This is a genomic window from Bythopirellula superficialaquae, assembly GCF_059632245.1.
Window position 1 is genome coordinate 2,306,338 of record NZ_CP197426.1, and the last position, 115,343, is coordinate 2,421,680.

Genomic DNA, 115,343 nt, shown 5'->3' on the forward strand with positions numbered 1-115,343 from the left:
CCGTACGGCTAGTGACGTTTGCGATGGAAAACGGCGAGCAAGGCGACATCTTTGTTCGCAAAGCTACCGCAACTTCAGTGCACACTTTGGCCAAAGCCATGTTGAATTTGTTTCAAGCGAAGAATCCGATAAAAATAGTCGGGGTTCGCGCGGGCGAGAAACTCCACGAAATCTTAGTAAGTTCGGAAGAGCTCACTCGTGCTGAAGATTGTGGCGACTACTATCGGGTGCATTGTCAGCGCGATCAAAATTACGACGAATATTTTGTGCGTGGGATTGTCTCCGAAGAAATTGCTCGTGAAGGCTACACGTCCGAAAACGCGCCTCAATTGTCGGTTCGCGAAACCGAGGACTTGCTGTTGGAACTGCCGGAAATTCACCGCGATCTTGAACAATGGTTGCCGCAAGGTTTTGCTCGTCGGAGGGCCGCATGAGCGACCTAACAAATTGCGTGCAAGTGATTGGAGTCACTGGCCCGCAGGGATTTGTGGCAGGGCATTTGATTCGTACACTCCGGGCCAAGTCGAACATAAAAGTACTCCCCTGCCCGCGTGCGGCCTTTGATTGTCCTGAAGAATTGGCAGGCTTTGTATCCAGTTGCGACGTGATCGTCCATTTGGCCGGAATGAATCGTGGCGAGGAAGCCGAAGTCTATGCAGTGAACGTAGTGCTGGCTGAAAAATTAGTAGCGGCTGCTGATTCCGCGACGAAGCCTCTAATAATACTTTTCGCCTCTTCCACTCAACGCGATCGAGAGAATTCCTACGGCAAGTCGAAAAAGCATGCTGAGACGATTTTCGATGCGTGGGCAAAAGCCGGTGCTCAGCGATATGCCACGAGTCTAATTATTCCGAATGTTTACGGGCCAGGTTGTAAGCCATTTTACAATTCTGTCGTGGCAACATTCTGTCACCAACTGGCGCATGGAATCAGTCCGAGAATCGACGTCGACAGCGAGATTGAATTCATCTGGATTAACGAGTTGGTGAAACGGATCTGCCAAGAGATCGACCACGGCCAAAGTGTTCAAGAACTGCGGCTTGATGGAACCGCGAATTTGCGAGTCACCGAATTGTTGGTCAAGTTGCAATCATTCCAGACAAGCCACACCGTGCATAACATGGTGCCAGATATCAGTGATCCTCTGGATGCGAGCTTATACGCGACCTACCTATCCTATTTGGACCTCGACCAGCACGTCCACCGACCACAAATACATCGTGACGAACGCGGATCGTTGTATGAAGTCATCCGTATGGCAAGTGGCGGACAAGTATTTTTTTCGACCACCAAACCGGGCGTGATCCGTGGTAATCACTTTCATACCCGTAAGATTGAATGGTTCTGCGTTCTTAAGGGTGAAGCTGCGATACGCTTACGAAAAGTTGACGAGACCGAGGTGCACGAATTCCTTGTGTCGGGTGATTCTCCTCAGTTCGTCTCGATTCCCGTCCTCTACACGCACCAAATCGAAAATGTGGGCCAAGAGGATTTGCTCACGATGTTTTGGTGTAACGAGATTTATGTTCCCGAAGACGCGGATACTTACTTCGAAAAGGTCGCTTAGAAATGACGAAACAGCTCAAAGTGATGACCATCCTGGGGACGCGGCCCGAAATTATTCGCTTGGCACGCGTCATGGAGCTGTTGGATCAGCATACAGAGCACGTCCTTGTACACACCGGCCAGAATTCCGATTACGAACTCAATGAAGTATTCTTTAAGGATCTGCGAGTTAAGCAGCCGAAGCATTTTTTGAACGTCAACCGCGAATCTCTGGGCAGAATATTAGGCGATGTGCTGATTAAGTCGGAAGTCGTTCTGCGGCAGGAAAAGCCCGATGCGGTATTAATCTTGGGCGATACGAATAGCGCGTTCGCAGGGATTATCGCCCGCCGCATGAAAATTCCGTTGTATCACATGGAAGCGGGAAACCGTTGTTTTGATTTTAACGTGCCTGAAGAATTAAACCGGCGGATCATCGACCATATTAGCGATTTTAATTTGGTTTACACCGAGCACGCGCGTCGAAATTTGCTTGCCGAAGGCATTCACCCACGTCGGATTTATCTGACGGGATCGCCGATGAGAGAGGTGCTCGACGACAACAAGCCGGGAATCGACGCCAGCGACATACTGACAAAACTCCAGCTCGAGTCCCAAAAATACTTTCTTCTGAGCATGCATCGCGCGGAGAATGTTGACATCGAGGAACATCTTACCGAGCTTCTCGAGGCGATGAACTTGTTGAGCGATCAATATCAGCTGCCAGTCATCGTAACGACTCATCCGCGAACTAAAAGCCGGCTGGATGCGCTTAAATTTCGTTCGCGTGACAATATTCGTTTTCTTCCGCCTTTTGGATATCACGATTATGTGCGACTTCAATTGGAAGCGTATTGCACGCTGTCTGATAGCGGAACGATTAGCGAAGAAAGCTCAATACTTGGTTTTCCAGCCATCACGATGCGTACTGCGATGGAGCGTCCCGAGGCCATGGATTCTGGGCACATTGTGCTTACGGGACGTGACCCCGAGACAATTATGCGGAGCGTGGAGTTGGTCGTGCAAAGCGCGGCCCATGACAGGCTACAACCAATTGCGAAAGAATACGATGTTACCAACACATCATACCGCGTGCTCAAGCTTATTTTAGGCACGGCCAAGTTAGGGCATTTGTGGGATGGCATCGTCGCGGCTTAAGGACGGTACTCCTTTTGTGGCTAAGACACCATGAAAAACTTACCTGAGTCAGTCCAGATGCAAGCAGTTTATGCTCTTGGCCAAACCAGCGAACGGCCCATTTTTGCAAGTTTTTACCGACGGCATGGTAAACGGATATTTGATCTCGTTTTTGCTACGCTGACTTTGGTCGCGTTTTCGCCAGTACTCCTTTTTGTAGCTCTTAGTGTTCGCTTCAAAATTGGCAGCCCCGTTCTCTTTTGTCGTGCTCGAACCGGTTTGCAGGGAAAGTTCTTCAATCTCATTAAATTTCGGTCCATGAATGAAGCTGTGGACGAACGCGGGGAACTCTTGCCCGACGAACAGCGGCTCACTACATTCGGGAAATTCTTGCGAGCTTCGAGTTTGGACGAGCTTCCGGAGCTATGGAACATATTACGAGGTGAAATGAGCTTCGTAGGCCCGCGACCGTTGTTGGTCGAGTATTTGGAACTCTATTCGCCTGATCAAATGCGCCGCCATGAACTCCTCCCTGGGCTGACAGGGTGGTCGCAGATTCACGGACGCAATTCTTTGAGCTGGGAAGAGAAGTTCAGCCACGATGTATGGTATGTCGACCACTGCAGTTTTGCGTTAGATCTTCAGATTCTTTTTAAAACAATTGGCAAAGTTCTCATGCGACAGGGTGTAAGTCAGACTGGACACGCAACGACGGAGAAATTTAAAGGCACCAAGGAGCAAGCCATCGAAGAGCATCTTGATAAGGGTGTCATCGTGCTTGGCGCGGGAGGACATGCCAAGGTGGTCGTCAGTACTTTGCTTGCCGCTGGGTACGAGATATCAGGCATCTACGACGATGCACCCGAGTTGCTTGGAAAGAGTATACAAGGAATCGAAGTGCGTGGCAGCATTTCAGGCCTTCCTACCCTTTCCACGACGCGTGCTATTGTCGCTATTGGCGATTCAACAACACGACAGGCAATCGTTGAAAAATTTTCGTTTACTTGGATTACCTTGGTTCATCCGACGGCTTACGTAGACGCAGCCGCAAGCATAGGGGCCGGTAGTGTGATCATGGCTGGAGCTATCATCCAACCAGATAGCCATATTGGTCGTCATGCCATTGTCAACACGGCTGCTTCCATCGATCACGAGTGCCTGGTCGGAGATTTTGTCCACATTGGTCCAGGCTGTCATTTGGCGGGTGCTATTCATGTTGGCCAGCGAACACTCTTAGGAACCGGCAGCATTGTCGCGCCACGCATCCAAATCGGTGCCGACGTTGTGGTTGGTTCAGGCACGGTGATCATCAAGGACGTGCCTGACAATGTCACCGCCGTGGGACACCCGGCGCGAATCATCAAGCAAGGCGTCCAGCAGACGCAGGCGGCATGAAACAAATAGGCATCTGATTTATTATGCGTGTACTTATACTAACTCAGTATTACTCGCCCGAGCCGACGTTCAAATTCGCGGACTTGGCGCGGGGTCTGCGCGAACGTGGGCATGACGTTCAAGTCATTACTGGATTCCCTTGTTATCCTTTGGGACGAATCTACTCTGGATACCGTCAATCGCTCTATCAACAAGAAACGGTCGACGGCATCGACGTCACACGACTACCGCAATGGCCTGACCATAGCCGGTCGATCCTACGGCGAGTGCTCTATTATTTCTCTTTTGCGTTGTCGGCCGCGACAATCGGATTATGGCGGGCTCGACAAGCCGATGTCATTCTCGTTTATCAATCGGCGTTTCCCGTGGGTTTAGCGGCTTGGGTGATTAGCCGAGTCAAGCGTATACCGTATGTTTGCGACGTGGTGGACTTGTGGCCAGAGAGCGTGGCAGCCACGGGGTTTATGCGGAATCGATTTGCTCTGGGCATCATTCGGGCGATTGTAAAATTCGTTTATCGAGGCGCTGAGCGTATTAATGTGATCACGGAAGGGTATTGGGGCAATTTAGTAGATCTAGGAGTTCCGCCAGAGAAGCTCTCTTTGATTCACTGTTGGCCTAGTGCTGGTCAATTCGATCCAGTACCGAGAGACGCTGAATACGCGCATGCAGAGAAGCTGGCAGGTCGATTCAACGTTATGTATGCCGGCACCATGGGGCCAGTGCAGGATCTTCGCACAGTGATTGATGCAGCCCTGCTTTTGCAGGATACTCCTGCAGTACAGTTCATCATGGTTGGTGATGGCATGGAAAGTGAAGAACTCGCTGCCTATGCCAATCAGCGGGGATTAAACAACGTGCGATTTCTGGGACGTAAGTCGCCAAGCGAGGTGCAAAAGCTGTTTCCGTTGACGGATGCATTATTGGTTCATCTAAAAAGTGACCCAATGTCGAAGATATCTATTCCTTCCAAAACTTTTGCCTATATGGCGGCTGGTCGGCCAATCTTAATGGCTGTTGAGGGTGAGGCTGGTGCGCTTATTGAGAAACATGGTTGTGGAATTGCCGTGCAACCATCCCATCCAGAAGCACTAGCCAAGGCTATTAGAACTCTCTATAACCTGCCCTCAACTGAGCGACAAAACATGGCTCGATGTGCGTTGTCGGCTTACAACAATCATTATCATCCGGATCGGCAGATTATAAAATTCGAGACGTTGTTGCTCGACACACAAGGTAAAAATAAGTTCAAAAAAACGGTCGATCAACAACCGAGTCTGGAACTTGGCCCATCCTATCCTCATTCCTGAGAGATTTGATTTTTCTCATGCTAGTTGAACTGATAAATAAGGATGATGCTCGCTGGTCGGCCATGCTTGGGCGAGTGGAACATGATGTTTATCATTTGCCAAAATATGCGTCTTTGGAATCTCAACAGGGAACCCATGAGCCCGCCGCACTGTATGGAGTGAACGCCAAGGGCGATGAATTTCTCGTTCCTCTGCTGTTACGATCTCTTCCTGCACGCCTTGGACTACCCGATTCCTGGCGCGACGCGACGGTTCCGTACGGATATCCGGCACCGATTAGCTCATCTTACGACGATGCGTCGATGAATGAGTTTTTGCAACAGGCCGCGAAAGTTGTCCAAGACAATGACGTGATTTCAGTCTTTTTGCGTTGGCACCCCGTATGGCCACGACCCTCGCGACGCGCTATTACCAATGAGAAGATCGTCGATCATGGTCAGACTGTGTTTGTCGACCTCACGGAGTCGATCGAGGAATGGCACGCACAAACGCGAAACGAACTTCGATACAGTGTGCGGCGTTTAGGCAAACTCGATTTTAAAGTGGCTATCGACGATTGGTCGATGTTGCCAGAATTCCATCGGGTGTATCAAGCGACGATGGGACGCGTCGGGGCGAAGAGCAGATATTGTTATTCCTTGGAATATTTACATGGTCTTCGTGAAGCATGGGGCGAATGTCTTCATCTTGCGAGCGTCGTTTCTCCTGAAGGAGAAATCGCCGCAGCTGCACTCTTTAGTGAGTGTCACGGAATTCTGCAGTACCATTTAAGCGGTTCGGATGAGAAATACCTGCGCTTGGCACCAACCAAATTTCTGCTCGATCGGATCCGGTATTGGGGCAAAGATCGTGGCGACAAGGTTTTTCATTTAGGTGGTGGAGTTGATGGACAAGAAGATTCTTTGTTCGCATTTAAGGCAGCCTTCTCGAAGCATCGAAGTTCGTTCCAGACGTCGCGCATCATTACTGATACAAATCGCTACGAGCAAGCGATGATAGCCAGCTGCGGCAAGCCATCTCATCCTCAAGAGATGTTTTTTCCCACCTATCGCAAAGCAGCTTAGGTCGAGACTACAGTCAGCATTAAACCTTAGCCTGCCTGTGCCTGAAGATTCTCGTAAGCAACGCGCAATTGATCGCGGAGGTAATGTTCGGTAGGACTTGCAGAAAAGGGAAACTGTGCGGGCGGGGAGTTAATTTGCTTTACCGTCTGACCATTATTCTTAAGTACTTCGAGCAGTTGCTCAAGAACGCCTTGAGGATTAGTGCATAGGTCGCGATATTCAATTATTAGTGTGTTGTTGCTGCCGATCAGCTCAACTTGATCAGCAATCGCTCGCTCGGTAAAAAAGATTTGACCGGCAATCTGCGAGGGCACTGGTTGATGCTGCAGCCAATCATATTCCTTTGGCTTAAGTGAAATCCACTTATCGATAGAACCCAGTTGTGCTTCTCTGGCCTTGAGAATAGACAGCCCGTTGTCGATGGGATCTCGGCGTATCCAAAGAAAGATACTTTTCGGTAGTACCTGCTGCATCCTCTTCAAATGCCAAATCAATAAGAACGACTTAAACACGAGGGGCTTACCGAACGCGTGTGTCATGTTGATGAGCACTTTACGCAAGCGAACCCAATCGATGAGCTGTTCAAAGCCTGCCGGTTGTTCAGCCATTTCTGGATAACCCAAAAAGTATCTCCAAAAATAGCCAAATTCATGGGGTTCTTGAATACTTGTCGTTCGTCCCAGGTCCGAGCGATAGCTGGCCGGTCTCGCTCCCGCTAGCAGCTTTTCAGATAGCTGAATGCCGTAGCAAGGCGCTCGCCAGAAACTAGCGATGAAGTTATTGATATAACCGACATCCAAATTGGCACTAATCAGCTGAGATAAGAGCGTCGTACCAGATCGTGGTGCGCCCAAGATGTGGATTGTGGAATAGTCTTCAGGCAGATCGAGGAGATTTTGATCGTGACTGCTTGCCAGCGACTGATTGAGTGCCAAAAGCATCTGCTCATAACTCTCATCCTTCTTGTAGTGTCCGATCAAAGTGGGTTCGATTCGATCACAGGACATGCGATTATCTGCTATCTAGAACGGCCTTCTGAGGTATATCATCGACATGCTCTGGGTTCCTATCGAGCACTATGCCGTCGCCGGTAAGTATAACTCGTATAGTTTTCAATGCGATGCTCAGATCTAACAACAAGGAATAGTTGTTCACATATTGAAGATCAAACTCAATGCGTTGTGACCAAGGAAGTGTGTTCCTGCCGGAAACTTGGGCTAGACCCGTAATGCCGGGCTTCATGTCACAACGGCCTTTTTGTCGTGGCGTGTAACGCTCGTGGCGTTCTAAGATTCCAGGACGGGGCCCGATGAAAGACATTTGTCCTAAAAGAATATTGATGATTTGAGGTAACTCATCAATGCTTGTCCGGCGAAGGATACGCCCGATGCGCGTTATGCGATTCTCTAGGGGAGTTCCATGCTCATTTAAAAGCTTGTCGGCGTCTTGTATCATCGTGCGGAATTTGAACACATCAAACGGCCTGCCCTTGTAACCTGCTCGAGTGTGACAAAAAAATATTGGCCCACGACTGTCGAGCTTAATCAAAAATGCCACGATGAGGCCAACCGGTAATAGCAACATTAAAAGCAGTGCTGCGCTTACACGATCGAGCCAGTATTTAATGTGGATTTGAAGAGCTTTGAAAGGCATCAGATCTTATGTCGGCCGTGTTCAAAAATTGGACAGGATTGCGGCGATTCTAGTGACGACCATTGCTATCTACAAGACCAGACTCGCCTTGACGGGGCACAATTGCTGCCGCTATACGTCACCCGCTGTACGTCTCAAAGTGACGATGTTGCTAGCATGCAAGCGCCCCTCCAAATCGGCGAAATCAAGATGAAGTTCTCGGATTTTCCTGCATGGCCCGTATGTGGCGACGATGAAATCGCCGCCGTTGAGCGCGTATTACGTTCTGGTCGTCTCAATTACTGGACGGGGACGGAAGGTCTTGCCTTTGAGAAAGAATTTGCCGCCTATGTCGGGTCACGCTATGCGATCGCGTTAGCAAATGGGACCGTGGGCTTGGAGCTAGCGCTGGCTGTATTAGACATTGGGCCCGGTGATGAAGTCATCGTTCCGAGTCGAACATTCATTGCCACGGCGAGCAGTGTTGTCGCACGTGGCGCGCGGCCCATTTGCGTTGATATCGATCGCGCTAGTCAAACGATGACTGCCGAGACGATTCGCCCACATCTGACATCGCGTACCAAGGCGATTATTACCGTGCACTTGGCCGGTTGGCCATGTGATATGCAGCCGATCTTGGAGCTCGCAAAGCGTCTGGATTTATGGGTCATTGAAGACTGTGCGCAGGCTCACGGAGCCAAATATCGTGGCAAGCCCGTAGGAACGCTAGGTGACATTGGCGTCTACTCCTTTTGCCAAGACAAGATTATGACCACCGGAGGTGAAGGTGGTATGCTCGTGACCGATCGCGAGGAAATTTGGAAACGGGCATGGAGCTTCAAAGATCATGGAAAGTGTTACGAAGCTGTTCATAACCAACAGCATGCCCCCGGCTTTCGCTGGCTGCATAAGTCATTTGGAACCAATTGGCGGATGACGGAAATGCAGTCGGCCATTGGTCGCATTGTCTTAAGAAAGCTTGATGGCTGGGTCAAGATTCGCCGCCAGAATGCGGAGATCTATCGCAATATTCTCAGCAGTTGCGACGCAATTCGCGTGGCCCAGCCTGCAGTCGAAGATTACCACTCATTTTATAAATTTTATGTTTTTGTTAGGCCTGAGAGATTACTGCCCGGTTGGAATCGAGATCGTCTCGTCGCGGAAATCAATGCTCTAGGTGTGCCATGTTTCACGGGTTCCTGCAGTGAGATCTATCTAGAAGAAGCCTTCCCACGGGAATGGCGACCCGCGGAACGGTTTCCCGTGGCAAAAGAGCTCGGCGAAACGAGCTTGATGTTTTTAGTGCATCCTACCTTGAGTGCGAATATTGTGGGAAGTTGCGCACGCGGTATTTATGAAATTATTGAGAGCGCCACAATCAAAGACGCCTCGGATTGCCGTGCGGCGTGAGCAACATCTGATTTCCAAACACAGCTGAGCTTCGCGACAGAATGACCGAAGTGATATGAAAAAACAACTTGTTAAGGACTCAGTCTGGCTGGCTGTTGCGTCCCTCTTTGGGCGTTCCAGTGTAGTGATTTCATCAATCTTGATTGCGCGGTGGCTTGGCAAGGAACAATTTGGCCTCGTCTTGATGGCGCAGTCCACTGTGTTAATGTTTGGTGGTTTTCTGGGGATTGGCTTTGGCTTGGCCGCCACTAAGTTCGTTGCTGATGAGAGAACTGGGGTTACTCTAGAGCGACGCGGAGGTGTTGCCCTTCTGGGAGCAAGTAACACAGTACTAGCAATTATTGCTGCTGTTAGTTTGCTACTTACAAGAAATTGGTTGTCGCAATCCATCGTAGACTCTTCCGAATTGGCAAATCTCCTGGCGGCAGGAGCAGCATTGTTAGTGCCGACGGCAATCAACTTTTATCAGATTGGATTGCTGTCCGGGCTCCAAGAATTCCGAGTTGCTGCGGTCGCGAATGCGGTTTCATGTCTGATCACCTTGCCAGCAGTGATCGTTGGTGTGTGGCTCGACGGCGCAAGAGGCGCCATTCTCGGGCATGCCATTGGGATGACTGTTAGTTGTTGGATCATCCATGAAAAAATTAAAATTGCTTGTGAAGTTCACGACATAGATCGTACCTTTCATGGAATTAGGCAGCATGGTTCGATGCTATGGCATCTTGCCTTGCCCAATATCTTATTGGGCTCGATCAATGCTCCCATAGATTGGACGTGCTTAGCGATCCTAGCGCGTCATGACGCAAGTGCCGGCGAAGTCGCGGTGTTTTGTGCCTGCAATCAATGGTGTGTGCTGCTGCGATTTTTGCCCATGACCGTGGCGTCCGCCTTGTTGCCAGCTGTTGCGCAAGCTACGGCGGCGGGTGCCGGGGCCACTAAGGAGCTGATAGGATTTGCGTATCTTCTTAACGGTGCCTTCGCCGGTCTTTTAGCACTTTTGTTTGCCGTGGCGAGTCCCTGGATTTTGCAATGTTACGGTTCTGAATTCGCGTCGAGTTCGCCTGTACTCCTTCTATTGCTAGGAGCGGGAGTGTCGATCGCTATTCAGTTAGCGGCCGAGAGGGTGCTTGCGGGTCTCAATTGGGTATGGCCAGCCTTTTGGTTCAATGTTTTTCGGGGAATTGTTTATATCAGCATGGCAATTGGTTTGGTCACTTACGGTGCCTTTGGGCTGGCCCTTGCAAGGTGCGTGACTTGTCTGTTGCATGCAATCGTGGCGGTAGGAGCAAGTTACTACGTCGTTGGTCGAACAAAGACAATCGATGCGCGCCGCGACAAAATTGGGCCCGTCTCCGCTGGGCTACTTAACCTGAGACCTGCAACTCGTAAGCAGGTCGCTTGAATTGAGAAAGGGTGGAATAAGACCGTGTCCTGGGCCATGCGCATAGTACCTTTGGCAGCGTTGCCGCTTTTCATCTCCCTACCGAACGGCGATATTCCATTCATGCACTTGTTTGGCTATAGCATCGTGCGCGATTCGATTAGTCTTAATCTGAACATCTTGCAGTGCTTGCTGGGAATTATGTTCTTCTTTAGTCGTCCTCTGGACCGCAAGTTGAGCTACTTTCTTTTTTTCTCAGTTGTTTGGCTCATGGCCTCTCTGCTGGCTGGATTCATGCAGGAGTTTTCTGTGACAAATATTGCTTTTTATGTGCAAACAATTTTGCCATTATTCACTATTGCGTACGGGTATCAACTCATCCAATCAGAGAAAGATTTAGATCAATTTATTAGAGTTTCCACGCACACAACAGCGTGGTTCCTAGTTGCTTTGACGGCAATTGTCATGTCCCGATATGGACTGGCCAGCTTGCTTTCTGACCGCATGGGAGTGATGAGGGAATTGGAATTCGCAATCCCACAATTCAAGAGCTACTATGCCGTTGCCGTCCAATTTACATTCAGTCTCGCACTGGCTCAATATTTGTTTGGAAGGAGTGCAAATTCGCGATCCGTGTTCTTGACGTTAACAGCCCATGCGTTGTTTGTGCCATTTTGCTGGTCGCGAGCGGGACTTTTGGGAATTGCACTTAGTGCGGTCATCCAATTCGTCATAGCTGCCAGTTTGGGGAAGCTTTCTTATTGCCGTAGGGTAGCTGGAATCATTGTGGCCTTTGCGCTGGTGTTGCCATTTTTGTTCACTCAAATGGGCTCGACGGTATCCTCGCGGACCGACGTTGTCGAAATCGATAACGCTTCAGATACGCTACGCCTTGAGTTATTTATCGAGGGAGCGCTGCGAGTCTATGACCAACCGATCTTTGGAGATATGTTTGTGCCCTGTTGGGACGAGCGTATTGGGGGTATGGAAATCGACGTTAAGCGACTCTTTGGGGCCCACAATCAATACGTCGATTACGCACTTCGAGGCGGCGTGCTTTACCTCGTTGTCATCGCTATAATTATTATTGCCACCTATAATAAAGCTCGCTTTTTGACGCGAATACAGATGTCGGAGCAGCATCCTGAATACTTAGTCATTGGAGCCGCCTCATGTTCTTACTTGTTGGCAACTGTTGTCAGCTCTAACTTCCAGCTTTACCTCATTCAGCTTCAAACGGCGGTGCCATTCTTTCTTATGATGGGCGTCACCTATCGGACATGGCGGTTGGCCACAGCTAAGCTTCGTGCCACTAGGTCATCCGGAAGCTTGCCCCTTCCGACAAATCTCCCACGAACACCGCACCGATTGTTACAGCCAGCGGGATACGGCCGGGCACAGGGTTTGACGGTTGGCGGATAGTAATTCTATCCTAGGCGCCATTGTGCTCGAAAAATCGATCCACGTTGCCGGCAAATTCTTCGTCTGCGTCTTGACTTGGTGGCGAGATTGTTAGGCCACGTAGCCGACTCACGGCATCGACAATAGCCATGTTCGCTTGACGGATTTTTCCTTGCTCGATTATCGGCGAGTCGACACCATCAAGCTCATAGTAAGGCTCTTGAGCCGTGTAGTCGCTAGTTACAGGTTCGTTTGCCAGAGAGTCCGTGGATGCCATCCATTCAAATGCCGAAGCAATTGCACTAAGCTGGTTTTCAAGTGATAGAACCTGCGTGCCTAGTGCATGTGAAGTCGTATCTGATGCCGCCGAGATATATTGATTACCGCCTGAAGTAGGATAGTAATAGATGTTTCTAAAATTTTGAATCGAGCTAATAAAACCAGTGCCCGAGAGTGTCGCGTTTGTGGGTCCGTTCTGTTGCAAGACGGTACCCGACGCTTGGAAAATGTCGGCTCGGTCTACTCCTTGAGAAGAAGTCGATAATGTCGTGTCGAACCCCTGGGAATAATTAAAGAACCCCGTGCCAATCATCACGGAACTATCTGACCATGCACGGTACCAGTCGTTGCCTGCCGAATCGAAATATTCAACTCGATCGTTGCCCGTTGTAGCAAAACCTTCGACTCGGTCGAAGTTTGAAACATAGTTGAAATAGCCGTTGCCCAACATTACCGCTTGTTGTGACCACATTTTAAAAATGTCGTCACCAGCCGAGTCATAGAAGACTGCTCGGTCATAGCCTTGAGTTGCATAAGCTTGGACATTGTCATACCCACGAATGTAATTAAAGAATCCATTGCCGGAATAGACGTGATGATCACTCCAAGCTCGGAACAAGTCGTCCCCAGCACTGTCGTAGAGCAGGGCGCGATCGTAACCGCTGCTTGAGAAAGCGTAGGTGACATCAAAACCTCGCCCGTAATTAAAAAATCCCGTCCCAGACGAGACAAAATGAGTACTCCATTGGCGGAAAAGATCGTCACCCGCAGAATCGTAGCTGTAAGCAGTATCGTTTCCCGTGCTAGCCCAGGCCCAAACTTGGGCAAACCCTTGGGCAGTATTCGAATAACCCGTTCCCGCCAGAGTCGTTTGCGTGGGAGTATTTGTCATGAAATCGTCGGATGCGGAATCATAAAGATCAATCCGATCGTTGCCGCCCCCGCTTACCACCACGATATTTTCCACGGAATTCGCTTGAACGTTGATTCCCGTGGCTACGACACTCATTTCACCCACGCGCAGGGTGGCCGTATCCGTGCCGCTGGTGCCGTTGTAGGTAATCGAATCGGTGCCGCCCCCGCCGTTGATGTTGATCGCATTGACGGCGATCGAGCTAAAGTCGTGGGAAATGCCGTTCACGGTGAGTCTGTGCGTGCTGCCGGCTGTGAATTCAAACGTGTCGTTGCCGCTGGTGCCGGTGACGTTCACAGTGGTTCCCGAAACTGAAACCAAATTGCTCAGCCGCAACCCCGCGTCGGCGTTATTGCCGATCACACAGATATAGAATTCCTGGCCCGCAGTGGCATAGGTGTCAACGCGCGAACTACCATTGGCCGAATTGCCAGAAACGATGACTTCGCGGTTGGCATTGTAAAGCTGAACATTAAGTTGTCCGTTCGAGCCGTACAAACCTTCAATAGTGAGATAACCATTTTGGCTGGCTTGAACGCGGTACCAAGTTTCGCCGTTCATCGACAGGCCGCTCAACTGCGAATAGCTGATGACGCCGAGATCAGTAAAGGTGAAACTGCTGCCCGCCGTGGCGATTTCCAGATCGTAATAACCCAAGCCGCCGGTCGAAGAAACTCCGACCGTGTAAGTTTGGCCGGCGACAACGTTGAATGTAAATGTATCGCCATTATTGCTGAGTGAGCCCGAGCCGTTCGACAAACTCCAAGCAACGTCCATCTCGTGGGTCATGTTCGCGGCGGAGAACGAAACGGTTCCGGTGCTCGTAGCCGTGAACTTCATGTAGTCGACGTCGGAGAGCGTGCTAATCACTCCGCTCACTTCTCGTGAGCTATTGAGCGAACCCAGATTGTGGGCCGTGGCGACGGTCGAACCGTAATCGTCGGTCGGCATGAGGGCGTTGATAGCCGCACTCACGTTCAGCCGCTTAAACGTCAGCCCTGTCGACGAATCCACGAAAGAGGTGGCGGTTGCCATCATGTGGTCGTAGATCATGTCTTGGGTGATATTTACCCGGCCAGCGAATTCCATCGCCTGTCGAATCAGCACGCTGGCACCTGCCACATACGGCGACGCCATGCTTGTTCCGGAGAAAATCGCGTAGTCGTCGGCAACTCCATTTTTGTTGCCTTTGTAATCGGGCACAGTACTACGAATCGACGATCCTGGTGCCGCGATCGCACGAACGTCGCGTTGGCTGTAGTTGGCCAGCACACCTGCGTCGGTAACCGACATCACTGGCACGACGTACTGACTCGCGGCCGGATAGCTTAATCCGGGCGTGTTGAAACTTGCGTAAGCATTGCCAGCAGAGACTGCAATAAAAATGCCCGCCGCTTCGAGGTCGCGAAACTCGTCTTCGAGAGTTGACCAAGACGGCGCGGAATTGGCGTTCCAAGTCGCAACTCCCAACGAAAGATTGATTGCCGTGATGGGGTTTTCAAAACTGTTACGATTATTGATGACCCAGCGGAGTGCATTCTCAACCCAACTGAAGTAGCCAGCCCCCGAATCATCAAAGACGCGTAAGGCAACGAGATCGACACCGGGAGCTACGCCTTTGTCATTGCCTTCGCTGCCACCAATAATGCCGGCGACGTGTGTGCCGTGCGAACCCGATGGGCCATCATCGTAGGGATTGGCGTCGTTCTCGCCCGTGAAGTCCCAACCGCCGACGACGCGATAATTCGAACCGAATCCCCCACCGAGCGCGAAGTGGTCGTAGGCAATGCCGCTGTCGATGACGGCGACCGTTTGGCCTATCCCTGTAAAGCCGTAATTGGCAACGACTGAATTGAGTCCGGTCGTATTGTGCGCGCTATAAAGCGTTTGCTCGATGCTATCGAGTTGGTCTTCCAGATCGAGCAGAGTATTCGTATCGAGCCAGAAGTCAGGATCGGCAACGACTTCATGATCGATCTGAATTTCTTCTTCGCTATAGTGGTGCTCAATAGCACCACCAAACAGCGGATCGGCCGTCATCATACGGCGCTCTTCGAGAGTTTCGATGCATCCCTTCCAGACGAATTGATTTGTCTTTGCTTTGGCAGCCTTGCGCATTCCATTTCCCCTCTGGGCAACTCGCTTCGCAACGCAGCAAACGGAATCGCGCTGGGCGAAACTGTCTGCCGGCGAGCCAATTTCCATACAAGTGATTTGAGCCTTGGTGGCAGCCGCAGAGGGGTGACGGCAGCATCGTGAAAAGTGATAGACAAGCGAGCATCAACCAGCGCGATCCGAGCGCAGCGTTTGACACACTAGAAGCCTAGTTCACAAAGCCGGGGCAATGAGAGAAACTTTTCGCGACGGGGCGGATCAGCGATCCATCTGTGTCCTACTCCGAGGCTCCTTCAGCCGAGCGTGTTGCTGGCCATCCACTATGCCGCCGACGCGCTGATTAAGGGCAACCTTCTGTTGCCCATTTGCAACACCTGTATAGAACTACGTTGGAGAACCGCAACGGTTCGTCAACACAGTTTGCCCGCTGTTTTTGCCCGAACCAGAGGATCCATACCCCTGCCCTGTGGGGCGAACGCGAGTTACCATAAAGCAATATCACTTGCGGCGGCGACTGTGTCTACACAAGAAAAAGTGTCTTGCTGAGAAGTTGGACCATCCATGGCAAAAAATAAAGTTCAGGCCGGGCCACATTCAGATTCTGGCTCGGCCGAGACGATCGAGTCGCCCTTGCGGTTACTCGGCAAGGCGGCTTCGCCATCGTCGATGGATAATCGCGTTGCTGCAAGACGAGGCATCGCCATCGTCGAAGGCAGCGCACCGCACTTAAGCCAAGAAACGCTCAATGTTTTGCGCAATCGGTTGCGTATTGTGGCGATCTTGCTATGTGCCGGATTTGGCGTGTTTCTGTTGAGGTCGTTTTCGACTTTCGACGAATACACAGCCAAAGGCAGCGGTGAATTGCTTGTAGGCCATATTGCAGTGACTCTGTTGCTAGCATTCATGGCCTGGCGGCTTTGCGTGAAATGCAACATGGTTTGGAAGCATCTGCGGATCGCCGAGTTTTTGATCTTCGGCGCGCCAGCCGCTTACATGATGACGGTGAACGTTTACAACCTGATTGACTGTGCGCAGCTCCCCGATGGCCATGCGCATGTGCCGCATATTTCTTCGTTCTGGGTGCTGCTGATCTTCTGTTATTCGATATTCATACCCAACACTTGGCGTCGAGCCCTGGTGGTGCTCAGCATTTTTGGAGCAGTTCCATTACTCGCGATCATCATTGCTGATTTTCGCTCTCCTGAATTTGCGGCCTTGTTGGACCATGATGATTTTGATGGAACATTCATCGAACACTTTTTGATCATGGCCATCGCCGTGGCGACGGGAACAGTCGGCGTGCGGGCGATTGGCACGTTGCGGCAAGAGGCGTTCGTTGCCAAGCAACTTGGCCAATACCGCTTGCGGCAAATGCTCGGCAGTGGCGGCATGGGCGAGGTCTATCTGGCCGAACACCAAATGATGAAGCGCCCCTGCGCAATCAAAGTCATTCGCCCTGAAAAGGCCGGCGATCCCCAAGTGTTAGCCCGCTTTGAACGCGAAGTGCAAGCCACGGCCAAGCTCTCGCATTGGAATTCCGTCGACATCTATGATTACGGCCGGACGGCGGATGGGACCTTTTATTATGTGATGGAATTTTTGCCGGGGCACAACATCGGCGAAATCGTGGCCGATTACGGGCCGATGACCGCCGGGCGAACAGTTTATCTAATGCGGCAAGTCTGCGATGCTCTATCCGAAGCCCACGGCCATGGTTTGGTGCACCGGGATATCAAGCCCGCAAACATCTTCTGCGCCTATCGTGGCGGAATGTACGATGTCGCCAAAATTTTAGATTTCGGTCTGGCCAAACCTTTGAGCGATGCCAACGATGCGGGACTGACGCAAGAAGGAACAATCACGGGTTCGCCGCTCTTCATGGCTCCCGAGCAGGCCGGCGGGACGGAAGTCGATGCCCGTAGCGATATCTATTCCTTGGGTGCGGTCATGTATTTGATGGTCACGGGCAAACCGCCGTTCGATTATCAACAGCCGATCAAAGTGCTCGTCGCCCACGCGAGCGAGGCGCCCGTTTCACCGCGGGAACTCAACCCTTCGATTCCCGTGGAACTCGACGAGATCATCATGCGATGCTTGGAGAAAGCCCCCGAGGATCGTTTCCAAGACGTCGCCTCGCTGGCTGAGCAGTTGGAGCAGGTGCCGATTAGCGACCTATGGTCGAGCAAATTGGCTTCAGAGTGGTGGAACTGCAACGGCTGCCCCGAACGCAAAGCCATGGCGGCGGAAGCGGTGGAACTGGCTGCGGTGTGAAAACCACATCCGCGATATTCTTGACTCCACTCGCAGACTCTTTTCCCGAACCTCCTGGGAAAATCCCCTGTCTTTCACTCCCGGGGATCGCCGAATAGAATGAATTGTTTGTTTCCCAGGCTCCAGCGACCGCAGGGCCTGTCTTTCCACTCAGCTTGCCCATTTGCACACCTCACCAACCATGAAGCCACGCACGCTCTTTCAGAAGATTTGGGATAATCACGTTGTTCTTGAAGAACCAGGGCGGCAAACGATTCTGTACATCGACTTGCAATTGGTGCACGAAGTGACAAGCGCGCAAGCCTTTGATGGTTTGCGGATGACGGGGCGAAAAGTCCGACGCCCCGAGCGGACGATCGCCACGGCCGATCATAATGTGCCGACTTCCGACCGCAGCTTGCCGATTCTCGATCCGATCTCCAAAAAGCAGATCGACACCTTGCGAAACAACTGCCAAGAATTTGGCATTAAGCACTACGACCTCAATGATCCCAATCAGGGGATCGTGCATGTGATCGGCCCCGAGCTAGGTTACACGCAGCCCGGCATGACAATCGTGTGTGGTGACAGCCACACGTCGACCCACGGTGCGTTTGGAGCCTTAGCATTCGGCATCGGCACGAGCGAAGTCGAGCACGTGCTCGCAACGCAAACTTTGTTGCAGGATAAGCCCAAGACATTGGAACTCCGCGTGGACGGCCAGCTGCGTAGTGGTGTGACAGCCAAGGATTTGATTCTGTATCTGATCGGTCAGATCACAACGGACGGTGGCACCGGATATTGCGTTGAGTACACGGGCGAAGCGATTCGCTCGCTCACGATGGAAAATCGCATGACTGTGTGCAATATGTCGATCGAAGGGGGAGCCCGCGCGGGGATGATTGCCCCTGATGATACAACTTACGAATATTTGCGTGGTCGGAAGTTCGTCCCTAAGAATTTCGACGCTGCGGTGGCGGAATGGCGGAAGCTGCCGACTGACCCTGGCGCGACCTACGACAAGTCGCTCGTTTTTCAAGCGGCCGATATTGCTCCGCAAGTCACTTGGGGGACGAACCCAGGTTTGGTGGTCTCTGTGAATTCCAATGTTCCCAAGCCGAGCGACTTCTCGGATGCCACGGAACAAAAGACCGCCGCGAGCGCGCTTGATTACATGGGGCTCAAAGGTGGCGAAGCAATCACCGATCTTAAGTTGGATCGGGTGTTCATTGGGTCCTGCACGAACGCACGCATCGAAGACTTACGTGCCGCCGCCGCCGTGGCCAAGGGACACAAGGTGTCTGGCCATGTCAGCGCGATGGTGGTTCCCGGGAGCGGCCAGGTCAAAATTCAAGCTGAACAAGAAGGTCTCGACAAGATATTCAAAGAGGCCGGCTTCGATTGGCGCGAGGCAGGTTGCAGCATGTGCTTGGCGATGAATCCCGACAAACTTTCGCCGGGTGAGCGCTGTGCTTCAACTTCGAACCGAAATTTTGAGGGCCGCCAAGGCAAAGGGGGCCGTACACACTTGGTGTCACCAGCCATGGCGGCCGCCGCGGCGATCGCCGGTCATTTTGTCGATATTCGCGACTGGGAGTAATTCAACATGAAAGCATTCACTGTACACACCGGCAAAGTCGTGGCCATGGACCGCGCGAACGTCGATACCGATCAAATCATCCCCAAGCAATTCTTAAAGCGGATCGAACGAACCGGCTTTGGCGAATTCTTGTTCTGGGATTGGGCCAAGCTCGACGACGGTTCGCCGAATCCGGAGTTTGAACTCAACAAGCCCGAGGCCGCAGGGGCTACGATTCTGCTCGCGCGGCGTAATTTCGGTTGTGGCTCGAGTCGCGAGCATGCCCCTTGGTCGCTCGAGGATTACGGCTTCCGCGTGATTATTGCCCCCAGCTTCGCTGATATTTTCTACAACAACTGCTTCAAGAACGGCATACTTCCCATCCGTTTGAGCGAAGAACAGGTCGAAGATTTGTTCCAGCGGGCCGCAGAGCATCATCCTTATGCCCTCACGGCCGATCTTGAAGAAGAAAAGCTCAGCGATTCTCACGGCTTCTTCGCCAAGATCGAAGTGGACTCGTTCCGGCGGCATTGTCTATTCAATGGGCTGGACGACATTGGGCTCACGCTCGAACACGAAGAAAAGATTTCTGCCTACGAAGCGGCCCACGCGTAATTCCGCGGTTTTCGAGGGAGCGGTTATGAAACGCAGGACGCTGTGCTTGCTGTTGATTCTTGTGGCCATTCCGTTGCCGGTTCGTGCCGCGGAAGAAACTGCTGTGCCCCATGGCGACGAGTCAAATCGTTTTCAGGTCGAAGTCATTGCCGAGGGGCTCGACAATCCTGCTGGGCTTGTGATCCAACCCGCGATTGCCAAGGATGATCCACAGCAAATTTACTTGGCCGAAAGCGGCGCGGGACGAGTTCTGCGCTTTGCTGCCAATAACACCGCTGAAAGAGCGGAAGTCGTTACCGGATTTGCTCCGCACGCTTTGACTGACCAGATTGACCTCAAAGTCGGTCCTTGGGCGTTGGGATTTGTCACGCCGACAAAGCTGGCTGTGTGGGGCGGAACGACTCAGAACGGTGCAGAGCAAGTTGCCGTTTATGCCTTGCCGGAGGACGGCAAGCCACTGGCGGCAGACAAACCGGAGCACATTGCCGATCTGCCGCAAGACGATAAGGCTGTCGGTGTTGGTTTTCAGGGAATGATCGTCGGCGAGACGTCGGCATTTCTCTCACAAGGTTCGGCCGATGATGCAGGTACGATTTTCAAAGCGGCGCTGATCGCCAATCGCCTGGACGCGCCGCGAACGTTGACCCCCAGCAAACGCGACGGCCAGTTGCGTTTCCCCACGGGGCTATGCCTGAGCGCCTCCGCGCAACGGCAATACCTTGTCGCCGGATATTTGGGCGAACTCTCTGACAAACGCGATAGCCGCCTGGCGTTTATCATTCCTTCCAATGGTGACATTGCGTTGGAACTTGTCCCGGGTTTGTTTGATGTGGTTGGATTGGCTTACAGCCCGTTGGGGCAGTTGTATGCCTTGGATTTAGCGTGGGACAACGATAAGGCGGGCGGCGTCTATCGGCTGGACGATGCTCGCGAAAATAGTCAGCCTGCTTGCCGGGCCGTGAAGATTGCCACTGTTGTGCGACCCACGAGTATGGTGTTCGATAAGAGCGGCATTCTGTACGTCACGGCGCTGGGCAGCGGCACGAACGAGAAGCGTGGGCAGATTCTCAAAATCACTGGGGAGTTTTGATAACGATGAGCACACGGCGTGAAAAAATCGAGGCGATGCTGGCAGAGGATCCCAAAGATACGTTCTTGCGATACAGCTTGGCGATGGAACTCGACAAGGCGGGTGAGAACGATGCGAGCCTGGCCAAGCTTAATGAACTCACAAGAGATGAGCCCCCCTACGTGCCGGCCTATTTCATGTCAGGACAACAGCTCGTGCGGCTCGAACGCGTGAATGAAGCGCGGACCGTGCTCCGCGACGGCATCGAAGCAGCCCGCGTTCAAGGTGATGCGCATGCTGCCGGGGAGATGAGCGAATTTCTAGCATCACTGGGGAGTTTGGGCGAGTAAAGTTTTTCACGCAGAGGCGCTGAGATCGCGGTGTAGAGTTTCAGCTTAGATAGCGGTTCACTTTGATGACTCTGCTTCGCGCCAACATTGAAAGCATACCACTTTGGGTCTTTCACCACGATCTATTGCTTCACGTAATTCGCCAGAAAAGTCCTCTGGCGTTGCAGTTTCAAGTGTAGTGACCTTTTGACATTCAGGGCATTGAATTTTAATCATTCTACAGAGTCCGCATAGCAACCGACTAAAGTCTATTTCCTTTCGCCAATTGAGTTCTTAAACACGCATTTCATCAAGCAATTTCCCTGCGACCTCAGCGCCTATGCGTGAAACTATTTCTTCGTCCCACACGCACTCGCCACCGCGCAGGAGGTGCAACTCGCGCAGCCCCCCTGCCCTTTGGCTTCTTCGGTGCCGCAACCGGGACCGCAGCCTTCGGTGAGCGTGTCGGCGAATTTGCGGAACTCGACCTTCGCTTCGTACAGGTCGGCCAGTTGGTGCATCACCGGCGCGGTTGATTGCGGCACTTCTCCCAGGAAATAAAAGAACAACCCCTGCCCATCGAACAGGTGCTCGACGTCGACGAGCACCGCCGGGATTTGCGCCTCGGTAAGCAAATCGCAACACGCGTGATAGGCTTCGTGGCGGTGCTTTTCGAGCCGGGCGGCGAGCAGATCGTCTTCGACCGTCACCCGCCGCAAGATTTGGCCGTCGGTTTCGAGAAGCTGCTCGGTGGGTTCGGGCACGGCGAGAATTTCGCCGATTTCCAGCCCACGAGCGCTGCGGACTATCACACGCGCATTTCGCGGATAGCGCGTGGCGTCGACGGCAACAAAGCGGCCCACGTGGCCGAGCAGACTGTAACGGACGAGGTGATATCCCATGGCCTTATTCTGGCGGTTTGCGCGGCGTATGCCAAGCTGGCTTTGGACAGCACCGGCATCGGAACGATGCCGGCTTTCGGCCCTGGCCTTGTGAAATCAAGAGAGTTGCTCATACTAGGATGAAGTTTTTGCCCGCTTTTTAACCCCTAATTTAGCTTCACCATGACGAACGCCACGCTTGCCGAACAATCTGAAACTGCCGTCGAATCGAAGACCGCGAGCCGCTGGCAAGCCTTGGCGACTCGGGTGCTCGATGGCGGCAAGGTCACTCCCGAGGAAGCTGCCGAGATTCTGACCTGTTCCGATGATGAGATTCTCGATCTGATGCATGCGGCCTATCGCGTGCGGCAGCGATACTTCGGCAAGAGCGTTCAGCTTTATTTCTTGATGAACGCCAAAAGCGGATTGTGCCCCGAGGATTGCAGCTATTGCTCGCAGTCGAAAATTTCGGATGCCGAGATTCCCCGCTACAACTTGCTCAATCGCGAGCAACTTCTTGCCGGGGCCAAGGCTGCGGCGGAGCGTGATGCCAAGACTTACTGCATCGTGATCTCGGCTCGTGGGCCGAACGAGCGCGAGATGAAGGCGGTCGAAACTTTGGTTCCCGAAATCAAAGAACAGTACAACCTCGAAATCTGCGCGTGTTTGGGATTGTTGACCCAGGAACAAGCGGATCGACTGAAGGCGTGTGGCGTCGACAAGGTGAACCACAACCTCAACACCGGGAGCGAGTTCTACAGCGAGATCTGCTCGACGCACACGTATCAGGATCGCGTCGACACGCTCAAGGCCGTGCGGAGCGCGGGGATGGAACTTTGCTCGGGCGGAATCATCGGCATGGGGGAAGCCCCCCGCGACGTGGTCGACATGGCACTGGAGTTACGCGAACTTGGCGTGGAGTCGATCCCCGTGAATTTCTTGAACCCGATCGACGGCACGCCACTCTCCGGCAAGCATGAGCTCACGCCGAACTACTGCTTGAAAGTGCTGGCTATGTTTCGGCTGGTGAATCCCGATCGCGAACTCCGCATCGCCGGTGGCCGGGAACTCCAACTCCGCAGCATGCAAGCCTTGGGCCTCTACGCCGCGAACTCCATCTTCGTGGGGGATTATCTCACCACCAAGGGACAACTCCCCGAGGCGGATTATCAGATGATTCGCGATTTGGGATTTGAAGTAACGAAGTCTACGGGACCGGGTTGCTGCTAGCATTTGTCTGAGTTTCTCAATCTGCTACCGAGTAACTTTTCTTTACACGCAATCAATGCACTGCTGGGCAAAGCCAGCAGTGGCACCCGAGGCTTGGAATCCAACTAAAGTTGATGTCCCATTCTTTGCAGATTCCCCATCTTGTTTGACCGGAATTCTCTTGGATTTCGGTTTATCTTTCCCAAGCGTCAGGGCCGATAAATTCCGAGACGAACTAAAGTACGTCCTAACTCCTCGGCAGGGATTGCGATTATGGCTCGCGGATGGATCAACGGATTGATTGTGGTGGCCCTTGTGGCTGTGATGGCGTGCGAAAGCTCGGCGCAGACGAACGGCTATCGCAAGCCGGGCGGCACATCGCTGGCCTCGCGGTTGGGCCAGATCAAGAACGCTTTTTTGGGCGATAAGACTCCCGACGAAGAGGAGGCTTATGCCAACAATCAACAATCTTCCGGCAACCGGGGCGGCAACCAATCGCCGCAGCGCGTGGCGCGGACCGCCCCCCCACGCACTCAGCCTGGCGATCTGCTGCCCAAGGGCATCTTCTTTGATCGCGGTAGCAACCCACAGCAGGAAGTGGCTGTCGACGATTTTGAATTGGGCGATGAGGTATTTGATACGTCGGCTCGCCGCAGTGCGCCAGCCAAACGAAATACAACAGCGGCCAATGGTTCGCCCAGAAGGTCTCCGGCGACGACTCGCGAGAACGAACTTCAAGACGCTCTCGATGATTTGCTCGCCGTCGAGCAGCAAGAATTGGGCGATGCGGCACCGATTGAACCGTTACCTCGTGGCAACAAAAGTCAACCTTCGGCCGACACGCAGAATTTCGATCTCCGTCAGGCATTGATCAACAAAGCCAACTCGGGCAGTGATGGCGGTCGCTCTGAAGCGATGAACGATTTGCGTAAGCAACTCGAAAACTTGGAACCAAGCTCGACCGATCAAGCGGAGTCGTTTTCAGCACCTTTGGAACAACAGCAAGCCGAGGACGTGTTTGCCAGCCCCACACAAGATTATGTTGCACCACGCCAACCGGCCGTGCCACGCAGCAACACCGCTCGTGGTGGTATGTTGACCGCAGGCGGCGAAATGTTGCTCAACACCAAGCAACCGGTGATCGTTTCGCGCGTGGAAGGCCCGCGGCAGATTCTCGTTGGCCGCGAAGCCACTTATCGTGTGACCTTGGAAAATTCGAGCGAAGCCACGGCACGTACTCTGGCGGCTGAAATTCGTATTCCCGAATGGGCCGAAGTGGTCGACGTCATGACCACAAGCGGCGTGGTCGAGCGAATCGAAGCCGATGGCGCGGGAACTTTGAAGTGGCAGCTTCAGGAACTATCGGGCCGCTCGGCACAGTCACTCTCAGTGCGGTTGATTCCGCGCAGCGGCAAACCGCTGCACTTGTCGGTCGAATGGACCCAAGCCGCGGTGGCATCACAAGCCATGGTTGAAGTTCAAGAGCCCAAGCTCGAAATGAAGATTTCGGGCCCGCAGGAAGTCTTGTTCAACAAGGCCCAGCGGTTCCAACTTTCACTGCGTAACCCGGGCACGGGTGTGGCGGAGAATGTTGTGATCAAACTTGTGCCACCTGGTGGCGATGAAGATTCGGCGAGCTCGCACACGGTTGGCATTTTGGAAGCTGGTGCCAGCAAAGAAATTGAACTCGAACTAACCGCTCGCGAAGCGGGTGACCTGGTGATGAAGGCCTCGGCCACTGGGGCTGGTGGACTGCACTCCGAAGCGATTCGCAAAGTGCTCTGCCGCAAGCCGGAATTGGAACTTGATTGGCGTGGTCCCCAAGAAAAATACACGGGGACCGAAGCTTCGTACTTTTTCCGAGTGCGCAATACGGGAACCGCAGGCACCGAACCGGTCGCGATGCGGGTCAAACTTCCCGAAGGGGCTAAGCTCGTTTCAGCCAGCGAAGGTTATAAACTCGATACGCAGAACGGCGTGATCAGTTGGCAGATTCCCGAGGGTGTTCCCGCGGGTGAAGCTGAGTTTGTGCAGATGTGCTGCCAAATCGATCGCCCCGGCACGAACCGTTTCGAAGTTTCCGCCCAAACAGTGAGCGGTGATCTCAAGAGTTCCAAAGAAATCGAAACCAACGTGATCGCCGTCGCGGACTTGAAACTGACGGTGAGCGATCCGAAAGGTCCCGTGCCTGTTGGCGAAACGGCAATCTACGAGATTCGCATTCGCAATCGGGGCAGCATTGATGCTCAGAATGTGGGTGTGGTCGGCTTGTTCTCGGCGGGCATCGATCCCAACGCAGTCGAAGGCGCTCAGTTCTCGGTGCGTGACGGCCGGGTGAGCATTCATCCGATCAACACGTTGCCAGCAGGCGAGGAATTGGTGCTGAAGATTCGTGCCGTGGCCACGCAAGCGGGGACGCATGTTTTCCGTGCAGAAGTTTCTTGCCAGGATCTGGACATCAAACTAGCCGCCGAAGAAACGACCAAGTTCTATCAGGACGACTATCGGTGGGAAGACGGCGAGACGGCCTATTCCAACGATCCCAGTGCAGTGGGCACCCGATAGTCGCTTGCGGTTTAGCGTGGTTGTCTAGCTAGGTTTGTGAGGTTCGACCTTCTCGAAGACGAGCGGATCGTCGGCGAGCGCATTCGCAATGCGAATCGAACGTGTGCCGGCCAAGAGATCGTCGATCACGTTGCCGACGAGTTGAGCCCGCCAGCCCTCGGCGAGCACCGGAATAGTATCACCGCCGACGCCCATGCGGTAGGCAATCAATTCGCGAACATCGGTGGCCGTGCCGACCATGCTCGTGGCAATCTCTGCGCGGCGGCAAATCGTGCCCAACGCCGGTGCGAGAAACTGGCCGAGCAAGTTGAGCTGCGGCGGTAGCTCGTCGCTACGCGATCCCCGGGAAAGCTTTTCAACCGGGCCTTCTAAGCCACGCGTCACGCAGTCAGCGAGGTCTTGAGCTTTGCGTTTCGCTCCCCCACGGTCCATGCCGCGAATAGCCATGATTTGATCGGGGGAATCAATTTTGCGTTTGGCGATTTCCACGAGCAAGTCATCGCGAAGAATTCGCTTGGCGGGCTGATTGCGCCGTTGGGCCTCGGCCTGGCGCCAATTCCACAATTCGCGGACGATGGCCAGATTGCGCGGGCTGAGCTTGCCGATCCCCGAAACGCGCCGCCAATCTCTGCGGCTGTTCGCGGCGACGATTTCGTCCTGCCAGATACGCATTTCCGCGTCGAGCCATTCGTCGCGGTTGAGATTCTTAAGGATCTGAGTGAGCTTTTTGTGAAGCGGCAGCAAATAGCGGACGTCTTCCAGCGCGTAATTAACTTGCGCGCTCGAGAGCGGCCGGCGACGCCAGTCGGTACGCTGTTCCCCCTTGGCGGGCTGATGTCCCAGGAATTTGCTCACCACCGAACTGTAGGACGACGGGAATTCGTTGCTGCAAAAGCCTGCGGCGATTTGCACGTCGTAAATATGTTTTGGTAGTGCAGCGACGGGCGAACGGAGAAAGAAATTGAGTTCCTCACGCCCCGCGTGCAGCACGGTGATGTGATCGCCAGCCGTCATCACTTTCCAGAACGGATCGAGATCGGCGAGTGCCAAGGGATCGATCGCGGCCAAATCATGTTCGGTCGCCACTTGCACGAGGCAGAGCTGCGGATGGAAGGTGTCTTCGGAAACGAATTCGGTGTCGATGCCGATGATCGACGCCGATTGAAGTCGTTCGCAAAGCTGCTCGAGAGCTTGCGGGTCTGTAATGATCGGTGAAGGCACGGGTGAGAAGTCAAGCAAGCAGGATGGGAGCGGATCAAGACCGAGCCCAAGCAACTGCACAGAGCGAACGGCACGGTGCCTTATCTTACGCGATTTAACACGGATTTCACAAGCCGCGTTTTAATGTGTTTGCTCAACGGGTTCGGCGAGCGCAGGTGGAGTGGTAGGCTCGCCGTGGTCAAAATTCTGCCATTGGTTGTAGATCAGAATGGGTAGCAAGATCAGGCAACTGTAAGCCATGTAGCCAAAGAAACTCGGCATCTTGACGTTGGATTTCTCGGCGATGGCTTTGACCATGAAGTTGGGGCCGTTGCCGATGTAGGTCATCGCGCCCATAAATACCGCGCCGAGGCTGATCGAAATGAGAATCGTTTCGGGCACGCCAGCCGTGGGACCAGCCACGCCGGGGACTTGCGCCGTTTGGAAGAAGACCAAATACGTAGGGGCGTTGTCGAGGAATGAAGAAAGTATACCCGTAGCCCAGAAGTAGCCACCAGGACTGAGCTTGGAAGCGATCCAAGCCCCCTGCTCACTGAGGATTTGCAGGGCTGGCTGCATGCAGATGAAGATGCCAATGAACAGGGCCGCGACTTCAATGATCGCTCCAAAATTAAAATCGTTAGCGATACGAACCGACTTTTGCCCGAAGTAGAGCGAAATCGCAACCAGGGTCAACTGCACGATTTCGCGCAAGTACATCCAGGCATGCCACTCTGTGCCAGGAAAGGCTTTGTTGGGGTCGAGCAGTGCTACCGCGATGACCACGCCAACAAGGAGTGGCCCATTAATCTTGAGGCCGCTGATTTTTACTTTGCGGGTTTGCTCGATGTCGCGTTCGATGTCGCGAATGGTTTCTTTCGCATAAAAAAAGAAGTGGTCCATGATCACGTAAACAAGGAGCAAGAGTCCGTTCACCGTGAGCCAAGATGGCCAAAGGTTGAGGGTCCAAAGAAACTCAACACCTTGCAGATAGCCAAGAAACAATGGCGGATCGCCGATGGGTAGTAAGCAGCCGCCACAGTTGCAGACGATGAAAATGAAAAAGATGACCGTGTGGGCCACATGCTTGCGTTCGCGGTTGGTTTCTAACAGAAGGCGTACCAGGACCATGGCGGCCCCGGTCGTACCAATCAAGCTCGCCAGTAGTCCGCCGACGAACATGATCGCAGCGTTGGTCACCGAATCGGCACGTAGATCCCCTTCGATGCGGATGCCTCCGGCGATCGTGTACAGGCTAAACAGCAGAACGATAAATGGAATGAACTCAGAAAGAATCGCGTTTTTCAAGATGGCGGAGACAAAGCCCGTTTGCACGCCCGATTCGGCGGCATTCACCACCGAGTGGGCGGGCCAATGAACATCGACGGGGGCCCGATGCAGAAACGCATAGTAGCCGAGCGTGATCAGGCCTAGGCCAGCGGCGACGTAAAAGCGGTGCAGGTTGCTTTCCCACCAATGCTCGGTCTTGTGAATCAATGGGAATACGGCAATCGCGCCCAAAAGCAGAACGAACGGCGTGATGGTCCAATAGGGAGGGGCCGTGGCGACGTGTTCAACGTTGGCCTGCTCGGGGGCAGCATGCTGCTCTCCCGAGTGTTCTTCGTGATGGGCCGAAGCAAGTTGCGTGGCGTATTGCGGATAGCCTGCCACAGCCGTGGCAATATAGATGCCTATGATGGCCAGGAGGGCCCACACGACCCCGCGGCCGGAACTAGGTTGCTCGTTAGCGGTCATTTTTGCTGCTTTCGGTTCATCGCACCGTGGAAAATCAGTGGTCCGCCCATGGATTTTGCCAGACTAAACAGCTTGGCAAAACGTGTCCACCGCTATTCGGGCGATTCTCTACGAAAAACCTAGGCGCTATCACGAGCGATGATGCAAAGATAAACTCAACTGATTCAGATTGCTTTTATTTTGTGTTGCTTTCCGATCCATGACTGAAATTTGGCTCCGCTCGAATCGCCGCATCCTTGTCGTGGGAACAATCCCTGGCGTAATTCTGTGCGCTGCGTCGGCGATTCTAGCTGCAACGACAACTTCTGCGGGGCTGAGAATATTCGGCGTTGTGGGGGCACTCGTGGGGGCATGTTTGATCGCGATTGTGGTGCGACAGATTCTGCGGCCGCGTGTGGCTTATGCCGATGGGCATGTGCTGTTTTATTTGCGCGCTGGAAAACCGATTGCCGTGCCGGTGCAGATTGTGGAGGCGTTCTTTTTAGGGCAAGGCCCCGCGCATCTGCCCGGTGTGGCGGAAGATCGTGAAGAAACCGTCAATCTTGTCGCGCGGCTTTCTCAAAGAGAAACCGACTGGATGCGGCTGGAAGTGAAGCCCGCGCTGGGCAAGTGGTGCGAAGGCTATGTCTCGATTCGCGGCACGTGGTGTGAACCATTAACCAACGAAGTGATTCGCCGACTCAATCGGCGGCTGAGTGAAGTCTCTCGTGAAGTCGCGGGTCAAGCGACATGAGTTCTCCAGAGCGCTTGCGATTGTTGGTGAGCGTGCGCGATGAGCAGGAAGCGGCGGATGCGCTGGCCGGCGGGGCGGACTGGATCGATTGCAAAGAGCCACAAGTTGGTGCCCTCGGTGCCGTGTCGGTCGACGTGGCGCGGAGCATTGCCCAAGTCGTTGGGGGCCGTTGTTCTCTTTCCGCGGCTTTGGGGGAACTGAAAGAGTGGAATCAAGCACAGGCACAGCAGTTGCTGTCGGTTCCAGAAGTTCAAGTTGTGAAACTTGGTCTCAGTAACTGCACGAAATGCAAAGATTGGAGTTCTTGTTGGCGCGAGGCGTTTGAAACTGTCAATCACGCGGGTAAGCAACTTGCCGCCGTCATTTATGCAGATTGGCAAGCCGCCTGCGCACCGCACCCTGACGAGGTGTTGCAACTTGCCCGAGAAGTTGGTTGTCAATACTTGCTGATTGATACATTTGAAAAGAAAAGTGCATCGAGCTTGCAAATATTTTCGCGCACGGAAGTTGCACGCCTCATGCATATCGCTCGCCTGGGGGGCCTGCGCACAGTCATTGCCGGGAATTTGCGGGCCGCAGACTTCACGCAACTTGCCGATTTGCCGGTGGATGTCGTTGCCGTGCGTGGCGCGGCATGCGGTGGCAATCGTTTGGCGCGAATAGATACCGAGTTGGTCAAACGGTTGCAAAGCGAGCTAAGCACACTCAATTGTTGCCGTGAAATTTACCAGCAAGTTTTAACAACTTTGAACTAGGGAATTTGCTTGACTCGACACGAAAATCAGCGATACTCGCGTTTGTGAACTTGGTTGATTGACTGTCAACTCAGGTGGCACTAGTGATCGCAACGAAGACCCAGGCAGGCGTTTTGATGCGATCTTAGGATGAGGTGTTCTTTTAGGCATTCGTTGTTTGCGCGTTTGGGGGAATCAAGCCGTGCTTAAGTCGATTTTGGATGCCATCAAAGATGGAGATTGGGATTACGAGCCCGCTGAAATTGAAGAAAATCGATTTCATCCCACCGGAGCCATGCCCGGCACGCGCGAAAAATTGAGCGTGCTGGCCGACCGCGTACGGTCAGGTCTGCCGCTCTGGCACGGCCATGATCGTACGGAATACGACGACGAACAATGAACTGCTAGCCTTTGGTTTGCACGTTTTCCTCGATTTGCGTATCTTTTAGGGTCGTCGCATTGCGGCAGTCCTAAACCAAATACCACTTCGTTAGGAAGATATCGTGCCCAAAATCAATATGGAGATTCCTCACGCGTTGACTGCTGAGGAGGCCAAGCGACGTTTGGAAAACAAGGCAGAATTCTATCAAAGCCAATTTGGCGATCAGGTCAAAGATTTGACCCAGTCGTGGGCTGGAAATGTCCTGTCGTTTGGCTTCAAGACGATGGGGATGCGCTTCGACGGCACGATGGGCGTTGAAAACGACAAGGTCGTTGTCAACGCCGATATTCCCTTCGCAGCGATGATGTTTAAGGGCAAAATCGAATCGGAACTGAAGTCGCGGGTTGATCAAATCTTGCGAACCTAACTCGCAGGCAAGATTTCTAGCCGCTTTTCGTTGAGTTCAAAGGTGAGCCCCGCCGACGACAGGATCGCATCGAGTAGGGTCGGTAAATCGCCATCGACCACGTCACACGAAACGAGTTTTGTTTGCTGGTCAGCACTGAGTGCTGAATTCCAAACCACTTCCAGCCCCAACTGCGCGGCGAGTTGTGCGATCACTTTTCCCACGGGTTGATTTTCTAATCGCAAGCTGAAGACTTGCGCGGAAGTTCGGCCTTTTGGTTTTGGCGACTCATTTTTCGGGGGAGTGTTCCCTTGCAACAGTTGCGCGATACGCTCGTGATCCTCGAGACGTCCCGTGACCGCGATGTTGCTGCCGCTGCGGTTGACGGTCACTCCCGCAATGTCTTGAAGCTGTTGCACAAGCTCGCGCATTTGGTTGCCGGGACGGTATTCGCGGGTGAGCAACACGGGCCGTTCGATGGGCACGATCTTGCACGACTTCCCATTGTTCGAGATTTGGCACGTTTGATCGAAGCCCGCAAGCAGCAACACTACGCGATCGATGAGCGACATCGATGGCAGTTCCTTGGCATTCCACAGGTCGTGCGGAACCGCATCCGGATTTTCCAGTTCGATCCCTGCCGACATGAGCCATTCATTTAATACGGCGCGAGGTTCACTTAGTCGCGGCCAAGCGAGAGGAGATTTTTCCAGCCAAGGCTTGCGGTCTTTTGCGGAAACTTTAGCAAGCGAGTTCCTAGCAATTGCCGCGAGTGTCGGCAGATCGCGCGCGGAGTCGCTGGGACCAACATAAATGAAATGATCCAGTTCGGCCCAGCCGAGTGATCTTGGCTCGGTCAGTTTGTTAAGAACATCTGCGAGCGGTAGATCTTGAATCTTAATATCGACTGTCTGTTGAGGGTCAACGCGGCGGTCAAGCCAAATCTCCACGTGTTGGGTGGCAGCGATTCTGGCGAGAACGGCTGCTAATTCTTGCCCTTGCCACGTGGCCGTGAGGGGGCGAATGAGTGCTGCTGCCAGTTGGTCGTCGGCCACGAGAGAGATGTTTCCCACCCAATTGCCAGCCAGGCACCAGCCACTAGCCACCAGCCAGCAAATCTGACGGCCAAAGCGCAGCATGCGATTGTCTTTTTGGCAAGTGTTTTTTGTCGGTTTCAAAGCTTGGGTCACTGGATGCATGAATTACTACCTGAATTATGCGCTTCGGCAAATGCGGTGACAAATTTCATTGTTAATTCGGTAATGTCAATTACACTACGAATTGGGCAGCTAGGAACTGACCATCAGCAGAATTGCTGCTCGTGATGACACCCTCCTTTGAGCCGTCCCTGGAGACTAATGGAAAGGATCTCCGGACTTCCTGCCTGTTGAGAATTCGTTTGCATTATCACTGTTAACTGGTGACGAGCAAGAACATCTCTGCCCGCTCCCGGGATGACCCCCAGTATGAGCCACGACTACACACAACGACCGCTCTTAGCCTATCACTATGAGCGTTATTTGGTCGATCAGAACGTTGGGGCGTTCATTCGCAGCATCGGCTCGAGTTACACCGTTGGTGGCTTGGAACGCGTGGCCGCATCTTGTGATCCTGCTTCTCGCCGCGGTGCGGTGCTGGCACTCGGGCGGTTGGCCGACTATCGCAGCAACAACGTCCTCGGCCGGGCCTTGGTCGACAAAGACCGCGGCGTACGCACGCTGGCCGAAAATGCAATTCAGCAAGTTTGGCTGCGGATCGGCACGACCACGCATCAACGTCATCTCGTGGCGATTGGCGAGCAACTCGACGACCGTGAATTTGAACGGGCTGCCCAATTGGCGACGGCCCTCTTGGACGAGACCCCGTGGCTGGCCCAAGCGTGGTACTATCGAGCCAAAGCGTTCTTTCAACTAGGTCAATATGACGCAACGACCCGCGATTGCCATCAGGCCTTGGAAGTGAACGGTTATCATTTCTTAGCAGCCTCAACGATGGGGCAAGCTTATCTGCAACTGGGCGATCCCATTTCGGCGCTCGATTCGTTCCGTCGCGCCCTGCGGCTAAATCCCAACATGGAAGAGATTCGCGCCCAAGTGATTCATCTGCAACGCAAGCTCAAAGATAAGAGCTAAACGAACCAAAAAGTGCGACGGCGGTACGCCTCGTACTCTTCTCCAAAAGCTGCCGCGAGTGCGCGGTCTTCCAGCTTCGACCGGTAAAGTTGCAAAGCGACAAACACGACGTACAGGCCGATCCAGACCACGTGGCGGCGTGCAAAGAAGAGCCACACCCCACCTTGCGCCAAAAACTGGCCCAGATAGACGGGGTGGCGCACGAAGCGGTAAGGCCCGTTGGTTTTGAGTTCCCTGGCTTCGGGGACGATCCCAAAACTGCGGCAGAGCACGAAGTAGCCCCACACGTCGATTACATTTCCCAGCGTGATGAGCAGTCCGCCAATCAAGGCGGATACCCAAGTGATCTGCTCTGGCCACAGGAATTGGTAATACGACGTTTTCCAATTTTCGTCGATCATGCCCAATCCCCAGGGCAGCCACATCACAAAGATGAAGGGTGCAAACGCCGTGAAGAGCGTAATCAGGATGGCGCGACCATCGGAAGCTCGCTGCTTGGGATTAATCCGCAGCACAAAACTTGCCGCCATCAACAGATAGGTGATGTCGATGAGAATGGGCGTCCACGGCATGCGGACAATGCCCCAGCCGGGGATGTTGGTCCAGGGGACGATCTTCCAGAATGTGCCGTCCCAATATTTTTGGGCGCTGATCCAAATGAAAATGCCAAAGAAGCCAATGCCCAATGCGCGAAACAACCAATCCGGCGCGGCGAGCCACAGCCGCATGGGCCAGGCACGCTGTTCGGCTGGTTGAGCGTCATGAGTCGTATCGAGCGAACCGCTGATCATGCCAAGAGTCTAGCTTGCAAAATTGGTACAGGCGTTCGTTTGGCTTCGCCAGGCTATTCTACGTTCACCACTTCTACCGGAATGTGGGAATGGACCGTATACAGATCGTTCCGGCGATCTTGCAAGGGTTTGACGCTTCCCAAGTCGCGTTGGATGGCCAAGTCGTTCAGATCGAGTTCGGCGATACAAACTGTTTCGCAATTGGGATCGGCCTCCGCCAAGATGCCATCTTTGGGGAAGGCCACGTCACACGGCGAGCAAACCACGGCTTGGCCGTAATTGACTTTGAAACTTTTCACTTGCGGCAGGTTGCCAACACAGCCGGCTAGCACCACGTAGAGCACATTTTCGATCGCGCGGGCCTGGGAGCAATAACGAACGCGGTGATAACTCTTGCGCTCGTCGGTGGCAAACGGCACGAAGAGAACATCAATGCCCTTTTCGGCTTGTAACCGCGCCAACTCCGGAAACTCGACGTCGTAGCAAATCAAAATGCCAATCCGGCCGAGCGGAGTGTTAAAGACGCGCAGTTTGTCGCCGGGGCGTATGTCGTAGTAATGTTTCTCGACGGGCGTGATGTGGAGTTTCTCTTGCGTGTAGACATTGCGATTGGGAGAGAATAAATGAGCGATGTTACGCAACTCGCCGTCGATGGGAGCGGGAGTTGATCCCGCAATGATGTATAGACCATGTTCGGCGGCACAGTCTTTGAAGAGTTCGAGGTATTTGTCGTGATACCGAGCCACTTGATGAATCGCTTCGTGAGATTCCAAGTCGGGGGGGAATAAGCTGAATAGCTGGGCGGTGAAGAGCTCGGGAAAGAGCAAGAAGTGGCAATGGTATTCGTTGGCTGTTTCCACAAAAAAACGTACGTGCCGTTCAAAGTCTTCCCACGAGTCGATCGAGCGCATTTCGTATTGGGCGGCACAGACGCGAATTTTTCGCACGGGGTTGCGGATCGGCGAACCGGCAATCAACCGCTTCGCGGAATCGAAAGCTGGGTTTTCCATTTCGAGAAACGTGGCATAGTTCATACTCTCGGCATCGTTCAGATAGGCGTACTGAACCCCGCGAACCTTGTAGCCCGCTTTCAGATGAACAGACAATGCGGGATCGTCAAGCTCACCACGTTCGACGGCTTCGACATACTGCTGAGCCGTCATCTTCTTTGCATATTGCACATAGCCAGGAATGCGCCCCCCCGCGACCATGCGGCGTAAGTTGAATCGCTCGAGCAAGCCCTTGCGATGTACGTACAGCTTGTCGGCGATGCCATGCCCACGAAAGTCGGGATGCACGGCGATATCTGAGCCGTACAGCGTGTCGCCGCTGGGATCGTGAGTGCTGAATGTGCCAACGCCGGTGATTTCGTCGTAGGAGTACCAAGGGGCCGTATCGTCGAGCAGGACGATCAACGATGTGCAAAAGCCAATCACTTGGCCATCGACCTCGGCGAGAAATTGGCCTTCGGGAAAAGCCTCGAACTGAAACAGGAATTTTCGACTATCCGAAAGACTTTCCCGCGCGATGTGCGGGTAAGCGGCAGCCTCGCAGGCAGCCAGGGCCTCAATATCATCCTTGGTCCAAGTGCGGACCGTGACAGCAGGTTTCTGATCGGGCATGAGTCTCATCTTTAAGTCAAAAAGTACGTTGGCGGAGAATAAGTGGCGTTTATTCTAGCGAGATTTCCAGAGAGCACCTACGCGAGCTGCAGGAGCTTCGACGCGCGACATTGGTCCCTAGATTGGGATGGTCGGCGACAAAAAGAAAAAGAGCCTCTTTAAGCGTGCCGCCTTTGGTATGTCGCGAACTCTCGAGAAGCTCGCGGAAGACTGATTCTTTGGACCAGTTGACCGACGGCACGTGGCTTGAAGAGGCTCCACTGTGCTTCAGGTTATGGCCACTGGTCGATTTTAAGCAACTGGCACTCGTTTCCGCCGGGAAATTCGAGGCATGAAACGAGCAACGCCCAGACGCTGGCCCAGGCATGCTGGTTCTATTAGCGACGAATCGTGGCGTCGTTCGTGGCATCCATGCGATTCATGGCTTGGCGAACGCTCGCAGCATATTGATCAGGCTTGCTCTTAAAACGATTCATCGATTCTTGATTCGAGAATAAGTAGAACGCGCCCAGGTATTCAAATCCAAAGCGGCGACTTCCTTCAACAAGTTGGTTGTTGTCTAGGAGCAACACCGGATCCATGCCTGAGAAGACGGGGCAATAAGCATCGGGGTTGGCCAGGAACTGTTGGCGTTGTTCTTCGCCCATGAACAAGAACGTGCGGCCACGGTGGATGGCACCGAATTTGAGATTGCCCGCGACCCATTTGTGATTTGTTTTCAAAGCAACGGGGCAATAACCATCGAAAGCCAAAGGTGGGCTACCGGCTGGAAGTTGTTGCGTCACTGAAATGTGCGATGCTGGACTCACCTGCGAAGCAGCGGCTGGATTGGTGACCACTTGCGGTTGCATCGCAGGCGCGTTGGCGGCTGGTTGCGCCTGGGATTGATCGCGATAGCTATTCGGCATGGCGTTGGCAGGCATCGCTGGATTGGCGGCAACTTGATTGGCCACGGGCTGCGTCGCTGCTTGCATCGAAGGTTGTTGTTGAGCAGTCATGGCCGGATTGCCATACGCCGTGCTGGCCACGGGCGAATAACCTTGTTGATTGGCGTTCGCCAGATAAGGGTTGTTCGTTACCGTCGGAACTTGTGCCACGGGCTGATTTTGAATGGGCGCCGTTTGAGCAGCGGGCTGATTGTTGTATTGTCCGACCTGCAAGCCCGCATAAGCGGCTTGCACGGGCGCTTCATTTGCATTCGTGCGACCACCCGTTTGCTGACGGTAGTGGTCCGCCAGATTGCTGAGCTGCATTGTGTATTCGGTCGCATTCTGCGGACACGACAGACTGGCCACCACGTTCCCCTGATTGTTCAACACAATTTCTGCGGGAACGCGTTCAACCCGGAACGAGGCCGCGAGTGCTGAATATTCCTCGGCATTGATCTTCACCGGCACATAATTGCGCTCGATCTCGTCGCCGATCTGTGGTTGAGAAAACACATTCGCGTCGAGCATTTTGCACGGTCCGCAACTCGACGTATAAAAGTGCAGCAGCACGAGTTTGCCCGACTGCATGGCCTCGATCTTGGCGGCATCCAGATTGTTTCGCCAACTGACCGATTCCGCTCCGCGTGAGATGGTTTGGAAACCCAAGCCGAGAACAACGGAGAAAAGAACAGGCAGCAAGTGTCGATTGCTCATGGCGATTCCATTCGCTTTGATTCGTAGAGGAGGCGAACTGACCTAGCTGTCGGAATGACAGTCGCATCAACAGTCATCCCTTGACTAGATGATGCGCTAGGTCACGCTGGTCGTTAAATCGGACATCAAGGCCACCTAACTTTGTTAAAAATTAACGATTGGCGTGAGATTGCCGCCGTAGTCCCCTGCCCCAGTTGCTCTCTATGTTGGCATGGTGATTTTTTGTAAGTTGTTTTGTCACAAAGGTTTGCGGTGCGTTTCGGGCTGGGTTTGATGGAGCGGCGTTGTCCAAACGAGTTACCAGAATGCTTAGTCCACTTTGCCTAAGTGTTACAAAAGGGGAAATTCAGGCCGAAAAATGCCTTATAAGTCGACCAATGGCCACAATCTCAGCTTGACATGGCCGCGTCTATAACTAATATTGTTCTTGAGTTCATAACCCTGCGAGATCGCAGGTTCTATAGGCCAATGTTTTCGGCATCTTCTGTGTTACCCTCGGTAAACTTCGGAATGGTTGACCGAAAAGCATTTGGCTAGCCGAAGAAATTTGCAGGCGCTCTCGCTGGATACCTTGTTTTTGCAAAATTGCGTTTTTGCTCATTTGCGATCGCGAAAATCTTAGTGAGAAGCCCAGTTGTGTTTGCCAGTCATAGCCCAAACCATGGCCTTGGCAACAGTGTATTATTTTTGGGGCGGTTATGTGTTCTAACACCGGACTGATCCCAGAGACTAAGACAAGATAGAGTTGCGACTGGTTTCGCGCGCGGGGTCAGATTGGCTCCCGCGAAACATCATCGTTTGAGTTGATGACGAAGTCGCCGGTTGATGCCAGTGGGGGTGGCACAAACCATGAATGCTGCTTAAACTTGGCAGCACTCTTAAACAACAATATTTGAAATGGTTTCTGAGTGAAGAGCCGCAAGACCTGTGGCCATCAGAAAAAATCGCGTTTGCGAATAAGTCGCATTGATGTCTAGCATCAAATCTCGGTGAGTCGCTGGGCTAGTGCGTGTGAACACTGGCAATGAAGAGCGGGACGCTCTCCCCAACTGACCGTGGAACTAGGCAGACAGAGATTTCATTCCTGGGATTTCATTCCTGGCTTGGATTATCTCCTTAAGGGGATTTTATCCTTGATGGTTTGAATTCGAACGAGGTTCCATTTCCTTAAGGGAGATTTGCCTACTTAACCGTTTGTGACAAGGTTGGCTGGCAAGTTGTTTTGTGGGGGCAAGCTTTCAGGGTAAGGCACGCATGCCTTGTCGCAGAGATTCGCTGCTTTTTGTAGCCGAATGATTGGCTTTGCTCAGTTGAGTGGCTTCCTTTTCAGGAAGCCGGCCGTAATTAAACACGGCCTTTTCCGTGAGGTCCTACCTCGCGTAACGCTGCCAGAAGCCGCCAGAGATGGAGAGTGCGGCAAAGGGCTTCGACGGCGAACAAGTTCATTAATTTTGTTTTGAGAAACTAGGATTCTGACTGTGAACAAGCGTCAAAGATCGGGCGGTGGTGGTCAAGGTGGTGGCGGTGGCCAAGGTGGTGGCGGCAATAACCGTTACCGTGGCCGCAGCAACAACAATAACAACAACCGGCCCAACAACCGCCAAGGTGGCTATCGCAACAACAATAACCGCCGCCGGAACAACTACCAGGATTCCCGCGAGCCGGACTATTCCGACAGCGGCGAACCCCTGCCCTTGGTGCCGGGGTCCGGCGTGTTGGAAATGCATCCCAACGGCTACGGCTTCTTGCGTAACCCGTCGACCAATTTTACCCGCGAACGAACCGATCCTTTCGTGCCCGGCACGATGATCGAAAAGTTCGGTCTCCGCGAAGGCTTGCTCTTAAGCGGCATGGTCCAGCACCATCGCAAGCAGCAAGGCCCGCGGTTGCGTGAATTGCTCGACGTCGATGGCATTGCTCCCGAAGAATATGTCAACGTCAAGAACTTCGATCAGCTCACGCCGATCACCCCCGAGGAATGGTATCGCTTGGAAACCGGTGCGCAGCCCATTAGCACGCGCGTCATGGATCTGTTGACGCCGCTGGGCAAAGGCCAACGCGCCTTGATCGTCGCTCCGCCGCGAACCGGTAAAACCGTGTTGTTGCAGCATATTAGCAACGCGATTTCCACCAACTATCCGAACGTCGCTTTGATGGTCATGCTAATCGATGAGCGGCCCGAAGAAGTGACCGACATGCGCCGCAATATCGTCAATGGCGACGTGTTTGCCAGCAGCCTCGACAACGACGTGGAAAGCCACGTGCGGCTCTCCCAGCTCGTGGTGGCTCGTTGCCAACGGCTGGCCGAATTGGGCAAGGACGTGTTCATGCTGATGGACTCGATCACCCGCTTGGCCCGCGCATTCAACAAATGGGTTGGCAACACCGGCCGGACGATGAGCGGTGGTGTCGACATCAAAGCGATGGACATTCCCAAGAAGCTGTTCGCAACGGCTCGGGCATTTGAAGAAGGCGGTTCGCTGACCATTGTCGGCACGGCCTTGATCGACACCGGCAGCCGCATGGACGAACTGATCTTTCAGGAATTCAAAGGCACCGGCAACATGGAATTGGTGCTCGACCGCAAGTTGGCCGACCGCCGCGTCTGGCCTGCGATCGATATCGAGCAATCAGGCACCCGCCGCGAAGAGAAGCTGCTCCCGCCGGAGACGCTGCACGCGACAACGATGCTACGACGCACGTTGTCTTCGATGCACCACGTCGACGCGATGGAGCAACTCACCAGCAAGCTGGGCAAGTTCAAATCGAACGAAGAGTTCGTCATGCTCATCCAAGGCGCGAACGCGATCGATTGATCGCCGCGCCGGGCTCAACATTGCAGCATTTGTCGTTGCAGCATCGTTTGAGCGTTTTTATGATGAGCCTTGGATCAACTTGATCAGTTGAGTTGATGCTCGGAGGGTAAGCGAATGGCTAGCGGCCTGATTGGAATTCAGGTGCCGGGCAACCGGTTGCGGGTTCGAGTCCCGTGCCCTCCGCTCTCAAATTTCTTGGGGCGGAATAACGTCGCAACGGTGGCGCGATAAGATCCTACGGATTTGCTAGCGCCTTCAACAAAGGACATCCTGCGCCACCTGTCTGGCCCTCTCGATAGCGGGCCAACAGTTCCTTGGATCGTTGAGCCAGCATCCGGCGAACCTCCCGCCGTTTGCCCTTTTCGCGTGGGATTTTCATGGAATCGTAGCCCGTCGTTTGGTGGCGCATCCAGGCGATGACGGCCGATTCGGCGCGTTGTTCGACGGGGATACGCTTGGTACGAGCCACGGTGCCGCTGCCTACCGGTGTGGCATGATCGGCGACTCGCCGGGCGAGTTTGTTCGCCAGGTCAGCGTGAGCAGGATGAAAAGAGAGAAACTTCACAACGGATTGCGTGAAATCTTCAACGTACTCGGTTTGAGCTTGCTCACGCCGCCTTGCATCGCTGGCTTTCTTCTCGGCATAGCCCCTGGTTGATCGTTCGGCTTCGAGTTCACCGCGGATTTTTTCAATGGTTGCCGCAGGTGCCCAAACTCCACGGGAGAATATTTTTCGCCCCTTCTTTTCGGCAACAACCCAATGCTCGCCGGCCGCTTTGACTCGCCTCGTGAGTGCCGCATCGCCGGGTGGTAGAAGTTCCCAACCATTGGGGACGGTTAAGATCGTACCGTCGGCACCACGCACGGTGTGGGGCGCTGGCCCGGGGGTGAAAGAGAGTTGGCTCATTGACTTTTCCGGTTCCCTGCATGACCTCTGCTTGGTGGTTCCATCAGGCAAATTAAAGGAAAAGCCTATCGAACGCCATCCATTCTGAATATCGGCACAGGGGCAGGAAGTCGGAGTTACGCGACGCGAATCGGTTGTATTTCGCGCAAAGCGGAGAGCACGATCCGCAAATCAGAGACGTTTGACATCCCACCGCAATTCATGCTGCAAAACTGCCGACTTTCGCGGCGTTCACCCACTTGCGAATTGACGGTGTCCGTTGAGAATGGGCTTAATACAACTCTTTACAACGAATTCCGAATAAGGAACCGGCCGTGATTCAACAAATCATCCGCTCGCATGCACTTCGATTAGGTTTGGCCAATGCCGGCCTGTTTTCTTTCTTAGGTTGCAGCGGTGGTCCAGCTGCGGTGGAAGTCCCCAGCTTCGACGCCGAGGGTGCGGCAGCTCAGGCCTTGGTCATCTACGACACAGACAAGGATGGCTTCATCGGAGGTGAGGAGTTGGTGAAGGCTTCTGGAATAAATTCAGCGCTCAAATCTTTTGATAATGACAATGACGGAAAAGTGTCGGGCGAAGAAATTGCGAACCGAATTAGAGAATGGGAAAAAATGAGCCTTGGAATGACCAATTTGACATGCACCGTTTTGATGGATGGGCAACCATTGACTGGCGCAACAGTCACATTTGATCCCGAAGAATTTTTGGGGGGGGTTACCCAGCAAGCGTCTGATATTACATCACCAATTGGTACAGCCAGCCCAAAAATCCCTAAGGAAAAGCGTCCTAGCCCTGATAGTCCACCAGGAATTCAAGCTGGGCTTTATAAAGTGCGAATCTCAAAAACAGAAGGTGGGAAAGAGACAATTCCCGCTCGATACAATACAGAAACTACGCTCGGTCAACAGGTATCAAAAGATGATCCTTTGATTTCGAATAAAAGGGTGATTTTCGATCTGAAAAGCAAATAGTGATCTTGGGGGGCATTGCAGCAATTAAAAGAACCCCGCATCCTACAAGATGCGGGGTTCTATTTTTGCCAATTTTGTTCTTCGCTTGTGATTTATTGTTGCGCGTTTCGCCCATCCAATCGATTGGCGGAATAAGCATGGGTGGCGGGATCGATGTCGTAGTTGATTGATCTCACCGAACCGTCACAGAAAACCATGTGAAACGCTGCCGGATGTGAGCTGCCAAAGATAGCGGTATTCTCGTAGTTGAGCGTATCGGCGCGAGGCTGATAGTTTTCTTGCGTGCTAACCGTATCAAGATCGGGATTCCAAGTACGTCGTTGGTTATCCCATTCGTAACCGCAATAAGCAGCTTGGTTGGAGTTCAACGAATAACCTTCTTCGCCTGCTGCTGCTGCACCAGCATATTCGGATGGTTGCATGTATTTTTCACCTGCAAAGTACGTATTTGAAAGTCCGTCAGGAATTTGCTTGCCCTGCACTTCGCTAGCAATACCGACAACACCACTTTGACAAAAGTTTCGTGCCCCGCCACGTGTAGCTGGACCATCGCAAGTAGTCGTAATCTTTGATGGATTATTAAGAGCGCTCTCCAAAGCTGAATCTGCTGCAGAATAATTATTCCCAGAGGGAGCAGGTAAGCTGCCCGCCCATTGATCGCCGTCATAATAAATCGAATCGCCAGAGCTGGCAGCATAGTCGGCTTTAAAGACTCCTGAAGTGGTCGTTAAAGGCCTAACCCAGTTTCCTAAGTTTTTGACAGGGTCATTCCATACCGACAGTGGAAGACGCGCAGCACTACGCGAGGGACAAAGGAACGTATCTACAGGCGTCTGCAGCAAAATTGTCATTGCTTCCCTATGGGCTGTTGTACCAATCGTAGTACCTGAACCAAGGTTACGTAAGTTTTGCTGTTCTATGTAAGCTAACAAACTGTAGATCCACCCGGCCGGTTGCGATTTGCCATAACCACGATTGGGATCTGGGCCCCAATCGAACGTCCAACCTCCGGAGGGGAAGAACTTTTGAGTACTTTCATGATTCAACGCGCCCAAGCCGATTTGCTTGAGGTTATTCTGGCATTGGGCACGGCGGGCCGCTTCGCGAGCAGCTTGGATTGCCGGCAATAGCAAGGCGACCAAGACGCCAATGATGGCTATAACAACCAACAATTCCACGAGAGTGAAACCGTGCGACTGACGGCGGACAGATAAAGTTGCTGATAGCTTTGATTTCGTCACGGAGGTTCCCATCCTGATGTGGTCAACGTATGAATCGGATCAAAATATAAAATCCGCGCCTCTCTCACCATCCATTTTTAGCTGGAATTGCAGAACAGACAACGGGAATGAGCGCAATCCGCACTCGAAAATGCGCAGTATTACCCGCAACGAATGGCATAACCCGTCAAAGGGGCGGATGACAAAAAACGACCCCGGCAAGATCGACTCTTGCCGGGGTCGTATGCATTTTACGAAACAAGGTTGCTTAGCGACGGCGAGTCGCCAACAAGCCGAACAAGCTCAAGCCGACCAGGGCCATTGAGGTTGGCTCGGGGATCGTCACTTCGAGGTTGTCGTAAAGGGTGAAGACCGTCCCCGGATCGACCGAGGTAGCAAAAGTATCGGCCAAGCCGAGGCTGACCAAACCACCGAGGCTGCCGGTAAACGTGTCTTTCACGATATCGGTACCACCGAAGTTATACGTGATCGTACCGTTTTTGACCAAGACTTCGACAGTCGTCCAGATGTTGCCAGGGCTGCCAGCAACCGTCGAGGGAGGAGCTGGGTAGAGCGCTTGGTACAAAGCGGCGGTACCATTGGCACTGCCGGCCAAGTAACTTGGGTCCGCCCCGGGCACCGTTGTTGGCCCACCATTGGCTGCGTCTAGGTACCAACGATAATCCGAAGCGGAGCCGCCATCGCCCGTGAAGGCGATGAATGAGCCTGAACCCGAGATCGGAGTAAAGATCGAATTAAATGTCGCGCCGTCGCCGCCGACACCGACATGCCCATGTTCAGTGGTACCAGCCGTGCCAGAATAACCCATGAACACGTCAACCTTCATTTTGTAAATTTTGGATTTGACATTCGTGTTGTGGAACGCGGTGTAGGCATCGACCACTCCAGCTGAGTCATTCGCTGTTAGGCGTAAGCCCAACGTATCGCCGCCCGAGGAATTGGGGGCCAAGGGGATACCGGCAGTCACATAATCAAAGACAAAATCGACCGTGCCGTTGGGGGTCCCATCGTTCACGACGGTGTAGTTGGCGGAGGAGTCGACTTCAAAGTCATCGGAAATCAGTGCGGCAGAGAGCATGCCACAGGGGGTTGCCAGCGCGAGGGCCAGCAAGGTGGTTGTTAAGGCTCGCTTCATTAGGCTTGTCCTTTCAATTGGGAACGCGTGTGGTGTCAGTCAAAATGTGATATCAAAATCGGGTGCCGACCAACGGCTCCCGATGCCTTAGAGCTCCGCCACAAGCCCTCTGTTCCGCTGCGCAATATGGCCTTTAAACACAATCATCAATGTCTGATCGAATCAGCGTTAGGGGCAAATCCTAGATGCGATATTTCGTAACACCAAAACAAGTGCAAACCCCGGCAAGAGAATCTTGCCGGAGTTTGTGATATACGATTCTTGACCGTGCTTAGCGACGGCGAGTCGCCAACAGGCCAACCAAGCTCAAGCCGACCAGGGCCATCGAGGTTGGCTCGGGAATTTGCGACACGACGATGTTGTCGATCAAAGTCACGTTGAGCAAAGTGTCGTTCGGGTCAGCCGAGGATCCAGCGTTTGTGTCCCCGTGACCGAAGAGGATATTTCCACCGCCCAAGGTGACGGTACTGAGGTCAATCTTCGCGATGGGGAGGCCGTCAATGCTCCAGGTGGCGAAACCACCTTTCACATCGATCGTCACTTCACGCCAAGCGAAGCTCACTTCGCCAGCACTCGTCGAACCGGTCTGACCTGGGAACAAGCCAAGTTGTGCAGCCGGAGCTGAATTTGGGGGAAAGGCGCTTGTGTAATAGGCGCCACTCTCGTTAATTGTTCCGCCAGGGGACTGATAGACGGCATTTCCAGCAGCGTACGATGTGGGTGCGGCGCTACTATAAGCACGGTAGTCGGAAGCTGAGCCACCGTCCAAAGTCACGCCAAAGGCGACGCTTTCCTTGACAGCCGCACCGGGCCAAAACGAAGTCGTGCCTGATGTGCCAATACCGAATGTCGAAAGCTGAGTCGTGCCACTACCACCAGGGCCGAGCGGACCTACGTAGTTTTGCCACATATTGAATTTGACTTGGTAAGCGCCGTTGAAACTTTCACCAGTTGGCGAGACGCTAAAACCACTAAAGATGCCACCAGAATTGTTGGCAGTCATTTTGAGTCCGCGGGTGGAAGCACCACCAGGGGCCGCGGGAACTCCAATTGCTGAATAATCGTAGTTGAAGTCGACGATTATGTCCGAAAGAGCAGGATCGTTGACGGTCCAATTGGCCGAGTTATCAACGTCGAAGTCCTCGGTGTAATAGACGGATGCAGAAAATGCAGATTGGCTTGCCAAGGCAACCGCAATTGCGGTGCAGGCGGAGAGACAAATTCGCTTCATTAGACTAGTCCTTTCAGATGAAAACTCGAGTCGTATCAGTCAAATGTTCTTTATCAATCGAGACCGACCAACGGTTCCCGATGCCTTTGGAGCTCCGCCACAAGCCCTCTATTCCTCTTTTTACGCAATCTTCATAATAGCCACGACCGGCAAAAACGCCACAAAATCGAGCGCAAAAGATTCTCTTTCCTGCGCAGATTCAGCAAAAAGCCGGTATGTTCTAGCCTTCCTTGCCCAGCATCGTGCCAAGGCCTCCCAGAATCACAAAGGCGATCCCCGTCCAGCGGAGGTACTTGGACGAAGTTTGCGGCGATTCCTTGATCCCCTGGAACTCCTTGTTAAGGTCTTCCAGCCGCTGCTTCTTCTCGCGGTACTCGGCAATGATCTCGGCCGGATTGCCCGTTTTGACAGAATTGGGGTTCTGTTCAGCAGCAGACGCCTTGAACATTAAACCATGCACTTCCTGGTTTAATTCTGAGAGCTCTTTAGCCCGCTCGGGTGTCCATTGATTCGTGGCGGGGAAGATGAGACCCCAAACGAAGCTTAAGGCCACGAGGAAGATACCCAGGGAGACACCAGCGATTGGCAAGGCTTCTTTCATCAGCGATTTCAAATACCAGGTTTGCGAATAGTAGGCGAACGGCAACTATGGAAAACTATTTAACTATTGTTGGGGGACAACGTTTCCATCGCTGATATGAATCATGAGGCCCAAGATGGTTGCGTCGATATCCTCATTCAAAAAAAACACGCTGCCATCGACGTGTGTCGCGTTCACTCCACTGGGATGGAGACTCCGCGCAGCAGCTGTATGTGAATTTGTGTTTAAGCATGGCATGCCTTGCAATTGAGAGTCGAGATTGGTTTGACTGCCAGCCGTGCAATCTCGTACATCATCCTGATAGTTTGTCGCGTTGGGAGGAAGTGCTCCGAGGACGACGTTAGGATCAGGATCATAAGGAACGTTTTGATTACCGGCCTGATCGCCAATATTTCCGCCACCAGAAATTGTGGGTCCTCGGCCATGCATATCAAGCCCCAAGACACTTGTGCCTGGCCAAGCCAAGGCCCATGCCCCTCTTTGATCTTCGATATCTTCGCGAGTTCGTACCTCTGTGAGCATAATCACATTGGACGTACCATCAGTAATTACGTTCAAAGGCTGGGGCTTTTGTATTAATGCACCCTGCCAGACCAACGAACTCGTGATGTGCTCTGGGCATGAGTAGGCTGCGTAATTGCCTTTGGCAAACTTCCTGTTTTGAGCAAAACTCGACGATTCATAGAAGCGATTTTGAGCTGAGTCGCTGGGACAGAGCAGTACGGCAGGCTGCTGGGACTCAGGAAATGTTGTGGTGTTTTGAGTAAAAACTGTTTCTGTTGGACCGAACTCGAATTGATCGTAGAGCGACTGCAATTCCATGTAGGGAAGTGTGTACACGATCCAGCTGAACTGATTGCCTGTATACATATTCAATCCAAAAGGTACACCCCCTCGGCCACCCGAGTTGCTGTATTGCATGTTGCTCGAGGGTGGTAGCTCTTTCTTGGCGCTCTCATAGTTGGCGACCGCGAGAGCGAGATTGTGCAGTTGGCTTTGACATTGCGCGCGGCGTGCCGCTTCGCGTGCCGCTTGAATCGCGGGTAATAACAACGCGACAAGCACGCCGATAATGGCGATCACCACCAACAATTCGACAAGCGTAAAGGCCGCTCTTTGGCGAGCAGGCAGGCGGCGCAGGGATGGACCGCGAGAAACGGAAAGATACATACCGCATGATTCCTATGAATGATTGGGAGTTTGCCTCTCTCCGTCTGTTATTCTACTGGAGAAGATGAAACAGCAAAGAGCTTTTGCCTTGTAGGCGGTACTAAAAGAGCGCAGAAGTTTCGCGCTTGTGCGAAAGGTGCAAGTCGTCAGTAGTGGGTTGTCAGTTGATGAACGTATCTGCACCTTCCTCACAACTGACCACGAACAACACATCAACTGACTTCGTGAAACGCAGCGACCCCGGGTCCGACGGTGGCTCACCCCAAGTGAGCCAACCGCCGTTTCCGGGGCCGACTGAGCAAGATCGCTAACACGCCGCGTAGGCTTCCAGCAGAATTAGCAACCTCAACAAACAAGGACGATAAAGAGAGGCTAGAGGCTGGAAGCTAGAGGCAAGTAAATCTCACGACTAACTTCCAACGACTAACGACTCATAGATTTAACGATTAGCCCTGACGGCGAACCAACAGACCGCAGCCGGCGACACCCAACAGGAGGATCACCGACGTAGGTTCGGGGACGGCCGTCACAGCCGACAAAGCACCGCCGTTGTAAGCGGCTTGCCAATCTGCCAGAGCAGTGGCATCAAAGGCCGGAGATGTTTCGCCACGCTGCCAAGCGAGGAAATCGCGGCCCGTGACTTCGCCGTCACCGTTGAGGTCTCCAGAAACGACCGCACCTGGCAAGTAACCACCGGCTGCCAAGTAGGCCAGCATATCGGGGACATCCCCCGCATCGGCGACCTCGAATTCGAGGTTGTCGTAGATCACGAAGTTACCACCGTCGGGGCTGGTCGCGACCGATCCACCGAACAGATCCCAGAAACCCAAGGTGCCTGTTCCAGCAAAGCTCACGTTGGCCAGGTTGGGGGTATTACCAGCCTCGGGGGTGAACTGCTGAACGGGAACGCCATCAATCACATAGGTGAACGTACCATCAACCCAGTAAACTTCGTGGGTCGACCATTTGTTGTAAACAACACCACCGGTTAAGGCATCGTTGTCGCGAATGAAGGCAGGATCAGCGGGAATGCCCGTGCCACCCGTAAAGTGAGTTGGACCGGTCGTTTTGCCGAATTCTTCGAAGAAGAAGCTGCGATCCACACCCGAACCATCGGCCAAGAAGCCTCCTGGATTGTTCTTGTCGGGGCTGAAGAACAGCGAATCCCCACGGAAGATATTCAGATCGTTAGCTGGGCTGGTGTCAGTATCAACGAGTTCAAAGCCTTCAGGAATCCAAGCCTTGTTGATTTCTTGCGAAGCCAAGCCGGTGTCGACGCCATCGTCGGCATCGTAGGTTTGACCTGCTACGGTCGCGAGACCGACTCGGTCGCGATAGAGCGCACCACCCACTACAGGCACATAATCTTCGGCACCGCCCGAATCAGCAGTCATTGCCAAGCGGATGCCCTGGCCAGTGAGACCGCCACCCGGATTGTTGGCGACTTGCATTTGGACCGTGGTGTTGGTTTGGTTTACGCCTAGGAAAGCATAGTTGGTGGTACCAACCAACGAAACATTACCTGCACCGTCGTCGATGCCGGTACCCGTGCTGTGGAAGACGTCCACACGCATCACGTAGTCTTCGTTCCCGGTGCCGTTGCCGACGTTCACATTGGCGAGGGTCGGTGAAATCGAAGAAAAGGAGAGTGCGGTTTGGGCGGGTAGCACGTTGTTGGCGGAAAGGAAAACACCCGTGCCACCACCGCGCGGGGCGGCAGGAATGGTGACTTCGAGGAAGCCATCGCCGTATACGTCGAAATTACTGTAATCGAAGTTGAAGCGGATGTCTTGGTTGCCAACGCCACTCGTGGTGTAGTCTGTGGAGATGAAATCGTCGTCGCTCCAAATGATCTGGCCAAAGGCAAGCGACGGTAATGCCAGCAGTGTGGCACACGTCAAGGTTGCAAGGAGTCGTGGTCGGAACTGCATGTGTGGTCTCCCCTTTCAATGATGTTTGAATCGGTTAGCTCTTACTCAGAAGTAGTTGGAAAGCAATGCGAAAAAAAGAAGTGCCAGTGAGAAGGAACGAGTGATGTAAAGACATCACTCAGCGCCTTTTGCCTCCCTCTGACAAAAAAACCTCAGATGGCCAAGTTAAACTGCCACCCGCTGAGCCACCTACAGGTGTTAGGATAACAAACGGGGTGAAGACAATCAACAAAATTGGTGACAAATGGCCGCAAAAATCGGGAGAATCGAAGAATTGCCGGTTGCCTTTTCTTTGCGGATGCATAGCGCGCAAAGGGGTTGCCGAGCGAAGCCTTCAATCGTTTTGCGCACGTGCCGAGCGCGTTTGCGCAACAAACTGTTTGATTGAGAGAGAGAAGCTCGCCTCGACCAATTTTTACATTGAGTTCAGAGGCGATGCAGTGCGATCGGTGATGGCGCTAAAACTGGCTGTGGTCAACAACAAAGCCGTCCTCACGATTGCCCAGCCGATCAAAAAGTAGTGCGTCGATGTCGTAGTTAATTGCGTGGACCGACCCGTCGGCGAAGACACTGTTGAAGCCACTCGGATGGGCAGCGCCGAATTCAACAACGTCGGCGTTTTCACCGTACAAAGTATCGTTTGTCGTGCCATTGAGCGTGTCCATCATTGGCTGCCAGCAAGTCGAACGCATCGTATCCGGATCCCACCCATCGGACCAGCCACGATCATCAGAATCGCTGCCCCCGATATACCAATCGGGCCGTACGAATTTCTCGCCAATCATCATGGTGTTACTTGTGCCGTCCGAGATCTGGGCAAAACCAATTGTCGGAGTCACATTCGTCGCCGGCTGGTGAGCAATACCGCCTCTGCCACCGACTGAACCGACTTGTCTATGCGGTGTGCGAACAATAACGCCCAGATAGATTTCGTCGTCAGGAACACTTGTAATACAAGTGCTGGTAGCACAGCCAAAGAACCGCTCTCTGCGAACGGTCTGACTATCGGCCACTCCTCCGCGAGTGCTAGCCGAGATTGAAATAGGGACATAAGCGTTGGTCTGTGTGTAATTTTCGTAGCCACAGGGCATAGCGCCGACATAATCAGAAAGCGCAACCATTTCGCCTGCTTCTTCCGCGCGGGTTGGAGCTCGTCGAGATGGGCATACATAGACGGGTACGACAATCTCTTTAAGTTGATCAGTATTTCGAATCGAATAGGTCGTACCTTGTTCAAGATAATTGAGGATCTGGTAACCCCAACTAAGCCCTTGCTTGTCTGGACCCAAGGGAACGCCATTGACCATATAGTTTTGTACTTCAGGATAGATATTGGTGCCTCCGGTTGGGAACACCTTTTTGGCATCTGTAAAGTTTAAGATCGCCAGGCCGATTTGCTTAAGCTGGTTGTTGCATTCCGTGCGGCGGGCGGCTTCGCGTGCTGCTTGAATTGCCGGCAACAACAGCGCAACAAGCACGCCAATGATGGCGATCACCACCAACAACTCGACCAGAGTAAACGCTTTCAATCGCTTCGATGCTAGAAATGGCATACTTGGAACTCTTCTGGCTATCGGGACCTCAGACGAACCGGAGCAATGGCGTATTGAAGGCGCAGACCGCGCAAAAATTGGCCGAGAAAGTCGTTGCGAACCCAGAGCGCAAGAACTAAGAGTCTGGACCGCACGTAAGAGCGCTTCACAATCACCACAGTCTCGTCTGCTTAAAGAAACAGCAACCGGCCGCTACGGAAGCTCAAACGGAACAACACTGCCTGTATTATGCGCAAGTGTTTGCAAAAACTGCAACAAGAAGTGGTGAAATGTTTCGCGCGTTTGCGCAAGAGAGCCTGTCCTCTGCGCAATTGAGTGAACGGCCATGTCTCGAGTTCTTTAACCATGAATGGAACGATTAAAGAATGCTTAACCGCTCATGTGCGCTAATCGGCGCTTATCAATTGTTCATGAGCGAATAATAGCGTAAATGAGTGGTTCACTGTTCGTTAATTGAACAAATCACCCAACTCATCAAACGCTAAGTCAAATTCGGCATCAAGTGTTGAGCCATCGTTTGCACTCGGTTCCGTTTCCACCAAGGCGAAGCTCGGTGTAGCGTGAGCGGTGAGAATGGCAAAGTTTGTGGAAACTACGCCCTCTCCCGCCGCGAGAACTTCGTCGAAAACTTCTTCGCGATTGGTGCTGAGATTGTCGTGAGGCGCATTCAACGCGAACGAAGCGGCGGCGCTCGTTGCGTCCACAAAATCAGATTCCGATTCCAACGAAGCTGATGCCAGTTCGCTTTCCGCGGTGAACGCGCTCACGGCGAGTAGGGGCCCTGGCGTCGCATATTGATCCTGCCAAATGCCAAGATCGAGACCATCGACGAGGCCGTCGCCGTTGGCATCGCCGTCGGCGAGTGTCGGGTTGGCCACTCCGGCACCACGTTGCCACGCCAAAAAGTCGCGTCCATCGACGTCGCCATCCTGGTCGAAGTCGCCCGTGGGTTCTTGGCTGGCCACGCCAAAGAATTCGAGAATGCGATCCATGACCGCGGCTCGATTCGCGGCCGTGGTGATCGTTTCGAACGGGAACGCCAAATTGACCACCTTGGTCGCCCCGCCGTCGTACTGAATAGCCGCCCCGCCGCCCGTTCCGCCGACGTAACTCAATGCGGTGGTCGATCCATTCGAGGGATTAATGCGATCGGGGAAATTGACGTCGTAAAACTGCGAGCCGTTATCAAACGAAAAGCTCAGCCCCGCGAAGATCGAGCCGACGGCCCCCTGCACGTTGTAAGTTGCTGAGTCGTCGGAGACATAATCGGCGCGTAGCGAACTGTTGTAGAAAGTGCGGTCCGCGGCCGTCGGACCACTGGGGCGGTCCAAATCCCAACCGATTTCCGAGCCGGAAACCAGCATTTTCCCGCCACCGGCCAGATAGCTGGCAACCAAAGTTTGTTCCGTGGCGTTGAACGTTTCGTCGGCGGTCGATTCTTCGCCGGAGATCCACATCACGATGTCGTAATCGGCGAGATCAATTAATCCCGAGACGATGGCATCATTCTCTACGGTGTCGATGTTGTAATTCGTTTCCGCGAGCGCCTCGCCATACTGAATGACGTAGTCGAACGTATTGTTGTAGCGCGGCCGCACGCGATCGACCAAGTCCAGACCGTCGGGGTCTCCCGAAAATGGATCGGGATAGCGCTCATTTTGCGTGCGGTCGTTGCGATCAAAGCCATTCACGACCAGAATTTTGGGAGCAAGTGCCGAGATCGACCGTGCTGCAACAACGTCGCTGCGAGGCGACTCGCCGCCGCTGTTAACAGCCACCACCTCGAAGTAGTAGTTCTGGTCGCCGAGACTGGCGGCATCGAAGGTGTAGGAGCCCGCCCCACCTCCGGCGACTTCCACATAGCCGGCGTAGCCGTAACCGTCGTTGGAAACATAAACACGATACGACGTGGCTATACCACCCTTCACGCCAGTCGGGCCCGCAGCCCAAGCGACCGTGACATCGCCATCTGACTCGGTGACGGCACGGACGTTCAGTGGTGCGGCTGGTTGGCTCGTTGTATCGGCCAGCCCACCAAAATTGGCGAAATACTCGATCGTTGCTTCGTAAGTCGATCGACCAATCTGCTCGCGGACTTTGGGGTCGTTCAGCAAGTTAGCATCTTCCACGCTATCGTGGAAAGCGACTTCGATGATGGTCATGTCCATTTCCGCGCCGGGACCGCCATCGATTTCGCCAAACGAACTAGTATAAGTATGGGTCGTGCGATTACTCCAATTATGTTCATATTGGCCATTGAGGGCCTGCATGTCCTGGTTGATCTGACGACCCGTATAGAGTGCCAGGGCGGATTGGTTGGGAGTTGCGGCAGATGCATTGGTATTGATCAATCCCACCGCACCGCGACCGCCGCCCGCATTGGAATGAAATCCGATATAGACCGAGGTACCAAAGGCATTTGTGTCGGAATTCATGTGCTCCGCCATCAGATGGGGAGCGGAGATATTACTCGTTCCCACCACGGAAGCTGGGCTGTAACCTTGGCCGACCGCGCGCCATACCCAAAACAGGGAAGATTCGTCCTCGCGTGGAGAGCCCGACGTGGTGCCGCTGGCATGTCCCACGCCGTTGGGACCGTCTTTCAAATCTCCCATGCCGTTACCAAAGCGAATCGTATCGGCAATGACGACAGAACCACCAGCGGTCGATTGATTGCTAATGACCACGCTGCCGCTTGTGCCTTCGTCAAAGTGGTAGGTTCCTAAATAAACCCAACCTTTGCCCACTTTGCGATGATCGACACGAATCTCGGTAACGCCGCCATCACTATCGTGGATTCTATAGAGTTGGTCCGTACGATTGGTGGAATCAGCAACCCAGGTGTAGATCGGATAATAACCGGCCTCGGGAATGTCAGGGGTATATGTTGCTGTCGCGGTTTCGCTAGCGTTGATGGAAGAAAATCGATAAGAAACCGTGTCCGCTACCGCACCGTAGTCTTCATCATAGTAGATACTTGCAGAGCTGTTCGACCAAGCCCCCGCGAACGTCACTCCCGCTGAGTCATTATCCAAAACAACTTCATTGATTTGATGCCCAATCGGGCGCATGGGAGCTACGGTGGCGCCAGCCCGCAGCAAATACTCCGCATAAAAATACAATTGATCTTGATTGCCGAAGGCTTCGTTCACTTCGGTGCTCTGATATTCTTCACGGCCTGCGTAAAAGCCGATGGTGCTATTTACCCACTCCAGGCCATGGCCGCCCGAGGTATAAACAATCTTGCCGTCGAGCGCACCGGCCGGCATGGCCGTGAAATCAATCAAGTCTTCAGCTGCCAGTGCCAGCCGAGGTTCAAGAGACTCGAACTTAAGAGCCTTTAATGCGGATTTGTTTTTTTGCGGCATAGGATAATCTCAATAACTTGTTCAAGCTCACTTCGACAACGAATCGCCAAGTTGAGTGTACACTTCGTCGAATTCCAACCAATCGGTCGATTCGTCCGACTCGCTGGAAGTGTCGGACAAAAGCTCCGGATACTCTAATGAAGTCGACGTCAGAGATTCACTCGTTGGTTGGTCCGCCGCCAATAATTCCAGTGTAATAAGTTCCGTGAGTAGGTCGCTGGATTGCTTTTCTGAAGTGGCTGCCGCGGGAAAAATGAAGGGGGGTATGACATCCAAGGATGACGAGCCATCAAATTCTTGATCCACGCTCGAGACAGTCACAGTCTCTGCATCCGAAGCTGTGAATGACGCGACAATAGCTGAAACTGGGGCGCTTCCATACTGATTCTGCCACACTTCGAGATCGACACTGTCGACTAAACCGTCGCCGTTGGCATCGCCATCGGCGAGAGTCGGATTAGGCACACCCGCGCCTCGCTGCCAAGCCAGGAAGTCACGGCCATCGACGTCACCATCCTGGTCGAAGTCGCCCGTGGTTTCGGCTGTGGGAAGCGGGATGAACACGCGCACGGCATCCGCGATTACGACCGAACCCCCAGAGCTTGCTCCGGCATCGATGGTGATCGAGTGATTGCCTAGCGTGAAATCAAATGTGCCGAGCGATACCCAAGTCAGATCATTAAGCTTTTGATTGATGACCACTTGCTCAACGCCGTTGCCTGTGTCGATTTGGTAGACGGTGGATGATGCCCGATTGGTTGCGGCGCGGTATTGAACAAAAACTTCGCCTTCACCTGCAAAAGGCGAATAGAAATTCCAGGTCGCCGTGGCGTTACTGCCCGCTTGAATAAACTTGAAGGTCGAACCGTTGTAGCCAGGGCTAGGCGAAGTCGTCCAAGGGCTCGTCTCGGTATAAGTAGGGGCCCCGAAGTCGTTATCGATGATGACCTCGAAGTCGGAGAGTTCCGCGCCCACGGCAAAGAAATCGAGCACGCGGGCCATCACTTGGCCACGAAGCGCTTCGCTCGTGATCGTTTCAAACGGGAACGCCAGCATGACAACGCGAGGGCCGCTTTCGCCACCATCGTATTGAATGCCAGCCGTCGTGCCAGTCGAGTAGTTGAGAGCAGAAGTCGCTCCCGCTGACGGCGAAATCACATCGGGATGATCCACGTCGTAGAGATTCGAGCCGCTATCGAATGAAAAACTCAGACCATCGAAGATCGATCCCGAGGCACCCGTGACGTTGTAGGAATTCGCATCATCCGTCAGGTACTGGGCCCTCAATTGGTCATTGAGGAACGAAGCCTCGTTGCGCAGATCCCAGGCAATCTCGGAACCCGAAACCATGAGTCGCCCGCCTTGGTTGAGGTAGTTGGTCACCAAGGTTTGTTCAACAGAACTGAATGTCTCATCAACTGTGGATTCTTCGCCGGAGAACCAAATCACGATGTCATAGTTTGAAAGGTTGACCGCGCCGGAAATAATCGATTCGTTTTGGGCCGTGTCGATGCTGGCGTCTGCCGCGGCAAGCGCTTCGCCATATTGGATCACATAGTCGTAGCTGTTGTTGTAACGCGTGCGTACACGGTCGGTGAGATTTGGAGGGCTGAAAGGATAACGTTCGTTTTGTTGCCGGCTATTGCGGTCGAAACCGTCAACGATCAAGATTTTTTGTCCCGTACCGTCTTGCTTGCTGGCGGCGGTGACGGCGCTGCGGGGGGATTCGCCGCCACTATTCACGGCGACGACTTTGAAATAGTAGGTTTCATCATCAAGATCTGCCGCATTAAATGTGTAGGACCCCGCGCCACCGCCGGCGACTTCCACATAGCCAGCAAATCCATAGCCATCGTTGGACGCATAAATACGATAGGACGTGGGAGTTCCGCCTTGTACGCCGATGACGCCTGGCGTCCACGAGACGGTGATATTTCCTTCAGGATCGGTGATCGCTCGCACGCCAACCGGCGATGACGGAACACTCGTCGTGTCGGCAAGCCCCCCAAAATTCGCGAAATACTCAACCGTTGCTTCATAGGTCGAGCGCGCGAGCTGCTCGCGCACTTTGGGATCTCGCATCAATTCGGCATCTTCGGGGTTGTCGTGGAAGCCGACCTCGATGATCGTCATATCCATTTCCGCGCCCGGGCCACCGTCGATTTCGCCAAAGCCGCTCGAGAGAGTGTGATTGGTGCGAGTGCCCCAATTGTGCTCGAATTGGCCGTTCAGGGCTTGCATGTCCTGGTTGATCTGTCGACCGGTGTAGAGGGCGAGAGCTAATTGATTCGGAGTCGCCTCAGAAGGACTGGAATTTGCGAGGCCAATTGCGCCGCGTGCCATTTGAAATTCCGAGGCATTCGAGTGAAAGCCGATATAGACCGAACTTCCAAATGGGTTCGTGTCGGCATTCATGTGTTCGGCCATCAGGTGCGGAGCGGAAACATTACTGGTCCCCACGACTGAAGCGGGATTATTGCCCTGTCCCATGCCGCGCCAAACCCACAACAGCGACGATTCATCTTCGCGTGGTTGCCCCGAGATGGTCCCGCTTGAATGCCCCACGCCGTTGGGGCCACTCTTGAGATCGCCCATGCCGTTGCCAAAGCGAATTGCGTCGGCAACGACAACCGAGCCACCGTCGGTAGATTGGTTACTAATAACCACACTGCCACTGGTGCCTTCGTCGAAGTGGTAGGTCCCCAGGTAAACCCAACCCTTGCCGACCATGCGATGGTCGACACGAATTTCGGTCACGCCGCCACCACTGTCATGAATTGTGTACAACTGGTTGGTACGGTTATTGGAATCGGCGACCCAGGTATAAACTGGATAGAAACCTTCTTCGGGGATATCAGGCGTGTAGGTCGCGGTGGCTGTTTCCGTGGCGCTGATCGATGCGAAGCGGTAGGAAACGGTGTCGGCAACAGTGCCGTAATCTTCGTCGTAATAAACGCTGGCCGTACTGTCGCTCCAAGAACCGGAGAACGTCACTCCCACGGAGTCATTGTCCAAAACGACCTCGTTGAATTGATGGCCGACGGGTCTCATTGGAACGACCGTTGCCCCGGCGCGCAACATGTAATCGGCATAGAAAGTCATCTGGTCTTGGTTGCCGAAGGCCTCTGCGATTTCATTCACGTCGCTGCGATTGGTCGTCCAGCCACCGCTCAGATATTCCCAGCCATGTCCCGCCGACGTGTAGACAATCTTCCCAGTGAGCGAACCCGCGGGCATTGCGGTGAAATCGATCAAATTTTCCGCGGCGAGCGCCAGCCGCGGTTCCAGTGGTTCGTAACGGAGACTCTTGGTGTGATTCGATTTACTAAACGAAGAACCGAGCGCATGAGACTTGGTTTGGCCCCGTGAACGCTTGGGAAAAAATCTAAAAAAATTCATCGATGAATTTGCCGCCAAACTAAGAATGCCATTTCACAAAGAAGCCGTCTGCACAGCAGTCGCAAAAGAAGTCGAGAGACGGTATCTGGTTCCGGGAGAATATCCGTTTATTATAGTCGGCAGAGCGCGTGGTGAAAGCGATTTGCTGACACTGCGCAATCTAAACAGGCTGCTGCGCAAATGGGTGGTACCCGCAATTCTCCTGTCCGTGTTGCTCGAAACCGCACGAAGACTTTGTCATTTGGGAAGGTCCAATATGCTTGCTGAGACGTATTACAAAATCGCAGGATTCGGATTGCTTGGTTTGATAATGTGTGCCACGGTCACGGAACAACTCTGGGGTGAAGACCGCTGCGTCGTGGCCTCAGTGAACCCTTTGGCCACACAAGCCGGCTTGAACGCCTACGCTTCCGGTGGCAACGCACTTGATGCTGCCGTAGCCACGGCACTCACCTTGGGAGTTGTCGACAATCACAACTCGGGCCTTGGTGGCGGATGTTTCATTCTGGTTCGCAAACCGGACGGAACGATCCTGGCGATTGATGGCCGCGAGAAAGCTCCCTCCGCAGCAAGTCGCGATATGTATCTTCGCGACGGCAAAGCTGATCCTGATTTGAGCACGACTGGTGCACTCGCTGTGGCGGTGCCAGGAGCTTTCGCCGCGTATTCTCATGCCATTGAGCAGAGCGGCGATAAAGCGATGGCCGACCTGTTGCTGCCCGCGGCACGCATTGCCGATTGCGGTTTCCGCCTTGATTCCGTCTATGCCGCGAAACTCAAAGCAATGGCCAAAGTACTCGCTCACTTTCCCGGCAGCCGTGAAGCCCTGCTCAAACCGAATTGCTGCCCCTACACCGAATGCGAAATTTTGCGTCAGCCGGATCTCGCGCGTTCCTATCGCCAGATGGCAGAACATGGGACCGCGTGGTTTTATCGGGGCGAGTTCGCCGAAAAAGTGGGTAAGTGGATGGCCGAGAATGGTGGCATTCTCACCGCGGCGGATTTTGCCGCGTATGAACCGATCGAGCGCGAACCATTGATCACCACATATCGCGACTGGACAATTATCGGCTTCCCCCCGCCAAGTTCGGGTGGAATTCATGTTGCTCAAATTCTCAACATTCTCGAACCCTTTGACGTGGCTGGGGAGTTCGAACGGGATCCCGTGCGGGGAACGCACTTGATGGTGGAAGCGATGAAACTCGCTTTCGCGGATCGAGCCTACTGGCTTGGCGATTCCGATTTCGTCGACGTGCCGCGCGGATTGGTCGATAAGGAGTATGCCAAGTCGCTGGCCGAGCGGATTGATCTCACAAAGGCGAGCGCTGTTCCTTCGCACAACAATCCCCCGAAACATCAGGATGAGGTCTTCGGCAAACACACCACTCACATCACGAGCGTTGACAGCGAAGGCTATTGGGTCGCCATCACCGCGACCGTGAACACGGCATTCGGCTCGAAAGTGATCGTGCCGGGGACGGGCATTGTTCTCAACGACGAGATGGACGATTTTTCTAGTCAGCCAGGTGTTCCCAACGCCTTTGGGCTTGTGGGAGCCGAGAATAATGCGGTTGAACCAGGCAAACGGCCGCTCTCCAGCATGAGTCCCACGATTGTGTTGGACGCCAAGGGCAAGCCTGTTTTAACCGTCGGTGCGGCCGGTGGGCCGAAAATTATCACACAGGTGTTGTTGGCGTTGGTGGGTATGTTGGACCTTGAGAAGGATTTAAAGACTGCAATCGCGACGCCCCGGTTTCATCATCAATGGCAACCTGACAGCGTGCTGCTCGAAGAAACCGCGCCTCAGGAAATTCAAGACGGCCTCAAGAAACTGGGGCACAAACTCGAGATGATCGATAAAAGCGGCGTGGCCCAAGGGATCACAAGGACCGCCGACGGCACGTTGGTCGGCGTGAACGACCCCCGTATTCCCGGTCGCGCGGCAAGTGTGGTACGGCCAGCAAAAAGCCAGTGATCAGTCAGGCTTGGACTCGGGGGCCGCGGGCTGTTCCGCGGCTTCTTCTACTTTTTTCATCACGCGTAGCAGATTCTCGCCGAGGATTTTCTTGATGTCGCTCTCGCTATAGCCCCGATTCAAGAGGGCTTGAGTGATATAGGGATAGCAAGAAACATCTTCGAGTTGCGTGGGCAACACGGATACACCATCGTAATCCGAGCCGATGCCTACGTGATCGATTCCCGCAACCTTGACGAGGTGGTCGATATGGTCGATGAGATCGTGGATCGTGCCGCGAGTCATCGAACCGCTCGGTTCCATCTTGCGGAGTTCGGCTTGAATTTCCTCGGGGTCTTTCATCGTGGCTTTCAGTTCGCGTTCGCGTTTGAGCCGCGCAAGATAACGATCCGACGCCGAGGGGACGACAAACCCTGAAAAGAAATTGACCATCACAACGCCGTCGTTGTCCTTAACCAATTCCAGCACATCATCCGGAACATTGCGTGGGCTGTCGGCGATGGCTTTGGCGGATGAGTGCGAAAAAATGACTGGTGCCTTCGTGATCCGCAGCACGTGCTTCATCGTGTCGGGCGAAACATGTGAGATGTCGACCATCATGCCCAGTCGATTCATCTCGGCGATCACGTCTTCGCCGAACGGCGTAAGCCCGCCATGCTTGGCTTCGTCAGTCCCCGAGTCGGCCCAATCAATCGTATCGGCATGGGTGAGCGTCATGTACCGCGCCCCAAGCTTAAAAAGCTGTCGCAACACGTTGAGCGAATTCTCGATGCAATGCCCCCCTTCAACGCCAATCAGCGAAGCAATTTTCCCTTCATCGTGGATGCGGCGAATATCGTCGGAGGTTAAGGCCAGCTCAAATGTTTCAGGATAGCGCTTGAGCATCGCATGGACCAAGTCGATCTGTTCGAGCGTGGAAGTCAACGCCGTGCCGTCATAAGCCGTCGCCGAGGGAACCCAGACCGACCAGAACTGCGCGCCCATCCCCCCTTTTCGCAAACGCGGGATATCGGTTTGCAGCGTTGCTTGGGGCTTGGAGATATCCAGCTTCTCAAATGTGCTGCTCCCTTGTTTGCGAATCTCCCACGGCATGTCGTTGTGGCCATCGATGAGAATCGCGCTGCGATGAATGCGTTCTGCTTCGGGGGTCAGTACCACCGGCGAGCGATCGATCGTGGTTTCGTCGGCAAAACCCATGCTATTCATGATTGCCAAGCTCGCGATGCATGCTAAAAACTGACAGACGAATTTGCTCATGGTACCGATCCCAACTTGTCGTTGTTTGCTGTGTCAGCGAGTTGTTGCCAGGCCCAGCGGTAAAGATTCCGCGAATCAATATAGCGACCATCCGACGATGGGGCACCTAGCACCACAATGATCAGCGATTTGTCGCCTCGCGTGGCTTGAGACACCAAGCACGCGCCCGCGGCCGTGGTTGTGCCGGTCTTGATGCCGTCGTAACCTTCGGTCCCCAGCAAGCGATTGGTGTTCTTCCAGAACAGATTACGCTTATAACCTTCGGCCCCCGTCACGGTGCAGCCATGCTGCGGTGTCGAAACATACTCACGAAACAAGGGCTTCTGCATCGCGGCATGGGACAGCTTCAGCAAATCAGCTGCGCTTGATTGATGCCCTTCCTCTGGCAAACCGTTGGGATTGCAGAAATTGCTCTTATGCATTTTCAATTGCTTGGCCGCGTCGTTCATCGCCACGATAAAGCAATCGTAAGCGTCAGCATCTTCGCCTTCTGATTTGGCAAGTCGCTTGCCAAAATGTTCGGCCAATGCCACCGACGCATCATTGCCCGAGGGGAGCATCAAGCCATACAGCAATTCGCGTACGGGAATCTTTTCGCCGGCACGAACTCCTGCCGTGGAACCTCCTGTTTTGTCGGCACGCTCGGAAAACTCCACAACTTCGTCGAGCACCTCGGGATGCTTTTCTGCGAGCATCGTCACGACGTAGGCGGTCATGATTTTGGTCGTGCTGGCGATATCGCGTTTCTCGTCGTCGTGCAGTCCCCACAGCAATTCGCCCGTCTTGCCGTCGCCGATGGCCCAGGCCGCACAGGTCGTGGCGGGGGGAGCAGTAAGATCTTCGGCAGGCGCCTTCTTGATTTTTTCAGCGTTCACAACCGACGGATCGGGAGCTTCTTCTTCCGCGACCAAGGGGCCGAGGGCTTCCCAAGTTTTGGCATCCACTTCGCCCGTTTCAGCGAGTTTGTTCACCTTTTGAAAGGCTTTGACTGCCTGTTCAGTTTGAGGACCGAAATCGCCGTCGACGCCGATGCCGGGCGAAGGTTTGAGCCGGGCGTTGAGAGTCCGCTGCAATGATTCCACCAGCATCCCTGCGGAACCGGATTTCAACACCGAGGGATCGGATTTGGCGACGGTCTTTCCCTGATTGAAATAATCATAGGCCGCCTTAGCGACTTTCGAGCAAAGCATGTCCGCCGCGTTGGCGTTGCCATCGGCACGGTCTTCGATGTTGTTGGTGAGCACACAAACCGCGAATGGCCCCGTCGGTCCCGTGATAATTCCGGCATCGCAACGCGAAGCCGACACCGTGCCCGTTTTGTGTGCCACGACCGTCCCCGCGGGGAGCAGTCGCGGCATTTTCAGTTTGTCATCGCAAGCAATCAAGTGAGTCGTCATCTGCTTGCTGGCCGACTCGCTTACCAGTTTGTTGGTCTGCAACAATTCGAGCAGCTTGATCATGTCCGCCGCGGTAGTGCTTCCCAGGCCGTATTTCACACTCCGGTCCGGGGCAATCGACGTATCGCGGCGATAGACCTTGGAATTCAACAACGTGTCGTCACAGCCCAGCGACTTCATCAGTTTGTTCGTGGTCTCCAACCCAATCGCATCGATCACCAGATTGGTCGCTGTGTTGTCGGAGTAGGCGATCATCAATTGAATCGCATCCCGCAACGGCATTTTCACGCCATCGGAGAAATGCGAAGTGAGAATCCCCGAGCCAGGAACCTTGTCCTCTTCTTGGAGCGTAACTTCTTGATCGAGCGAAAGTTCGTTCTTGTCCACAAGATCATAGGCCGCGACCATGATGGGGAACTTGATCAAGCTGGCCGTGGGGAACGGTTCGTCTGCTTGGTAGGCAAACGTCTCGCCGGTTTTGAGATTTTTGACCATGACCGCGGCATCGCCGGCGAAATCGTCGATGAGTGGCTGAATCTGCTCAGCCAGCTCGTCGGCTGCTTGAACTTTGATTGCCCCCGTGAAAGAGCCAATGACAAGAAAGAACAAAACGATGCGAGACAAAATTGTTGATTTCATGTCAGTTCAGCAAGAAGTTGTGATCATGCGGCCGGTCAGTCGAGCAAAGTGACCCCATGACCGGGCGCATCGGGATAATGGCATTCGCCGCGAATGACTTCCACTCCTTTGGCAATGTCCTTGGCCAACAGGGCCGCGCCATCCATGTCGACGTAATCCAAGAGCGGCAGCAATTGGCCAATGGCCGAGATACCGACGCTCGATTCGGTCATGCAGCCGACCATGACTTTGAGATTTAACTCGCGCGCCTCGGCGATCATTCGCCGAGCAGGGGTCAGGCCGCCGCATTTGACCAGTTTGATGTTGATGCCGTGGAAATTGCCTGCGCAGGCAGCGACGTCGTCCTCAGTGATGCAACTTTCATCGGCAATGATCGGTAGCGCCGATTCCTGGAACACGCGCGGGTATTCTTTGTCGCCGGCCGGGAGGGGCTGCTCGATGAACTCCACGTTCAATGATTTGAGTTCATGCGACAGCGCAATCGCCTTATCGGCATACCAACCACAGTTGGCATCGACCCGAAACACGGCGTTGGTGTGCTTGCGCAACTCATGCACGATTTCCATGTCGTTGGGCGTGCCGAGCTTGATCTTGTAAATGGGCCAATCCGGCATTTCCTTCAGCTTGGCCACCATCACTTCGATTGTGTCGATGCCGATCGTAAAATTCGACATCGGAATGTGATCGGTCGTCAGGCCCCACAATTCGTAGACGGGCTTGCCTTGTTGCTTGCCCCACAAGTCGTAGGCAGCCTGATCGAGCGCACAGAGCGCGAACGGGCAATCTTTGAGTTGCGGTGCGACCGCTTCCCACAACTTGGGCGGATCAAGGTCCGTCTGGGATTCAACAATTGAGCGGACGCGTTCCAGCCCGGCCCGCATGTTTTCGAGCGTCATGCCGTAATAGGCATTGGTCGTGGCTTCGCCGAAGCCGCGATGCGTGCCGTCGGTCAGTTCAACAACGAGCGTCGGTTGAACGGAAGTCGACTCGCGAGAAATGGTGAACGTGTGTCGGAGGGGCAAATCAAAAGCGTGCGTCAGCAGTTTCACGGCTCATTCCGAAGTCTGCAAAGGTGGGGGCGTCAAGGCTGCCGGAAAGCAATCCCACTTACCGGTTTTCATCTTACAATCATGCACCAACGGTCGTGGGGATCAGTTGTTGAACGGCTTGCACCAACTCGTCGGTGCCGTGGCGAATCACATCGCAAACGGGCAGGCCAAACTCGGCTCGCAGCTTTTCGCGTTCGCGTTCGGTCTCTTCCTCGGTCGACTTACGGGAATTCATGGCGATGCCGATCACCTTCGAGGGGACCATCAGGTTGGCCATTGTTTCGTAAACTTTGATCAACTGCTCGATCGGCTTGAGCTGGATGTAGTCCATGCCGTAGACATTCTTACGGCCGACTTCGTAGCAAAAAACCATGCCATGGGGCATGCAGCCGTGCAGCAAGCCAAGCGTCACGCCCGAATATCGCGGATGCGACAAGCTCCCCTGCCCTTCGATGAAGAGCACGTCGTTATGCTGATGCTCGACGATCATCTTTTCCACGGCGCCGCTGACAAAGTCAGAGACGACGCAATCGATGGGCGAGCCGTCTCCTTCGACCATGATGCCTGTTTGGCCGGTGGCGATGAATTTGGCCTTCGTGCCTTGGGCTTTCATGGCGTTGCAAAGTTCCAACGCGACCAACATTTTGCCGACGCTGCAATCTTGGCCAACCGTGTGAATCCGCAAACATTCCTCGCGGATGTTTTTGCGATGGGCGACGTCGCGTTCATTGTTCTTGCGAACGTCGATGATTTGCACACCCTTCTCCGCGGCCGCTTTGGAGAACTCGGGATCGTTGCTCACGAATTCATGGAGCCCCGATACGATATCCATACCGCGATTGATCGCGGCGAGAATCACGGAGCGCCACGCCGGTGGGATGCGGCCGCCCGAGGGTGCAATGCCAAGCATCAGAGCATTGGCTTGCGGTGCGTCTTCGAGTGTGCCGACAATCGGAATCGAGCCACCCACGCCCAACAATTCTTGCGCGGTCTTGCCGACTTGAGTCGTATCCAACAACGCGACCACTTGCTCGGGACGGTAGCGGACCACGCAGGTGGCCGTCTTGCCGGTGACCGGTTCGGTATGACCCTCGGTCAGAATAATCAGGCGGCGGCCTGACAAAGAATGTTGAGAACCGTTGTTGGAAAACTCAGTCATGACTTCTCAATCTTTCATCCCCCGAGAGGGTCGTACAAAGAACTACAGAATTATTTGGTGGTTGCCGCCTGCTGCCAGTATGAAGTTTAATAGCTGTGCGCAACGGCGAGAAGTGATCCACGGCCGTTTACCTCACCATTTCGCGCAAGGTGTTATTCCGAACGCGCATGTCCTGTCGCACTAGCGTCACTGACCACTCAGAAATTCCGCTAGCGCTGCTTGAGAAACAAACACGTCGCTGTACACGCAGACTCGCTCGGCGGCGTCTGTATAGTTTTCGAGCGCAACTGGCGAACCCAGCGACACGAGAAGACAGTCGCGTTGGGCGGTCAATTCACGCACGTATTGATCCTGCTCGGCGAGCAAACCGAAGCGATACCACGCGGCCGGTTTGACCACCATGGCGATCACCACTTGCTGAGCTGCCGATGCTTTTTCCAAAGCTTGGGCGTAGTCGTCGGCAGTCGCTTGCGGGCCGAGTTCTTGGTATTCGCACTTGGAAAACCGCTCCGCCAGAAAACCACGCAGCGGCAATTCCGCCGGGTCGAGATGCGACTGATGGGGCCGCAGCATCGCAACGAACAGCGAACGATCCGTGGCCAGCGGAGTGAGTTGCTTATTTTGATCGAGGGCATGAATTGATTGCCGAGCAACCGATTTTGCGAGCTTCTCGCCCTGATCGAGAATTTGTGCGAGTGCTTTGCCCGACAAGACTGTTTCGTTGCGTCCGAAAATACTTTGCTTGAGTGCGAGTACTCGCGCACAAGCTTCGTCGACACGTGCCATCGGTAAACGCCCATCAGCGACCGCTTTTTCCAGTGCTGCGAGGACAACGCCGGGGTCGATGACGTCGAGTTGCAAATCCACGCCGGAGAGCAGCGTGTGCAGGACCAGATCCCCTTCGTTGTCGAAGCGTGCCTTGACCCCTTCCATGAGCAAGCTGTCGCTCACGACGGCACCTTGAAACTTCAATTCGCCGCGCAACAAATCGGTGAGGATCGGTTTCGACAACGTCGCGGGATTGCCCGAGTCATCCCAACCGGGATAACTGACGTGTGCCGTCATCAACAGAGGAATCTCGGCAGCAATGGCTGCACGGAACGGAACAAGTTCGCAGGCGGCCAGCTCGTCGCGATTGCCATGCACCGTGGGGAGCGCGTGGTGGGAATCTTCATGCGTATTACCGTGACCGGGAAAATGTTTGGCCGACACGAGAATACCACCCGCATGGGCTCCACGAGCAAAGGCGGTCACAAGCTCCGCGACGCGCTCGGGATCGTTGCCAAACGCGCGGGTGGCGATGATCGGGTTTTGCGGGTCGATATTCACATCGGCCACGGGCGAAAAATTCATGTGAATGCCATGAGCGCGAGCGGCAATACCTGTGAGGCGGGCAAACTCATGTACTTTCTGTGGTGCGTCGTCACCTAAGGCATCGAATGCCATCGCATGGGGAAACAGCGTGTAACCGCGAATTTGCTGACCCACGCCCCGCTCGATATCGGCACCAATCAACAGCGGGTACTGCGATGCGGCTTGCAGTTTCTCCAGCGTGGCCGGTGTGTGCTCGCGCTGACCGTTGAAGAGCAATAAGCCACCCAGTGGATATTCCGCGAGCAACCTGAGCACGCGATCAGCGTCTTCTTCGACCGTCCGCACCGGTGGCAGGTTCGAGCCAATCCGCACGTATAGCAATTGAGCGAGTTTCTCGCGCAGCGAAAGTTGTTCGAGCGTCATGGAAAAAGCGGCGCTCACTGGTCACCTCCAACGGTTTCAGGCTCGTCATGTTTTCGGCCAAACTCGGAATCCACCTCGACGAGCAGCGCCACGATGATACTAGGAATCGCGCAGATCATAATCCACACAAAGAAATGTTGATAGCCAATGAGTTCTTCGAGCCAACCACTCCACATGCCGGGGATCATCATGCCCAGCGCCATCGCGCCAGTACAGAGGGCATAGTGGACCGTTTCGTGTTCTCCGCGTGAGACATATATGCAGTACAGCAAATAGGCCGTAAAGCCAAAGCCGTAGCCAAATTGCTCGATACCCACGGCGGCGGTAATGGTCCACAGACTTTCGGGCTGAGCATAGGCCAGAAACAGGAACGCGAAATTCGGCAAATGAATGATCAGCGCCATCGGGATCAGCCAACGCCGCAAGCCGTCACGCGCGGCAACGAAACCACCAATGATGCCCCCGAGCGTGAGCATAATCACACCGACCGTGCCGTATACAAAACCGACTTCGCCCGTCGTGAGGGCCAACCCACCCGCTTCCCGGGCATCCAAGAGAAACGGCGTTGCGAGTTTGACCAGCTGGGCTTCCGGCAAGCGGTAAAGTAATAGAAACGCCAGAATGATCAGAATCCGTGGCTTCCGAAAGAAATCGAGAAATGGCACGAGAAAGCCAGTGAGCGAGCCTTGCCCAGGATCGCTGATACCTGCTACATCAGTTGCCGGATGAGGCAAAGCAAAGGCGTGGTACGCACAGAACATCAGAAAAACGGCCGCAATAAAAAAGAACGTTGCCGACCAAGCGAACGCCAGATTTCCGGAACGAATTTCAAACGCGGCTTGCGAGGGTTGATCGAGCTTTTTGTCGACTTGCACAATCGCGGCAAAGGGCTGCTTCCAATTTTCGTCGGTAACTTCGAAGCGTTCCCCTTCGATAACTTGGAAGCTGGCGTCGCCGCGTGAGAGTCCAAACTGAACAACTTGCGTTTCATCGGCAGGAACTGCCTTGGCCAGCCGCATCCAGACAATTGCCAAATCGCCCACGCGATCGTCGGTCGTCGCGGCTGTGGTTTGCGTGGGACCAAACCAATGGCGGATTGCGTTTTCCAAACCAACCAGCCAACCGGCATCCGCTTGAGCGGCAGAAGCCGTGATTTGTTCCGATGCTGCGTAGAAATCGTGTTCAACGTTCCAGTCGCGCACCTGCTTGATAATTTCTTGAGCAGTGGCCGAACTTTGGCCGCCAACACTTAGATCCAATTGATTGTTGGCGACAACGATTTTTTGTTCAGCCGCATCGCTCACTCCAGGCAGCGCTGCGGAATCAAACACGACGGCTTGTGGAGCACCCTGCACCGCGCGCACATCAACGGCAACATTCGGTAACCCCGTGGCGGTTTCTAATGCTCCGGCCAGCATGACCAACAAACCTTGCCCCGCGATCATCGCCATCCGGTAGGCTGTGCTGCGAATACCGACAAACCACGCTTGCTGATGGCTGGTCATCGCGAGCAGATAAAAACCGTCGGCGGCGATGTCGTGCGTGGCGGAACTCACAGCCACGATGGCGAGTGCCGCCAACGTGTAGCGAACAAAGTCATCAGCACTGATCGCCAGCGCCGCGCATGCTAACCCGGCTCCGATGAGCAGTTGCATCACGACGACCCACTTGCGTCGTGTCCCGAGTTTTTGAACGAGCGGGCTCCACAGCGGCTTGATCGCGTAAGGCAGGTAGAGCCAACTCGTATAAAGGGCGATTTCTTTGTTGCCGACCCCCAGTCGCTTGAACATGATGACCGCCACGGTCATCACGACGACATAAGGAATCCCCTGGGCAAAATAGAGACTCGGAACCCAACGCCAAGGGCCCCTACGCGAAGCGGCGACTTCAGAATCATTCACGTTCGTCGCGTCCATTGAGGTCAATCTGCTTAGTGGGGCTTTCTCGGCCGATGCGATCCACCGCCGAAACGGCAATCACCGCGGGAGCCTGACCTTTGGGGAGGAAATCCAAAACGAATTCCTCATCGGCTCCGGGGACTACGTCGAGATGCCAATCGTCGCCGTGTTTGGTCTTCACAACCCAGAGCCAAGGCTGTTTGTCTTTGTTGGCTTCACGTTTGACCACCCACTGTCGGCCCGATTTTTTAACTTTGACTTCGGGAGTTTCGGGCTTGGCCTGATCGGGGGTCGCCATCCATGGGCTTTCCGGCACCAGGGCCGGCTCGCGATACGGACCCTCGATCAACGCATCGGCGATGCCACCGGCGTTCTTCGTGAGCGCCTTCATACTGAAATGCACGTTGCCGGTTGCACCCTGCTGGGCACGGGTGGCCCAGATCTGGGCGATCAATTCATCCGGAGCCCAGGTTTGATTATCAGCATTGAGCATTCGCGACGTGTAATTGCCCGGCCAGAGATGACGCTTGGCGGTATTCTGTTCGGTCCACCACCAAAGCAATGCTGGATAGGCCTGTTGAGGCGGGCCGATTTTCCAATAAAGCTGCGGCGTGAAATAATCGCACCAGCCTTCTTTGAACCACTTTTCGGTGTCGGCATACAGCGATTCGTACTGATCGAAGCCTTTGATTTGCGGCGGCTTACCCGGTCGGCCGATGCCAAACGGACTGATGCCGAACTTCACCCACGGCTTGATCTTTTTCACGTCGTCGTGAATCTGTTTGACCAAACGGTTGATGTTGTCCCGCCGCCAGTCGTTGCGCTCCAGCTTGTTGCCCGCGGCTTGAGCTTTCTCCCAACTCGGATCATCGGGAAACGGCAGAACCTCTGTCTTTTCGTCCTTATCTTCTTTGTTTTTTTTGGGCTTATTAACCGGATAGGGATAGAAGTAGTCGTCCATGTGAACGCCATCGATGTCGTAGCGCTCGACGACGTCGCGAATCACGGCCATCGTGTGCTCAAAGGCCTCGGGCTCGCCCGGATCCATCCAGTGATAATCGCCATATTGTTTGACGATCTCAGGATGGGTCTTGCTGACATGATTGTCTGAGGCGGGAGTTTTGGTACCCGTGTGCCGCGTGCGATAGGGATTGAACCAGACATGCAGTTCGATGCCGCGCTTGTGGGCCTCTTCCACGGCGAACTCCAGCGGATCGTAATAGGGACTCGGAGCTTTCCCCATTTCGCCGGTCAAGAATTCCGACCAAGGTTCCAGCTTCGATTCATAAAGTGCATCGCAACTGGGCCGCACTTGCAGGATGATCGCATTAAGGTTCATCCGCACCGCGTCGTCGAGGAGCGCAATCATCTCCGCTTGTTGGTCGGCCGTGCTGAGGCCCGGCTTCGATGGCCAATCGATATTGGCAACCGTCGCCACCCAGGCCGCACGGAACTCCCGTCGTAAGGGGGGAGCTTCGTCGGAGTTTTTCTCAGTCTCGCTCCAGCACAAACTGCAACTCAACATGAGCTGCAAAACAACGGATGCCCCTACGAACCACGAAGACCAGCGGGAGACCCGCCCCACAACATTACGCACTTGATACTGCCCCCACGAATTGGTCATTGAGTGACAACCTCCCCACCATCGCGTGAGGCTTGTGAAATATAAACTTGAGCGTCTACTTCTTCAGACACAAAGTCAACGCTGCCGTCGGCCTTGCTGAAGTTAGCGCCACCGGGATGCATGCTCCCGAACGAAAGATTGTTGAACGGCACGATCTTGCGATCGGCGGCAACGTCGCCGGGACGATCTTCGGGCTCATGCCCTTTGTAATAGCCAACGGTTTCAAGATTGGCGTTGATCGGCTGCGTGGCATCGATGTTCTTGAGTCCACTCATGCAGTAGCCCGAAGCAGGACCCTGAGGAGGCTGCGGTTGTGAACCGGCCTGCAAAAAAGCTCCCGCGGTCCAAGCACGTAGTTGATACCATCGTTCACCTGCGAGGAACGTGTTGCTCAAGCCGTCTTGTATTTGTTTGAGAGCCACGCGGCTGCCGGGGAAGAACAAGCCATCGAAGTTTACCACGCCGCACAATCCCGAATCGTCTCCAACAAATCCATCCGCGGCATTGCGGCTGGCGGCTGATCCCGAGATGCCCGCGTAGCTCGAACTCGCGAGATGCGTGCCGTTGCGATTGTCAACAACTTCGTCATCGCTAGGGCAGATATACGGTGAGATCCGATTCTCGTTCACATTCTGTAAATCGTAAATGTTCTGCGGCTCCTTCGACGGATCGACTTTGCGGAAGGCTTCCACCTGACGCACGATCTCCGCACGCAGGTTTTCGTTCTCTAGATACGAGAGCAAGTTCACGTGCCAACTGAAACCGTTGCGACCGCTCACTTTGTTGATGGTCGAACCCGGCGGCAGGACCTTGTGGGCGGACTCGAAGTTCAAACTGGCCAACGTCACGTTCTTGAGATTATTCTCGCAGCTCATCCGGCGAGCGGATTCCCGCGCGGCTTGCACGGCGCTCAGGAGCAGGGCCACAAGCAGTCCAATAATCGTGATCACAACCAGCAGCTCCACCAAAGTAAAAGCCCGAGCTGCTCCTTGGCGAGTCGTAGAACATCGCATCGTATGCGTACATCATGGGGTGAATGAATTCACTTCGACAACAGGCCATTGTAAGTGAATCGCCGGCCTAGACCAACCGCGATGAGGAGTTCGGTTCTCAGGGTTGCGCAGGTAGCTATCGTTTTTGCGAATGCTTGGTGGTTACCGCACCGAAACAGGGCACACTTTAATTGTCGGAAATCGCGTGACAACTATAATCAAGGGATCGAACAGAGTTTCTTAGTTTGGCTTTCAGGGTCAGAGATCGAGGAGGCGGTGTTGGGCAAAGTCTATCAATCACTCGAGCAATGGTTTTGCAGAGTTCGTTACGCCGTCATTGCTTTGGCCGTTATAGCGCTGTTCTGTTGCGACGATCGTCTCGCAGCTCAAACCCGTTCATTAGGGCTTGATATTTCCGCTTGGCAGGGAAATATCTCGCAGACGACTTGGAATAATTTACGTAATAATGACGACCGGGATTTTGTCTTTCTGCGTTCCAGCCGCGGGGGAACGACTGGCTATTACAACCAAAGTAATGCTGATAATGATCCTCCCACGAACACACTGTCCCAACGTTACGACGATCCGTACTTCGTGCAGAACATCACGCGCGCCACGGCAGCGGGGATGTTTGCTGGCTCTTATCATTTTGCCCGGCCAGATATTATTGCAAGTACTCCTTATGCCGATGGGATTGCCAACACTGGGACTGACGAAGCAAACCACTTTATTCAAATGGCTGGACCGTGGATGCGTCCCGGCTACTTGCTGCCGGTGCTCGACCTGGAGGCAGGCATCAGTCAGCGCAATTCCAATCAGATGGCTCAATTCGCCATCGATTTCTCGGACCGCGTTTTTGAAGTCATGGGAGTCAGGCCCGCGATTTATATCGGCGCGAGTTATGCCAGTCATGTGCAATCCGCATCGGCGGCGCTCCGCGAAGAGTTAGTCACCAAAATGCCGGTGACTTGGCATCCCCGCTGGCCGAATGAATCAAATCCCGACTCGATTCCCGTGCAAACCGCGCATCCCGGCGACTACACACCGTCGATTTATGGTCCCTGGAATGACTATGGCGATTCTACTCCCTGGTCCTTCTGGCAATACACAGCGTCGGGAGATCTGAGTGCATATAGTGGCAATCTCGATTTGAACGTCGCTCAGGGGGGCATCGAATTCGTCAAAGATCAACTCGTTCCCGCGATCTGGATGAACGACAGCAGCGGTGAGTGGACGCTCGATGACAACTGGAACAGCGGGCAAACCCCCATTGCCCCCGTGCAAGGGCCCGGCCAAGTGGCACGTGTGGGAGCGATGACGCTCCCCGCTGAACGCACCCCGGCTGTGAACGATACCGTCATTCTCGAGCGCCCCGGAGATATTACCGTTACGCTCTCGTCGGGCACGCATTCGATCCGCAAACTTTACGCCCGCGAAGCGTTGAACATCACGGGTGGCACCTTGAATATTGGCTACGTGCCGAGTGCGGATTCATCGCCGCTTTCGGCCCAATTTTCAGCCAATGTCACCCTCAGCGGTACGGGAGGGATGAGCGTTCATACCCTGCAAGTCGACACCACGCGCACGCTTGCTCTGAATGGCGGTTCGCTGACGTTCAACAACATGATCCTCATGCCCAACACTGTCAGCCCTGCGATGATTACCGTGGGGGGCGATGTCACGCTCAATCCCTTAAACAATGCCACGGCCTTGATCGCCAAGGCCCTCGGCGCGGGGACTGGGTTTGTCGATCTCGGGGGAGCCAACCGCACCTTCACTATCGGCAATGGCAGTGCCGCGACGGATGTCAGCATTACGGTCCCTTTGGCCAACGGTGGACTCACAAAAAATGGCCCCGGCACTTTACGGCTGGCTGGTAACAGCGCTTATCAATCCGAGACAAGCGTCTTGCAAGGAACGCTCGCCATGGATGGCCCCTTCCTGTCGAACACCGCCGATGTTTATCTCAGCACAGGGTCGCTACTCGATTTGAATTTCGCTGCCACGGACACAGTCAACAAGTTCTTTATCGATGGCGTTGCGCAGGCGACTGGTATTTGGGGAGCTGTTGGCTCCGGAGCACAATTCACTACGGATCTCATTACCGGCACGGGCTTTTTGGAAGTCATGTCCACGATCATCCCCATCATCCCTGGCGACTTTAATGGCGATGGCTTCGTCGATGGCACGGACCTCGCCCAATGGCAAGACGACTATGGCGTGAATGACGAATCCGACGCCGACGGTGATGGCGATTCCGATGGCCGAGATTTTCTTGTCTGGCAGCGGAACTACACCGGCAGCCAGCCCCTCGCGGCCAGCGTGTCCGTTCCTGAACCGGCTACCTACAGTTTGCTAATGATGTCGCTGGCAGCTTTGGCTTGGCGACGGAAGTAATCCCAAGTCTTTCTTGTTCCCGTCGAGCTCGTGGTACAAAATAGGTTTTCTTGCTGAAGTCATCGGCAAGTTGATCTACCTTCTAAACATTTACGAGCATAGAACAGGCTATGACCATCTCACTGCGCCCATGGATTCTCGCGTCAATATTGATCCTCAGCCTGACGGCAAGTTTGCGAGCCGACTTTGGCGACCATCGCCCCCTGTTTGTCAGCCGCTTCGAGTACAGCTATAACTCGTCGAGCATCAACACCATCTTCCAAAATGCGGCCGATTTGGGCATCACCGATGTGATGTTTCAGGTGCGCGGCCGGGGCGATGCCTTTTACGACAGCAATTTCGAGCCGCGGGCGAACGGCTTATCCGTCTCTTTCGATCCACTGCAAACCGCGATCGACGCCGCCCATTCTCGGGGCATCAAGGTCCATGCCTGGATGAATGCCACGACGATGTGGAATACCACGGCTCTCAACCCGCCTGCGGGTCACATGTTTCACAACACTGATCCGAGCTTTAGGCTCGTCAACAGCAGCGGCACGGTCGAACCACAGGAAGGTTATGCCGGTACCGGCTATTCGAGTGTGAATCCCGTTCTGCCCGAGGTTCACAACCATATCAACAACGTCATCAACGACGTCGCCACGAACTATAACGTCGACGGTATCCATCTCGATTACATCCGCTACATTCCCGGAACAAGCTTCAGCACCCTGCCCCACGACGCAATTTCTCATCAAATGTTTCAGGCGGCCACGGGGCTCGATGGTTCGAATTCGGCCAATGCGTCGGCGTATCGCAACTTTGTGAAGGACCGGATCACCGATCTCGTGGCCTCAATTGGCCAAACCGTCGACACGGCCGAAACGACGACCGGCCGGGCCATTGAGTATTCCGCTTCCGTCTGGCGGGACCCGGATATCGCCGAGAACGACTACATGCAGGACTATCGCACGTGGCTGGAGCAGGATTTGCTCGACACGGCCATGCCGATGATTTATTTGAGCTCCTCGAACGATCACCTGTTCAATCCCAACCTCCAGAACACGCTTAACATCCCGACTAACACCAAGATCATTCCAACTTTAGGAGTTTATCTTCAAGGTGCGAGCAGCGGTGGGGTCGATCTGACGATCAGCCAATTGGAACGCGCTTACAACATGGGTGCCGACGGCGTGGCGCTCTACAGCTATCCGGCGATGTTCGAGGAGGGTTTGTCAGCGGCACGGCGGCAGGCGGTTTCTGCTTTTTACGCTTCGATCGAGCCACAACCTCCCGGGCCCGGCAATGTGCTCGACGATTTTGAAACCGACGAAGGGCATTTCGCTTGGCCGTATAATCAGTCGCCCGCTTCTCAAACCTTTGGGCTGGCGGCTTCAACGACCATCGAACGCGTCACGACCGAGGCGCAAGGCGGTTTGGCTGCGCAGGAGCTGAATCTTGTGGACAGTGGTGCGGGGACTTGGCAGTTGCGGCATAACTCGGGCATCGGCAGCGTGGCCGCCCCCGCGGGAAACGTGGCTTTGCCGGCGACCGGTTCTATCGGCTTTTGGCTCAAAACCGAGGACTCGGGGCTGACGGTTCAGATCGCTTTGGATGATCCCGGCACGGCTGACCGCGGCCTGCTGCAAGAAATCATCGCCGACGGACAATGGCATCTTTATCAGTGGGATCTGGCCGACGATTCGCAGTGGGACGGCTGGGTCAACGGCGACGGCGTAATCACGGGACCCACCGTGACCATCGATTCCCTGTTCTTCTACGGCGACGGCGATGCCACGATCTATTTGGATACCGTCTCGCACAATCCCAATGGCCCGTTGGCGGCATTAAATGCAGGCGACTTCAATCGCGATGGCTCGGTCAACGGTTTGGATTTGGCCCAGTGGCAAGAAGATTACGGCATCAATGGGGATTCCGACGCCGACGGGGACGGCGATTCCGATGGCCGCGATTTTCTAATTTGGCAGCGCAACTTTACCGCCGAAGAGCCACTCGCGGCGAGTACGTCTGTGCCCGAGCCGGCCACATGGAGTTTGCTGGGAAGCATGTTGATGGGGGCGGCGTTGCGACGAAAATAAACACAAACCGATCAGCATGGCACGGCATCGGAACGATGCCGGCTAACCAACAAACTCATTGCTGCGCATAAAAAAGGGCCACTTCCGTTGGGGATGCGGCCCTTTTTATTAATCACAAACTCTTGTCGCTTAGCGGCGATTTCTCACGCAGGCGAGACCCAAGCCCATCAAACCAACCAACGCCAGCGAGGCGGGTTCGGGAACGACGGCCAAGCTCACATTGTCGAAGTTTGCGCCACCACCCGCGGACGACAGTCCAAGTCCGAGGCGAACCGTATTAAGCGGAGCCGCACCATTGAAAACGACGGGAACGACCAAGGTGCCGTTGATATTGCCATCGCCATTCAGGTCGAGAGTGAACGTGGCATTCGCTCCATCGAGTTCCAGCCGGTAGGTATGCCAGCCTGCAACCGGCGAATTGGCGATGGGGTTACCAGCGTCATTCACCAAGCCGGTGAAAGCCAACCAACTGGGACCCGGCAACACCGCACGGACCGCGTAGTGGCTGGGGCCATTGTACATCCCCATTTCAAAAATGTTCGAAGCAGCGCCACCGCGAAGTCCAGCGGTCATACGTTTGTTAGCACTCGTACCGTCGTCGTAGATGTCGACGCTGAAAACAACCCGATCGGAAGTCGTTGGAGTAATGGGCGAAAAATTCTGTTGATTCTGAACACCGCCGTTTTGTCGCATCGACTGTCCAGGATTGCCAGCTGCGGTGTCAAGAGTTCCAACACCAGCTGCACCCCATACGGCCTGCATGGCTGCCGTGTCAGCATAAGATTCAAAATCGTCACTGACGATTACTGTTGCCTGAGCGGAGCTCAGCGCAAGGCCCAACACCAGGGCCAAAGAGGCGAATAGGTTTCTCAATTTCATTAGTCATCTCCCGTGGTTGTCCAACTCAAAAGGGATACGTGGAAAAGCAGATAGAATTTCGTGTTGCCGTACTTCTGTTCGCAATCTTCAGAATACTCGGCAATCGCGCAGCACACAAGAAAATATGCGCATGTATTTATTGGTTTTGCGCAGGATTATGAAGTGGCCGTTGGACGAGCAGCGACTTACTGCATTGTAAAGTCGACCGTTTGGGGACCACTTCCCAACTCAATCGTCGCCGACAGGCCCGAGGTCTCCTTGCGACTGAACTTTGCAGGAAGGGCGTTGGGATCAGGCGGAGGAAGTGGGTCGCCCTCTTTGAATCCCTCAGGAAGTTTGGGTGGGGCGCTCACCGAGACTTGATAACTCCCAGGAATGAGTTCAACGGAGTACTTGCCGCCGGGCATAAGTGACGCACTGGCGAGTTTGCCAGCCGACGGCTGAAAGCTCACCATGCCATGCTCAACCGGCTTGCCGGCATAGGTCAACGAGCCTTCAACCAAGCGCGTGGCTGGTTTGCTCTCACAACCCACGAACAGACTCAGGCCGCACAGCAGGACAATTGCAAAACCGGTTTTCATCATGGCAGTGCTTGGATCCCTGTTTCTCCACCATTCCGCGACCCATACGCTTCCCAAGTAACTTCGTCGACATCTTCGCTGACAAAGTGAACGCTGCCATCAACAAACGTAAAATTCAACCCGCTTGGATGCATGCTCGACCAATAAAGATCATTGAGTCCTACCGTCTGTAGCCCAGCTTGAACTTCGTCCATTTCACCACGAAACTGATTGTGGCTCACGTAATACCCAGCATTAAATTCCCCATTTGGAGGAACGGCAAAATCGATATTTTTGCATGAATACAACGTTTGTATTGTAGGTGAGTCAAGGGAGTTGGCACGACCACCTTGGAGCCATGATCTGACCTGATACCAGCGTTCACCCACAATGAAAGTATTGCTGGTTCCATCGGTCACTTCCTTGAGTTTTGTTTTGCTCAGAAAATAGAGCACTCCGTCGGCGTTGGTCGCGCCGGTAAATGAGGAATCACTTAAAACCTGCTGCGTGTCGTTACGCGCAGCCGCCGAACCTGACACACCCGCGTAGTTGGTGGCTTCTAAAGTCTTACCCCAAGTAATCAATGCTAAGTCATCAACTCTGACGCTATCGCTTGGACACTTATAAACACTGATTTTCATCTCATTTATGTTTGTCAATTGATAGGGATCTGGAGGAACTTGACGAGGTGTACCACGGCCAGTCGTTGTTGTTGTTAACCTTTTAATCTGTGCCTGGATTTCAGATTCCAGAGAGCTGAATTCAGCATAAGGTAAAATCTCAACATGCCATGAAAAGCCATTGATCCCAGTCTGAGGATCACCAGCTGTCATTCCAGATGGCAACACTTTTTGGGAAGACTCATAATTCAGCATCGCCAAACCCATTTGCTTCAGATGATTCTGGCAATTCATCCGCCGTGCCGCTTCACGAGCAGCTTGTATCGCAGGCAGCAACAAAGCCACCAACACGCCGATGATCGCGATTACCACCAACAGTTCGACCAGTGTGAAGGCCTTCCGCTGGGTCGTGCCAGGCGTATGATGCGAAAGAGAATGAACCGAGAAATTTCTCATACTACTACCCTGTTCAAGGTGTGAGCGAACAAGCCATCTAAGTACAAATAATAAAAGGGCTTATTACTCTTCTATAGTAAATGCAAATTACGAAATGCCCTAGAGAATGTTGCGCACCTTTTTCTCGATTACGCGCAGTCCCGGATGCGGCATTCAAACCGTCTGATGAATAAAATCGACAAGCAAACCAGCAGTGTAGTAATTGTAGCTGGCTCGGGCACGCTGACCAGTGTGGGTGTCCCCGTGTGATTGTGCTGCCCACAGAGATAATCGCGTCCATTGACGTCGCCGTTTGAAGTTTGTGATTCACTGGTTCGTCAAGAAAAGCAAAGGCCGCAATCATTCTGTTAAGTTTGCAAAAAAAATCCGCGCTATGAGCTGCCCCAGCCCCATAGCGCGGCGATTATGAAGATCAAACTGACTATCGCTTAGCGACGCTTCATCAACACGAGCGACGAAAGAGCGAAGCCCAACAGCACGGCTGAGGTTGGCTCGGGAACCGCGTTGATGGCTGCCAAAGGAGGATTGCCATACTGAGTTTGCCAAACACCCAGGTCAAGACTATCGACGTTGCCGTCGTCGTTGGCATCGCCATCGGCGAGTGTGCCTGTGCCGTCGTCGATCAAGCCCGACCGCTGCCAAATGAGGAAGTCACGACCATCGACGTCGCCGTCGCCGTCGAAGTCGGCATTCTCTGTGGGGGGCTCAACATCATTGTCAACGTATTCCAACTTGATGTTGTCGAACGCAACAAACGCAGAAAGGATGTTAGAACCACCGGACGAGGCAATCGCCGAAGGCGTACCAAAGCGGAGTTGGTCGAAGCCGTTTGCTGTCAAAGCTGCAGGAACAATGTCGAAAGCATCGATACCAGCTACTCCGACTCCCGGTTGAGGATCGAGGGGATCGTTCGTCAGGCCGTCAGCAAACAGATCGAGTTCAAAGCGAACATCGGTCAGGCTGATTTCAGCCGAGTAGCGATGGAAGCCACGGCCAACTTCCGAAGGAGTATCCGAGGTATCAGCAAGTGGAGAGTCGATGTCGTCGCGCGCGAAGTTGGACCAGCCACCAAAGTTAATAGGATCTTCGGAAACAACTCCGCCCGAACCAAACAGAACTGCCCGGTAGGAAAAGTGGGCCGTCGTTCCCGGGCCATTGTAAAAGCCCAATTCAATGAGGTTTTCCGCGGCGGGAGTTGTGGAACGCAAACCTACGGAATAACGCTTGTTGGCCGAGAAGGCATCGTCGCCGATGTCCATCGAAAACTTCACGTTCTGAGTCGCGGTTGGATTCACCTGCTCTGCCAAATTCATCAAGTTCACCGTGCCGCCACCAGCTACTCCAGCGTTGTCGGTCGCTAGATTGCAGTTGGCAATACCTCCCGCGTCGTTAGCCGATCCGCAGAATTGGGCGAACTTCGTGAGATTCGTTCCGCCGTAGAAAGGCCCATCTTCATCGCCGAGTGTATCGCCCGCAATGAGTCGGGTGGCATTATCGGGCCGAGCGGGATTACTCGAAGGCCAAGCCGCCAGCAAAGCGTTGTAGTCGCTGTAGCTTTCAAAGTTTTCTTCAAAGATGACTTGAGCATGCGCAACATTGCAAAGTGCAACGCTGAGCAACGAAAGGAGGGCAGTTTTCTTCAGCATGGATATATTCCCTTACCTGGCAAGAAAAGAATGAACTATCAGAGCGACTCACGATGTTTTGTGCGGCGAACGTATAGCACGCCCCATAGCGCGCGTGGCGACCACCATTGCATCTTAACGACAATGTAAGAATTCACAAAACAAATTGTGCGCAATTCTTTCTCGCCAATGCGCATAACCGCAGGAGGCGGTTGTGTGGCGAATGGTCGTTTGGTTTCCACTCTTAAGCAAGGTCGCTGCACGGGGTTGACTTCAATTCAGAGTTGATTACACCATTGAGACACTTACCAGCTATCGCCCTTTCTCGGCAGCGAACAAATATGAGCAAGATTTCAGTCGGTTTCATGAGCGGAACTTCTTGCGATGGCGTCGACGTGGCCATGCTCGAAACCGACGGAAAAAGCAAAATTAAGGTCCTCAGTGGCCTGACTTTGCCCTATGAAGAAGGTCTCCGGCTGCGACTGCTCGACGCCTCGCAGCACGATGTGCCCGTAACCGAGCTTTTGCGTTTGGAAGACGAGATTTCGCGACACCATGTTGCCGCGCTCAACAAACTTCTCGAGGAGCAGCCCAAGTATCGCTCCAAAATCTCGATCCTTGGTTTTCACGGCCACACAGTCCGTCACGTGCCCAAAGAAGGTTTGACGATGCAGATCGGGAATCCTTGGATCTTGGCCAAGGAATTTCAGATTCCCGTGGTCAGCGATTTTCGCCGCTGCGATATGGTGGCTGGGGGACAAGGCGCACCCCTGGTGGCGATGTTCCACCAAGCACTGTTTGCCCACGATCCGCATCCCACGATCGTGCTCAATTTGGGCGGCGTGGCCAACGTCACGTGGTTGGGGGAGAACGACGTGATCATTGCCGGCGACACGGGACCGGGTTGCGGCCTCATCGACGAATGGGTCCAAACGATGGCCGACCTGCCTCACGACCGTGATGGCAAATTGGCGTTGGCCGGTCAGGTCGACGAAGAGATTTTGGAATCGGCCTTTGAAACTCCATTTTTCTCGCAGCCGCTGCCCAAATCGGCCGATCGTTACGATTTCGATCACGTCGACGTATCAGGTTTGAGCGTCGAAGACGGGGCGGCCACGCTGTGTGCCGTAACGGCGGAAGCCGTGTACCGAGCGGTCAAAAAACTCCCCGCCATGCCCAAGCAAATGTGGGTCACCGGGGGCGGCGTTCACCACCCCGTGATCATGAAAATGCTGGAAAACCGCTTCGGGAAAATCAGCAACGTCCGCGAGCGAAATCTGAATCCCGACACGCTCGAAGCGGAGTGTTTTGCCTGGCTCGCCGTCCGGCATCAAGAAGGTTTGCCGCTCACGATTCCCGAAACAACCGGATGCGAAAAACCCATTTGCGGTGGCGTGACGACTCAGTTTGGTTGATCGGTGAGTTCGCGATTCGCCATGCGAATGCAACCCAAAACTGGCCGCGATACGACGGTGACGCTTGAAGGTGTGATTCGCAGTGTTTTGAGCCTTTCGAGCAGGCTCTCGCGAATCGCGGTGCTGCCGCACGCCACTCCCCCAGCCAAAGCCAACGGAAACGTGTCGCCCAGGTCCAACTTTTCTGCCGCGGAAATCACTAACGCTGCAAGCTGTTCGGCGGCTTGGATCACGATGCCTTGAGCCGTGACATCGCCTTGCGCGGCACAGTCGGTGACAAGTTCCGCCAACCCGGCCAGAGCACCGCGGACATTGTCATCGCGGGAGAGTGCCGTCAGCAGTTCGCGCGGCTCTGTGATCTGTAGTCGGTCCATGATGGTCGTGGTTAATAGCGTCGGTGAAGTGCGTCCGTCGGCAGATTGGGAAACTGCCCGGGCAGCGGCTTGGCCCAGCCAAAACGCGCTTCCCTCATCGCCAAACCAATACCCCCAGCCACCACTCACAGCGGTGTGATTCTGCTGATTGGCGGCAAAAGCGACCGCCCCCGTACCGGCGATCAGAGCCACCCCCTGCCCTGCTGGCGTACCGGCAATCAGCACCGGCAAAGCATCATGCACGACCCGAACTTGCTCGGCGATTTCGTGTTGTTTCGCCCACGCTGCGATCATAGCCTGGGTTTCAGGACGGCCCGCGCCTGAAAGTCCAAACACGGCCAACGGGACAGTTTCTTGAGCGAGATCAGCTTGCGACCACGCTTCATCAATCGCGGTTAACAGATTGGCCAGTGCGGCGTCTTCGCCCACGGCTTTGACGTTGGAAGATCCCGCTTGGCCGTTGCCGAGGATGCGTTCTTCGCCATCGGAGCCAATCCGCGCTAGACAGGCGTCGGTCTTTGTGCCGCCGCCATCAACACCGATTACTAAACTATGCTCGACCATCATGCGGCGAGTATAGCGGGCGGCGCGAGGTCACGCATGACCGTTTTCCAAGGCTTTCCGCAAATGTCCCTTCGAGGCTTGCAGGCGGATCCGTGCTTCGTCGGGCTCAAGGCCCAAGCGTTGAGAAACGATCGCGGTCTTAAGTTCACCGCGGGTTTGTTGCAGCAAGCTTGAGGCTGCTTCGGGGGTCACGCCCGTCAATTTGCAGACAATGCGGCGGCTGCGTTCGGCGAGTTTGACGTTGGTGGCTTGCAGGTCAACCATCAGATTGCCATAGGTTTTCCCCAGTCGCACCATCGCGCCGGTGGAAAGCATGTTGAGCACCATCTTCGTGGCGGTGCCGGCCTTCATGCGGGTCGAACCACTCAAAATTTCGGGGCCTACCACGGGATTAATGCACATATCCGCGCGGGCACTCATGGCTGGGTCGCGGTTGCAGCTCAAGCCAATCGCGTAGGCTCCTTGGCTGCGAGCGTAATCCAAACCACCCATCACGTAGGGTGTGCGGCCACTCGTGGCGATGCCAACAACCACATCGTGGCTGCAAAGCTCGACATTTTTGAGGTCCTGGGTCGCGAGTTCGGGAGAATCTTCAGCCCCTTCGACGGCCTTGAGCAATGCCCCGGGACCACCCGCGATAATTCCAACCACTTGGGCCGGATCGGAATTGAATGTTGGTGGACACTCCGCCGCGTCGAGGACACCCAGTCGGCCGGAAGTCCCGGCACCGATGTAAATCAACCGGCCTCCATGTTGGAGCCGATTGGCGATTACGTCGATGGCTTTGGCAATGACGTCGGACTGCTGATTGACGGCCTCAGCAACTTTGGCGTCTTCGGAATTGATCAGCTCAACAATCTCGCGGGTCGTCAAACTATCGAGACTTTCCGACGCGGGATTACTGGCTTCAGTGGTGAGATGTTCTAACATGTTTTCAATTCTAATCCGCGGTTGTGAAGACATGTAGCTGACATGCGCGAAAGAGAGAAAATCCTGCGCTGCGCTGGTTGTTTCACCTTTGGAGTTCGTTGTTGTGGCCACTTTATTCCTGACTTGCTGATGAACTCATCGACATTCTTTGTGTAACGAAATACCCTGGAACTTCTCGTAGATGACCTAGGCACCGTTTTTAGTCAGACGCACCGGCGAATTGCGAAGTTCCATCAATTCAATCGCGGTTGAAGGAACAATCCCGCCAGAATTTTCTCGAAATGTGCCGGATAACCCATCACCCTTAAGTTGATATTTCGTTTTGAACCTCTCGATTCATGCTATCGATGCAGCCATCATTGTCGGCTATCTGGCTGCCGTCATTGCCCTGGGACTATGGGTCGGTCGGGGTCAAAAAAACGCCGTCGACTACTTTTTGGGCGATCGTTCGCTGCCTCTGGGAGCGGTTCTGCTGTCGATCGTAGCCACTGAAACGAGCACGGTCACCTTTCTAAGCATCCCCGGTTTTACCTATGCCGAGGGCGGAGACATGCGATTTCTCCAGATCACCTTTGGGTATATCGTGGGACGCATGTTGGTCATTTGGGCCTTGCTGCCGCTGTATTTTCAAGGACAGTCCTTTACGGCTTATGAAGTGCTGCAGCGTCGCTTTGGAATTTCCTCGCGGCGAGCGACGTCGGTTTTGTTTTTGGTCACGCGGAATCTGAGTGATGCCTTGCGACTCTATCTGACGGCGTTAGCACTCCAGCAAGCCATTGGACTCAACCTGCAAACGTGCATCGTGCTGATGGGTGCGGTCACGATTCTTTACACGGTGCTCGGCGGCGTAAAATCCGTCGTCTGGAACGATTGTCTGCAGTTTTTAATCTACGTCTTGGGAGCGGTGGTTGCCTTAGGGGTGATCATCTCTCAACTGCCAGGAGGATGGCAACAATTCAGTGAGTTCGGTGCCCAGCAGGGAAAGTTTCGTATCTTTGATTTTGATTTCAGCATCGTCAAACCGACGATTACGTTTTGGTCCGGCCTGATTGGTGGCTTGTTCCTCACCGCCGCCACGCACGGCACCGACCAATTAATGGTGCAGCGCTATCTGACCGCCCGCAGCCAACGCGCGGCGGGCTGGGCTTTAGGACTGAGCGGCTTTGTGGTCTGTGCTCAATTCGCCCTGTTTCTTGTGATCGGTGCAGCACTCGCTTGTTTTTATGCAGAGTTTCCCCCCGAAGTACCATTTGGACCCAAGGATGGTGACAAAGTCTTTGCGCACTTTATTGTGCATAATCTTGGCCGCGGACTTGTGGGGCTAACTCTCTCGGCCGTGTTCGCCGCCGCAATGTCGACGCTCTCGGGATCATTGAATTCCTCAGCAACGGCATTAATTAACGATATCTACTTGCCCTTAACCCGCCAGCAGCCCTCTTCCGAGCGAGTCCTCTTCTTGAGTCGGCTCGCCACAATTGGCTTCGGCATTTTGCAGATTGTGATCGCACTCGTCAGCTATCATCTTGGCACATCAGAAAGCACGGTAAATAGTGTTCTAAAAATCGCCGGCTTTGCGTTAGGGCCTCTGCTAGGTTTGTATTTTCTGGGAGTTTTCGCCCAACACGTCAAACAGCGCGCCGCGCTCGGTGGGTTCTGTCTTGGGGTGATCGCTCTTTCCTATATCGCAAGCCAAACAGAACTCTCGTGGCCTTGGTATGCTGGAGTGGGAGCGCTGATGACTTTTCTCGCAGGTGTGGCACTCAGCAAGTTCGTGACCGAGCCACCGACAAACCAGGATGTGAAACATGCTTGAAGTAACGACAACGAAACGGCTTTGTCTTCTGATCCCGGTGCTCACTGGGAGCCTGCTGCTCAGTCAAAAATCGGTTTATGCGGAAAGCAATTCAACGGATTTGCTACTACGCTCGCCGGCTGAACTTGGCTTGTCAGCGAGCCAACTCGACCGCATCGACGACATGGTGGCTAAGGAAATCGAAAACGGCAACATGCCGGGATGCGTGGTGATGATCGGCCGACGCGACGGTATCGCGTTCGCGCGGGCTTACGGACATCGCCAGATCGAGCCTAGTAAAGAAGATATGACGCTCGACACCGTGTTCGACATGGCATCGGTTACCAAGCCCGTAGCGACGGCGACGAGCATTATGTTGCTCGTCGAGCGCGGTTTAGTTCGTTTAAACGAACCCGTGGCGACGTACATTCCCGAGTTTGCACAGAATGGCAAAGAATCGATCACGGTCGAACAACTGCTGACTCATCAAGGAGGCTTAATTCCTGATAACTCGATCAAGGATTACGAACATGGCGTCGACGAGGCATGGAAGCGTATGTGGGCGCTTAAGCCGGTGGAACCAGCGGGGACGAAGTTTATTTACACCGACGTCGGATTTATGACCTTGGGTGAGATCGTGCATCGCGTGACGGGGCAAACGGTCGCCGAGTTTGCCGCCGAGAATATCTATCAGCCCCTCGGCATGACCGAAACGGGTTACCTGCCGGACGAGAAATTAAAAAATCGTGCCGCCACGACGGAAAAGATCGACGGCAAGTGGCGGCGGGGTGAAGTTCACGATCCGCGGGCGTTCGCGCTCGGTGGAGTCGCTGGCCATGCGGGTTTGTTTTCCACGGCCAACGATTTGGCGAAATATGCCCGCATGCAACTCAACGATGGCCGCGTTGGTGATCAGCAGGTGATGCATCCCCGGACGATTGCCGAAATGCGTCGCCCACGCACGATCGATGGCAACAAACGCGCCCTGGGCTGGGATAATCGCAGCAAATATTCCAGTAACCGCGGCGATTTGTACAGCGACAAAGCGATCGGCCATGGCGGCTTCACAGGCAACGCTTTTTGGATCGACCCCGAACTCGATCTGTTTGTGATCTTCCTTTCGACGCGTTTGCATCCCGATGGCGTGGGCAATGTGAATCCGCTCGCGGGAAGAATTGGCACCGTGGCGGTGGCGGCGCTTCAGACCGGCGCGACTTCCAGCGAAGCCATCTTCAACGCCAGCACTCTTGGGTATCGATGTTTTGCAGCAAGACAACTTCGCCGCGCTCAAAGGCCGCCGCGTGGGATTGATCACCAACCACACGGGCCTCAACAGCGACGGCAAACGGACGGTCGATTTGTTGCACAACGCTCCCGACGTGGAATTGGTGGCGGTCTTTAGTCCCGAACATGGGCTCGAAGGCAAGCTCGATGAATCGAACATTGCCGACACCCGCGACAAAGCCACGGGACTGCCCGTTTACAGTTTGTACAACAAAACCCGCAAACCCGATCCGAAGCAGTTGGAAGGAATCGACACGCTCGTGTTCGACATTCAGGACATCGGTTGTCGGTTCTATACCTACATCTCGACGATGGGCTTAGCGCTGGAAGTCGCGGCTGAGCAGGATCTCAAGTTTGTCATCCTCGACCGGCCGAATCCGATTGGCAATCTGACCGAGGGTTCGGTACTCGACAAAGGAATCAAAAACTTTGTCGGACATCACGCTATGCCAGTCCGTCATGGTATGACCGTAGGCGAGCTAGCCAAGATGTTCGCCGCGGAAAACAAACTCGATGTCGATCTGGAGATTATCAAAGTCAAAAACTGGTCCGGCGATCAATATTGGGACGAAACGGGTCTCGTGTGGACCAACCCTTCCCCCAACATGCGCAGCTTGACCGAGGCGGTGCTTTATCCTGGTGTCGGCTTGTTGGAGACGACGAATGTCTCGGTCGGCCGCGGCACCGACACGCCGTTTGAAGTCGTGGGGGCACCTTGGATCGATGGCAGGAAGTTGGCCGCGTATCTCAACGATCAAGCACTGCCCGGCGTGCGATTCGTGCCGATTCGCTTTCAGCCCAACGCCAGCAAGTTTGCCAATGAAGATTGCGAAGGGGTGAACATTATCGTGACCGATCGCGCAGCGTTTCGCTCCGTGCCCGTCGGGTTGGCCATTGCTCTGGGCCTACGCGAACTGTTCCCCGACGATTGGGAGATGAAAAACTTCAATCGCCTGCTAGGCAGCGAAAAAGTCTTTTCCGCCATCGAACAAGGGACAACGCTCTCCAAACTCGAAGAGCTGATTGCTCCCGAGCTGGAGGAATACAACAAACGCCGGGCAAAGTTCGTGCTTTATCCGTGATCGCGGCGTGCTTTAGCTATACAGCCAATAGCCCATCACAATCGCGATCACGATTCCCGCGGCGTCGGCCAGCAGACAGGCCGGCAGCGTGTGCCGTAATTTCTTCACCTGAATCGCGCCGTAGTAAACGGTCAAAACATAAAATGTCGTTTCCGAACTGCCCATCAGCAAGGTCGCTACCTTGCCGATGAATGTGTCGGTGCCGTGCACGTCGTAGATTTCGAGGAGCACGCCTCGCGCGCCACTCCCCGACAATGGCCGAATCAGCGCCAAGGGAATCAGTTCCAACGATTCGCCGTACTCGCCGAGTCCCATTTTGTTCAGGCACCACATGCCGGCGACTTTGATGTCGTCGAAGGCGCCGCTAACGGTGAAGACCTTGATGATAAACAGGATCGCGACCAGATAAGGAATGATCATCACCGCGATGCCGAAACCTTCTTTCGCACCCGTGACGAATGACTCGTACATCGGCACTTTTTTGTACCAACCCCACAACAAGATCATCAGGATCACGAAGGGGATGGCCCACTGACCGCAAACTTCCATGAGGGCGAAAAAGTCGCTCATTCCGACACCTCATTTTCCGCGTCGGGTGTCTCGCTGTTTGAATGCTCGACCGCAAATCGGGGCGATTTGCTCAGGGTCCGCGTGATAAAGATTGCCAACAGCGTGCTGAGCAGCGTCGACAAAATGATGGGCATCAACGGCCCCACGGGATCTTCGCTCCCCTTGAGCGCCCGATATCCGATCAGCGTAAAAGGAATCAACACGATGCTGCTGGTATTAATGGCCAAGAACATCGCCATTGGATTCGTCGCGGTGTCCTTATGGGGGTTCAGCGTCTGCAATTCCTCCATCGCTTTCAGACCGAATGGCGTGGCCGCATTATCGAGCCCCAGGATATTGGCCGACAGGTTCATGAGGATTGCCCCCTGGGCGGGATGACCGTCGGGCACCTCTGGGAAGAGCCATCGCATCAACGGCCTCATCACTCGTGCCAGTGCCGCGACCATTCCCGAGTCTTGGGCAATTCGCAAGATTCCTAACCACAAGGCCATGAAGCCGATCAGGCCGATACAGATTTCCACGGCCGTCGTGGCGGAATCCATGATGGCCTTATTCATGTCTTTGCCCATCTCCATCAGATTGCGGTGGTCTCTTTGCTCGGCCGTGCGAGCCACGGGGCCAACTGGTGGGGCGTCCCCTTCCGTGGCCACGGCGGCTGGGATTTGGGCAGCCGAGTCGCCGTTCCAGCTATTCAAAGCCGCCTTGCCAAATCCATAGACGATGCCGATCACCAGCATCCCAAACCAAATTTTGTTCAGCATGAATTCCGCTTCCCCATGAGACTATTTCGAGCCTGCATAACAGTCATAACCCGCGCCGCCACTTGCGGACGTTCTCTAGCTTAGCAAGAGTCATACAAAAAACACTACTAAGCCTCTCGAAAATGCGCACGCTGCCAACTAGAATTGAGCAAGGGCCTGATGTCATCCTGCCGGGGCTGCATTTTCCTTCGAGCTTTCGCTAAATCCGTATGACGATTGATAAGAACCGTGTTCATCAAGTTGCCGTTCTTGTGGAAACCGAGGACAGCTGGGGGTGCAGTGTCATCCACGGCATCGCCGACTATTCCCAGGACCACGGCCACTGGAATTTGTTAATCGATCCCCGCGACCACGAACAGCGCTCGCTGCTGCCGGATCAATGGTCCGGCGATGGGATCATTGCTCGCATCGGCAACCGCACGCAGCTCGATCAAATTCGTAATCGCTCGGAACCCAAGATCAACGTCGATACCGTCTTCGAAGGCCTCGACGGCTTTTACGATGTGATCACCGACGACGAACAACGGGCCGATTTGGCTTTAGCCCATTTGCGCGATCGCGGGTTTGAAGAGTTCGCCTATTTTGCGCCCCCCAGTTTGAAATACTCGACTCGCCGTGGCGAAGCCTTTATCGCTGCAGTCACCAAAGCGGGTTACCGTTGCCGGGAATACAAACCTGGCTACCGCGTGGGCCGGAAGATTGGTTGGGAAGAACAACAACGTCGCGTGAGCCGCTGGCTAAAATCTTTGCCGCGACCCGTGGCGATTTTTACCGTCGATGCCAACCGTGGCCGACAGCTCACCGAGATTTGCTACCTCAGCGGCATTCGCGTACCCGATCACGTGGCGATTCTCGCTGGCGACACCGACGAGCTGATGTGCAGTGTTTCGACACCGCCACTTTCGAGCATCGCCCTCGCGGGACGGCGCATTGGTTATGAGGCCGCCGCGCTATTGGATCGCTTGATGCAAGGCGAAAAGCCTTCACGCAAGACTTACAAGATTCCGCCGCAGGGCGTGATCAGTCGGCAATCAACCGACATCTTGGCCATCGACGACGAATCGATGGTCCGTGCGTTGCGCTTTATCCAAACGCATGCGTTTCAGGATATCGTTGTGAAAGACATTCTGAACGAGGTTCCCATCTCGCGGCGGAGTTTGGAAATTCAATTCCAACATTATCTGGGCCGTTCCCCCGCCGAAGAGATTCGCCGCGTGCGGCTGGAAAAGGGCAAAGAACTTCTGGCCCGCTCGGACTTCTCCATCGGCGAAATCGCCGTCGCCTGCGGCTTCGCCAACACAACCCGCTTCGGCGTGGCCTTCCGCAAACGCTACGGCCAAACGCCGCTCGCGTATCGCAAGCAGCTCTCCCGCTCAACATAGTTCATTATCCAAACATTAGCCGCGACGTGTCGCGCAGCAACGCGGAGCGCGCGAGCCCTCCTGTGCTGGTTCGCCGTCTTTCCTAGCCGAATTCCCGGCTTCAGGGGCGAACTTCCGCCGTACTCTGGTGGTTAGCTTGTGGGTCTCACCCGCTAAAGCATAGAATGAGCGTGTTATTCACTCTTCCAGAGTTCGTGCGACCCGTCGCACGAACTAGGAAATTCATGCGGCTTGCCGATTTCATTGTCTCAAACATCGAACCCATTCTCTTGGAATGGGAATCATTCGCCCGTAGTATCGCATCCGCTGAGAGCATGGATGCCCTGGCTTTGCGGGACCATGCCGGCGACATCCTGCTGGCTACCGTGCGGGACATGCAGTCGCCACAGAGTTCCACCGAACGGACCGCCAAGTCCAGGACTCACTCCACGTCCAACACCGGCGAAGTGACCCTAAATGGAGCATCCGAACTGCATGCCATTGATAGGTTGGGCTCCGGCTTTGACCTGATGGAAGTTGTTTCGGAATATCGAGCACTCCGCGCAAGTGTGCTGCGACTGTGGGCCGACAGTGCACCCGACCCACATGCCAGTGCCGTCGATGATGTAACCCGCTTCAATGAATCGATTGATCAATCGCTTTCCAAGGCGGTGAGCTGCTACACGCAGCGCGTGAACCAGTCCCGGGATCTCTTTTTGGCGATCCTCAGCCACGACCTCCGTAATCCGCTCAATTCCATCGCCATGTCGGCGGCACTGCTTCCGCTGCTGGTTCAACCCGCTCCCGAAACGAATGAAGTGGTTGCCCAGATCGCGACGAATGCCGATGTGATGGGGCGGATGATTCGAGATCTTCTCGATTACACCCGCACCCGTCTGGGCGCAGGGATGCCGGTTAACGTGGCTCCCATGGATCTCGAGAGCCTCTGCAAAGAACTATTCAACGAATTCCGCACTGCCCACCCCAAGCGGGACATACGTTTTCAATCCACAGGCGATCTGACTGGCCAGTGGGACAGCGACCGCCTGCGGCAAGCCATTTCCAATCTCATGGGTAACGCCATCCAACACAGCACCCAAAGTGCGCTCGTGGAGTTGACGGCCAAAGGCGAAGGTCCCAGCGTCACGATCGCCATCCATAACGGCGGCTCCGTGATTCCACCTGGAGAGATCCCAAGCATTTTTGACCCGCTGGTGAGAGGCTCAAACGTCGAAAATCCTAAGCAAAACCGCCCTGGCAGCATCGGCCTCGGCTTATATATCTCCCGCCAAATCGCCCACTCACACGGTGGCACTATCAACGTAACTTCCACCCAGGAAGCGGGCACGACCTTCACCGTTCGACTACCACGCGAGTTCGTCAAGGACGTCGGACAGCCGATTCTGGACGAGAATCAAGTTCGCACGATGTGAATTGAATAAAGTGGGCAGAGTCTTAATTTCACAGTTGGATGCCTACAAAATTTGTGAATGCCAGCCTCAGCCCATGCGCGAATAGTAACGCATGAGCGGAGTTGATGATGCTCCGTGCAGGATAATGGACACGGTCACGGTTACGAGCGTGAGGTGAACAATGTCCTCAACAGGTTCGCCAGCAAGTCCGTGTGCGAGCGCATAGCTCAAATAGTACATCGAGCCAATGCCGCGGATGCCAAACCATGCAATGTAAGTGCGTTCGAGGTGGGGAAGGTTACTTTTGATAAGGGTTACGTAGATCGCGAGAGGACGTACAACGAAGATCAACAACATCGCCCACCCAAAGATGCGAGCTGAAAACATTTCGGCGGTCAGCAACGCTCCGGCAAGAATAACGAGTATCACTTCCGCAAACCGCTCAAGCTGCGCATTAAAGTTGAGTACGGCCTCGGCCATGTAAGCTGGGCCAGAGTCGCTGTCAGTTGCCAAATGCTCGGTGTCTGGGTTCCCGGCCGCTTGCCGCACTTCATCGGTGGGAGGAGCGGCCTGCGATAATCGTTCGACGCGACGGAGGGCAACACCGGCTGCAAAGACTGCGAGAAAGCCATACGCATGACACCAGAGTGCCACGCCATAAGAAAGGCAAATCAGGCCGACCGCAAGAAAGTTGTCGAGGCCGACGGCTTCTTCGTGATGTTTGCGCAGGTAAAGCACCATACGTGCGATGATAGTGCCAAAGACCGCCCCCACGGCGAGACCAAAACTGATGGCCCAGACGAGATCGACTGCCCACCATCGCCACCCCATCGCGCCGATCTCATGTACCCCGAGCAGGCCTAACCCCAACATGATGAATGGAAAGGCTGTGCCGTCGTTGAAGCCGGCTTCGCCCGTCAAGATAAACCTGAGCCTGTCCGAGTCAGTCGAATTCCTCACTTGAATATCGGAAGCCAACACGGGATCGGTCGGCGCCAGCACGGCGCCGAGAATGATAGCTGCGCCGAGTGGCAATCCAAGTCCCTGCACGCCTATTAACGTTAGAAAGCCAACGGTGAGCATCATACCCAAGGTAGCGAGTCTGACCGAGACACGCCATTCGCTGCGATCCAATGGCAGTCGCAGCTGCAATCCTGCGGTAAACAATGAAATGATGACGGCGATTTCTGTGACGATCTCTAGGAACTCGTCGTCTTTAACAAAGTCGAGCCGAATAAGGCCCGCACCCCCGGGCCCGAGCAAGACGCCGAATCCCAGGCAGATAATCGCTGTGCTCAAGGGGGACCGATGGAGAAACGACGAGAGCAGAGCGATTGCGATAAAAATCGCACCGACCGCCACAAACCATGGAACCAGAGTCATAAGTTCTCGCATTCTGCCCTGATGCAGTCAGCTATTTTGTAAGAGGTGCTTCCATCCGCTGCCAACTGTTAGCAACAAATCGATAACAATTGCTGCAAGCGCCATGCCGACCCGGCGCCCGCCCTGACAAAATGCGAGATTCGCTATCTACAGCCTTTTAACGCGAGCGGACTTGCAGTCACCCCGGAGCGAGCCGATGAAGCCTCTTCATTTGTGGCTGTTTCTCCAGGAGTCACGCTCCCTGCGCACCCAACGTTACAGTGTGAAACAGATCTTCGGTGGCATGAATCGCGAAGATTTGGCCTGGATGGGGCTATCCGCGCCGTAACAGGCACATCGATCCGATACAGAAGAGCAAGAGGGTCGATGGCTCAGGAATAAAAGTAACTTGAATGTCGTCAATCTCTAATGTCGGATTCAGACTAATCGAATCTCTGGTGATGAAATCAAAGTAGGGAATCCCAAAGAAGCCGGGGAGGTGAGTGAGATTCAAGTCGCCAACGTTTGTAATATCAACAGTTCCACCGGACGAAGTGATCAATGCCCATGAACCGTTCAGGCGCTCTATATCCAATGAATCCAAGTTGAAGAGCCTATCGGATTGCACGCGAAGAATATGGCCATTTATGTTACTTGTCATAGTTAGACTGGAATCATCCAGGGAATCGGGACTTATCGCCACGCAGGCGCACGACATCTCCACCGGAGCAAAAGTGAGATGATTTTCAGTATAGGGCAGTGGAGGGCTACCTGTTCCGAAGTCTATCGTAACACCGTGAAGATTCCTGCAGCAAAACAGCACCACAAACAGAATCGACGTTCGCATTGCCTGTTACCTCCGACAAGAATAAATCAGGAAACCTTTAGCGCAAACTTGTAGTTGATGTTCAGCGTGCTAAACAAAAGCCGGTGTCGCCCAGCAAGACAGTCGTGGGTCCAACTACCTCGAATGTTGAGCTTATTCTGCGGAATACAAAGCGTCAAACGAAAAGCAGGCACCACCACTTGCCAGATTTCCTGAAGAGGATCGTTTCGAGAAAAGATTAGGGGACGGGAGTCCTAAAAATCGACGCATGACTTCTTCTCCCCCTTACGTCAACACATGAGTGTCCACGAGAGCCCATGAGCGGTTCCTAGATACGGTGCCATTCGTCCGATTCGTAGTTGCCTTTCCTGCGTGTTCTCCGTGCCCTCTGTGGTTTAATATCTTCACCCCGGCCAAGAATTGTTGTGGCGAAGCACTTCGCAATCGCGATAATGGTGTTCGCCCAACTGTAGGCATGCTCTTTGAAAACTGGATTTGTGGAACGTAATTTTGGAACGCAGTTTCCGTACGTTTTGACCAAAAGTCGACTGCTTTTGGCACGTATGAATTTCGCAAGGGCTTGAACGTTCAGCACTTGTGACATCGCCAAGTGACAAAACCCAGGAGTTTCGTCACCAAAGTTGGGACCCCAGCGTACGGGCGAAAAATCGAGCTTTGCGTGCTCAGGGAGCTGCAAACTACGCAAACCTGGCAAACCTCGCAAAGCTGAAGTCCGTGCGGAGATGCTCGTCGTTAGCGCGGAATCATTTCCCCGGCGATCAAATCGTCGAAGGTCTGACGCTTGCGTACGAGATGGGCTTTACCGCCGTCGATGAGCACTTCGGCGGCCAGCGGTTTGCTGTTGTAGTTGCTGCCCATCACAAAGCTGTAAGCCCCCGCGCAGCCGATGACCAGATAATCACCCACGGATGCAACCGGCAGGTCGCGCGTGCTGACGAAGCCGCCGGCTTCCTGGGTAAAAATATCGCCCGATTCGCACAGCGGTCCGCCAACCACGACGGGCTGGAGATCGGGCGCAGCGGCGCTTCCATCACGAGGACAAATGGCAATCGGATGATACGCGCCATACAGAATCGGCCGCGCGAGGTTATTGAAACCAGCGTCGACCAAGTAGTAAGTTTTGCTCCCCATTTGTTTGACCGCGCGGATTTCGGCGATCAAGCTGCCACTTTCCGCGACGAGATACCGCCCCGGCTCGAGTTCCAGCGAAAGAGGATGGCCAAAAGCCTTGGCCAAACGCTGCCGTGTGCCATCCCAGAGCGTGAAGTAGGCACCAATGTCAACGCGTTCTTCACCTTGACGGTAGGGCGTGGGGAGCCCGCCACCCGCGCTGATCGTGTGCAGCGTGGGGCCGACTTCGAGCGCCGTCTGTTCCATGGCCTGACAGACGGTGCCCAAATGCTGCATGTCGGTGCCCGAGCCGATGTGCATGTGCAGACCGGTGATCTTGATGTTGGCCTTCGTAGCGCGTTCGATGCAGTTGGGAATCTGCGTGAGCCAAATACCATGCTTCGAGCCTTCGCCGCCGGTGTTGGTTTTTTGGCTGTGCCCGTGGCCGAAGCCGGGATTGATGCGCAAAGTGACTTCACGGCCCGGGGCTCGCGCGCCGAGTTGGTCGATCATGTCGGGCGAACCGCAATTCACCGGGATGTTATGTTCCACGACAAGATCAAGCGCTTCGGCGTCGAAAATATCAGCCGTGAACATGATCTCCGGATGCTCGCCGCCGCCCGGCTTGTAACCCGCCGCCAAGGCCCGGCGAATTTCGCCCGCGCTCACGGCGTCGACAAGCACGCCGTGTCGGCGCACAAGATCAAGAATCGCCAAATTAGAACACGCCTTTTGCGCGTAGCGTACAACGTCGAACGCGGAGAGTTCACGGATTCGTTCGACAATCACCGCAGCATCGTAAACATACACCGGCGTGCCAAACTCTTGGGCCAGCTGAGGAATCGATTGACCGGCGATTTGATTAACGCGAACAGGGAAGTCGGGGGCTAATGTCATACGAAATTCCTAAATCTTTCTCGCGAGTTAAGCAAACAGGTCGCGTCGTGCGAACAAACCAAAGATGCCACCAGTATGAATAAAGACCGTGACTCGGTTGGGATCGCGTGTTTTGCGATCCGCCAGCATGCCGGCCATCGCCTTGGAGGTGTAGCTAGGATCAAGGGCGATCCCCTCGGTGCGTCCCAGCAATCGAATCGCTTCGATCCCAGCCGTTGTCGGAATCGCATAACCATCGCCGATAAACCCATCGACCAATTCGATAGGCGTATCGGCTTCGCTGAGATTCAATTCATACTGAGTGATCGTGGCCGTGATAAGTTCGCGCAGCTTTTGGCGAAAGTATTCGGAGCTGTCACTGACCGGCACGCCGCGAATCGACCAATTCGAGCAATCGCAGAGTGCTCTTCCGAGAATCAAGCCCGCCTGCGTGCCCCCCGACGACGTGGCGCAGTAGATATCAACGGGTGTTTCGCGGCCCAGTTGTTCCACAAGTTCGGCGATGCAGCGAATGTAGCCCCAGCATCCCAGTGGAATGCTGGCCCCCACCGGAAAGAAGTAAGGCTTGTGCCCCGCGGCTTGTTCTTCCATTTGAGCCTTGGCAACCAAGTCATTCAACTGGCTGTTGTATTCGTCCGCACTATGAAAACTGCACTCGGCGCCAAAGAGGTGATCGAGAAACAGATTGCCCTCGTGTTCGGGTTGCGATTCCGGCGAGCGAAGAATCAAACGCAACCGCAGGCTGAGTCGAGCCGCCAGAGCCGCGGTGGCCCGGCAATGATTCGATTGCAAACCGCCATGGGTGATTAGCGTGTCCGCCCCTTGAGCAATCGCTTCGGCGACGACGTACTCCAATTTGCGGATTTTGTTGCCGCTGAGTTCCAAACCCGTAAGATCGTCGCGTTTCATCAAAAGTCGCGGCGTGCCGAGAGAATGAGCAAGTTGCTTGAGTTCCACAACCGGCGTGGGGAGTTGCGCAAGTTCAACACGCGGCGGTTCGGCGGGGTGCAGTTTCATGCGGTCACCTTGCGCGTTAGCCGGACTGGATTTTCCAGCAGCGTGATGGTTTTGGCATCGGCATCCAGTTCGACGGGAATATTCAACGGCAACGTCGCGTTGTCCGAGGTGTGCCCCGTGGGATAGTTTTTAAGTATAGGAATACCCAAGTCCGCGAGATAACCGTCAAAAATCTCATCGAGTGTCAGACTCGGCTTCCCTGCGGGCGGATCGCAATCGGTGAACTGCCCCAACACAACGCCAGCAAGCTGATCCAACTTTCCCGCCAAGCGGAGTTGCGACAAGAATCGATCGATTCGATAGGGAGCTTCAGCCACTTCTTCCAAGAGCAGGATGTTACCCGTCATGTCGAACTCGTAAGGCGTGCCGAGCGTTGCACACACGAGCGAAAGGTTCCCCCCCACGAGTTTGCCTTCGGTTTTGCCCGCAGCAAACGTCACGATGTTTTGCCGCTCGTCGTCGGTAAGCGGTATTTCGTAGCCCGATGCTTTGCGATCGGTGTAACTTTCGGCGAGCACGGCGCGCCAGAATGTTCGCGACGACAATGGCGTGAGGCCATCGGGCATGCCGAGACCATCCATGGGGTGCGGAGCATGAAATGTCACCCAGCCCGCCTGTTGTTGTAGCGCCGAATGCAGGGCCGTGATGTCGCTGAAGCCGGCGAGTATCTTCGGATGCTTACGAAAGAGGCTGTAGTCCAGCGAATCCAAGAGCCGTGTGACACCGGTTCCTCCCCGGGCGGGAAAGATCGCCGCCACTTCAGGATCGAGCACCGCCTTGGTCAGTTCTTCGATGCGGGTTTCGTCGTCTCCCGCCAGATACCCCCAGCGACGATAGATATCGCCGAAGAGTTTGATCCTAAATCCCATCTCTTCGTAGCGGCCGATCGCGCGCTCAATCTTTTCCGGATCAGGAACACTGGCCGGGGCGATAATCGCAATCGTGTCGCCGCGATAAAGGGCTGGTGGAACAAGAGTTTTCACTGCACGCCACCTCGCCGTCGGAGCAAGAGCTCACCGCTGGCTCCTGGCAGAAACTTGTGGTCGTTCACAACTAACTTTCCTCCGAGCATAACGTGTTTAATCGCCGCCGGTGAAAACTCTTTCGTACCCGAGTCGAAAAATAACAAATCGGCCGTGTTGGTGAGTCGGATATCACTACGACTCGTTAGCCCCAACTCATTGGCGAATTTGAAATTGCCATCGACCAAATTGCCAAGCGAACCCTGCGGTGTGAAATCTGTTGGCAAATATTCTTGTTTCAGAACTGGCAACCCAAACCAATTCAACACATTCTGCAAGCCATCCAACTTATTTCCTACGACACCAAGAACACCCGCCGCAATGCCGCGGAGGAGATGATCTCGCACTCTGGAATCGGCATTCGTTGGCAGTTTCGCCACAAAACCGACGTTCAGCGGCCAATTTGCGTTGGCAGATAATTTTGCTAGCGCATCAAGTTCCGCTGTCTCATTGAGGTTCACGCTGCCAATCACTGTTGTGATGCCTTGCTCTAGAAACATTTGAGCCCGTTCGGCCGTCGGAAGTTGCAGTGGGGTGATATCGGCCTGATATACCAAGCGGCCCGGCACGCACAGTAAACCTTGGTACTCCAAAACTTGCTTTCCGGTGGTGACACACAAGTCGCCAAAGTCGTCGATACGACCGCCGCGCTCGATGGGCACGCGGTCTTGTTGTTTTGTGAAGTTGATCCCGAGGTCGGCTTTGAACGGATCGTGACCGCAGGTTGGCACAACTTCGGCATCACGCACGACGATGTCGAATATGTATTGATCGCTTGATCGCGGCAACGCATCGTAATCCTTGGGATCAACCGTCGTATAACAGCCATTCGCGATGGCGGCGAAGGCGTTGATCATGCCCAGGAAATGCACCTGAACGAGTGGAGTCGTATCGACAGTCGACCACCCCCCTGCTTCAACCGTCAGCGTGGCAATCTTTTGTTGCTGCACCCACTCGCCAAAGCAGCGCGGCATGAAGTCGGCGTCGTACCGCGAGATCATTCCCTCGCAATGCGGCCGCACGGCATCGAGAAAAGCGACGGCCACTTGTCGGGCTTGCTCGGTCCATTCGGTCTGCGTGTCGGGCTCATCGATGGGAGGAACCAAGAGCGATACCGCCGCCACGTGAAACCCGTCGACCGACGTGCCTGGCTGTTGATTGTGCAAATTGAATGCGAACTGCGGTTTGACTTGCTCCACCATCTTGCGGAGAAGTCGTCCCTCGGGTGTGGCTAAGTGCAAGGCGTCACGATTGATGTCGATATCTTGCGCGTTGCGGCGGATATAACGCTCCGCGCCGTCGGGGTTAAGCATCGGCACGAGCGAGAGCGTGCATTCGCTGAGAATATCTTTAGCCACCGTATGATCGGGGTGTCGCTGCAAGAGATCGATCAAGTCAATGAGCACCGCCGTGTGTGTTGGCTCGTTGCCGTGCATCTGTGACCAGGCGAAGATTTTGATCGGCCCCTGCCCCATCGTGACCGAATGAATTGGCCGCCCTTCGTAGGATTTGCCAATTTCTTCGAGGAGCATGCCGTCTGGACGCAGGGCTTGAAGCTCCTTGAGGATTCGTGTGACGTCTTTTTCACGCAACTGAGCGGGCGGAACAGTCAGCAGCGGACTAGCCGCATAGTCTTCCCAAACAAACATAGGAACGGTCTTCATGGCGATTCACGGTTTAACGGCGGTGAGGAGCACTGATTATTCCTTAACTCCAACTGGCCGGGAATCCCTGAGCGGGTAATTCGTGTTAGCGAGAGTCGCTTGCGCAAAGTTTCGTCGCCGACCGGTAATGCGTTGATAGAATAAAGGTGTAAAGCCGATTTCTTTGCTCCTTGAGGTGAATCGACATGCCGACGGTTATCTTGCGTGGTGGTTTGTTGCTGGGTCTCGCGTTTATAGCACAATCGGCATTGGCCCAAAGTGCAGGCGAAAAGCTTGAACGAAAGGGCGACGAAATCGTCGTTTGCGGACAGTTGTACCACACGACCGCTCCCGTGAAGTTGTGGATGGACCCCGAAGGATACGACGCCTACCGCGTGGAGCGGCGTTTCGGCCCGATTGAAAAAGCCGATTGGAAGCAAACTCTCGAAGAAGCCAAGCTCGATTCGCCCAATCGCTACGGCATTCGCAAGGATACGCTCTCCGCCGAAGAACTGGAAAAAGTCCGTGGCGGTGGGTGGGATTTGCCGATGCTCCAAGACGTGGTCGATCAATTCGTGATGCACTACGACGTTTGCGGCACGAGCGAAGTCTGTTTCAAGGTGCTTCACGATTCCCGTGGCTTGAGCGTTCACTTCATGCTCGACGTCGATGGCACGATCTACCAAACGCTCGACCTTAAGGAAAGAGCTTGGCATGCCACGATTTCTAATTCGCGTGCCATCGGTATCGAGATCGCCAACATGGGGGCCTATACCGACCCCAATGATGAGGTCTTTAAAAAATGGTATTACACCGACGACAACGGGATCGTGGAACTCCGACCTCCGCGTGGCATCATGCATTTGGGACTGCGCAAAGTGCCGTTTGTGGGTCATCCCGCTCGCAATGAATTGATCAAAGGTGAAATTCAAGGGAAAGAATATTACCAATACGATTTCACACCCCAGCAATACGATTCGCTGATCAAGCTGACGGCGACCCTCAGCAAGATTTTCCCCAAGATCAAATGCGACTATCCTAAGGACAAAGATGGGAAACTTATTCCTCATGTTCTCACTGAGGAGGAGTGGCAAGATTTTGAGGGTGTGCTTGGCCATTACCATGTGCAGGCCAACAAGCAGGATCCCGGCCCCGCGTTTGATTGGGAAAAGGTCGTTGGCGGAGCGCAGCAACTTATCAACAAGTAGCAACAATACAATCTGCTTCTATCCCCGCTTCTGGAAATTCGCTTGACACTGCCCGTTCGCGCTGCTACTTTGTAACGCAAAGTGAAGTTTTGGGCAGCACACTTGTGGTACCGTCATGGAATTGCGCGAAGCACTTTTCCAAATTACCGAGATTCGTCAGCAAATGGCTCAAAATGAGCTGTTTCGTGGCTATCGTGCACTGACGGTCGCCTTTTCGGGAACCTTAGCCTTGGTCACGGCACTGTTGCAGCCCTACTTTGTCAAACCGGACAGCCAGCTCACTGATTTTCTTATCCTTTGGATATCAGTCGCCGGCATCTGCCTCATCGCTGCGGCGATTCAATTGTGGCGGCGGGTACGGCTCGCTGATTCGCGTCTTGCCCGGCAAGCGACGTTGCTCGCCACCGAACAATTCCTGCCGAGTCTGCTCATAGGCGCCGTCATCACGCTCTGTATTTATCGCTACGCACAGAGTCCGGCGTGGATGCTTCCCGGTTTGTGGTCGCTCGGTTACAGCCTCGGCATTTTCGCATCGTACCGATTGCTGCCCAGGCAGGTGGTGTGGGTGGCATTGTATTACGTTTGTGCGGGAGCGATTTGCTTGATTTACGGCCAAGGCCCGAGTGCTCTTGCGCCCTGGCAGATGGCTTTGTGCTTTGGTGGTGGGCAGTTATTCGGGGCTGCGGTTTTGTATTGGACTTTGGAGCGAAAACATGGCACGACAGAGTAAAGGCGAACAAGCGGGCCGTTTTTCTTACGAGGGCCTCGACCGCGTGATCCACGAAAAGGCGCGCTTAGGAATCTTGGCGTCGCTCGCTGCGAACAGCGGTGGTTTGCTGTTTAACGACCTCAAAGAGCTTTGCAATCTGACCGATGGGAATCTCAGTCGGCATCTTTCGGTGTTGAGCGAAGCTGGCTTGGTGGAGATTTGGAAAGGTCAGCAAGGTTCTCGCCAGCAGACGATGTATCGTCTCACCGCCGAAGGTCGCACGCGGTTCGGCGAATACATCAGCGTTTTGGAAAGCGTTGTTTCCGACGCACAGCAAAAGGCCAGCCAACAAGGGGCTGCTTCCGCGGCTGTCTGGCGTCCGGCTTAGGCACACTCTCTTTTTTTATCTTCTAACTTTGCATTGCAAAGTTTTCACCCACGATGAAAGGAAAATCAATATGAACATGCAGAACAACACAACGATTGGAAGTATGGATGTTGGTGGCGGTTGGCGCGGAACGCGGTGGCGGATGACCGCGTGGGCTTCGGTGGTGGGACTTCTTCTACTCGTGCCTCTGACCGCGATGCAGTACACCGAAGAAGTGAATTGGACCCTGTTTGATTTTGTTTTTATGGGTGCGCTGTTGATGAGCGTGGGTGCTGTTTACGAGGTAGCCATGAGAATGACAGATAGCACTGCATATCGAGTTGCCGTCGGCATCGCGGTCGTAACCACATTTCTGCTGGTGTGGATCAACGGCGCCGTGGGGATCATTGGCGATGGGCCGATCAATTTGCTGTACTTGGGCGTCATTATGACCGGCTTGGTCGGCGCGCTGATCGCAAAACTCGAGGCCCTGGGGATGGCCCGCGCGCTCATAGCCATGGCAATGGCTCAATTGCTCGTACCGGTTATCGCACTCGTAATATGGAAAGCCGGCTGGCAGGAGGCACTCATGGATCCGGACTCTCCCCATGCACCATTTGCGCCAGGCATCGGGCCGGTTTTTATTTTGAATTCGGTCTTCGCGATGGCGTTCGTCGCATCGGCGTTCCTGTTTCGTCATTCGGCGCGCAGGAACGTTGAACGCGGTGCGACATAATGTTCGGCCAAACCTGGAAGAACTCATACAGAGTCTTCATCAATTGCCGGTGTGACGCCGCGCTTTTCGTGGAAGGCGAACGCGAAAACTACAAAGATCGCACCGGCCATCATGGCTGGCAGCAGCCAAAACTCTTTCCATTCGAGCATCGTTTGTGACAGGAGTTGAGGATCGATGCCCTCAGGCAATTTGACGGAGAACATCCGCTCGAGTGATTGGCCAAAGGTCAGTTGTGTGTCGGTTTTTCCGGCTTGGATGGCGGCGTTGAGTTTGTCGTAATTCGGAACCGACGTGGCAAAACGGACCCCGGCAATCCAATAGCCAAAGAACATGCCAACGCCTTGCGTGAAGAACACGAGCATGCACTGAGCCTGCCCTTTCACGTCGGCGGGAGCTTTGGAATCGGTGTACATAAAGCCGGTGACGAAGAAAAAATCGTAGCACACACCATGAAGTAACACGGCCAGCAGGATCATCGACACGACTTGTTGTGGGGCGCCAAAGGCAAACAGCAAATATCGCGCTGACCAGGCAGCCATGCCTACCAGGATCATGTTTTTCACGCCCAGTCGACGGAAGAAGAATGGGATCAAGATCATGAAGAAGATCTCGCTCATCTGACCGAGAGTCATCGTGGCAGCCGGTTGTTCGAAACCAATCTGCCCCAACAGATTCGAGGTGAAACCGTAGTAATAGGCCAGCGGGATGCAGATCAGCGTCGAACAGACAATGAAGATGAAGAACGGCATATTCCCTAGCAGCTTGAAGGCATCCATCATCAGCAGCGTGCGCATGTTAAGCGGCTTGTCTTTAGCTGGCGGCGGCGTGTGCGGGAGCGTGAAGGAGTAAAACCCGAGAGCGACCGAGCAAATGGCTCCCAAACGGAAGATATTGAAGCTGCTCGACCAGCCTTGAAAGCCGACAAACAGCCCGGCGACGATCCAACCGATTGTTCCCCAAACGCGAATCCGTGGGAATTTGTTGGGGTCGTCGACGTTGGAAAACACGATTGAATTTCCTAAACCCAATGTTGGCATATAACACAGCAGATGACCTAGGATAACCCAAACCAACGCACTGCCGTTGCCGGCTTCGGCAAAGCCGGGGGCCATCCACAACAGTACGCCGCCGATCAGCATCAACATGCCCATCACCGCCTGCGAAGGAAAAAAGCGGTCGGCGATCAAACCTAAAAACAATGGTGAGATGATCGCGGCGATCGGCGCGCTGCCATACGCCCCACCGATAAAGTCCTTCAGTTCGTTCTCGCCCAAGCATTGGCCTAGCGTGGCGAACCAAGCCCCCCACGTAAAAAATTGGAGGAACATCATCACCGACAGGCGTGCTGCAACAGACATGAAAACCTCGAAAAGCGTTAGGCTTGCATCAGACGATTTAATAAGTCGACCGCGTGGCGAATTTCTTGTTCCTGGCGTTCGGGCTCTTGAGGAATTTCGCGTTCGATCGTAAGCGGACCCGCGTAGCGAATCTCGGACAGCGTTGCCAAGAAATCGGCAAAATTGACATCCCCTTCGCCCAGGGGCATTTCCTGGCCCCAGGTTTTGCCTGGCTCATCCGACCACTTGGCGTCCTTGCAATGAACGCTCCGAACAAAGCGGCTTAACCGTTTGAGGGCTGGAATCGGCTCGCCGCAGCCGTAGAGAATCATGTTCGCGGGGTCGAAATTCACAAACAAGTTCGGCCGGTCGACATCGGTCAAAAATTCTTCCAGCAGTTCCGCCGATTCCTGCCCCGTTTCCAAATGAACGGCCAACTCCTTCGCCGCACAGTAGTCACAGATATCGCGTGTGACATTGAGCAACTCCAGGTATTCCGGCGACTCTGTCTCGTGAGGCACGAAACCCAGATGCAGGCCCACGGATTTGACGCCCATCTGGGCGGTGAAATCGGCGATTTCTTTGAGCTCGGCCACGCGATCGCGGCGGGTTTCCAGGGGAACAATCCCAACCGTGCGTTCGACCGTGGGAATATCAGCGTAACTCTCGCCGTCGAAGCCAGCAAAGACACAGGTGACTTCCACATTCAATCGGCGCAGTTCGTCGGCCATACGCGCGGCTTCGGCGGGGGTGCGCTTTTCCTCGCTGGGGGCGTGCAAATGGATGGTGGGGATGGCGAGCTTATCCAACACGTCGAAATGAATTCCTAGCCCCGTATCGAGACTCGTAAACACGCCCAAGGGCCAACGAAACATGCATGCCTCCGACTGGAAAGAGTTTTCAAATTCAGCCGCATTTTAGTGGAAGTGCCGCAAACGTTCCATGAGCACATTTGCGTCGAAAATGAGATTTTCGTGCGCAATCGCAAGCTAGTGGTGCGCCAATTGTAGACAGTTCACTGCGCTGCACCATACCCTATTTGTTTTGGTGTCTATCTGAGAACTCAAGATGATCTTGCACTAGCTTTTGAGCTCAATTCCGTGGATAGTAGGAGTATTCGATTATCTTCCCGAGATGGGACCTAGATGCCATGAAGACTCACGAAAACAACTCCCAAAACGCCATGCACGCCGCACCCTTTCATTCCGAATCGCACCCGGAAAAAATCTCCTGCAACGTGTTTCGCAATGCGAAGGACGCCAGTCATTACGTAGCTCATCAGATCTCCGATTTGATTCGTCAGCGGACCGAAGCCGGCAAGATGTGCGTCTTGGGATTGGCCACCGGCAGCACGCCCACTTCGGTTTACGAAGAACTTGTGCGTTTGCATCGCGAAGAGGGCCTCAGTTTTCGCAACGTCGTGACGTTCAACCTCGACGAATATTTCCCGATGCAGCCTGAAGCTCTGCAAAGTTATGTGCGTTTCATGCGCGAGCATTTGTTCGATCACGTCGATGTCTTGCCCGAAAATGTTCATATCCCTAACGGTGTGCAACCTCAGGAGAATGTTGCGGAATACTGTCGTAACTACGAACAGGCAATTGTCGATGTCGGCGGGATTGACATTCAATTGTTGGGTGTCGGTCGCACGGGTCATATCGGCTTCAACGAACCAGGTTCCGGCCGCGAAAGCCGCACCCGTTTGATCACGCTCGACAAAGTGACCCGCCGCGATGCCGCGAGCGATTTCTTCGGCGAGGAACATGTCCCATTGCGAGCGATCACGATGGGTGTCGGAACGATCCTCGAAGCTCGTCAGATTTATCTGATGGCCTTCGGCGAAGGCAAGGCGTCGATCATCGCCCAGGCGATCGAAGGCGAAGTTTCCAAGTCGATCGCCGCGAGCTTTTTGCAGGAGCATCCGAACGCCAAGATCGTGATGGACGAAGCAGCTGCGGAAAAACTCACGCGGTATCAATCGCCGTGGGTACTGGGGAATTGCAATTGGACTGAAAAGCAGACGCGTAAGGCGGTGATTTGGTTGGCGCAGAAATTGAAGAAGCCGATCCTGAAATTGACCGCCGAGGACTACAACGAAGAGGGCATGCAAGATTTGCTGGCCAGTCACGGTTCGGCATATGATATCAACCTTTCCGTGTTCCGGTATCTGCAAGGCACGATCACGGGTTGGCCTGGTGGCAAGCCAGCCCACGCACGCTTGCCGGGCGATCGCCCCCAGCGTCACGACGATATTTTCCCTAAGCGAGTACTGCTGTTCTCACCCCACCCCGATGACGATGTCATCTCGATGGGAGGCACGTTCAACCGCTTGGTCGATCAAGGCCACGAGGTTCACGTTGCCTATCAAACGTCTGGCAACATCGCCGTATTTGACGACGACGTGATTTGCTTCGCCGACTTCATCGAAGAATTCACAAAATACTTTGGCCTGCCATGCGAACAGACCGAGAAGATTATCTCCGAAATGGAGCAGTCGCTCAAACACAAGCAGCCGGGACAGGTCGATAGCCCGTCGGTGCAGGCGATCAAGTCGATGATACGTCGCGGTGAAGCCAAAGCCGGCGCCCGGGTCTTCGGTGTGCCAGCCGAGCAATGCCACTTTATGGATATGCCATTCTACGAAACGGGACGCGTTCGCAAGAAGCCGCTCGGTGAGGAAGACATCGCAATCACGGTTGATTTGTTGCAGAAGCTGCAGCCCCATCAAATCTATGCGGCGGGCGATCTGTCCGATCCGCACGGCACCCATCGCACTTGCTTGAGCGCGGTGTTGCAGGCCTGTAAGCGCGTGGAAAATGAGCCGTGGTATAAGGTTTGTGAAGTGTGGCTCTACCGCGGTGCTTGGCAGGAATGGAACCCGCATCAAATCGAAATGGCCGTGCCGCTCAGCCCGCAAGAGTTGTTGCGGAAACGGAACGCCATCTTCAAGCACGAATCGCAAAAAGACCGTGCTTTATTCCCCGGCCCAGACCCACGCGAGTTCTGGCAGCGAGCAGAAGATCGCAATCGCGCAACGGCTCGGGTTTACGACGAGCTAGGCTTGGCCGAGTACGAAGCGATCGAAGGCTTTGTCCGTTGGAACGAAGACGTCTTCGGTATGCTTTAAGCGATTAAGCGTGCATTCGGTATTGCTCCAGCTGAGCGGATCGTTCGGTGTCGCTCCAACCAAGTTCTCCGGCCATCCAATCGGCAACTTTCTCGGCGATGGCCGTGCGCTCGCGGTGGTAATAATGCCAACTCGTGCGCCGGATCATTACGTCATCGAGATGGTATGGCCATTCTGTACGGCAAATTTCTTGCACCACTTCTTGACTGATCGGCGGGGGCAAAATGCCGCTGACATTTAATCCTTTGTTCCCCTCTTGAATGGAAAGTTCTGCCGTTGTGCATCGCCCGGCCTTAAGACCAAAATGGCGGACAATCTTGTCGACTGTTTCTTCGGCCATCAATCGATAAGTCGTCAACTTGCCACCGGTGACGTCCCACCAGCCAGGGTTGCTCATGTCAATGTTATGCCGGCGCGAGATGTCCGAGGGATCACCATTCGGATCGGCCACCAACGGCCGCAGCCCCGACCAGGTGCTGATCACGTCCGAGGGGGCGATATTGGCTTCGGGAAAAGTTGTACTAACCACTCCCAAGACTTCGGCAATGTCGCGAGCATCGCACGGCGGGTTCGCCAAATCGCCGTCATAGTCGGTGTCGGTCGTGCCGAGAATCACTCGCTCGCCCCAGGGAATGGCAAACAGCACGCGATTGCCCTCGGTCATGACCACGGCTTCGGGAACCGGCAGCCGCTGACGATCGACAACCAAGTGCACTCCTTTGGTGAGGCGCAGCTTGGTTTTGGAGTGTGGCAGCTTGTCCGACCAGGGTCCGGCGGCGTTCACAACGGCCTGAGCGCGAATCGTGAAATCGTGAGCGGTCAATTGGTCACGAACCGTGCATAACCAGCCCTTGTTTTCCGATCTGGCATCAAGAAACTTCACGTGATTAATCAACTGCGCATCATGCCTCTCAGCGGATCGTAGGGTGTCGATCACTAAACGAGCGTCATTGGTGAGTGCATCGAAGTAGCGGACCGCTCCAGTGAGATTTCTGGTAGTAAGCCCCGGAAGAAGTTTTTTCGCCGCGGCGATGTTCAGCGAACTCGACCGCCCAAAGTTTTTCATTCCACACAGCAAGTCGTAGAGCCTTACACCGACAGATAGCTTCCAATACGACCAGAGTGTTCCCCGCCAAGTGGGAAAGATAAACGGCAACGGTTGAGCTAAATGCGGAGCAATGTGGCCAATGATGGTTTTTTCTTTGCTCGCTTCGCGCACGAGTCCTATACGACCTTGAGCCAGATAACGGATACCGCCGTGCAGCAAACGGCTGGAGCGGCTGCTTGTTCCCGCGGCGAAGTCGGCTTGTTCCACGAGCCCGATTCGCAAGCCTCGTAGCGCTGCGTCGCGCGCGATTCCCGCCCCCACGATGCCACCCCCGATTACGAGAACATCCAAGGTGCTTTGTTGGAGCTTGGCAATCGTATCCGAGCGGTTCATGCGAAGTCGTCCTTTGCGATAAGATGCACGCCGTTCGCTATTAGCATACAGCGATAGCTAGCGTGATTGTAGCCGATGCGTTACGTTATGGGGGCAGCAATCCGCTCTTCTTGTTTTGACTTTTCGACAGAGTTTTCGCATGACTTATTTGCTGGCCCTCGATCAGGGCACAACTTCGTCGCGGGCAATCGTGTTTGACGAACAAGGCAATGTGCTTACGATTCGGCAGCGCGAGTTCAAGCAGTATTATCCTAAGCCCGGCTGGGTCGAGCACGATCCCGAGGAAATTTGGACGACGCAATTGGGCGTCGCGATCGAAGCCTTAGCGGCTTTGAAGCTCAAACCCAGCGACGTAGCCGCCATTGGCATCACCAATCAACGGGAGACAGTAGTGCTATGGGATCGCGAGACGGGTAATCCTTTGCATAAGGCCATCGTGTGGCAGGATCGTCGAACTTCAGATGTTTGTGCCGAGCTACGCGCCGCTGGACATGAACCCACGATTCGCGATAAGACGGGGTTGTTACTCGACCCTTATTTCACCGGAACAAAAATCGCTTGGCTGCTAGATCATGTGCCGGGTGCCCGTGCGGCAGCTGAGGCTGGCAAGCTGGCCTGTGGGACGATCGATTCTTGGCTGGCCTGGAATCTGCTGGGCGGCGAGCGGCACATTACCGATGCATCGAATGCCTCGCGCACTTTGCTGATGAACATCAATAAAGGCGATTGGGATGACGAACTGCTTCAACTCTTCCGCGTGCCTCGCGAAATTTTACCGGAAATATGTTCCAGTAGCGAAGATTACGGCAGCGTAGCCACGCATTTGCCTTTGGCGGGAATCAAGCTGACGGGCATGGCTGGCGATCAGCAGTCAGCATTGTTTGGCCAAGGGTGCTTTGAACGCGGTTTGGCGAAGAACACGTACGGCACCGGTTGTTTTATGCTGATGAACACCGGCACGGAGTTTGTAAAATCACAGCATAAATTGCTGACCACCGTTGCGTGCAAGTTGGGTGAGACGACCGAATACGCGCTTGAGGGTTCAGTGTTTATTGGCGGAGCCACAGTCGGTTGGTTGCGTGATGGCTTGGGCATTATCAAATCATCTAGCGACGTTGGGCCTCTGGCCAATTCGGTGAGTGACAGTGGCGGAGTTTATTTTGTACCCGCGTTTGCCGGATTGGGTGCGCCCGACTGGGATCCTTATGCCCGAGGCACAATCATTGGCATTACCGGTGGAACAACCGCGGGGCACATTGCCCGCGCCGCGCTCGAAGGCATAGCATTTCAAGTGGCCGATTTGTTGCAAGGAATGCAGAACGATGCCGGTTACAAACTTGCCGAACTGCGCGTCGATGGCGGGGCGAGCGTGAACGACACATTGCTGCAGATTCAAGCCGACCTTGGACAGATTTCGGTTGTTCGACCCAAAGTGACGGAAACCACGGCGCTAGGGGCAGCCTATCTCGCAGGCATGGGAGCAGGAGTTTGGAAGTCGCGCGAGGCGATCACACAACATTGGGCCGTCGATCGCAGTTTTGAGCCCCAAATCAGTGCCGATGAAGCCGCCGAACGCCGCACCATGTGGCGGCGTGCCGTGGAACGGGCCAAAGGTTGGGCGTCGAACTAATCTTTTGTAGTAAAACGTGAGAGGTTCATGTATGTCGCCATTCGTCGGTGAATTTATCGGTACCATGTTGCTTGTTCTCCTGGGCAATGGAGTTGTCGCCAATGTGGTGCTGAGCGAAACCAAAGGCCATGGCAGCGGCTGGATTGTCATTACCTTTGGCTGGGGGATGGCTGTGTTTGTCGCGGTGTCTTGTGTTACCGCGGCGAGTGGTGGCCATCTCAATCCCGCAGTGACGATTGCCCTGGCCGCAGCGGAGAAATTTGATGGTTCCGTTGGTGGGTACATCACTGCCCAAATGGCGGGTGCCTTATTGGGCGCTTTTTTGGTTTATCTGACTTACATTTCACACTACGCAGCAAGCAGCGATGCTGACGCGAAATTGGCGACGTTCTGCACCGGCCCTGCCATTCGCAGCACTTGGGCCAACCTGTTTAGCGAAATGATCGGCACGTTCGTGTTGGTCTTTGCCGTCTTGATGGCCGAGCCACCCTCGGTGGGTGAAGAGAAAACAATGCTCGGTTTGGGTGCACTCGGCGCGCTGCCCGTCGGCATGTTAGTGCTCGGCATTGGTTTGTCGCTCGGCGGTACCACGGGCTATGCGATCAACCCGGCTCGCGATTTGAGCCCGCGCATCATGCACTTTCTGTTACCAATCCCCCGCAAGCGCGACAGCGATTGGTCCTACGCTTGGATCCCAGTCATTGGACCCATCCTCGGTGGTCTCATTGCCTCGGCTGTGTACAACGCAATGTAGCGAATCAATCATAGAATAGATCGTGACTCGAAAGAGTCACTCATCGCGTTTTCGGTGAGCGGATTTGGCTCAAGAGAGTCATACCAAGCAAAAGATATGTCAGGCTCACCGGTTCGGGGATGGCAAGACCAGCGGTTAGGCCACTGAGCGGATTGACATATCCGTAATACTGTTGCCACAGAGCTAAATCAGCTGAATCGACAATGCCGTCGGCATTGGTATCAGCATCTTTTTGTTGCAGCGGATAGTAGCCCGTCTGGCCGGCTTGCCGTTGCCAGACCAAAAAGTCACGGCCATCGACGTTGCCATCGCCATTGAAATCCCCCGGCGTCAACACGGAATCAATAATCGAACGGGCTTCGTCGACTTCCAAATTACTCAGCAGTTGTGACGCTTGTTCGAGCAGAGCTTGCTTCGTGCTATTGCCGGTAAACTCTTTGCGAGCGCGGTAGAGTTGGAAGATCAATTCCAGTTCCGACTCGCCGTAAGAAACGCCCGTGAACTCCTGCAATTGCAACAAGTAGTCGTAGCCCGTTTCAACGGTCGGCTCGAACATGGTTCCTTCGCCAATGTCATTCCACGTGGCGAGTTGTAGGAAATCGATCTTATTGGCGTTCTGATTAGCGAGATTCAGCGTGTTGGCCAGGACTTGGCCATTGTCGTGCGGAATATCAAACGGAATGATGTCGCCCACGCCCCCTTCGTCGTAGTAATCGTCAAAACCTGGAAATGCCACGCCACCGGCAGTATTAAGAAGGGGGGTTCGGGAGTTGTAAAAGTTGTTGATGTGGCTTTGATAATTATCGAGAGGTTCGTCCTCGTAGATCCAAGCGTATTCGCCATCGGCGTTGGTGCCCGCGTCGTTACGCTCGTACCAGAGCGTGAGAAAATCGACGGGCTCGCCGGCTTGGCCGAGGATTTCCGTCCATTGCGCCGGTTGTTGAAACGTAATTGGGCCAAACACCATCAACAGCGGATCGTTATCGGCGTTGATGCGAATGTAATTTGGGTCATTGAAATAATTGTCACGCAGATATGCGACGTTAGCTTTGGCTTGATTGATGTTGGCGGAAAAGCGATCTTCTAGCACGACGTTGTAGTCCATGCCAAAATCTTGCGTTTGATTGATGATGGCGTTCGAACTGGTCAACAAATCGTTAAGATCGCCGTTCGTTCCCTGCACGCCATACCAATTGATCATCAAGCCATCCACGCCGCTATATTTCATAAGGAGCGTGTGATACTCAATCACGTCGGCATCGCGCGAGGCGTAGGTGCCAATCTGAGGATAATAATGCGCAGCGATTTGACGACGGCCCTGGGAATCCACAATGTTGGGATTCTTGTTGTTCATCTTCCAATGCCATCCCCAGTTACTGCCACCCATCGTCGCCGGAGTTTCAAACCACGGCATGTAGTGCATGTAGACCTTCATTGGGTTGGTCTTCACAACGTCGGTGGCAGCAAAAGAGCAGGTTGCCAGGCACGTTGTGAAGGCAATCCCAAGAAAGTACGACAAAAATGAGAAGCGTTGGCTCATGGATAAGATTCGTTCAGAAATAAGCCAAAAGGGCAGTTCAATAAAATGCAAAGAGAAGAGTCCGCTTAATACATTATATCCGCGGATGAACTTTTCATGTAGTTTTGGTTGGATCAACGGGAAGCTATTTTCAAGCCGTTCAGCGTCCATCGGCGGGACCCTGAGATTTCAGTTCCAGATTGATTTCGTTCGCCCCCGGTTGAACTTGAAAGGAAAGCCCAGAAGTATCTGCCCTGCTGTAACTCTTGGGTGTAATAGAGGCTCCCGCAGGGGGCGCACCGCCTGATTCTGTTTTCTCAGTCACTGGCTTCTGGCGTGCCACCAGGGTGACTTTGTACTCGCCGGGTTTAAGTCCGGGGAGTTGTCCCGTGTAGACTTCATAGTTGCCCGATCCATCGCTCATCGCATAAGCCTGCGTGCCGCCGCCAGCAGGAATGAACGAGATGTTTGCACCGGGGACAATACTGCCATCGAGCGTGACCACCCCAGTCACGCTAGCCTCGCCGGAATTACCACACCCGCTAATCGTGAGCAGCAACGCCGCGAGGCTCAGCAAACCAAATATCCTTGAAGAAGAACAAATGTTCGACACTCCACAATCTCCTAATAAACAATCCTATTGCAACATGGCAATTTCGCCACCTTCGCGTGTCGCGAGGCCGCGATAAGCTACGGTTTCAATCGATTCTTGCACAAAGTGAACTGACCCGTCCGCCATGACGAATTGTGCACCACCAGCATGCATGCTTTTAAATCCTCGCACGGCCTTCGACAGCGCCGGCGCCTCCTGATCCTTAAAGTTTTCCGGGCGCGCGTTGGCAGGCATATAGTTGATTGGAATACTTGCGGTTGCCCAATCACCGTCAGAGAAATAGGCCGCCGAATGATAGTCCATGAATACGACGTTTTCGCCAATCATAAAGGTGTTGCTGGTTCCATCGCTGACGGACTTCATGTTGAGCGGTCGCCAGATACTAGTCCGCTGAAAGATGCCGTTGTTAGACAGCGTGTTATGGGTATCGGGTGAGCCAGTGCCGCTACCGGGGATCGAGGGGTCTGGTGGCACAGCGGGGGAATCGGCATCCGTTCCACATCTTGCGGCATCCGCTGATAAGAGCGAATCGCCGATGCAGCCTTTGTAGCTGGTGGTCGCGGTGATCGTGCCGGGCTGTAAGTTCCAATACCATTGCTCACCATCGGAGGGCTTCGCCGATTCATCAGATGGACAACTCAAGATCGGAAGTTGCGTTGCCACGATATCACGAATAGCCATGTTCCCCATTCCGGCCCCGGCGCTGGCTCGCGCAATAAATTTTGCATTCGGCGCAGTACTCGTAATTTTATAGTTCTTTACGATTTGATCGTGAAATGCCTGTTGCTCAAGCTGCGGCAAAATATCGACGATCCATCCCTTGCCGTTATATCCGGTGGCGGGTCTAGGTTCATTGGCCGGTGCGATTACTGTCGCCCCAGGGTTACATTCAGCTATCCAGTTATCCAGATCCCAGTGAGGAATGCTTTGAGGGAATTTCTTCTTGGCATCATGATAATTTAAGCATGCCAAGCCAAGATTCTTGAGATTGTTCGAGCACTGACTGCGACGGGCGGCTTCGCGCGCGGCTTGAATCGCAGGGAGCAGCAAGGCCACCAACACGCCGATAATCGCGATGACCACCAACAGTTCGACAAGGGTAAAGCCCTTATGATAGTTTGGTTTGTTGGTATTAACCATTTGCCGACATGGCACCAATTTGTTGTTGAAATAAGACATGAATCGACTCCTTGGCGTTTGCCACGCCTTTCTCGCGGTCAATCTGCTCCGCAGTTCGCGAAATAACTGAATTGAAATCATCTGTTCGCTCTTTAACTTCTTACTCGACGAGTGCCGCACGCCGCCGGGAGGGGAAGGCGGCGTGCGACGCTGCCCCATCAGGCACTCTGGCCGCGAAATCTTCGCAGGCCAATGGCACTGATACTCGCGAGAATCATCATTCCGAATGTGCCGGGCTCAGGTACCGACGAGAACCCAGTCAAGGGTGCTCCGTACGCCGCCTGCCAATCGGACAAAAGCCCAACACTCGAATCACGTTGCCAAGCTAGGAAATCTCTACCGTCGACGTCGCCATCTTCATCAAAGTCGCCAGGTGTGGAGTTCAACGTTACGAGGCTCAACTCATTCCAATGCACGGTATAGGGGCCCTGTTGGCCGTATCCACCTGGATCAATCTGTAAGTGCATATGATCGATAGCGGCGAGATCCAAACCGGGCGTCGATCCGGCAGCTTCTACCCACGAGGGGGAAGCTACGGGAAGAGTCAAGATGTTATTGCCCAAGAGTTGGCCAAACCAGGCATAATTGTTTCGTGTGCCGTCGGCATCGACCAACGTAATGATTGGGCCTAAATGAGCTTCCGCGGCAGGAGGACCTTCCAGCGTCACGTCGAGTTTCACATGGGTGTTGCCCGTGCCGTCTATCCCGTAGCCACCGATGTACGTCCAGTTGCTCCCATATCCGGTTGCTGTGACGCTGTAGCTATCTGGGCCATATTCGATTGTCCCTGAAGCCCACGAAGCGTAGAGCGCATCTTCAAAGTAGGCATCATCAAACGTCGTGATAACAACATCGGCCCGCAAAATTCCGCTCCAGGCAACAACGGCATTTAGCGCCAAGGCCGCCGCAAATAATAAATTGAATATCTTTTTCATCGTAGTCGCTTTCCCTCTTATATGTTTTGAAGAGCAATGACGTCCGAGTCGGGGATGCAAAGCTAATCGTAAACCGGCCGTAACTAGGCCTGCCCGCCCGTGGTGTGATATGTTTTGTAACATCGTGCACTGCCGACTGCCCCGGCAGTGCACGATCTGGATCATCGTTAAATTATCTCTTACTTATGGCGACGGATACCAAA

Annotated in this window: 90 protein-coding genes and 1 tRNA gene (2 of these 91 only partly in view); 41 read left to right on the plus strand and 50 right to left on the minus strand. The window is 54.2% G+C overall.

Translation table 11 applies throughout. The features are described from left to right. The 6 genes in view from SH678x_RS09440 to SH678x_RS09465 are tightly spaced (at most 57 nt apart) and all read left to right on the plus strand, a layout consistent with a single transcriptional unit that may run on beyond the window. Positions 1-434, plus strand: the 3' end of a protein-coding gene (locus SH678x_RS09440) for a polysaccharide biosynthesis protein (protein WP_496922654.1). The gene continues 814 nt to the left of window position 1, outside the view; the window shows 434 of its 1,248 coding nt (coding positions 815-1,248); the start codon falls outside the window, past its left edge; its stop codon occupies positions 432-434. Beyond that, positions 431-1,567: a polysaccharide biosynthesis C-terminal domain-containing protein gene (locus SH678x_RS09445; protein ID WP_496922655.1), complete on the plus strand. Its 1,137-nt coding sequence runs from the start codon at positions 431-433 to the stop codon at positions 1,565-1,567. Before SH678x_RS09440 ends, SH678x_RS09445 begins: the two co-directional genes overlap by 4 nt. 2 nt (positions 1,568-1,569) lie before the next feature. Continuing rightward, the gene (wecB, locus tag SH678x_RS09450) at positions 1,570-2,703 is read left to right on the plus strand and encodes a non-hydrolyzing UDP-N-acetylglucosamine 2-epimerase (protein ID WP_496922656.1); all 1,134 of its coding nucleotides are present in this window, start codon (positions 1,570-1,572) and stop codon (positions 2,701-2,703) included. A gap of 57 nt (positions 2,704-2,760) precedes the next feature. Further along, complete coding sequence (locus SH678x_RS09455; protein WP_496923065.1) at positions 2,761-4,077, plus strand: NeuD/PglB/VioB family sugar acetyltransferase; 1,317 nt, start codon at positions 2,761-2,763, stop codon at positions 4,075-4,077. Between the two features lie 23 nt (positions 4,078-4,100). Continuing rightward, positions 4,101-5,387, plus strand: coding sequence for a glycosyltransferase family 4 protein (locus tag SH678x_RS09460; RefSeq protein WP_496922657.1), 1,287 nt, complete (start codon positions 4,101-4,103; stop codon positions 5,385-5,387). Between the two features lie 5 nt (positions 5,388-5,392). Further along, complete coding sequence (locus SH678x_RS09465) at positions 5,393-6,451, plus strand: GNAT family N-acetyltransferase (RefSeq protein WP_496922658.1); 1,059 nt, start codon at positions 5,393-5,395, stop codon at positions 6,449-6,451. 26 nt (positions 6,452-6,477) lie between these two features. On the opposite strand, the gene SH678x_RS09470 is transcribed toward SH678x_RS09465, so the two are convergent. Next, positions 6,478-7,392, minus strand: coding sequence for a sulfotransferase (locus SH678x_RS09470; protein WP_496922659.1), 915 nt, complete (start codon positions 7,390-7,392; stop codon positions 6,478-6,480). Between the two features lie 70 nt (positions 7,393-7,462). Continuing rightward, positions 7,463-8,104: a sugar transferase gene (locus SH678x_RS09475; RefSeq protein WP_496922660.1), complete on the minus strand. Its 642-nt coding sequence runs from the start codon at positions 8,102-8,104 to the stop codon at positions 7,463-7,465. A gap of 156 nt (positions 8,105-8,260) precedes the next feature. Between SH678x_RS09475 and SH678x_RS09480 the strand changes: the two genes are divergently transcribed. The 3 genes from SH678x_RS09480 to SH678x_RS09490 are packed head-to-tail and all read left to right on the plus strand — an operon-like array spanning position 8,261 to position 12,296. Further along, positions 8,261-9,493 (plus strand): DegT/DnrJ/EryC1/StrS family aminotransferase, encoded by a 1,233-nt coding sequence (locus SH678x_RS09480; protein ID WP_496922661.1) that lies wholly within the window; start codon positions 8,261-8,263, stop codon positions 9,491-9,493. Positions 9,494-9,548: 55 nt separating this feature from the next. Beyond that, positions 9,549-10,895, plus strand: a complete 1,347-nt coding sequence (locus SH678x_RS09485; RefSeq protein WP_496922662.1) for an oligosaccharide flippase family protein — start codon at positions 9,549-9,551, stop codon at positions 10,893-10,895. 24 nt (positions 10,896-10,919) lie between these two features. Further along, the gene (locus SH678x_RS09490; protein WP_496922663.1) at positions 10,920-12,296 is read left to right on the plus strand and encodes an O-antigen ligase family protein; all 1,377 of its coding nucleotides are present in this window, start codon (positions 10,920-10,922) and stop codon (positions 12,294-12,296) included. A 10-nt stretch (positions 12,297-12,306) separates the two neighbouring features. Here SH678x_RS09490 and SH678x_RS09495 read toward each other — a convergent pair whose 3' ends face one another. Then, positions 12,307-15,585, minus strand: coding sequence for a S8 family peptidase (locus SH678x_RS09495; protein ID WP_496922664.1), 3,279 nt, complete (start codon positions 15,583-15,585; stop codon positions 12,307-12,309). 558 nt (positions 15,586-16,143) lie between these two features. On the opposite strand from SH678x_RS09495, the gene SH678x_RS09500 reads away from it, so the two are divergent. The 5 genes from SH678x_RS09500 to SH678x_RS09520 all read left to right on the plus strand — a co-directional run bounded on the left by SH678x_RS09500 (position 16,144) and on the right by SH678x_RS09520 (position 21,445). Further along, a complete protein-coding gene (locus tag SH678x_RS09500) occupies positions 16,144-17,853 on the plus strand; it encodes a serine/threonine protein kinase (RefSeq protein ID WP_496922665.1) in 1,710 nt (569 codons plus the stop codon). A 181-nt stretch (positions 17,854-18,034) separates the two neighbouring features. Then, positions 18,035-19,432, plus strand: a complete 1,398-nt coding sequence (leuC, locus tag SH678x_RS09505; protein ID WP_496922666.1) for a 3-isopropylmalate dehydratase large subunit — start codon at positions 18,035-18,037, stop codon at positions 19,430-19,432. Between the two features lie 6 nt (positions 19,433-19,438). Beyond that, positions 19,439-20,026 carry a 3-isopropylmalate dehydratase small subunit gene (gene leuD, locus SH678x_RS09510; protein ID WP_496922667.1) on the plus strand — a complete coding sequence of 196 codons (588 nt, stop codon included), beginning with the start codon at positions 19,439-19,441 and terminating at the stop codon, positions 20,024-20,026. A gap of 25 nt (positions 20,027-20,051) precedes the next feature. Further along, positions 20,052-21,116, plus strand: coding sequence for a hypothetical protein (locus tag SH678x_RS09515; protein WP_496922668.1), 1,065 nt, complete (start codon positions 20,052-20,054; stop codon positions 21,114-21,116). A gap of 5 nt (positions 21,117-21,121) precedes the next feature. Then, positions 21,122-21,445 carry a tetratricopeptide repeat protein gene (locus SH678x_RS09520; protein WP_496922669.1) on the plus strand — a complete coding sequence of 108 codons (324 nt, stop codon included), beginning with the start codon at positions 21,122-21,124 and terminating at the stop codon, positions 21,443-21,445. A gap of 329 nt (positions 21,446-21,774) precedes the next feature. On the opposite strand, the gene SH678x_RS09525 is transcribed toward SH678x_RS09520, so the two are convergent. Beyond that, a complete protein-coding gene (locus SH678x_RS09525) occupies positions 21,775-22,326 on the minus strand; it encodes a PSP1 C-terminal domain-containing protein (RefSeq protein ID WP_496922670.1) in 552 nt (183 codons plus the stop codon). A gap of 162 nt (positions 22,327-22,488) precedes the next feature. Here SH678x_RS09525 and bioB point away from each other — a divergent pair, with 162 nt between their 5' ends. Continuing rightward, complete coding sequence (gene bioB, locus SH678x_RS09530) at positions 22,489-23,535, plus strand: biotin synthase BioB (protein ID WP_496922671.1); 1,047 nt, start codon at positions 22,489-22,491, stop codon at positions 23,533-23,535. A 252-nt stretch (positions 23,536-23,787) separates the two neighbouring features. After that, on the plus strand, positions 23,788-26,079 hold the full coding sequence (locus tag SH678x_RS09535) for a COG1361 family protein (protein ID WP_496922672.1): 2,292 nt from the start codon (positions 23,788-23,790) through the stop codon (positions 26,077-26,079). A gap of 24 nt (positions 26,080-26,103) precedes the next feature. Here the strand turns inward: SH678x_RS09535 and SH678x_RS09540 are convergent, their stop codons facing one another. Together SH678x_RS09540 and SH678x_RS09545 are read right to left on the minus strand one after the other, a co-directional pair. Beyond that, on the minus strand, positions 26,104-27,300 hold the full coding sequence (locus SH678x_RS09540; RefSeq protein WP_496922673.1) for a ribonuclease D: 1,197 nt from the start codon (positions 27,298-27,300) through the stop codon (positions 26,104-26,106). Between the two features lie 120 nt (positions 27,301-27,420). Then, a complete protein-coding gene (locus SH678x_RS09545; protein WP_496922674.1) occupies positions 27,421-29,034 on the minus strand; it encodes a sodium:proton antiporter in 1,614 nt (537 codons plus the stop codon). Between the two features lie 199 nt (positions 29,035-29,233). Here SH678x_RS09545 and SH678x_RS09550 point away from each other — a divergent pair, with 199 nt between their 5' ends. From SH678x_RS09550 to SH678x_RS09565, 4 genes are all read left to right on the plus strand, one after another. Then, positions 29,234-29,767 carry a hypothetical protein gene (locus SH678x_RS09550; protein WP_496922675.1) on the plus strand — a complete coding sequence of 178 codons (534 nt, stop codon included), beginning with the start codon at positions 29,234-29,236 and terminating at the stop codon, positions 29,765-29,767. Next, positions 29,764-30,522 carry a (5-formylfuran-3-yl)methyl phosphate synthase gene (locus SH678x_RS09555; protein WP_496922676.1) on the plus strand — a complete coding sequence of 253 codons (759 nt, stop codon included), beginning with the start codon at positions 29,764-29,766 and terminating at the stop codon, positions 30,520-30,522. Before SH678x_RS09550 ends, SH678x_RS09555 begins: the two co-directional genes overlap by 4 nt. 181 nt (positions 30,523-30,703) lie before the next feature. After that, entirely contained in the window at positions 30,704-30,901 is a 198-nt protein-coding gene (locus tag SH678x_RS09560; RefSeq protein ID WP_496922677.1) for a hypothetical protein, read from the plus strand. Between the two features lie 103 nt (positions 30,902-31,004). After that, entirely contained in the window at positions 31,005-31,310 is a 306-nt protein-coding gene (locus SH678x_RS09565; RefSeq protein WP_496922678.1) for a polyhydroxyalkanoic acid system family protein, read from the plus strand. On the opposite strand, the gene SH678x_RS09570 is transcribed toward SH678x_RS09565, so the two are convergent. Further along, positions 31,307-32,428, minus strand: coding sequence for a hypothetical protein (locus tag SH678x_RS09570; protein ID WP_496922679.1), 1,122 nt, complete (start codon positions 32,426-32,428; stop codon positions 31,307-31,309). The genes SH678x_RS09565 and SH678x_RS09570 overlap by 4 nt on opposite strands. Positions 32,429-32,755: 327 nt before the next feature. Here SH678x_RS09570 and SH678x_RS09575 point away from each other — a divergent pair, with 327 nt between their 5' ends. After that, the gene (locus tag SH678x_RS09575) at positions 32,756-33,421 is read left to right on the plus strand and encodes a tetratricopeptide repeat protein (protein WP_496922680.1); all 666 of its coding nucleotides are present in this window, start codon (positions 32,756-32,758) and stop codon (positions 33,419-33,421) included. Here the strand turns inward: SH678x_RS09575 and SH678x_RS09580 are convergent. The 3 genes from SH678x_RS09580 to SH678x_RS09590 form a co-directional block, all read right to left on the minus strand. Beyond that, a complete protein-coding gene (locus SH678x_RS09580; RefSeq protein WP_496922681.1) occupies positions 33,418-34,212 on the minus strand; it encodes a methyltransferase family protein in 795 nt (264 codons plus the stop codon). The genes SH678x_RS09575 and SH678x_RS09580 overlap by 4 nt on opposite strands. Positions 34,213-34,265: 53 nt before the next feature. Then, positions 34,266-35,834, minus strand: coding sequence for a GNAT family N-acetyltransferase (locus SH678x_RS09585; RefSeq protein WP_496922682.1), 1,569 nt, complete (start codon positions 35,832-35,834; stop codon positions 34,266-34,268). A 377-nt stretch (positions 35,835-36,211) separates the two neighbouring features. Continuing rightward, on the minus strand, positions 36,212-37,477 hold the full coding sequence (locus SH678x_RS09590; protein ID WP_496922683.1) for a thioredoxin fold domain-containing protein: 1,266 nt from the start codon (positions 37,475-37,477) through the stop codon (positions 36,212-36,214). A 1,478-nt stretch (positions 37,478-38,955) separates the two neighbouring features. On the opposite strand from SH678x_RS09590, the gene rho reads away from it, so the two are divergent. Continuing rightward, positions 38,956-40,293 carry a transcription termination factor Rho gene (gene rho, locus SH678x_RS09595; protein WP_496922684.1) on the plus strand — a complete coding sequence of 446 codons (1,338 nt, stop codon included), beginning with the start codon at positions 38,956-38,958 and terminating at the stop codon, positions 40,291-40,293. Between the two features lie 101 nt (positions 40,294-40,394). Further along, positions 40,395-40,476, plus strand: a tRNA-Ser gene (locus tag SH678x_RS09600). Positions 40,477-40,528: 52 nt separating this feature from the next. Here the strand turns inward: SH678x_RS09600 and SH678x_RS09605 are convergent. After that, entirely contained in the window at positions 40,529-41,200 is a 672-nt protein-coding gene (locus SH678x_RS09605) for a DUF2293 domain-containing protein (RefSeq protein WP_496922685.1), read from the minus strand. A gap of 314 nt (positions 41,201-41,514) precedes the next feature. Between SH678x_RS09605 and SH678x_RS09610 the strand changes: the two genes are divergently transcribed. Beyond that, the gene (locus SH678x_RS09610; protein ID WP_496922686.1) at positions 41,515-42,171 is read left to right on the plus strand and encodes an EF-hand domain-containing protein; all 657 of its coding nucleotides are present in this window, start codon (positions 41,515-41,517) and stop codon (positions 42,169-42,171) included. Positions 42,172-42,263: 92 nt separating this feature from the next. Here SH678x_RS09610 and SH678x_RS09615 read toward each other — a convergent pair whose 3' ends face one another. The 5 genes from SH678x_RS09615 to SH678x_RS09635 all read right to left on the minus strand — a co-directional run bounded on the left by SH678x_RS09615 (position 42,264) and on the right by SH678x_RS09635 (position 47,549). After that, complete coding sequence (locus SH678x_RS09615) at positions 42,264-43,412, minus strand: DUF1559 family PulG-like putative transporter (protein WP_496922687.1); 1,149 nt, start codon at positions 43,410-43,412, stop codon at positions 42,264-42,266. Positions 43,413-43,659: 247 nt separating this feature from the next. Next, positions 43,660-44,547 (minus strand): PEP-CTERM sorting domain-containing protein, encoded by an 888-nt coding sequence (locus SH678x_RS09620; protein ID WP_496922688.1) that lies wholly within the window; start codon positions 44,545-44,547, stop codon positions 43,660-43,662. 271 nt (positions 44,548-44,818) lie between these two features. Further along, positions 44,819-45,778: a PEP-CTERM sorting domain-containing protein gene (locus tag SH678x_RS09625; protein ID WP_496922689.1), complete on the minus strand. Its 960-nt coding sequence runs from the start codon at positions 45,776-45,778 to the stop codon at positions 44,819-44,821. 220 nt (positions 45,779-45,998) lie between these two features. Then, positions 45,999-46,379 carry a hypothetical protein gene (locus tag SH678x_RS09630; protein WP_496922690.1) on the minus strand — a complete coding sequence of 127 codons (381 nt, stop codon included), beginning with the start codon at positions 46,377-46,379 and terminating at the stop codon, positions 45,999-46,001. A gap of 63 nt (positions 46,380-46,442) precedes the next feature. Beyond that, positions 46,443-47,549 carry a DUF1559 family PulG-like putative transporter gene (locus tag SH678x_RS09635; protein ID WP_496922691.1) on the minus strand — a complete coding sequence of 369 codons (1,107 nt, stop codon included), beginning with the start codon at positions 47,547-47,549 and terminating at the stop codon, positions 46,443-46,445. Between the two features lie 167 nt (positions 47,550-47,716). On the opposite strand from SH678x_RS09635, the gene SH678x_RS09640 reads away from it, so the two are divergent. Further along, positions 47,717-47,860, plus strand: a complete 144-nt coding sequence (locus SH678x_RS09640) for a hypothetical protein (RefSeq protein WP_496922692.1) — start codon at positions 47,717-47,719, stop codon at positions 47,858-47,860. Between the two features lie 135 nt (positions 47,861-47,995). Here SH678x_RS09640 and SH678x_RS09645 read toward each other — a convergent pair whose 3' ends face one another. The 4 genes from SH678x_RS09645 to SH678x_RS09660 form a co-directional block, all read right to left on the minus strand. Further along, a complete protein-coding gene (locus tag SH678x_RS09645) occupies positions 47,996-49,480 on the minus strand; it encodes a PEP-CTERM sorting domain-containing protein (protein ID WP_496922693.1) in 1,485 nt (494 codons plus the stop codon). Positions 49,481-49,938: 458 nt separating this feature from the next. Next, positions 49,939-51,033, minus strand: coding sequence for a DUF1559 family PulG-like putative transporter (locus SH678x_RS09650; RefSeq protein ID WP_496922694.1), 1,095 nt, complete (start codon positions 51,031-51,033; stop codon positions 49,939-49,941). 449 nt (positions 51,034-51,482) lie between these two features. Next, entirely contained in the window at positions 51,483-54,401 is a 2,919-nt protein-coding gene (locus tag SH678x_RS09655; RefSeq protein ID WP_496922695.1) for a golvesin C-terminal-like domain-containing protein, read from the minus strand. 27 nt (positions 54,402-54,428) lie between these two features. Further along, the gene (locus SH678x_RS09660; RefSeq protein ID WP_496922696.1) at positions 54,429-57,800 is read right to left on the minus strand and encodes a golvesin C-terminal-like domain-containing protein; all 3,372 of its coding nucleotides are present in this window, start codon (positions 57,798-57,800) and stop codon (positions 54,429-54,431) included. 256 nt (positions 57,801-58,056) lie between these two features. Between SH678x_RS09660 and ggt the strand changes: the two genes are divergently transcribed. Further along, positions 58,057-59,775: a gamma-glutamyltransferase gene (gene ggt, locus SH678x_RS09665; RefSeq protein WP_496922697.1), complete on the plus strand. Its 1,719-nt coding sequence runs from the start codon at positions 58,057-58,059 to the stop codon at positions 59,773-59,775. On the opposite strand, the gene SH678x_RS09670 is transcribed toward ggt, so the two are convergent. The 8 genes from SH678x_RS09670 to SH678x_RS09705 all read right to left on the minus strand — a co-directional run bounded on the left by SH678x_RS09670 (position 59,776) and on the right by SH678x_RS09705 (position 71,548). Next, positions 59,776-61,032, minus strand: a complete 1,257-nt coding sequence (locus tag SH678x_RS09670) for a dipeptidase (protein ID WP_496922698.1) — start codon at positions 61,030-61,032, stop codon at positions 59,776-59,778. Further along, entirely contained in the window at positions 61,029-63,068 is a 2,040-nt protein-coding gene (locus SH678x_RS09675) for a serine hydrolase (protein WP_496922699.1), read from the minus strand. The genes SH678x_RS09670 and SH678x_RS09675 overlap by 4 nt, the downstream gene beginning before the upstream one ends. A 35-nt stretch (positions 63,069-63,103) precedes the next feature. Further along, positions 63,104-64,117 (minus strand): dipeptide epimerase, encoded by a 1,014-nt coding sequence (locus SH678x_RS09680; protein ID WP_496922700.1) that lies wholly within the window; start codon positions 64,115-64,117, stop codon positions 63,104-63,106. Between the two features lie 79 nt (positions 64,118-64,196). Further along, on the minus strand, positions 64,197-65,276 hold the full coding sequence (locus SH678x_RS09685) for an N-acetyltransferase DgcN family protein (RefSeq protein ID WP_496922701.1): 1,080 nt from the start codon (positions 65,274-65,276) through the stop codon (positions 64,197-64,199). Positions 65,277-65,462: 186 nt separating this feature from the next. Next, positions 65,463-67,031, minus strand: coding sequence for a glycoside hydrolase family 3 protein (locus SH678x_RS09690; protein ID WP_496922702.1), 1,569 nt, complete (start codon positions 67,029-67,031; stop codon positions 65,463-65,465). Continuing rightward, positions 67,028-68,929 carry an MFS transporter gene (locus SH678x_RS09695; protein ID WP_496922703.1) on the minus strand — a complete coding sequence of 634 codons (1,902 nt, stop codon included), beginning with the start codon at positions 68,927-68,929 and terminating at the stop codon, positions 67,028-67,030. Before SH678x_RS09695 ends, SH678x_RS09690 begins: the two co-directional genes overlap by 4 nt. Next, positions 68,907-70,535: a glycoside hydrolase family 10-like protein gene (locus SH678x_RS09700; protein ID WP_496922704.1), complete on the minus strand. Its 1,629-nt coding sequence runs from the start codon at positions 70,533-70,535 to the stop codon at positions 68,907-68,909. Before SH678x_RS09700 ends, SH678x_RS09695 begins: the two co-directional genes overlap by 23 nt. Continuing rightward, on the minus strand, positions 70,532-71,548 hold the full coding sequence (locus tag SH678x_RS09705; RefSeq protein ID WP_496922705.1) for a DUF1559 family PulG-like putative transporter: 1,017 nt from the start codon (positions 71,546-71,548) through the stop codon (positions 70,532-70,534). Before SH678x_RS09705 ends, SH678x_RS09700 begins: the two co-directional genes overlap by 4 nt. Before the next feature lie 258 nt (positions 71,549-71,806). On the opposite strand from SH678x_RS09705, the gene SH678x_RS09710 reads away from it, so the two are divergent. Beyond that, positions 71,807-73,924 (plus strand): GH25 family lysozyme, encoded by a 2,118-nt coding sequence (locus SH678x_RS09710; RefSeq protein ID WP_496922706.1) that lies wholly within the window; start codon positions 71,807-71,809, stop codon positions 73,922-73,924. Between the two features lie 110 nt (positions 73,925-74,034). Continuing rightward, positions 74,035-76,002 (plus strand): family 10 glycosylhydrolase, encoded by a 1,968-nt coding sequence (locus SH678x_RS09715; RefSeq protein WP_496922707.1) that lies wholly within the window; start codon positions 74,035-74,037, stop codon positions 76,000-76,002. A 129-nt stretch (positions 76,003-76,131) separates the two neighbouring features. Here SH678x_RS09715 and SH678x_RS09720 read toward each other — a convergent pair whose 3' ends face one another. The 4 genes from SH678x_RS09720 to SH678x_RS09735 all read right to left on the minus strand — a co-directional run bounded on the left by SH678x_RS09720 (position 76,132) and on the right by SH678x_RS09735 (position 80,163). After that, entirely contained in the window at positions 76,132-76,881 is a 750-nt protein-coding gene (locus SH678x_RS09720; RefSeq protein WP_496922708.1) for a PEP-CTERM sorting domain-containing protein, read from the minus strand. A 185-nt stretch (positions 76,882-77,066) separates the two neighbouring features. Beyond that, a complete protein-coding gene (locus SH678x_RS09725; protein WP_496922709.1) occupies positions 77,067-77,465 on the minus strand; it encodes a hypothetical protein in 399 nt (132 codons plus the stop codon). Then, a complete protein-coding gene (locus tag SH678x_RS09730; protein WP_496922710.1) occupies positions 77,462-78,517 on the minus strand; it encodes a DUF1559 family PulG-like putative transporter in 1,056 nt (351 codons plus the stop codon). Before SH678x_RS09730 ends, SH678x_RS09725 begins: the two co-directional genes overlap by 4 nt. Before the next feature lie 428 nt (positions 78,518-78,945). Next, the gene (locus SH678x_RS09735; RefSeq protein WP_496922711.1) at positions 78,946-80,163 is read right to left on the minus strand and encodes a PEP-CTERM sorting domain-containing protein; all 1,218 of its coding nucleotides are present in this window, start codon (positions 80,161-80,163) and stop codon (positions 78,946-78,948) included. Positions 80,164-80,483: 320 nt separating this feature from the next. Between SH678x_RS09735 and SH678x_RS09740 the strand changes: the two genes are divergently transcribed. Beyond that, a complete protein-coding gene (locus SH678x_RS09740; protein WP_496922712.1) occupies positions 80,484-81,557 on the plus strand; it encodes an anhydro-N-acetylmuramic acid kinase in 1,074 nt (357 codons plus the stop codon). Here SH678x_RS09740 and SH678x_RS09745 read toward each other — a convergent pair. Both SH678x_RS09745 and murQ read right to left on the minus strand, forming a co-directional pair. After that, the gene (locus SH678x_RS09745) at positions 81,545-82,498 is read right to left on the minus strand and encodes an N-acetylglucosamine kinase (protein ID WP_496922713.1); all 954 of its coding nucleotides are present in this window, start codon (positions 82,496-82,498) and stop codon (positions 81,545-81,547) included. The genes SH678x_RS09740 and SH678x_RS09745 overlap by 13 nt on opposite strands. 27 nt (positions 82,499-82,525) lie before the next feature. After that, positions 82,526-83,425, minus strand: coding sequence for an N-acetylmuramic acid 6-phosphate etherase (gene murQ / locus SH678x_RS09750; RefSeq protein WP_496922714.1), 900 nt, complete (start codon positions 83,423-83,425; stop codon positions 82,526-82,528). Between the two features lie 322 nt (positions 83,426-83,747). On the opposite strand from murQ, the gene SH678x_RS09755 reads away from it, so the two are divergent. Genes SH678x_RS09755 through SH678x_RS09765 form a run of 3 tightly spaced genes read left to right on the plus strand, consistent with a single transcriptional unit; the run spans position 83,748 to position 87,583 of the window. Next, positions 83,748-85,238 carry a sodium:solute symporter gene (locus tag SH678x_RS09755; RefSeq protein ID WP_496922715.1) on the plus strand — a complete coding sequence of 497 codons (1,491 nt, stop codon included), beginning with the start codon at positions 83,748-83,750 and terminating at the stop codon, positions 85,236-85,238. Next, positions 85,231-86,619, plus strand: a complete 1,389-nt coding sequence (locus tag SH678x_RS09760) for a serine hydrolase domain-containing protein (protein WP_496922716.1) — start codon at positions 85,231-85,233, stop codon at positions 86,617-86,619. The genes SH678x_RS09755 and SH678x_RS09760 overlap by 8 nt, the downstream gene beginning before the upstream one ends. Continuing rightward, positions 86,519-87,583: an exo-beta-N-acetylmuramidase NamZ family protein gene (locus tag SH678x_RS09765; RefSeq protein WP_496922717.1), complete on the plus strand. Its 1,065-nt coding sequence runs from the start codon at positions 86,519-86,521 to the stop codon at positions 87,581-87,583. The genes SH678x_RS09760 and SH678x_RS09765 overlap by 101 nt, the downstream gene beginning before the upstream one ends. 12 nt (positions 87,584-87,595) lie before the next feature. Here SH678x_RS09765 and SH678x_RS09770 read toward each other — a convergent pair whose 3' ends face one another. Further along, positions 87,596-88,153 carry a spore maturation protein gene (locus SH678x_RS09770; RefSeq protein ID WP_496922718.1) on the minus strand — a complete coding sequence of 186 codons (558 nt, stop codon included), beginning with the start codon at positions 88,151-88,153 and terminating at the stop codon, positions 87,596-87,598. Then, on the minus strand, positions 88,150-88,914 hold the full coding sequence (locus SH678x_RS09775) for a nucleoside recognition domain-containing protein (RefSeq protein ID WP_496922719.1): 765 nt from the start codon (positions 88,912-88,914) through the stop codon (positions 88,150-88,152). The genes SH678x_RS09770 and SH678x_RS09775 overlap by 4 nt, the downstream gene beginning before the upstream one ends. Before the next feature lie 209 nt (positions 88,915-89,123). On the opposite strand from SH678x_RS09775, the gene SH678x_RS09780 reads away from it, so the two are divergent. Continuing rightward, positions 89,124-90,296 (plus strand): AraC family transcriptional regulator, encoded by a 1,173-nt coding sequence (locus tag SH678x_RS09780; protein WP_496922720.1) that lies wholly within the window; start codon positions 89,124-89,126, stop codon positions 90,294-90,296. Positions 90,297-90,520: 224 nt separating this feature from the next. Next, entirely contained in the window at positions 90,521-91,708 is a 1,188-nt protein-coding gene (locus SH678x_RS09785) for a sensor histidine kinase (protein ID WP_496922721.1), read from the plus strand. Positions 91,709-91,774: 66 nt separating this feature from the next. Here SH678x_RS09785 and SH678x_RS09790 read toward each other — a convergent pair whose 3' ends face one another. The 6 genes from SH678x_RS09790 to SH678x_RS09815 all read right to left on the minus strand — a co-directional run bounded on the left by SH678x_RS09790 (position 91,775) and on the right by SH678x_RS09815 (position 99,606). Then, positions 91,775-93,070, minus strand: coding sequence for a cation:proton antiporter (locus SH678x_RS09790; protein WP_496922722.1), 1,296 nt, complete (start codon positions 93,068-93,070; stop codon positions 91,775-91,777). A gap of 313 nt (positions 93,071-93,383) precedes the next feature. Then, a complete protein-coding gene (locus SH678x_RS09795; protein WP_496922723.1) occupies positions 93,384-93,896 on the minus strand; it encodes a PEP-CTERM sorting domain-containing protein in 513 nt (170 codons plus the stop codon). A gap of 732 nt (positions 93,897-94,628) precedes the next feature. Next, positions 94,629-95,903: a diaminopimelate decarboxylase gene (gene lysA / locus SH678x_RS09800; RefSeq protein WP_496922724.1), complete on the minus strand. Its 1,275-nt coding sequence runs from the start codon at positions 95,901-95,903 to the stop codon at positions 94,629-94,631. A 27-nt stretch (positions 95,904-95,930) separates the two neighbouring features. Then, entirely contained in the window at positions 95,931-96,920 is a 990-nt protein-coding gene (locus SH678x_RS09805) for a D-cysteine desulfhydrase family protein (protein WP_496922725.1), read from the minus strand. Further along, positions 96,917-97,903 carry a S66 peptidase family protein gene (locus tag SH678x_RS09810; RefSeq protein WP_496922726.1) on the minus strand — a complete coding sequence of 329 codons (987 nt, stop codon included), beginning with the start codon at positions 97,901-97,903 and terminating at the stop codon, positions 96,917-96,919. Before SH678x_RS09810 ends, SH678x_RS09805 begins: the two co-directional genes overlap by 4 nt. Beyond that, a complete protein-coding gene (locus tag SH678x_RS09815; RefSeq protein WP_496922727.1) occupies positions 97,900-99,606 on the minus strand; it encodes a M14 family zinc carboxypeptidase in 1,707 nt (568 codons plus the stop codon). The genes SH678x_RS09810 and SH678x_RS09815 overlap by 4 nt, the downstream gene beginning before the upstream one ends. Positions 99,607-99,791: 185 nt before the next feature. On the opposite strand from SH678x_RS09815, the gene SH678x_RS09820 reads away from it, so the two are divergent. The 4 genes from SH678x_RS09820 to SH678x_RS09835 all read left to right on the plus strand — a co-directional run bounded on the left by SH678x_RS09820 (position 99,792) and on the right by SH678x_RS09835 (position 102,605). Continuing rightward, positions 99,792-100,793, plus strand: a complete 1,002-nt coding sequence (locus SH678x_RS09820) for an N-acetylmuramoyl-L-alanine amidase (protein ID WP_496922728.1) — start codon at positions 99,792-99,794, stop codon at positions 100,791-100,793. A gap of 115 nt (positions 100,794-100,908) precedes the next feature. Beyond that, positions 100,909-101,523, plus strand: coding sequence for a hypothetical protein (locus SH678x_RS09825; RefSeq protein WP_496922729.1), 615 nt, complete (start codon positions 100,909-100,911; stop codon positions 101,521-101,523). Continuing rightward, entirely contained in the window at positions 101,507-101,890 is a 384-nt protein-coding gene (locus tag SH678x_RS09830; protein ID WP_496922730.1) for a transcriptional regulator, read from the plus strand. The genes SH678x_RS09825 and SH678x_RS09830 overlap by 17 nt, the downstream gene beginning before the upstream one ends. 70 nt (positions 101,891-101,960) lie before the next feature. Further along, positions 101,961-102,605 carry a hypothetical protein gene (locus tag SH678x_RS09835; RefSeq protein ID WP_496922731.1) on the plus strand — a complete coding sequence of 215 codons (645 nt, stop codon included), beginning with the start codon at positions 101,961-101,963 and terminating at the stop codon, positions 102,603-102,605. A 23-nt stretch (positions 102,606-102,628) separates the two neighbouring features. Here SH678x_RS09835 and SH678x_RS09840 read toward each other — a convergent pair whose 3' ends face one another. Continuing rightward, on the minus strand, positions 102,629-103,963 hold the full coding sequence (locus SH678x_RS09840) for an MFS transporter (protein ID WP_496922732.1): 1,335 nt from the start codon (positions 103,961-103,963) through the stop codon (positions 102,629-102,631). 17 nt (positions 103,964-103,980) lie between these two features. Beyond that, the gene (locus SH678x_RS09845) at positions 103,981-104,817 is read right to left on the minus strand and encodes a sugar phosphate isomerase/epimerase family protein (protein ID WP_496922733.1); all 837 of its coding nucleotides are present in this window, start codon (positions 104,815-104,817) and stop codon (positions 103,981-103,983) included. A gap of 275 nt (positions 104,818-105,092) precedes the next feature. Here SH678x_RS09845 and nagB point away from each other — a divergent pair, with 275 nt between their 5' ends. Then, positions 105,093-107,069: a glucosamine-6-phosphate deaminase gene (nagB, locus tag SH678x_RS09850; protein ID WP_496922734.1), complete on the plus strand. Its 1,977-nt coding sequence runs from the start codon at positions 105,093-105,095 to the stop codon at positions 107,067-107,069. Positions 107,070-107,073: 4 nt separating this feature from the next. On the opposite strand, the gene SH678x_RS09855 is transcribed toward nagB, so the two are convergent. Next, positions 107,074-108,510, minus strand: a complete 1,437-nt coding sequence (locus SH678x_RS09855) for a glycerol-3-phosphate dehydrogenase/oxidase (RefSeq protein WP_496922735.1) — start codon at positions 108,508-108,510, stop codon at positions 107,074-107,076. Between the two features lie 139 nt (positions 108,511-108,649). Between SH678x_RS09855 and glpK the strand changes: the two genes are divergently transcribed. After that, positions 108,650-110,140 carry a glycerol kinase GlpK gene (gene glpK / locus SH678x_RS09860; protein ID WP_496922736.1) on the plus strand — a complete coding sequence of 497 codons (1,491 nt, stop codon included), beginning with the start codon at positions 108,650-108,652 and terminating at the stop codon, positions 110,138-110,140. 31 nt (positions 110,141-110,171) lie between these two features. Beyond that, a complete protein-coding gene (locus SH678x_RS09865; protein WP_496922737.1) occupies positions 110,172-110,894 on the plus strand; it encodes an MIP/aquaporin family protein in 723 nt (240 codons plus the stop codon). Positions 110,895-110,934: 40 nt separating this feature from the next. Here the strand turns inward: SH678x_RS09865 and SH678x_RS09870 are convergent, their stop codons facing one another. The 5 genes from SH678x_RS09870 to SH678x_RS09890 all read right to left on the minus strand — a co-directional run. Further along, complete coding sequence (locus SH678x_RS09870) at positions 110,935-112,434, minus strand: glycoside hydrolase family 99-like domain-containing protein (RefSeq protein ID WP_496922738.1); 1,500 nt, start codon at positions 112,432-112,434, stop codon at positions 110,935-110,937. A gap of 139 nt (positions 112,435-112,573) precedes the next feature. Continuing rightward, entirely contained in the window at positions 112,574-113,026 is a 453-nt protein-coding gene (locus SH678x_RS09875; RefSeq protein WP_496922739.1) for a carboxypeptidase-like regulatory domain-containing protein, read from the minus strand. 24 nt (positions 113,027-113,050) lie between these two features. Then, positions 113,051-114,166, minus strand: a complete 1,116-nt coding sequence (locus SH678x_RS09880) for a DUF1559 family PulG-like putative transporter (protein ID WP_496923066.1) — start codon at positions 114,164-114,166, stop codon at positions 113,051-113,053. Positions 114,167-114,363: 197 nt separating this feature from the next. Then, the gene (locus SH678x_RS09885) at positions 114,364-115,140 is read right to left on the minus strand and encodes a PEP-CTERM sorting domain-containing protein (RefSeq protein ID WP_496922740.1); all 777 of its coding nucleotides are present in this window, start codon (positions 115,138-115,140) and stop codon (positions 114,364-114,366) included. 179 nt (positions 115,141-115,319) lie between these two features. After that, positions 115,320-115,343: the final stretch of a PEP-CTERM sorting domain-containing protein gene (locus SH678x_RS09890; RefSeq protein ID WP_496922741.1), read on the minus strand. It continues 591 nt past the right edge of the window; 24 of the gene's 615 nt are visible here — the last part of the coding sequence; its start codon lies beyond the right edge, outside the window; the stop codon is at positions 115,320-115,322.

What these genes read in the sequence shown, in the direction of transcription:
- lysA (WP_496922724.1), bottom strand. Translation starts at nt 95,903, where the DNA reads ATGACATTAGCCCCCGACTTCCCTGTTCGCGTTAATCAAATCGCCGGT.
- SH678x_RS09830 (WP_496922730.1), top strand. Translation starts at nt 101,507, where the DNA reads ATGGCACGACAGAGTAAAGGCGAACAAGCGGGCCGTTTTTCTTACGAG.
- SH678x_RS09520 (WP_496922669.1), top strand. Translation starts at nt 21,122, where the DNA reads ATGAGCACACGGCGTGAAAAAATCGAGGCGATGCTGGCAGAGGATCCC.
- SH678x_RS09700 (WP_496922704.1), bottom strand. Translation starts at nt 70,535, where the DNA reads ATGACCAATTCGTGGGGGCAGTATCAAGTGCGTAATGTTGTGGGGCGG.
- leuD (WP_496922667.1), top strand. Translation starts at nt 19,439, where the DNA reads ATGAAAGCATTCACTGTACACACCGGCAAAGTCGTGGCCATGGACCGC.
- SH678x_RS09660 (WP_496922696.1), bottom strand. Translation starts at nt 57,800, where the DNA reads ATGAATTTTTTTAGATTTTTTCCCAAGCGTTCACGGGGCCAAACCAAG.
- SH678x_RS09745 (WP_496922713.1), bottom strand. Translation starts at nt 82,498, where the DNA reads ATGATGGTCGAGCATAGTTTAGTAATCGGTGTTGATGGCGGCGGCACA.
- SH678x_RS09470 (WP_496922659.1), bottom strand. Translation starts at nt 7,392, where the DNA reads ATGCTTTTGGCACTCAATCAGTCGCTGGCAAGCAGTCACGATCAAAAT.
- SH678x_RS09820 (WP_496922728.1), top strand. Translation starts at nt 99,792, where the DNA reads ATGCCGACGGTTATCTTGCGTGGTGGTTTGTTGCTGGGTCTCGCGTTT.
- ggt (WP_496922697.1), top strand. Translation starts at nt 58,057, where the DNA reads ATGCTTGCTGAGACGTATTACAAAATCGCAGGATTCGGATTGCTTGGT.
- leuC (WP_496922666.1), top strand. Translation starts at nt 18,035, where the DNA reads ATGAAGCCACGCACGCTCTTTCAGAAGATTTGGGATAATCACGTTGTT.
- SH678x_RS09455 (WP_496923065.1), top strand. Translation starts at nt 2,761, where the DNA reads ATGCAAGCAGTTTATGCTCTTGGCCAAACCAGCGAACGGCCCATTTTT.
- SH678x_RS09495 (WP_496922664.1), bottom strand. Translation starts at nt 15,585, where the DNA reads ATGCGCAAGGCTGCCAAAGCAAAGACAAATCAATTCGTCTGGAAGGGA.
- SH678x_RS09585 (WP_496922682.1), bottom strand. Translation starts at nt 35,834, where the DNA reads ATGCCCGATCAGAAACCTGCTGTCACGGTCCGCACTTGGACCAAGGAT.
- SH678x_RS09740 (WP_496922712.1), top strand. Translation starts at nt 80,484, where the DNA reads ATGAGCAAGATTTCAGTCGGTTTCATGAGCGGAACTTCTTGCGATGGC.
- SH678x_RS09545 (WP_496922674.1), bottom strand. Translation starts at nt 29,034, where the DNA reads ATGACCGCTAACGAGCAACCTAGTTCCGGCCGCGGGGTCGTGTGGGCC.
- SH678x_RS09670 (WP_496922698.1), bottom strand. Translation starts at nt 61,032, where the DNA reads ATGAGCAAATTCGTCTGTCAGTTTTTAGCATGCATCGCGAGCTTGGCA.
- SH678x_RS09480 (WP_496922661.1), top strand. Translation starts at nt 8,261, where the DNA reads ATGCAAGCGCCCCTCCAAATCGGCGAAATCAAGATGAAGTTCTCGGAT.
- wecB (WP_496922656.1), top strand. Translation starts at nt 1,570, where the DNA reads ATGACGAAACAGCTCAAAGTGATGACCATCCTGGGGACGCGGCCCGAA.
- SH678x_RS09790 (WP_496922722.1), bottom strand. Translation starts at nt 93,070, where the DNA reads ATGACTCTGGTTCCATGGTTTGTGGCGGTCGGTGCGATTTTTATCGCA.
- SH678x_RS09645 (WP_496922693.1), bottom strand. Translation starts at nt 49,480, where the DNA reads ATGCAGTTCCGACCACGACTCCTTGCAACCTTGACGTGTGCCACACTG.
- nagB (WP_496922734.1), top strand. Translation starts at nt 105,093, where the DNA reads ATGAAGACTCACGAAAACAACTCCCAAAACGCCATGCACGCCGCACCC.
- SH678x_RS09620 (WP_496922688.1), bottom strand. Translation starts at nt 44,547, where the DNA reads ATGAAGCGAGCCTTAACAACCACCTTGCTGGCCCTCGCGCTGGCAACC.
- SH678x_RS09780 (WP_496922720.1), top strand. Translation starts at nt 89,124, where the DNA reads ATGACGATTGATAAGAACCGTGTTCATCAAGTTGCCGTTCTTGTGGAA.
- SH678x_RS09485 (WP_496922662.1), top strand. Translation starts at nt 9,549, where the DNA reads ATGAAAAAACAACTTGTTAAGGACTCAGTCTGGCTGGCTGTTGCGTCC.
- SH678x_RS09460 (WP_496922657.1), top strand. Translation starts at nt 4,101, where the DNA reads ATGCGTGTACTTATACTAACTCAGTATTACTCGCCCGAGCCGACGTTC.
- SH678x_RS09725 (WP_496922709.1), bottom strand. Translation starts at nt 77,465, where the DNA reads ATGATGAAAACCGGTTTTGCAATTGTCCTGCTGTGCGGCCTGAGTCTG.
- SH678x_RS09770 (WP_496922718.1), bottom strand. Translation starts at nt 88,153, where the DNA reads ATGAGCGACTTTTTCGCCCTCATGGAAGTTTGCGGTCAGTGGGCCATC.
- SH678x_RS09605 (WP_496922685.1), bottom strand. Translation starts at nt 41,200, where the DNA reads ATGAGCCAACTCTCTTTCACCCCCGGGCCAGCGCCCCACACCGTGCGT.
- SH678x_RS09550 (WP_496922675.1), top strand. Translation starts at nt 29,234, where the DNA reads ATGACTGAAATTTGGCTCCGCTCGAATCGCCGCATCCTTGTCGTGGGA.
- glpK (WP_496922736.1), top strand. Translation starts at nt 108,650, where the DNA reads ATGACTTATTTGCTGGCCCTCGATCAGGGCACAACTTCGTCGCGGGCA.
- SH678x_RS09840 (WP_496922732.1), bottom strand. Translation starts at nt 103,963, where the DNA reads ATGTCTGTTGCAGCACGCCTGTCGGTGATGATGTTCCTCCAATTTTTT.
- SH678x_RS09845 (WP_496922733.1), bottom strand. Translation starts at nt 104,817, where the DNA reads ATGTTTCGTTGGCCCTTGGGCGTGTTTACGAGTCTCGATACGGGGCTA.
- SH678x_RS09655 (WP_496922695.1), bottom strand. Translation starts at nt 54,401, where the DNA reads ATGCCGCAAAAAAACAAATCCGCATTAAAGGCTCTTAAGTTCGAGTCT.
- SH678x_RS09630 (WP_496922690.1), bottom strand. Translation starts at nt 46,379, where the DNA reads ATGAAAGAAGCCTTGCCAATCGCTGGTGTCTCCCTGGGTATCTTCCTC.
- SH678x_RS09625 (WP_496922689.1), bottom strand. Translation starts at nt 45,778, where the DNA reads ATGAAGCGAATTTGTCTCTCCGCCTGCACCGCAATTGCGGTTGCCTTG.
- SH678x_RS09885 (WP_496922740.1), bottom strand. Translation starts at nt 115,140, where the DNA reads ATGAAAAAGATATTCAATTTATTATTTGCGGCGGCCTTGGCGCTAAAT.
- SH678x_RS09535 (WP_496922672.1), top strand. Translation starts at nt 23,788, where the DNA reads ATGGCTCGCGGATGGATCAACGGATTGATTGTGGTGGCCCTTGTGGCT.
- murQ (WP_496922714.1), bottom strand. Translation starts at nt 83,425, where the DNA reads ATGTTAGAACATCTCACCACTGAAGCCAGTAATCCCGCGTCGGAAAGT.
- SH678x_RS09815 (WP_496922727.1), bottom strand. Translation starts at nt 99,606, where the DNA reads ATGAAGACCGTTCCTATGTTTGTTTGGGAAGACTATGCGGCTAGTCCG.
- SH678x_RS09720 (WP_496922708.1), bottom strand. Translation starts at nt 76,881, where the DNA reads ATGAAATTGAGAAACCTATTCGCCTCTTTGGCCCTGGTGTTGGGCCTT.
- SH678x_RS09715 (WP_496922707.1), top strand. Translation starts at nt 74,035, where the DNA reads ATGACCATCTCACTGCGCCCATGGATTCTCGCGTCAATATTGATCCTC.
- SH678x_RS09640 (WP_496922692.1), top strand. Translation starts at nt 47,717, where the DNA reads ATGAACGTATCTGCACCTTCCTCACAACTGACCACGAACAACACATCA.
- SH678x_RS09580 (WP_496922681.1), bottom strand. Translation starts at nt 34,212, where the DNA reads ATGATCAGCGGTTCGCTCGATACGACTCATGACGCTCAACCAGCCGAA.
- SH678x_RS09865 (WP_496922737.1), top strand. Translation starts at nt 110,172, where the DNA reads ATGTCGCCATTCGTCGGTGAATTTATCGGTACCATGTTGCTTGTTCTC.
- SH678x_RS09805 (WP_496922725.1), bottom strand. Translation starts at nt 96,920, where the DNA reads ATGAAACTGCACCCCGCCGAACCGCCGCGTGTTGAACTTGCGCAACTC.
- SH678x_RS09650 (WP_496922694.1), bottom strand. Translation starts at nt 51,033, where the DNA reads ATGCCATTTCTAGCATCGAAGCGATTGAAAGCGTTTACTCTGGTCGAG.
- SH678x_RS09635 (WP_496922691.1), bottom strand. Translation starts at nt 47,549, where the DNA reads ATGTATCTTTCCGTTTCTCGCGGTCCATCCCTGCGCCGCCTGCCTGCT.
- SH678x_RS09685 (WP_496922701.1), bottom strand. Translation starts at nt 65,276, where the DNA reads ATGACTGAGTTTTCCAACAACGGTTCTCAACATTCTTTGTCAGGCCGC.
- SH678x_RS09515 (WP_496922668.1), top strand. Translation starts at nt 20,052, where the DNA reads ATGAAACGCAGGACGCTGTGCTTGCTGTTGATTCTTGTGGCCATTCCG.
- SH678x_RS09795 (WP_496922723.1), bottom strand. Translation starts at nt 93,896, where the DNA reads ATGCGAACGTCGATTCTGTTTGTGGTGCTGTTTTGCTGCAGGAATCTT.
- bioB (WP_496922671.1), top strand. Translation starts at nt 22,489, where the DNA reads ATGACGAACGCCACGCTTGCCGAACAATCTGAAACTGCCGTCGAATCG.
- SH678x_RS09705 (WP_496922705.1), bottom strand. Translation starts at nt 71,548, where the DNA reads ATGCGATGTTCTACGACTCGCCAAGGAGCAGCTCGGGCTTTTACTTTG.
- SH678x_RS09775 (WP_496922719.1), bottom strand. Translation starts at nt 88,914, where the DNA reads ATGCTGAACAAAATTTGGTTTGGGATGCTGGTGATCGGCATCGTCTAT.
- SH678x_RS09575 (WP_496922680.1), top strand. Translation starts at nt 32,756, where the DNA reads ATGAGCCACGACTACACACAACGACCGCTCTTAGCCTATCACTATGAG.
- SH678x_RS09675 (WP_496922699.1), bottom strand. Translation starts at nt 63,068, where the DNA reads ATGAAATCAACAATTTTGTCTCGCATCGTTTTGTTCTTTCTTGTCATT.
- SH678x_RS09695 (WP_496922703.1), bottom strand. Translation starts at nt 68,929, where the DNA reads ATGGACGCGACGAACGTGAATGATTCTGAAGTCGCCGCTTCGCGTAGG.
- SH678x_RS09730 (WP_496922710.1), bottom strand. Translation starts at nt 78,517, where the DNA reads ATGAGAAATTTCTCGGTTCATTCTCTTTCGCATCATACGCCTGGCACG.
- SH678x_RS09570 (WP_496922679.1), bottom strand. Translation starts at nt 32,428, where the DNA reads ATGCTGCGCTTTGGCCGTCAGATTTGCTGGCTGGTGGCTAGTGGCTGG.
- SH678x_RS09785 (WP_496922721.1), top strand. Translation starts at nt 90,521, where the DNA reads ATGCGGCTTGCCGATTTCATTGTCTCAAACATCGAACCCATTCTCTTG.
- SH678x_RS09590 (WP_496922683.1), bottom strand. Translation starts at nt 37,477, where the DNA reads ATGAGCAATCGACACTTGCTGCCTGTTCTTTTCTCCGTTGTTCTCGGC.
- SH678x_RS09500 (WP_496922665.1), top strand. Translation starts at nt 16,144, where the DNA reads ATGGCAAAAAATAAAGTTCAGGCCGGGCCACATTCAGATTCTGGCTCG.
- SH678x_RS09735 (WP_496922711.1), bottom strand. Translation starts at nt 80,163, where the DNA reads ATGCTGAAGAAAACTGCCCTCCTTTCGTTGCTCAGCGTTGCACTTTGC.
- SH678x_RS09825 (WP_496922729.1), top strand. Translation starts at nt 100,909, where the DNA reads ATGGAATTGCGCGAAGCACTTTTCCAAATTACCGAGATTCGTCAGCAA.
- SH678x_RS09835 (WP_496922731.1), top strand. Translation starts at nt 101,961, where the DNA reads ATGAACATGCAGAACAACACAACGATTGGAAGTATGGATGTTGGTGGC.
- SH678x_RS09855 (WP_496922735.1), bottom strand. Translation starts at nt 108,510, where the DNA reads ATGAACCGCTCGGATACGATTGCCAAGCTCCAACAAAGCACCTTGGAT.
- SH678x_RS09525 (WP_496922670.1), bottom strand. Translation starts at nt 22,326, where the DNA reads ATGGGATATCACCTCGTCCGTTACAGTCTGCTCGGCCACGTGGGCCGC.
- SH678x_RS09475 (WP_496922660.1), bottom strand. Translation starts at nt 8,104, where the DNA reads ATGCCTTTCAAAGCTCTTCAAATCCACATTAAATACTGGCTCGATCGT.
- SH678x_RS09555 (WP_496922676.1), top strand. Translation starts at nt 29,764, where the DNA reads ATGAGTTCTCCAGAGCGCTTGCGATTGTTGGTGAGCGTGCGCGATGAG.
- SH678x_RS09870 (WP_496922738.1), bottom strand. Translation starts at nt 112,434, where the DNA reads ATGAGCCAACGCTTCTCATTTTTGTCGTACTTTCTTGGGATTGCCTTC.
- SH678x_RS09760 (WP_496922716.1), top strand. Translation starts at nt 85,231, where the DNA reads ATGCTTGAAGTAACGACAACGAAACGGCTTTGTCTTCTGATCCCGGTG.
- SH678x_RS09880 (WP_496923066.1), bottom strand. Translation starts at nt 114,166, where the DNA reads ATGGTTAATACCAACAAACCAAACTATCATAAGGGCTTTACCCTTGTC.
- SH678x_RS09445 (WP_496922655.1), top strand. Translation starts at nt 431, where the DNA reads ATGAGCGACCTAACAAATTGCGTGCAAGTGATTGGAGTCACTGGCCCG.